The following is a 115,004-nucleotide window of genomic DNA, read 5'->3' as shown; positions in this document are numbered from 1 at the left end:
TTTCTGTTTTATATACCTGTATGCAGGGGCGGCGTTGCCTTTTGGCGCGCTAGAAGCCATCGAACGGGTTACACTAAGTGCATGGCTGATATTAAAGACGATGAACTCCCTGAGATTGACCTTGCAAAGACAGACGGCTTTGTCGTCGATGGAGCGGATGAAGACGATCCGTCGCTGATCATGCCGGATGGTTCTCCCGTGGAAACGTGGCGCGAGAATTATCCTTATGACGAGCGCATGACGCGCGATGAATACGACACCATTAAGCGCTCGCTGCAGATTGAGCTTTTGAAGTGGCAGAACTGGACCAAGGAAACCGGCCAGCGCCACATTATCCTGTTTGAGGGCCGCGATGCTGCTGGCAAGGGCGGTACCATCAAGCGCTTTAATGAGCACCTGAACCCCCGTGGTGCGCGCACCGTGGCTTTGGAGAAGCCTTCACCGCGCGAATCCACGTCGTGGTACTTCCAGCGCTATATCGAGCATTTCCCTGCTGCGGGAGAGATCGTCTTTTTTGACCGCTCCTGGTACAACCGCTCCGGTGTGGAACGGGTTATGGGCTTTTGCACTGAGTCTCAGCACGCAGAGTTCCTGCGTGAGGTCCCCATGCTGGAAAATATGCTCTTAGGATCGGGTATCTCGCTGACCAAGCTGTGGTTCTCGGTTACTAGGAAGGAACAGCGCACGCGCTTTGCCATCCGCCAGATTGATCCGGTGCGCCAGTGGAAGCTCTCGCCGATGGACCTGGCTTCCCTGGATAAGTGGGATGACTACACGCGCGCGAAGGAAGAGCAGTTCCGCTATACGGATACGGAAGAATCGCCGTGGATTACCATCAAGTCCAATGACAAGAAGCGCGCTCGTGTCAATGCGATGCGCTATGTGCTCTCGAAATTCGAGTACACCAACAAGGACCATGAATTGGTGGGGGAGCCGGACACGAACATTGTTAAGCGTGGGCGCGACCAGATTGGTGATTAGTAGCTTTAAGGCCTAGCGCTTTTTCGGCGGGAAGATCGTGATAGTCGGTCTTCCAGCTTTGCTGTGTCTACGGCTTCTGTGGTGGCTTAGTCTTAGCTGGGGTTGGACCGTGATTTGGGGGCTATTGCTTAAAGAAACATCAGCCATAATTAAAAACTTCTTGAATTACGTTCCCGAGAAAACTACTATTAGGGTGACCTAAGAGTCATCTTGCCCGTATGCGTGGCATAACCCACATCTAAGGAGTATGTACATGATAAGGAAGAAACTGTGTGTCTTGGCTACCGCTACCGCTGTATCCATGGCACCGATTGCAGTATCGGGAACACTCACTGCTACCGCATTTGCGGGTGGCGGTGAACCAGCCGCTGAGGCAGCGGCCGATAAGACCGACGTGCTTGGCCGCTCGACGGTGTCTGATAAACAGATCGCCGATGAAGACGGCTACTTTGATAGCCACGATGGCGAAGGCGTGAAGATCTACTACCGCAAGCAGCTGGTAGAAAACCCGCGCGGCAATGTCGTATTGGCCCACGGTGTCTCCGAACACTCTGGTCGCTATGACTACGTGGCCAAGCGCCTGCTGGATGCCGGATACAACGTCTACCGCCTGGACCACCGTGGACACGGTAAATCTGCATCCGGCAGCACGCCGCTGGGGCACATTGATAACTTCCAGTACATCCTCAATGACTTCGACCGCGTCGTCGATATGGCCAAGGGCGAGCACCCCAATGTAAAGACCTTCCTGTTGGGTCACTCCATGGGCTCTCTGACCGTGCAGGCGTACGGTATCCGTGAACCTGGCAAGGTCGATGGCATCATCACCAATGGTGGCGGTGCACCATTGAACCTTTCCGGTAAGAAGGCAACCGGCCAGACCGTCACCCCAGAAGAAATTTCTGAGGTGCAAAAGCAGCTCGACCCCACCCTGTTCGAGCGCCTGCCGCTGGCGGATATCACCAGCTTTAACGCCAACTACGCGCAGAACCTAATCCCGCACCGCACCCACATTGGTGCGCAGTCGCCGGAGCTTTCTAAGAAGGTCATGTTGTCTAACCCGTTCACGGAGGGCATTTCCACCAGCCAGGCCGTGAAGGACGAGTACGCTACCAGCCCGCTTATCGCGCAGAAGACCAGCGCCGGTACCGCGCTGCAGCTGGGTGCTATTGCAACCTATGATGCCGTCAATGCGGACTTGTTCACCGCGCCGACGCTTATCATGCACGGCACCAAGGACGGCATTGTTCCGCCGTACTTCTCCCAGGACTGGTACAACTCCATTTCCTCTGAAGATGTGGAATACATCAACTGGGAGGGCCAGAAGCACGAGGTATTTAACGAGCCCGCCGCTGATCAGGCCCTCGATACCGTTGTGGATTGGCTGGACCGCCACGTGTAGAAGATAGCGTGTCTCGGGTTTAATAGGCCCGGCACACAATGACCTGCTTTCCCTGTCGTTGGGTTGGTACTTAGGCTTTAGCGGCCTAGGGAAGGTGGGTCATTTATGATTTGTTTGAATTATTTAGACTTGCGTAGAAGGTGTCCAACTCGGTGAGAATTGCTGTTGTGGGCAGGTTTTCCGTGAGGTAAGAGGCTAAATCACGGTCCAACATCGCTGCTACATCTTGGCAGGCCTCGTGGCATTCTCTAGGCCGTAATCGAGTATCTGTGCCCGTGACAGGGATGCCGCGAAGGACTACAGACTCGTGATGCGCAACCCTATTTCTAATTTTCTTTATCTCGAGGATTTTGGAATGAACCCACTTACGGGTCAGACCGTGAGTGGAAAATTCAGGATCTTTCTTCCGAGCTACTGAATTCGCACCTGGAAAGACAGAAATTAAGGCTTGGCGGGACCAAATTCTGTCATGATCAGCATTGTTGAAAGGGGCTGGTAAGCCCGTGGAGCCTCCTGTATCGAGGATATTTGTCCAAGTTCTAAACATGGAAGCAGCAATGACCCGTCCTCCCAGCCTTTTGCTTCGTTCGGTATTCTTGGTGAAGTCTGTTGGCAGGCTATTCCATGCTTCTGTGATATTGTCTCGAACCCGTTTATCGAACCCCATCTCGAGCTTGCAATACCAATCATCTCCGTATTCGGAGCTGAGATATCCAGAAACTGAGTTACGTAATGCTACTTCGATGAAGGCTATCTCATGAAAAAGGGAAGCACTAAGGTGGCGATCGAGTTCGTAGAGCTCAAAAGCCTTATCTGTGGATCCACCAGTTTTTGTAAGGTAGGGCTCCAACCTGTTTTCTGATAACCACTCTTTTTTAATCCGTTTACTACTCATGGCTACCAACTTAAAGGCTCTTTAAAAATATTTTTGATTGAGGCGGCACGTCCGATTATACTCGGTATAGTATTCCCCTCCTCGTGGTGGTCAACCGTTCAGCGGCTTGGCTGAGGAGGGGTCTTTTGCTTACATAACTCCGGATCCAGGCGTGGGCTATCCCCACGGCTCAATGGGGTTGCCCTGCCAGGTGGCGTTGGCGGGGACGCGGTCGCCGCGCATGACCAGGGAACCGGGGCCGACGGTGCTGGATTTACCAATGAGCGAGGCGGGTAGCGCCACCGAGTGGGAGGCGAGCGTGGAGCCGGCCTCGATGGTGACGGTATCCAGGCTCATCACGCGGTCCTGGAAGAGGTGGGTCTGCACCACGGTGCCGGGCCCCACGGAGGCACCGGCGCCGACGTGGCAGAGATCGGTTTCGGGGAACCAGTAGGAATCGATCCAGGCGCCCTTGCCAATGTCCACGCCCAGCCCCCGCAGGCCCAGGTTGATCTCTCCTGTGCCGTAGGTGTGCTGGAAGAACCACGGGGCGGCGACGACCTCTACGAAGGTATCTTGCAGCTCATTGAGCCAGACGAAGGCGCTCCACAGCGGGTGGTCGGCCGCGCTGTGCCTGCCCACGCAGATCCACTTCACGGCGATGGTCACGGCCATGGCGATAGCGCCCATTGCCATGAGCACGAGGCCGGAAAGTGCCCAGGTGGTGAGGAAGCCGACATCGGCAAGCAGGTAATACAGCGTCCCCAGGGTGGCGGCGAGCAGCATGGCCGAGAACATCGGCGCGAGCAGGCGCATGGTCTCTACGATGCCGCGGGCGGCCTTGAGCTTGAACCCCGGGTTATAGGTCAGGGCCTCGGCGGACTCAGCGGGGGCATCGATCTGCGCGGTAACGCGCCGCATGCGCTCTGGTGGGGAACCCCACCAGTTGGCGCCGGACTTGGTCTTCTTCGGGGTGGAAGATAACACCGCAACCAGGGAGTTCTTGGAAAGCTTGCGCCCAGGTGCGGTAATTCCGGAGTTGCCCACGAAGGAGCGCTTGCCCACCTTGGCCTCCCCGGTGTGTATCCACCCGCCGCCGAGCTCGTAGCCGCCGATCATGGTGTCATCGGCAAGGAAGGCGCCGTCTTTGACGTCCGTGAGTGCGGGGATCATCACGGCGGTGGAAATCTCCACGTCCTTGCCAATGCGCGCGCCCAAAGCGCGCAGCCACCGCGGGGTCAGCTGCGAGGCGTAGAGCGGGAAGAGCTGCGTGCGGGCCTCATCCATGAGGCGCTCGATGGCCCACAGGCGCCAACCGGCGGCAGAGCGCACCGGGTTCACGCCGGGTGAGATGCCGATGGACAGGATGCGCACGCCCAGCCAGGTCTGCAGCATGTAGGTGGCAAAGGCCGCAAGCGCCGCAAGGGGAGCGAAAAGCACCGCGCCGATGAAGCGGTTGCCGGAGGTGGAATGCACCAGTGCTAAATCCACGATGGCGCCGATAAGCAGCGCGATGAGCGGCTGCGCGGCCAGGAAGAGAGAGGTCGCACCGTAAATGGCCACCCACCAGGGGTGGCGCTTTGGCGGCTTGGAGGGGAAGCGGTGCTTGGAGCGGCCCACCTTCTTGGCGGGCGAGCCGGACCAGCGCTGGCCGTCCTTGATCTTCTTGCGGCCGGTGACGGTGGAACCCGCCTCCACGTGGGCGTACTTGCCCACCACGGTGCCAGGGAGCAGGGTGGAGCGCGCGCCTACGCGGGCGCCTTCCTTGATGTCGATGGCGCCGACGTGGAGGACGTCGCCGTCCAGCCAGTAGCCGGTGAGATCGACCTCCAGTTCCACCGCGGCGTGCTTGCCCAGGGTGAGCAGGCCCGTCACCGGTGGCAGCGAGTGTAGATCCACGCCGCGCTTCATCTTCACGCCTAGGGCGCGGGCGTAGTTATTGACCCAGGTGGCGCCCGCAATGGAGCGCGATCCCGAGGCATCGGCCCACCGCTCCGCGGCCCAAATGCGCAGGTGGATCGAACCGCCGCGCGGGTAATCGCCGGGCGTGATGCCGGCGGTAATCAGGCGCGCGCCAAAGCCACCGATGGGGAGGCGCCCCAGCGGCGTGGCAAAGATGAGCACCAGCGCGATGACCAGCCACCACGGGAAGGACTGTGCCCAATTAACGCCCAAGGCGGAGGCCACGGTCGAGCCCAGCATGAGCCAGGCCAGCCAGGTGGTCGCCGCCAGCGTCATGGCGGGGATCTGCAGTAGCGTTTGGGCCATGCGGGTCTTAGCGCCCACGGGGGTGACCTCGCGCAGCGGTTTCTGTTGCTCCGCCGCGGGGCGCGGTTCGGCGCCGGCGATAAGTTCTGCCAGCGAACCAAGACGTGGGTGATCATAGAGATCGCGCACGGCCACGGTGGGGTAGCGATCGCGGATGTGGCCCACCAGCGTCGCCGCGGCCAGGGAAGTGCCGCCAAGGTCGAAGAAATCGGCGTTCTCATCCTCCACGGATACACCGAGGGTCTCGACCCAGAGCTCGGCCAGCCACTTCTCGGTCTCTGTCAGCGTGGTCGATTCCACGCCGACGCCGGGCAGCGGCCACGGCAGCGCCTTCTTATCCACCTTGCCGGAGGTGCGCACCGGCAGCTTATCCATCACGCAGATGCGCGGGACCAGCGCCGCAGGCATGGTTTCCGCCAGGCGTTCGTGGGCCACGCCGTGGTTAAAACCGCGCGCCTCATCTTCCAGCGAGACGTACCCCACCAGCACGGATTCACCGCCGGGGGTCTTTTGCACGGCCACGGCGGAGTTGTAGACGTTATCCAGCGCGGCGACATTTGCGTCGACCTCACCCAGCTCAATGCGGCGTCCGCCAATCTTTACCTGGTCATCCACGCGGCCCACAAAGTACAGGCCGTCTTCTTCCAGGCGCACGTGGTCACCGGTGCGGTAAGCGCGCTGCCAGCCCATGGATTCCAGCGGCGCGTATTTCTCCGCATCCTTCTGCGGGTCCAGGTAGCTGGCCAGGCCCACGCCACCGATGACCAATTCGCCGGTCTCGCCCAAGCCAACGGGCTGGCCCTGCTTATCGATGACCACCAAATCCCACCCATTCAGCGGCAGCCCGATTGATACCGCGTGCCCCGGGATCATCCGTTGCGCGCAGGCGACGACCGTGGCCTCCGTGGGGCCGTAGGTATTCCACATCTCACGGTCTTCGGTGGCCAGGCGGTCCACCAATTCTTGGGAGCAGGCCTCGCCGCCGACGATGAGCAGGCGGATATTATCCAGCGCCTCCGCAGGCCACAGGCCCGCCAGGGTGGGAACCGTGGAGACGACGGTGATATCGCGGCGAATCAGCCACGGGCCGAGGTCCATGCCGGACCGCACCAAGGAACGCGGAGCCGGGACCAGGCAACCGCCGTGGCCCCAGGCCAGCCACATCTCTTCACAGGATGCGTCGAAGGCAACCGAAAGCCCAGCTAGCACGCGGTCTTCTGGACCTAGCGGGCCGTGGGGATGATCGATGAGGAAGAGGCTGGCCTCCGCGTCCACGAAGGCGGCCGCCGAGCGGTGGCTGACGGCCACGCCCTTTGGCTTGCCCGTGGAACCAGAGGTAAAGATGATCCACGCGGTGTCTTCGGGCCGCGGGGCCTCGACGCCCTCTGCCGCGTGGCGCGGGTGTTCGCGCAGGAAGCGGAAGCCGTCATCGCTAAACAGGCCATCGATATCGGCCTCGCCGAAGACCATCTCCGCGCGCTCATCCGGATCGTCTGCGTCCACCGGCACGTAGGCCGCACCCGCGGCCAGGGTGGACAGGATGGCAAGGTAGAGATCCCGCTTGCCAGACGTCATCCGGATGCCGATGCGATCGCCCCGGCGCACGCCATTGACGTGCAGCTCCGTGGCCCACAGTTGGACCTCGTGGACGAGTTCGGCGTAGGTGATGATTTCGCCATCGTCAAGCGCGGCGGCTTCCGGGTGGATCTCCGCGGTGGTGGTAATGATGTCCCACAGCGTGCGCGGGCGCGGGGCCAGATCGCGCAGGAGGTACTGCTGCGGGACGCTAGGTCTACTACACTCTTCGGGCTCGTCCATCCTTATGCCTCGTCCTCGTCCGCGGCGATGATGGCCTTGGCCAGCTTGCGCAGGTGCTTGAGCTGCTTATTGGTGGATACGTCGAGCGCGTCATCCTCGGCGTTGGCTACGAGCTCCGTCAAGTCCTTGTGGGTCTTGGTGCCCTTCTTGGTGCACGCGACGATTTGGCGGCGGCGGTCCTTGGGATCGCGCTCGCGCTTGGCCCAGCCGCGGTCCTCGAGGGCATCAATAAGCCGCACCATATCGGAGGCGTCGATGGCCAAGGTCTCAGACAGGAAGGACTGGGAGGCGGCATCCGCCTCCACGAGGCAGGTGAGCACCCAGAACTCGCGGATGGTGGTCTGCTTGGTCTGCAGGGCCGCCTCGACGCCATCGCGGGTGCGGCGGCGCAGGCGCTCTAGCTGGAAGGACGGGGATTCGAGCAGGGAGGTTGGTATGCCGGAATTATTAGTGGAAGACATACCATCATCATAATCTTAAAAGATGGGTAAAGGCCAATTAATTGCGGATAACTGGCAGGCCATCCGCCTCCCACTGGTTGGTACCGCCCTCGACATTAATAACATCCCAGCCCAGGGCGTGTTCCAGATACTGGCAGACCTGCGCGCTGCGCCCGCCCGAGTGGCAGATGACATAAATATCGCGGTCCGGGTCGATTTCCTGGATGCGACCCGTTATCTCACTCATGGGAATATGGGTGGCACCCTGCGCGTGCACGGTGGCCCATTCGTCGTTTTCGCGCACATCGATAAGCTGCGCGCCTGCGGGAACTTCGGTTGGCTGTACGTTTTGCATACCCCGCAGTCTACGTGCCGCGCGCTAGCCGCCGTAGGTGGCCGCGGACAGGTACTGCAAGATCGCCTTCACGCGGCGGTTATCCTCGCTGGGGTCTAGGCGCAGTTTGGTAAAGATATTGGACACGTGCTTGGCCACCGCGGCATTCGAGAGCACCAGCTCGGCGGCGATATCCTTATTGGACTTCCCGCGCGACATCAGCTCCAGGACCTCGCGCTCGCGCGGGCTCAGCTCGCCCAACCCGCTGCGCCCGGAGCGCATCAGGGCTTGCGCCACCGTCGGATCGATGACCGTGCCGCCCTGGGCCACCACCTCGAGGCTGGCCAAGAAATCGCGCACCTCCGAAACGCGATCCTTGAGCAAATACCCAGTGCCCGCATCCGGGGAATCAAACAGCGCCACCGCATACGCCGGCGCCACGTACTGCGATAACACCATCACCGGCAGGCCCGGATAAGCCCGGCGCAGCGCCACCGCCGCCTTCAGCCCATCATCGCCCATCTCCGGCGGCATGCGCACATCCGTTATCACCACGTCCGGCAACTGGGCACTCAGCTTGCCGATGACGCCCTCCAGCTCCACCGCCGTTCCCGCCCTGCCTACAATCTCGTGGCCACGGCGCTCCAAGAGCCCGGCGAGCCCCTCGCGCAGGATCGCGGAATCATCCGCAATCACAATCCTTAATCCACTCATGCTGATACTCCCGTCTGCCCGCGCTCCAAAAGGAGCGGAATCGTGCACCTTACCCGCGTTGGGCCTCCCTCCGGCGAGGACAGCGACATCTCCCCGCCAAAGGCCGCCAGCCGCTCGGCCATGCCGGCCAGCCCGCGCCCCGGCTCCACCTGCGCTCCGCCCGGGCCCTCATCCACAACCGAGATGCGCAGCGCCGCATCCGAGGTGATGAGCACCGAAACCGGCGCGCCGGGCGCGTGCTTGGCGGCATTGGTCAGCGCCTCGGTGCCAAAGAAATAACCGCAGGCCAGCACGCTGGCGGAAAGCCGCGGCAACGGGTGTGGGGCGTAGACGCTGACGTGGGGGCCGTGGGCGGAGGCGGCATCGGCAAGCGCGGCCACCAAACCGTGATCCTGGAGGACCTGCGGGTGAATGCCGTGCACCGTCGCGCGCAGCGAACGCAGGCCGCGATCCACGTCCTGCTTCGCGGCGGTGAGCAGCTCGGCCTCGGTGCCGGTGGCATCCAGCAGGGCCTCACCGAGCTTCATGCTGGCCGCCACCAAATATTGCTGCGCGCCATCGTGCAGATCCCGCTCGATGCGGGCGCGCTCTACCTCGTAGGCATCCGCGATCGCGCGGCGCGAGGCCGTCAGCTCCGCGATGACCCGCGCCTGCCGCTCCTCATTGCTGGTGGCCTGCTTCTTGCTGAAAATCACGCCCCCAAGCCTAATCGCGCGCGCCCCAGGCAGGGGTAAAGCTAGCACTACCGGGAAAGTATCCTTAGCGCTGTAGGAATAGCACGCCCGGCACGGTGAAATGAACAGCATGACACAGACACTTTCCCTCCACGACATCACGAAGGATTTCGGCGGCGGCCCCGTGCTGGCCGGCATCACCCTGGACATCACCCCGGGCGAGCTCGTCGCCATCATGGGGCCCTCCGGCTCCGGCAAATCCACGCTGCTGCACTGCATGTCCGGCGTGCTCACGCCCACCGACGGCAGCGTCCGCTTCGGCGACGCGGACATCTCCACGCTTTCCGATGCCGCCCGCTCCCGCACCCGCCTCCGCCACTTCGGCTTCGTCTTCCAGGACGGCCAGCTTTTGCCGGAACTGACCAACCTGGACAATGTGGCGCTGCCCGCGATGCTCAACGGGCTGGGTCGGCGCGCGGCCCGTTCGAAGGCGCTGTCACTGCTCGACCAGCTCGGGCTCGGCGACCTCGCGGACCGCCGCCCCGCCCAAGTCTCCGGCGGCCAGGCCCAGCGCGTGACCATCGCCCGCGCCCTCGTGGCCAACCCCGGCGTCGTCTTTGCCGATGAACCCACCGGCGCCCTCGACCAAGCCACCGGCCACGAGGTCATGCAGATGCTGACCACCACCGTGCGCCAATCCGGCGCCAGCCTGGTCATGGTCACCCATGACCCCAAGGTGGCGGACTGGATGCAGCGCCGCGTGGAAATCCGCGACGGCATCATTCACGATGACCGCCGCCTGGGGGTGCAGCCATGAATACCGCGACCCTAGTCCTCAGTCTCCAACGCGAATCCGTCCGCGCCCGCTCCGGTGCGGGCATTGTCAGCGTGCTGGCCATCGTGAGCCTGACGCTGGGTTCTGCCATCGCCTTTCTCGTCGCCGGCGGCACCTGGATGTTCTGGCAGCGCGTTCATCACCCAGAAGACGCCGTGCCCGCCCTGCGCGCCGCCGCCGGCGAAAACCCGGAAAACTACTTCATGCCCTGGTTCGTCCTCGCGCTCATGGCCTGCGCCTTCATCGTTCCCGCACTCTTCAACCTGACCGCGCAGGCCGCGGTCCTCGGCGCCTCCGGCCGGGAACAGCGCCTGTCCACCCTCCGCCTTTTGGGCCTAAGCTCCCACCAGGTCGAGCGCATGGCCGCCGTGGAGACCGGCCTCCAAGCCCTCATCGGCATCGTGCTGGGCTGGCTCATCAGCGTGCTCATCGCCCCCGTCTTCACGCACGTGAAATTCCAGGACCGCCCCGTTGCCTTCGAGGAAATCATCCTGCCCTGGTGGGGATACCTCGCGGTGGCCGCAGTCCTTTTCCTCCTCGCCCTCGCTGCGGCCCTTGCTGGCATGTGGCGCGTGCGCGTCAGCCCCCTCGGCGTGGCTAAACGCCAGATGCCCGCCGCTTTCCGATGGTGGCGCCTCATCGCCTTCCTCCTCATCGTCATCGTCGGCGGTGTCCTGCTCAAAGGCCAATCCGGTACCCCCGAAATCTCCATGGTCGTCCCGCTCTTCGCGGTGATCATGAGCATCAACCTGGTCGCGCCCTACCTCCTGCAACTCGGCGCGCGCCTTTTGGCTTTGCTCCCCGGCACCGCGCACCTCGTAGCCTGCCAGCGCGTGGGCGCCAACGCCCGCCGCGCCTGGCGGCAAAGCGCGGCCATCGGCTTCTTCGGCTTCCTCGCCGGCTTCCTGATGGGCTCGCCCAATGGCACCGATGCGCTTGCCACCGCTCTGAAAGAAGAACAAGAAACGGGCATCGTGTTCCGAGACGTCTCCACCGGGGTCGTCCTGACCTTGCTCTTCGGCTTCGCGCTGACCAGCATGTCCATCTTCCTCGGCCAAGTATCGTCCGCCTTCGAGGACAAAGAACTCATTCGCTCCCTTGACCTGATGGGCGTGCCGCGCCGCTTCCAATTCCGCGCGAACACCCTCGCCGTGATGGGACCCATCGTCGCGCTCAGTATCTTCGGTTTCCTCTTCGGTGCCGGCATCGCCGGCACAATGTTCTTGAGCATCGTCTGGGACGAAGGCGTCGACCTCGCCGAACGGCTCCTCATTTCCTTCAGCTTCCTCGCCGTGGGCTGGGCGGTGACCTTCCTCGCCATCGCGCTCGTCGAGCCCCTGCGCGGTCACGTTCTCCGCAGTGGCCGCCGCAAGGAATAGCCGGTTTCCTCGGGCGCGCCGGGCTGTGGTTCTGGGGTTTTGGCCCTGGCCCAGACTCTGGCCCGGCTGGGCCTATGCCCGGCCTTGCGCTGGTCAGCTGTTGAGCCAGCCTTGCTTCAGCGCCGCGCGCTTTCATGCCGCCACAAGCGGTGCCACTGCCAGGGAGGACGCGCAAAGGGTCGCTTATTCTTTGCCGTGGCCATTACCTGCTGCACCACGAAATCTGGGTAGTGGTCAATCGTCGTTGCGGTGAAGTGGAGGGGCTTCCAGCCGCGATGGACGGCATCGTTAAGCTTGTGCCTGTCCAACTCAAACTGGCGGCGATTTTCGCCCCGGTGGTAGGCGTAGCCATCGACCTCGATGGCGATTTTGTGCTCCTTAATCATCAGATCCCAGTGGTAGGGGCCTATTTTTATATTGTTCTGGACCGCGAAATGCGGCGCGAGGGCGCGCGTTAACTGGCGCTCCGGCACGCTATCCGTGCCGATGATCGCCCTGTCCAACGCACGCTTTACCGGCCGCGGAAACCGCTGGTAGTCCAGCTTATTCAGCTCCAGCCGGCTGACCCCATCTTTGCCGGAATAAAAGTCCTCGAGGAAGGCGACCGCATCATCCTCCGGCATCGCCTCGACCGCCTGCAGTGGATTGCACACGGTGACGCCGTCCCAGGTCAACGCGCCCTTCGGCCGGGCGCGGCGCGAAGTGAAGTACTTACTCGACGGCAGCGATGAGCTGCGCAGGAATTCCAGCGGAAAGCGCAGCGGCTTTTCGACGTGCTTGAGCGCGGCCGAGTAACCGTCGAGCGCGCAATCCGGCCACTCCTCGCTCATGATGCGCGCGAGCTGGTTTGGCGTCGGTTCCTCTGACAGGCAGAAGCCGTTCGCGATCCGGACGGCGCCGTGGCGTACCGCTTGCTGAGCGGCACTTTTCCCCCGAAAAATTTCCATTCGTATCCCTCGATCTCCCTCGATCCCCCGAAACGAAGGTTGTGTGGCGCGGTTGGGCGGTTTTCAGCGCGGTTGGGTGCTTGGTTGGTGGGTTTTGATGCGTTTTAACAAATAGTGACCTCAAACCCCGCGGTTTCCGCGGCCTATTTGTCAAAACGCATCAGCTGGGCCTCAAAACAGACTTCACGGCCCTAAAACGCCGAGCTCGGCCCCGCAAAAGCGCGGACCGAGCCCTAAAGCCCCCGAAGCCCCCGCAAACCCCGCGACCTACTTCAGGCGAGCCTTGGCCTCTTCCAGAATCTTCTCGGCCTCAGCCTTGTCGCCCCAGCCGGAACCGGAAACTTCCTTGTTGGGCTCGAGGTCCTTGTAGTGCACGAAGAAGTGCTCGATTTCGTCCTTGATGTGCTGTTCCACATCGTTGATGTCCTGGTAGCGCTCCCAGCGCGGGTCATCGATGACGGCGAGCAGCTTGTCGTCGCCGCCGGCCTCGTCGGTCATCTTGAACACGCCGACGATGCGGGCTTCAACGATGACGCCAGGGAAAACGGGCTCGGGGAGGATGACGAGGGCGTCGAGGGGGTCGCCGTCTTCGCCAAGCGTGTGGTCGATGAAGCCGTAGTCGGCGGGGTAGGCCATTGGGGTGAACAGGTAGCGGTCCAGGTAGACCTTGCCGGACTCGTGGTCCACCTCGTACTTATTGCGGGAGCCCTTTGGGATTTCAATGGTTACTTCAACGCTCACAGCGATGTCCTCCATATGGGATTGGGTGTTAATTACTGTCAATAGTCTAGCGCGTTGCCCATCCGCGCTAGGGTTGGTGGCGATGAAAGCTAAGAAGGTTTGGTGGTCAGTAACCGCGCTGGTGGTCACGGCGGCGGTCGGGGGCACGGCTGCGCTGGGGGTTACCATCCAGCGCGAGTACGGCGATCTTTCGCATGGCGAGGCCGAAACGGTCCAGGCACCGGAAAATCCCCTGCAGCCGGCTAAGGCGCAGGACGTGGATTTTGCGGCGCTCAGCGCGAAGCTCGATGAGCTGGGCAAGAACGAGGATTTGGCCACCTTTGGCGGGCAGGTCATCGATAGTGAGACCGGCACGGTGGTGTGGGAGCGCGCTGCGGATAAGGCGCTGACCCCGGCTTCCTCGACGAAGGTGCTGACCACCGCCGCGGCAACGCTGGCCCTGGATGAGTCCAAGCGGATTACCACCAAGGTCTACCGCGGCAAGGACCCGAACAACGTGGTGATCAAGGCGGCTGGCGATGTCTGGATGACCAACGAGCAGCTCGATGAGCTGGCGAATCAGATTAAAAAGACCGGCACCCAGGCGGCGGGCGTGTACATCGATACCTCCGCGTGGGCGGGCGAGCCGCAGGCGCCTGGCTGGGATCCGGAGAACGTGGATGAGGGCTTCGTCGCGCCCTTGGAACCGGCCATGCTCTACGGCGGGCGCATTGGCGCAACGGAGGGCGATGTCCCGCGCAGCCACACCCCGGCCCTCGACGTCGCGGGCGAGCTGGCCAAGCGCCTGGGCACGGATAAATTCGCCCCCGGCACGGTGACGGAAGGCGCGGAGGAGCTGGCCAGCGTCGAGTCGGCTCCCTTGAGCGAGCGCGCGCTGGAGATGGTGCGGCATTCCGATAACGTCATGGCGGAGGCCATTGCCCGCGAGCTTGCCGATGCCCGCGGCAAACAGCCCAGCTTCCAGGCCGACACCCAAGCCACGCTGGACGTGCTCCGTGAGCACGGGTTCGATGTCAGCGGCGTGGATATCAAGGACAACTCGGGCCTTTCGGTAGATAATCGGTTGAGCGCGAGCGTGCTGGCGGAGATTGTCAACGGCGCGGTCGAAGAACCGCAGCTGCGCCCCTTGACGGCGTATTTGCCGGTCGCAGGTGGCGACGGCACGCTGCACGAGCGCTACGGGGAGTCTGCGGCGCGCGGGTTTGTCCGGGCAAAGACCGGCACGTTGACCGGCGTATCCGCACTGGCGGGCACCGCGCAAGGCCAATCCGGGCGAGTGTATTCCTTTGCGTTCTTGGTCAATGATGGCGAGATTATGGCGGCGCGCGCGGCCCAAGATGACCTCGCCGCGGCGCTGCACGAGTTTTAAATGAGCCCACAGCCTGGAGTTATGCCGTTTTGGCCGCGGGTTTCGCCGCATTTTTTGGCCTGCCGGCGCGCGGTCCGCGCGGCACAGTTGGACCATACCGTGGCGGTGGGGCTATCCGGCGGCGCGGATTCCTTGGCACTGTGCGCGGCAATGATCGCTGAGGGTCATGACATGATCGCGCTGTGCGTCGACCACGGATTGCAGGATGGCTCGCGTGAGCAGGCTGAAAGGGCCGCTCGGCAAGCAGAAAGCTTGGGTGCGCGGGCGCGGGTGCTCGCAGTTCGGGTACTGGAGGAAGCGGGGAATTCGCTGGAAGCGGTGGCTAGGCAAGCGCGCTACCAAGCGATGTCCGCAGCCGCGCGCGAAGACGGAGCTTCGCGCAGAGGAGGAGGGCCGCTGGAGATTGCCGTGGCGCACACGGCCGATGACCAGGCGGAAACGCTCCTCCTTGGCGCCCTGCGCGGCCGGGTGGCCGGCATGCCGGAGCGAGCAGTGGTCGAAGGCGCGCGGGTGGTGCGGCCATTTCTGCAGGTACGCCGTGCCGATACGGAGGGCGCGTGCGCGGAGCTGGGGCTGGACGTGTGGCAGGACCCGCAGAACGCGGATACGGATTTTCGGCGGGTAGCGCTGCGACGGGAGATCATCCCAGAGTTGTCTCGGGTTATCGGCGGTGATGCGGTGCCGGCGCTGGCGCAGGCGGCGATGGATACCGCGCGCGATGAAGAATACCTCGCCACGGCGGCCACCGCGGACTGTGCGGAATTGGCCGCGCTGCCGGAGCCGCGACGCCGGCGCGCTATTGCGGCCTGGCTCATCGAGCGGGGAGTGAAGGTGACGAGGGAAGGGCTTGGGGGCATCGGCAAGCTGTGTACCAACTGGCACGGACAAGGGCCGGTGGCTGTGAGTTCGGCGCGGCAGGCGGGGCAGAGGTTGGAAGTAGCACGTATAGGTGGCAAACTGGCACTATTGTCTGGTCATTAAAGGAGCGCACACGTGCACGACAAGAAAGACTTCGCCGTCCCCGCAAACCGCTACGGAGACGATGTAGAAGCAATCCTCATCACGGAAGAGGAAATTAAAGACCGCGTCCAGCAGCTGGCGGATGCGGTATCTGAGAAATATGCCGACGCCGAGCAGGACCTGCTTTTGGTCTGCGTATTAAAGGGTGCGGCCTTTTTCCTGACGGACTTCGCGCGCAAGCTATCCATCCCCTCGGAGCTGGAGTTTATGGCCGTCTCCTCGTACGGCGCCTCCACGTCTTCTTCTGGGGTGGTGCGCATCTTGAAGGACTTGGACCGGGATATCGCCGGGCGCGATGTGGTCATTGTGGAAGACATCATCGACTCGGGCCTGACGCTATCCTGGCTCATTCGCAACCTGCGGGGGCGCAACCCGAAGTCGCTCAACGTGGTGACCTTGTTGCGCAAGCCGGAAGTGGTCAAGGCGCAGATCGATCTGCTCGATGTGGGCTTTGATATCCCCAATGAATTCGTCATTGGCTATGGCCTTGACTACGCGGAACGCTACCGCGACCTGCCCTTTGTGGGCACCCTTCACCCTGATGTCTATACCACCAACTAAAATCGCGCAGTAATGAAAAACAATAAACTCCTTCGCTACGGCGGCATTGCGGCGCTGATCCTCGTAGCGCTGTACGCCTTTACGTTCTTTAGCAACGAGACCCGCGGATACGTGGACGCGGATACCTCCGTGGCCTTAAAACAGCTGCAGGATAAAAACGTTGACGAGGTAGAAATTGATGACCGCGAGCAGCGCCTGCGCATCAAGCTCAAGGACGAAATCACGGTAGAAGAGCGCGAGGGCGTACAAGAGATCGTGTCTCAGTACCCCGCGCGCGCCTCCGAGCAGGTCTTTGATGCGGTCAAGGATTCGGGTGCGGAGAAGTACGAGACCAACGTCACCCAGGAATCCTTCTTGGGCTCCATGCTCAGCTTCCTGCTGCCGATGATCATCCTCTTCGGCCTGCTGTTCTGGCTCATGTCCCGCATGCAGCAGGGTGCCGGCGGCATGTTCGGCATCGGCGGCTCCAAGGCCAAGGAGCTGACCAAGGATATGCCGACCAATACCTTCGAGGATGTTGCCGGCGCCGATGAGGCCGTGGATGAGCTGCAGGAAATCAAGGACTTCCTGGAGGATCCGACGCGCTACCACGACCTGGGCGCGAAGATTCCGCGCGGTGTGCTGCTCTATGGCCCTCCGGGTACCGGTAAGACCCTGTTGGCTCGCGCCGTTGCGGGCGAGGCCGGCGTGCCGTTTTATTCCATCTCCGGTTCGGACTTCGTGGAGATGTTCGTCGGTGTCGGTGCCTCCCGCGTGCGCGACCTGTTCAAGCAGGCCAAGGAGCACAGCCCGTGCATCATCTTCGTGGACGAGATCGACGCCGTGGGCCGCCAGCGCGGATCCGGTACCGGCGGCGGGCACGATGAGCGCGAGCAGACCCTGAACCAGCTGCTGGTGGAGATGGACGGCTTTGGCGACCGCGAGGGCGTTATCCTCATCGCGGCCACCAACCGCCCCGATATTTTGGACCCGGCGTTGCTGCGCCCCGGCCGTTTCGACCGCCAGATTCCGGTCACCAACCCGGATCTGGCCGGCCGCGAGCAGATCCTGCGCGTGCACGCCAAGGACAAGCCCCTGGCAGAAGAGGTCGATGTGGCGCAGCTGGCCAAGCGCACCGCCGGCATGTCCGGTGCAGACCTTGCCAATGTGCTTAACGAGGCCGCGCTTCTCACTGCCCGCATCGGCGGCAACGTCATTACTTACGACGCGCTGGAAGAGGCCACCGACCGCGTGGTGGGCGGTCCACGGCGCCAGGGCAAGATCATCTCCGAGCACGAGAAGAAGGTCACCGCCTACCACGAGGGCGGCCACACCCTGTCCGCGTGGGCGCTCAAGGACATCGAGCGCGTGTACAAGGTCACCATCCTGGCCCGCGGCCGCACCGGTGGCCATGCCATGACCTCGCAGGAAGACGACAAGGGCATGTACACCCGCGACGAGCTGTTTTCCCGTTTGGTCTTTGCCATGGGCGGCCGCGCCGCCGAGGAATTGGTCTTCGGTGCGCCCACCACGGGCGCGTCCTCCGATATTGAGAACGCCACCAAGATTGCCCGCGCGATGCTGACCGAGTACGGCTTTTCGCCCGACCTGGGCACCGTGAAGTACGGCCAGGAGCAGGGCGATCCGTTCAGCCACATGGGCGGGGGCGGCGGCTCCATCGATTATTCGGATGACGTTGCGGCCAAGATCGATGAGCAGATGCGCTACCTCCTCGAGCGCGCGCACGAGCAGGCCTACGACATCCTGCGCACCAACCGCGAGTTCCTGGACAAGCTAGCCGAGGCCCTCCTTGAGAAGGAGACCCTGCGCCGGCCGGATCTGGAGAGCATCTTCGACGGCATCGTCCCGCGCGATGCCTACGATGTCTTCCCCGGCGAAGACGATCGCTTCCCGCGCCAGATTGGTTACGCGCCGGTCAAGACCCCGGTCGAGCTGGCCAAGGAGCGCGGCGAGGAGCTTCCAAAACGCATGACGCTTCTCGATGCCTCCCGCGCCGCCCGCGAGCGCCGCCTCGCCGGCGAAGAGCTCAAGGGCGAAGTTGGCTTTAACTTTGGCCAGCACGCCGGCGACTACGTGGACCCCGAAACCGTGCGCGAGCTGCACGGCGGCAGCGATGGCCGCAGCGACCGCAGCGGCCGCGCGGATCAGAACGACCGCGCGGACCAGAGCGAGGGTGGCGACCGCGCCGACCGGAGCGACCACGACCGCGCCGACCACAACGACCGCGGGGAGCGCGACGGTGGGGAAGGGCGATCGGATTCGGCATCGGAAAGCAGGGGCAAGCACCACAAGCCCGAGGGAGAAACCAGCCAATGGTTCACCCCAGGTTGGAATGAGTCTTCCCGCCGCGATAACCCCTACGCGCGCGATGCGGAAAAGCCGCGCGATGATAAAGAGTAAGAAGTACGTGCATGTCTGAAAATCACACTGATAACCAGCAGGTGCCCGCCCGCGCGCCGTATGACCACGAGCGAGCGGAGGCGGCCGTCCGCGAGCTGCTCCTTGCCGTTGGTGAGGATCCTGACCGTGAAGGCCTGCGCGAAACCCCGGCACGCGTGGCCCGCGCCTACCGGGAGGTCTTCGCCGGCCTGCACGAGGATCCAACGGAAGTGCTGCATAAGACCTTTGCCGAGGATCACCAGGAACTGGTCTTGGTGCGCGATATTCCCATCTACTCCACCTGCGAGCACCACCTCGTGCCGTTTTATGGCGTGGCGCATATTGGCTATATTCCCGGCAAGGATGGACACGTCACTGGGCTAAGCAAGCTGGCCCGCCTGGCGGATTTGTATGCCAAGCGCCCGCAGGTCCAAGAGCGCCTGACCCAGCAGATTGCCGATGCGCTCGTTAATGTTCTCGAGGCCCAATCCGTCATCGTGGTCATCGAGTGCGAGCACCTGTGCATGGCCATGCGCGGCATCCGAAAGCCGGGCGCAACCACAACGACCTCCGCGGTACGCGGCGGGTTTAAAAATAACGCCGCCTCGCGCGCAGAAGTGCTCAGTTTTATTCGTACGTAGCGCGTACGCAGTCGAGTTTGTCGAGCGAAAAGGAGAACGCAGTGCATCCGGCTTCCTCAGTTGGAGAATTGACCATCGCGAAGCGCACGCTCGTCATGGGCATCGTGAATGTTACGAAGGATTCCTTTTCCGATGGCGGGCGGTGGCTCGACTTCGACGCTGCCACCACTCATGCCCGTGAACTGGTGGAACAGGGCGCGGATATGATCGATGTGGGCGGCGAATCCACCCGCCCGGGTGCGGTGCGCGTGGAGGCGCAGGAAGAGGCCGACCGCGTGGTCCCGGTCATCCAGGCGCTGCACGAGCAGGGCATTCGAACCTCGGTGGATACGATGCGCGCCTCGGTCGCCACCGCGGCGGCCGAGGCCGGGGTGGACATGATTAACGATGTCTCCGGCGGCCTTGCCGATCCTGAAATGTATGCCGCCATGGCCGATGCCGGCGTGCCCGTCTGTCTCATGCACTGGCGCACGCTGCAGGAAGGCGCGTTCGGATCCGCGGCGGGCACGGCGGATCACGGCGGCGATGTGGTCCGCGACGTCCACGAGACCCTCGCCCGCCTGAGCAATAACGCCCTGGATGCGGGTGTGAAAAAGGAAAATATCGTGCTGGACCCGGGCCTCGGCTTTGCCAAGAGCCCGCAGGATAACTGGGCGCTGCTTAAGGCCCTGCCCGAGTTTCTAGATGGCGAGTTCCCCATCTTGGTGGGTGCCTCACGCAAGCGCTTCCTCGCCGCCATCCGGGAAGACCGCGGGGTAGAGACAAGCCCGCTGCTTGCCGATCCCGCCACCGCCGCCGTGACCGCCATCTCCGCCCAGATGGGCGCGTGGGGCGTGCGCGTGCACGAGGTGGGCGTATCCCGCGATGCCGTCGACGTGGCCGCCGCGTGGAATGCCGGCAAGTCCTATGTAGGCGGCGCCAATGCCACCGGTAGCTACCGCAATGCCGCCACCGGCACTGGCACAGTGACCTCCACCGCGATGGGTACGGAAAGGAATTAACCATGGCAGATCGCATCGAATTAACCGGCCTGGAGTGCTTTGGCTACCACGGCGTCTTTGCTGAGGAAAAGCGCACCGGCCAGCCCTTCATCGTCGATATCACCTGCTGGTCCGAATTCGCCGAGGCCGCAGCTCACGATGATCTGACCAAAACCATCAATTACGCCGAGCTTGCGGATGTAGCCGCCAGCATCGTCGAAGGCCCCTCCCGCGACCTCATCGAGACCGTCGCCAGCGAGGTGGCCGATACCATCATGGATTCCTTCGCCGACCTCCATGCCGTGGAAGTGACCGTGCACAAACCCAAGGCGCCCATCCCGCGCACTTTTGCCGATGTCGCCGTCGTCGCCCGCCGCTCCCGCAAACACGCGCGCCTTGGCACGAACCCCGGGAGTAAGTAATGCGCGCGGTACTATCCATCGGCTCCAATATGGATGACCGCGTGGAGCTTTTGCGGACGGTATTTACGGAGTTCCGCGAGGACATCGTGGCGGCCTCGCCCGTTTATTCAACCCCGCCATGGGGAGTAACGGACCAGGATGAATTCTTGAATGCGGTGCTTATCGTGGACGTCGAGGAGAGCCCACTGGAGCTCTTGCGCCGCGGCCAGAAGCTGGAAGAGGCGGCAGAGCGCGTGCGCGTGCGCCACTGGGGCCCGCGCACCCTGGACGTGGACATCGTTGATATTGAGGGCTATAGCTTCTCCGACCCGGAACTTACCGTCCCGCACCCCTTTGCCCACGAGCGCGCATTCGTGCTTATTCCCTGGTTAGCCGCCGATCCGGCTGCTAAGTTGAAGGGACAGGATGTCTCCGCGCTGGTTGCCGCGTTGAACCCGCAGGAAACCGCAGATATCCACCGCCTGGGCCTGATGGAGGAGTTATGAAACGAACCTCGCTCGGTGCGCTTATCGGCGTAGGGGTATTCATGGCCGCCGCGGCGGCCATCCTCACCACGCGCTTTTATGGCTCGATGATGGCCATCCCGGTTACGGTCTCTGCCACGCTATGGCTCATGGTGGTGGTGTGCCTGGGGCTTACCTGGAAGGTGGATAAGGCCACCGATGAGGATCACGGCATCGGGTTGGATAATTCGCAGCTTAATCCCATGACCATCGCGCAGTTCATGCTGGTGGGCAAGGCCTCGGCGTGGACGGGCGCGATCGTCGGCGGGCTCTATGCCGGCGTGGCGGTGTATGTGATCCCAAATGCGGGAACCCTTGTCGCGGCTTCCGATGATCTGGTGGGAGTGCTCGCTTCTGCTATCGGCGGCGTCGCCATGTCCGCGGCTGGCCTGCGATTGGAGCGACACTGCGAGACCCCGCCGCCACCAGACGGGCTTCAAGCGGTACATTAGGGAACATGACTCAGCCGCGCTCTTCTTCCAAAGACTCGTCGTCCTCGCCGGATTTGGGACAAATTGGGATTATCGCCCTCGTCATCTTGGCCGGCATCGCCAGCATCGTCATGCTCATTTCCGGCTCCGCAGCGGCGCTCAAGATTGCGCTGATTGCCGCCCTGTGGGCCGCGGTTGTGGGCTTTTTCTTAGTGATGCGCTACCGCCGCCAGGCCGAGGAATCCGTGACCAAGCTGGAGCTGCAGGAGCGCGCCCACCGCGCGGAGCTCAAGCAGGCCCGCGCGGCCGAAGGCAAGGAGCTGCCGGATCAGCAGATCCTCGATGAGATCCGCACCGAGCTGGCTTCTATCCGCAAGCAGATCGAGGATTTGTCCGGCCACGAGTTCACCTACGAGCCCGCCGCGCTGCACGCTGAGGCGCGCCGCATCATGGAGCTGGAGGCACAGACCGCCGCGGCGTCCCATCACCGGGAAGAAGAGATCGATTTCGAGCAGGCTTCTACCGGCGCGCCTTCTGCCGATGCCATCGCCGGCCGCCTGGGCAATCAGCCAACTGGTGCGCACGCGGACTCCAACCCGCTCAATGACATCATCAGCGAAAACACCCGCGCCCAGCGCAGCACCGGCCGGACCGCCGAGCCGCTTGCCGATGCCCCCAAGCCCGCCGCGTCCAGCGAGGCCGCGGGTGCGAAGGAACCGAAGGACGTTTCCTTCGATACCGGCAGCTTCCAGGCCGTGCGCTGGGATTCGGGCGGAGACTCCGACATCAAGCGCCACGGCTCCCAGCACGCGGGTACCGATAGCGCGGCACACTCTGGTTCCCGCGGCAGCCACCGCAAGCCGGAAGATGACACCGCAGCTGAGCCCGCTTCCGATGCGGTGACCCAGAATATCCCGCAGCAGGCAACCGGCAAGGACGCGCGCGAGGAATACAAGGGCTCGGGCCACCACGTGGCGGCCGAGCAGAAGCAAACGGCATCGCGCCGCCAGCAGCAGACCCGTGGCCGCCGCCGCAGCGACGAGCAGCGCGATGGTTCCGTGTCCGTTTCGGAGCTGTTGGCACAGATGAAGAAGGATAAATAAATGCGTCCACCGCGCATGCGTGTTGTCCTTTTCGGACGCAGCCTCGCCGGGATCTCCCTGGCCAATGCCATGGAGCGTGCCGGCCACACCGTGGAGATGCTCAATGATCCGGCCGAACTTGGCTCTTTCCAGGCGCTGATTCTGGCCGTGGGTGAGGCGCGGTTGGACGCTGCCGTCGAGCTAGTCCAGGACCACGTGCACAAGGGGCTCATCGCTTTCCACACCTGCCTATCGCGGGGCGTGCAAGGCCTCGATCCGCTGGAGACACACGGTTGCATCGTGGCGGCCATAGCACCCATGGCGGGCGGGCGCTGGGCCGTATCCACGCTGGATGAGCTGGGCGAAAACATCGCTGACTTCGTAGTGACCGAATTCCGGGGGCAGGCAGTGCCGCTTTCCGATGCCGAACGTCCCGCCTTTGCCGCCCGCTCCTACTACATAGAAATGCTCAGCCGCTTGCACCTAGCAGCGGCCGTAGAAGCCAATTTCTTTGCCGAGTTTGATGAGATCCCACCGTCTGAATTCGACATCGATACAGAGGACATCATCGCGGCCTATCGCGGCGCCACGGATCCCGGAATGCGCCGCCACTATTTAGAAACCGCTCGGCGATTGGGTGAAGTAGAAGATCGCACCGAATTAGAAATGTGGGCCCTGCAGGAGGAATCGCGATGAGCTTGAAGATGGGACAAGCCACCATCATCAGCGAGGTCGACCGCATCCGCATGGTGGGAAGCGCCCTGCGCAAGACCGGCCGCCCCGTGGCCTTCGTGCCGCTGACTACCGGCGTGCATGCCGGGCACATCGCCCTGGTGCGCGCGGCCCGCCGCATCCGCGGCGCGGTGACCGTCGTGGCCCTCCAAGAACCCCGCGCCGAAGATGTAGAACTCCTGCGCGCCGAGGGCGTGGACGTCATCTGGGATTACACTCCCGAAAAACTCTGGCCTCATGGCCGCCGGATAACTGTTTCGGCTCGCGGCGTCGCGGACGCACACGACGCTGCGAACTCCGCCGCTGCCGAGCAGACGCCTGATGCTGAATCCGCGTCCGCAGGCTTAGAGCCAGACCTATCCGGCGAGCTCACCCTCTACCTCACGCTGATGATGGCGCTGTCGCCTACCGATGTCCTCATCGGTGAGAAAGACTACGAGCTGCTCTTGGCCATTCACCACGCGGTGCAGGACCTGCACCTTGGGGTTCGCGTGCAGGGCGTTCCCGCCGTGCGCATGCCCGATGGCGTGGTGATGAGCCTGCGCAATACCCGCGTGCCCGAGGATAAGCGAGAGGACGTAGCCGCCCTGTCCGCCGCGCTTACCGCCGGGGCACATGCGGCAGAGGCGGGCGCGGACAAGGTCTGCGAGGTTGCCGCAGGTGTCCTAGAAGCCGCCGGAGTAGAACCGGAATACCTAGAAGTACGAGGCCGCGATTTAGGCGCGCCGCCTGCCGAGGGTGATGCCCGCCTGCTGGTTGCTGCCACCATTGGCGGAGTCAGATTAATTGACAACGTTGGCCTGCCGCTGGGGATTGGATTCACTAATATTGAAGAGCACGAGGCTAAGGCCGAGCTCGAGCGCGAAAAGCAGCGCGAACAAAACCAATCCCCGGAGGACTAATGACCGAAATTCACATCCGCGACCTTGACCCGCGCGATGAACCCAAGGCGATTGAGTTTGCCATCGAAGGCATGCACCTGCACTGGTTTGTGAAGAACCCGCGCTTTGAGCGTGCCTACGGCCGTTATTTTTGGGATTTAGAGCGCGCCCAGGCCACCGATATCTTGGCCGCCTATGCCGATGACGGGCGCTTCCTCGGCGTGATTTTGGCATCGATTAAAGGCGAACCAGCGCTGCCGTATCCATGGTGGCGCAAGGCCTATGTCAAGGCCGTAGATCTCTTCAATAGCCTGCGCCCTGGCGGCCACCGCGAGGACTACGATGCCGCGAACGAGGATATGTTGGTCAGCTACCTGGCCGAAAACACCGTGGACGGTGAAATCGGCTTCCTCGTCGCGGACCCAAACTCGGGTGTAAAGGGCGTGGGCACCGCGCTCCTTGAGGCCTTTGAGGAGCGCCACCCCGGCAAGGATATTTATCTCTACACCGACGATGGCTGCACCTATCAGTTCTACGATTCCCGCGGTTTTGAGCGGGTGGGGGAGAAGGAAATCTCCATCGATGAGGACCGCGACCTTACCTGCATGCTGTACGTCCGCCACGTGGCGTGAGGCTACCGCGTCACGCCACGCAAATGAGCACGGCTTCACGCAACGCAGCTACATCGGCGAACGCTACAGACTTCGCGGCACGATTTTTCGCGGCGCGTTAGTTCGCCAGCGCGCCCATCGGATCCCACGCCGGCAGGGTGGTGATTTCGGCGGACTTGAGCGCCTCTTGGTATTGCTCAGGCAGGCGGGACGGGTGGACGGCGATTTCGAAGACGTACTCGTCAAACCAGTCATCGGCCATGGTCCAAAAGCCCTTATCGCCCTTCTCGGTGCCCCAGGAATTCTCCACGCGCCAGCGGGTGACGTCGCCGCCCTCGGCGATATCCGCGCCGGTAAAGACCATCGCGTGCGTCATCAGGGACTCGTGGAGGCGGAGGCGGTCCGGCTTCTCGATGCCCATCTCCACCCCATACAGCCCCTCATAATCGTGCAGGCGCTTGGCCCAGACGCCGCTATCGGCATCGGATTGCTGGCCGGTATCGCAGCCGAACCAGACGGGCTGGCCATCCTCGATGGCAGAGCGAGTGGCATCGCGCAATACCTCGACCGGGGCGTTGAGGTAGGTGACCTTTTCGCCGGCGACGTTGCCCAGGTAGTCCACGGTGTAGAGCTCGCCGTAGTTATTGCGCGGGTCATTGACCACGCAGACGTACTCGCCCAGATCCTTCGGGAGGTATTCGCGGGCGAAGTCCTGCGGGGTAAAAGTGCCCTCGCGGTGGAAGTTATCGTCCTTATCGCGGTACTGCCACTGGAAATCTGTGGGCGGGAGGCCGAGGTTGGCGGTGAGGATGCGGTAGACATCGGCAAGCGCCTGCTCCTGCGCCCCAGACTTGCCCACGCGGATCTGGTGGGCGGCGCGGCGCAGGACGGTCTGCAGGTTGCGGTTGAGCATGGCGCTGGCCTCGGAGGACGCGGTCTCCGGCATGGCGTACTTGGGCACCACGCCGTACTTTTCCACCAGCGAGACGAACATGGACCACTGGCCGCCATCGCCAATGGGGTCATCCATGAGCTTGGTCAAGGTGCGGTCCGTAATTTCGCGGTCCTTGAGCTCGTCTACCGCAGTGAGGAACCAATTGGCTTTTTCCAGCTTGTCGTAGAAGTACAGGTAGGTCTGCGAAAGCTCGAAATCCTTGATGTTGGTGCGGTCCATGATGCCGCCGCGCAGGGAATTCAGGCCCGCAAAAATCCAGCAGCGGCCAGAAGCCTTCTGGTTGGCCGCGCCCCACTTATCGAGCTTGTGGCTGGTCGCCGTGGTGAGTTCGCGCACGAGATCGCGGTCGACGCTCAGCTTATCGATGCCCTCCTGCGCCACCGCATTCCGCGCCGCCCTGATGGCCGGCTCGCTGGTGAGGGTGGCGTTGGTGGTGTGAACTTCCTGTGGATTGATCTCATTCATTTCTCGATGCTCCTTAGTTCATCCGGTCCCAGAAGGGAAGCTCGATGGGCTCGGTCTCTAGTGCTTGCTGCTGCTCAGTGGTGAGGAATTCCTTGCGCACGACGATGTGGAAGACGTTTTCGCCGAACCATTCATCCGACATCGTGGCAAAGCCCTTGCCCGGTACCTCATCGGCGTCGTCCTTGCGCGGCGGCTTGGTGCCCCAGGAATTCTCCACGCGCCATGCCCGAGGTACTTCCTTACCGTCTCGTGCAGCGCTTTGCGATGCACCGTCGATGCCGGTCAGCGCCATCGCGTGGGTGGGCGCGGATTCGCCGGAGGTAAAGCGCTCCTCCTTGCTCATGGTGGAGTCGATGCCGTAGAGGCCATCGGTATCGACGAGGCCTTCGTCCCACACGGCGTTCTGGAAGGAGAACTGGCGGTCGACATCGCAGCTAAACCACACAGGCTCGCCGGCCTCGATGCTGGCGCGCGCGGCGGCGCGCAGCTCGTCCACATCCACGTTGAGGTAGCCGGCGGCCTGCCCACCAGCGACGTTGTTCACGCCGGCGCTGGTGTAGAGGCGGTGCTTATCGTTGGTGCTACGGGGGTCATCGGCAAGCACGACGTACTCGTCCAACTTTGGCAGGTACTTATCCGCAAACTCGCGCGGGGTGGAGTGCACGCGGAAGAATTGATCGTCCTTGGTGCGGTAGCTCCACGTGAATTCCTCGGGCGGGGTGCCCAGGTGAATGGCGAGCACGCGTTGGATATCGGTGCGGGCTTGCTTGATAATGCCCCCGCGATCCCCCTCGCCTTCCACCGCACGGTGCGCGGCGCGGCGGATGATGGTGGCGATATCGCGGTTCATCTGGTCGGTGTGGCCGGACGAGTGCACCTCAGGCATGACCTCGGCCGGTACGGCACCGTACTTGTCCACGAGGTTGGTGAAAAATGACCACCAGCCGCCGTCGTCGCCTGTGAGCTCGAGGGAAGTAGCCACGTCGCGGTCATCCCAGTCGGTGCCGTCTTCGGTGAGATCCAGCAGTTGGTTGAGCACGAAGTTGGCGCGCTCTAGTTTGTCGAAGTACTGCAGGTAGGTAAAGGAAAACTCAAAGTCATCGATATTGAGCTCCTTGGCCGCGCGGTGGCGGAACACGTTGAGCGCGGCAAACATCCAGCAGCGCCCGGAGCGCATCTGGTCGGTAACCCCGAGGCTATCGAGTTTTACCTCGGTGGTGGGGTAGAGGGCGGTAATGCGGTCGCGGTCGAGCGCCGCCTTGGCCACCCCTACGCTGGTAATGGCATTGCGCGCGACGCGCAGCTGGGAGTCCGCTGCGGCCTCCTCGCGCAATTGGGACAGGAAGTCATTGGTGAGCAAAGTCATATTCTCCGTTTTAGCAGATTGCGATCTCACCCGGGGCCGCTGGGTACTGGATGGGCCGTTAGAGATCACTACAAACCGCTATAGATGCTCCGCCAGCCGCGCCACGGCTTCGGGGCTTCCCACCTCTTCTGGCAGCCAGGGGATCTCGTGAACCGGGGTATCGGGAAGCTTATCGTGCAAGAGCGCCAGAGCCTCGTCCTCGGCGGCGCGGCGGGAGGCCAAGAACTCGCCTTGGTCCGCCGGAGTGCGGCGGTTGACCAACATGGAGCCTACCCGCACGCCATTGCCGGTGAGATCCGCGTGGAACTCGGAAGACTCCAAGACGGGCAGGCGCTCGGCGGTGAGCACGATATGAAATACGGTGCGTTGAGAGGTCAGCGCAGCGCGCAGGTGCTCGAAGCGCTCGCGGCGCTGGAAGAGCGTGGCTCGGATTTCCTGATTGCGCCGGTCCACCGGATCGTTATCGGCACCGGACTCCGCGGACATCCCGCGCACCAGCGAGCCGAATTTATCGGATTTCTCGCGCCGGGCAAGCAGCCCATCGGTATAGGCCGCCATGATTTCCGGCAGGGCCATCAGCCGGGAGGTGTGACCGGACGGGGCGGTATCGAAGATGAGGTAGTCATACTCGTCCGCGTTAGCGACCAAGGTGGCCATGCGCTCCAAGAGCGCCGCCTCCTGCGTGCCGGGGGATTGCCGGGCCAAATCTAGGTGCTTTGTTACCTCGCCGTGCAAGTGCTCCGGCATGAACCGGCGCATCGAGGCGCCCACGGTCGCGAGGTGTTCCTCGGTGGCGCGGGCCGGATCGAGCTCGATGGCGGAGAGGGAGGGGGTGAGGTGAGAGGGGGCATCGGAAAGCGTGGCATCAAAGATATGCCCCAGGTTGTGCGCCGGATCCGTGGAGACCAACAACACGTTGTGGTCCTGGGAAAGCGACAGGGCTGTGGCGGTGGCGAGGGTGGTCTTGCCCACGCCGCCCTTGCCGCCAAAGAACATGATGGGCGCGGTTTCTAGCAGCATTGAATATTCTCCAGGGGTGATTTATCCATGCCCATGCGTGTGTGCCAGGCGTGGAAATCTTCGTAGACCAGCGGCAATAGCTCCAGCGTGTAGTAGCTGGCGGGGTTGGGGATGCCGAGCGCCTCCGAGGCCACCAGCATCATAAATAGGTCATCTTCTTGCTGCTGGGCCTTGGCAAAGACGGCGCGGTACGGGGCCTGGTAGAACTCATTGAGTCCCGCGCCGAAGGCCTTAAGCTTGTCGAGCATGCTGGGGAAGGGGAGCGTCGGTATCGTCGTCGGTCCACTCCAGCGGTGGTTCCTTGCGCGCGTTGGAGATGGCGCCGATCGACTCCACGATGACCCAGATGGAGGCGATGACGATGACGACGTCCATGCCGAAGAGCAGCCAGTTCTGATCCGCAAACAGGGATTTCAGCTGTAGCAGCGCTGCCCACAGCGACATGATGGTGACGAAGATGAGCGGGATGATAACCGGCAGGGTAGGCCGGCGCAGGTGGGTGAGGATGACCACGACGATGGCCAAGGATAGGCTGGCCATGAGCTGGTTGGTGGTACCAAAGAGCGGCCAGATGGTCATACCGCCGGAGCCGTCCGCACCCGCCGAGAAGGTCAGGCCGAAGGCCAGGCCCACCGCGATGATGGTGGAAACCAGCGCCGTGATGCGGATGCCCATGATCTCGCCAATCTCCTGGACCACGATGCGCTGCAGGCGCACGCCGGAGTCCATGGTGGTGGCGGCGAAGAGCACGGCCATCGTCGCCAGGATGGTGGCAGACAGCGAGGTGGGAATGCCCAGGCCCTCGTTCATCAGCGCGCCGCCGCCCTGCACGAAGGCGTTGACGCCGCCGGCGTTCCACTCGGCGTAGATTTCCTCCCAATTCGCCAGGGTCTTAAAGCCGGCGGTAGTGGCGATGATGGTGCCGAGCGCCAGCAGGCCCTCGCCCACCGCGCCGAAGTAACCCACGAAGCGAACGTCGGTTTCCTTATCAATCTGCTTCGACGAGGTACCCGAGGCCACGATGCCGTGGAAACCAGAGATGGCGCCGCAGGCGATGGTGACAAAAAGCAGCGGGAAAATGCCTGGGGTCCCGTCAGGAACGTTCTCGCGCACGGCAGGGGCGGCGAGCTCCGGACGGGTGATGAGGAAGGAGCCGTACAAAATGATAAGACCGACGAAAAGCTGCAGGCCATTGATGTAATCGCGCGGCTGGAGCAGCACCCACACCGGCAGCAGCGAAGCGATGAAGGCGTAGATAAATAGCAAGATGATCCACACGCCGTTGGCGGGAATGCCCAGGACCGTCTCCGGCAGCACGACCGGGAAGCGGTCACCCAGGACCATCAGCGAATACAGCGCCATCACGCCCACGAGGGAGACCAGCGGCAGGTTCCAGTTCAGGCGGTAGATGGCCTGGCCGATAAGTAGGGCAACGGCAATGGCACCCCACGTGGGGATGACCGCCGAGGGCGTGGAGATGAGCAGGTTTGAAATGACCACGGCGAAGGCGGCATTGACCATGAGCAGCAGCAAGAAGATCACAATGAGGAAGAGGTTGCGCCCGCGCTTGCCGATGTAGCGCCCCGACAACGTACCAATCGACTGACCCTTGTGCCTTTGCGAGGCCCATAGCGCACCGAGGTCGTGCATGCCGGCGATGAAAACGGTGCCGAATGTGACCCACAGGAATGCCGGGAGCCAGCCCCAAATGACGGCTACTGCCGGGCCGATAATCGGTGCCGCACCCGCCACTGAGGTGAAGTGGTGGCCCCACAGCACGTATTTATTGGTGGGAACATAATCCACGCCGTCTTTGAGGCGGTGCGCCGGGGTGGTGTAGTTCTCAGATAACCGGAAGATGCTCTTGCCCAGGAACTTGGAATAGAGCAGGTAGCCGGCCAGCATCATCGCCACGCCGATGATGACAAGGATGAGAGAGTTCATGGCTGTGTCTCCTTGCGTGTCGAAGGTGGGGTGTTGTGTATCACAGGCCTGAACAGTATGTCACGGTTCACGCAAATTCTTGCAGTGCGGGTGAATTAAGGGGGTGGTATCCCACTATGTGGACGCGGTGGAGGGGCTTATGCGTTCCTTTGCGCGCTCGGCGTGGCTTGGCGGACATATCTGGGCCAAATCGCGGGTAGCGGGCGGGATTAAAGGATCCTGCTGGCGCGGCATGTAGTCAGTAGTGCCGAAGTACCGTGGTTAACGGCGAAGGCTCAATCGACTGGACTTATGGAGGAGTCGTTATCTCGCTTCCTCCAGTTGGGAGCCCTTTGGTGGCGGCACTTGTAAATCTTGACGAAATATCTCAAAAATTTCCGAACAGCGGCTTTTTGGTTAGGTAGCGAATGATTCGATTTTCGGTCTGGCTAGTCTACTGGAGCTCGAATTCTACAACGTCAACTTCGTCTGTATCCGCTAATCCGGGGTAGTGAGTATCTAGAGCTTCGTGAAGCTCGGATAGAGAATTGAACCCGTCATTTTTAGCTTGCTTTTCCGACAGCAGCCCGCGCTGGGTAGATACAACGGCTGTGACCTGTGCGGGTAAGCTGACGACTTCCCCGGTTTCCTTCTCAAAGACTATTTGGGCTTTTCCTTCATTGAAGGGATCATCTACTCGGATTGTTTGACGCTTTTCTCCGCTCCGAATGGAATCCTCGTAGCCTTCCCACATGTAGATGCGCTGCTCTTTTTCCAAGTCTTGCAAGTTAAACGCGAATGGAAGAAGTTCTTCCACAGTGGGCGCAACGAGGCCGTTGCTTCCGCGCACAATACACTGGATAGATGGATCGACATCAAAAAGTACCTGGCGGCATTTACCACAGGGTGAAATTACTTGTCCGGTAGGTCCATATATGGCGACTACTGCTTGGATGGGATCCCCTGGATAACTAGCGGCATGGTTTGCTAAAGCAGAGACTTCGCCACAGGGGCCACCAAGGAAATGGTGTGCGTTTAAACCGAGAACGTGTTTTCCTGATTTGGTCAGGAGAGCTGCGGCTACGGTGTGGTCTCCTCCGTCTTGGAAGCGCTGCGCATGGGCGGCTGCTTTGGCCGTTAATTCCCGAAGTTCGTTAATAATCACGCTCTAATAGTAGTAACTACTAGCAGCTTCGATCTGAAGTGTCCCAGATTTTCCCATCTACTCAAACGGAACAAAACCTGGGACACTTCAATGTCGGATATTACCTACCTGCGCACCGGTGAAGGATGGTTGTACTTGTGCGCGGTCCGCGACGGCCATTCCCGCAGGTTACTGGGCTGGGCTATGGATAGCGTGCAAGACACAAGTTTGGCCGAACGGGCCCTGCGGATGGCGCATACATTGCGCGGTGATGTTCCTGACGGGCTGGTGTTTCACGCCGACCGTGGGACACAATTCACCAGTGAGAAGCTCTGGGAGGCGTGCCGCAATCTGGGCGTTGCTCAATCCGTGGGGCGTACCGGGGTGTGTTTCGATAATGCGATGGCTGAGTCGTTCTGGTCGACGCTTAAGACCGAGTTCTACGACCGGAAGCGCTGGCCCACCCACGATGCTGCGCGTCAGGCTGTGGCTTACTGGATTGAAGTGGTCTACAACCGTCGACGCCGGCACTCCGCCCTCGGGATGGTCAGCCCTATCGATTTCGAGAACCATATCACCCAAACCAGAAACGAAGAAGAAATAGCTGCCTAACCACTAGGTAGCTTGACTACGTGCCCACGATTTGCGGGCAACCCCACTCGCATCTGACACTAGACAGTAAACTCTTATTAATATAAAGTAAGGCTATGCTAAAATCGTTTACAAAAGGGCGTGTAGTTCTCGCGCTCGTATCCGCCTTAGCTCTAGGGGCAGGCCTTGTGGCGTGTTCTTCTGATTCTTCTTCTACGGAAGAGAACGGAGATAAGAAGATCGAGCGAGTTGTGGCGCTCGATTGGCGCTACGAGGAAATCCTCAAGGCTCTCGATGTGACCCCAGTGGGAATCGTGGAAATCGGTAAGTCGGATGCGCCGACCACCTTGAAGGGTCAGCTGGAGCAGGCCACCTCAGTCGGCCAAGCCAAGCAACCGAACTTAGAGGTTATCCAGTCCTTGGAGCCAGATCTGATCCTGGCTAGCCCTACCCGTCAGGCCAATATCATGCCACAGCTAGAAGAGATTGCGGATACCGAATCCTACTCAGATGAGACTTACTCGGACGTGCTGGATTCGATGGATGAGATCGCGGCCAAGCTCGGTAAAGAGGAAAAAGCCAAAGAGGTCCGTCAGCGCATCGAGGACAAGATCGCTCAGACGAAGGACACGGTAAAGCCAGGCAGCCGTGCTGTTGTGGCCGGTTGGTCCAGCGAGCTGCTCTATACCTGGGTCAACCCTTCCTTCCCCCAGTCCCTGCTGAGTGAGGTGGGCTATGACTACGCCTTTGAAGGTGAGAAATCATCCATCGAATCTAAGACCGATGTAGCGGAGCTGACTGGAGATAAGCTTCCCGGTATGAAGGCTGACCGGGTCTTTATGTACAAGGACGTCGATGCGTTTAAGAAGACGCCCTATGTCAAAGGAAGCGGTGACATCGTAGAAGTAGATCAAGATATTTGGTCGCGCGCCCGCGGGCCGCTTTCTGCCGAGCACATGCTCGATGACATTATTGCCGCTGAAAAGTAGTGGCACTACGAACTAAAGCCAGCGCCTGTCTGGTCCTTGCCACCGCTGTCGCCGCGTTCGTGTGGTGGTGGCGGCTTCGCCATGTTCGGGTGCCGGTTGATGCCCCGTGGCTGGAAGAAGAGCTACATAGCGTGGCTTTTGACCGCCTCCTTGCTACCACGGTGGTGGGTATCGCTTTAGGTGTGGGTGGGCTATTGCTGCGAACGGCTACCGCGAACCCGCTTGCCGATCCGTCCATTACTGGCGTGAACTCCGGCGCGGCACTCGGTGCAGTCGCGACCGCAATGTTTGTAGGAAGCGAAACCTCGAGCGTCGACCAACTGCCCGGCGCACTGTTGGGCGCAGGGATTGCTGTGGGGGTGACTGTGGGCGTCGGTAAGAGCGGTGCGATCCAGCGCATGGTACTTGTTGGCGTTGCCGTTTCCACGCTGTGTAGCGCTTTGACCTCCATTTTCCTGGTAATCGATGAGGCTCAACTGGCTACGGTGATGTCATGGCTTTCTGGGCGGCTTGCAGGGGTGCGTCTGGGCGAAATTGTCCCCGCGCTGGTTTCCGTGCTGGTCGTGGTGCCCTTGACCTTAGTCAGTGCGAAAAGATTGGACTTACTCGTAGCTGGCGATGCCGTGGCCGGTGCTGTAGGCGCGAAGCCGGAGCGAATTCGGTTGGCTGCCATTGTGGCGGCGGTAGTGCTCATTGCTCCGGCGGTGGCCGCAACCGGGCCGATTGGGTTCTTGGGGTTGATGGCTGCAGCAGTTGCGTGGCGGGTTTGTGGTCCGCATCACCGCGTGGGGTTGTGCGTGGCTGGAATTGTTGGAGCGGCGGTGCTCCTAGTAGCCGATTCGATTGGCCAAGCAATCTGGGCGCCGGCCGAGACCCCAGTGGGCATCGTGACTTCTTTGGCTGGCATGCCACTGGTGCTGTGGTCCGTCCATACGCTGGGGAGGAGCAAGCATGCGGCATAAGAGATTTATTGTAGTGCTAGTAGGACTCACCCTGGCGTTGGTGTGTAGCGCGGTTATCGGCATGGGCGTCGGTGCAGTGATGAAGCCGCCGGCTGAGGTGGTCACCGCTTTCTTTACCGGAGAGCCTCTCATCTGGAAGTACCGCGCCCCGCGGATCTTGGTGGGTATATGCGCAGGCGTCGCCATGGCCGTGTCCGGCTGCCTATTGCAATCTGCGCTGCGCAACCCCTTGGCTGCACCAGATACGGTGGGTATTACCTCCGGCGGTGGACTCGCGGCCGTTGCAGTACTCATGGGAGCAGGCGCCCTGCCGGCCCATCTGTTGACTTTTATTGTCTTTATCGGCGCGTTGGCGGGAACTGCGCTGGTTCTCCTCCTCGCTGGACGTGGGGCGAGTGATCCGGTACGCCTGCCGCTTACCGGGGTAGCGGTATCTTTTGGGCTGGGCGCAATCACCGAACTGTTGCTGGTGCGCGCCGCCCCAGAAGCGGGCGCGGCCATGACATGGCTGAAAGGTTCGCTTTACGCCCGCTCGCTTGGCGATGCCACTATTGTCGCCCCCTTTATCCTTTTCGCCCTAACCGTTGCGATGGTGGTGGCAAAACACCTGGATATGCTGGCGCTGGATGATTCCACCATGGCCGGTATCGGTGTTAGGACTAGGACGTGGCGCCTCGTAGCCATCGCCTTGGCCGTCATCCTCGGCGCCGCAGGGGTCGCCGCGGCCGGGGTCTTGGGGTTCGCCGGGCTTATCGTCCCGCATGCTGCCCGTTTGGTGGTCGGTACGAATCTGCGCCGGCAAATACCCGTGGCGGCGCTCGGCGGCGCGGTCCTTGTCACCGCATGCGATTCGGTAGGCCGGTGGGCCTTTGCGCCCACGGAAATTCCCGTCGGTGCGCTCATCGCGTTGATTGGCGCACCTTACTTCATTTTCTTATTGACTCGGCTCACCCGAGTGCGAAACGGAGGCTAGACATGACACTGACGTGTAGCGCATTAACCGTGGGCTACGGTGGTCCAGATGTGGTCAAGAATGTAAATCTCCACTTAGCCAGCGGTCAAGTAACTGCCCTTATCGGGCCAAATGGCTGCGGTAAGTCGACGCTTCTCAAGACCTTGGGCCGCCAACTTACACCCAGCTCAGGCGCAGCCTACCTCTCAGGAAAAGATATCAGCGAGTATTCCTCGCGCGCTTTTGCCCGGGAAGTTTCTTTCCTGCCACAACACCCCGTGGCCCCGGAAGGTGTAGTAGTGCGCGACGTCATCGGCTACGGCCGCTATCCCTATACGGGGGCGCTAGCAACGATGCGGGCCGGAGATCATGAAGCGGTAGAGCGTGCAGCCAGACGTGCTGGGGTGAGCGAGCTGCTTGATACCCCCGCCGCAGACCTTTCGGGCGGCCAGCGCCAGCGCGTTTTCCTCGCTATGACGTTGGCGCAAGAAACACCAATTACCTTGCTTGATGAGCCAACTACTTACCTCGACCCCGCGCACCAATTGTCCATCTTGGACCTCATCCGAGATCTTAACCGTGCCGAGACTACGGTGGTCATGGTGGTCCACGATATGGTCCATGCCGCGCGTTACGCCGATCGAATCGTAGCTATGCGTGAGGGGCGCATTGTGGCCGAAGGGCCCACCGAGGAAGTTATGACCGCTGAACTCGTACGCGAAACCTTCCATGTTGAGTGCCTAGAGATGACTGATCCATCTACCGGTCGACGCTTCCCCATACCCATTTCCGTTCACGCTCCTGAACTTTTCGGACCCCAGAAGGAAGAAGATAAATCTCTTTAAAAGAACACGTAGTAATGGAAAACGATCTAGGCCATAAGGTCGACTCGAACCGCACACTTATCTTTTGACAACTCCTTAGGGACCATAGTCTGCAAGAATGTTCCAGCCCGATCTCTCGGCACACCAACGGTCACTGGCCTGTAGTTAGAATCCACGGTTTTCGGGTAGGTGCCGTTGCGGTAACTGTCTGTTCCAGCAGCAGCTTTGCCTTCCCTATCGCCGGGCTCATAGCCAAGGTGGGCATCCATCTCAGCATTCAAACCTCTAGTGATCGAGACTTGCAACATGCCCCGAACCAGGTCGTTGGCATCCGTTGTAGACGTGCCTAGGTCATCAATCAGTTTCGCGATTTCAGGGTTAGCAAGAAGCTTCTTTTCAATCGCATCAATCTTGGCCTTATCAGCCGGATCTCGTCGTGCCACACTAGTCATTCTGGCTTATCTCCTTATGCAGGTTGGGAACCTACACACAAACCATTAGACACTCTCAATCCGCATAGGAGACTTTGACATGCGCAAAGCCACCTCCCCAATAGAACCGGATGAATAAAGGAAACAGCCGAGCCGACTCCGTCGGCCCGCCGCAGTACCAACTACCCAGAACACAGCAGTACCGAGTCCCCAGTACACCGGTACCAAAACCTCGCATCTGACAGCGCTATCACCGCACGGTAATCCGTCGTAACCGGAGTCCTTCCGGTACGTGCCGCACCCGAGCGGTGTATCTCCCGGAATGAAGCGTCCCGAGCATTGTGAACTGCTACCGGTTTCACACTCAAGCGCTACCGGATGGTCACGACACTGCTACCAAATAGCCGGTCACAACAGATTCCATCACGGTGAAGTGCATGCCACATTGTCCGCACGCCTAAGACACCGTCATTATCCCGATGAATAGCACTAATGCGTTCAATTAGCACAACCGTCACGAAGGCGACGAGCACTTAAGCCCTCGGGCTTTGGACTGGCGATAACCACGCGAGGTGATAAACCCGCCAGCCCGGTTATTTTTCAACGTCTTGCAGATGAACTCGACAGAGAAACAATTCCGGTATTTATCGATGAACCGGATCATAATCGAGGCTTGGGGCCTGGTCGTGAGGCGAAAAAGCTGACGCGGCCTTCAGCAACTCGTTGGTATCTCGAAGCTGGTGATTTTCGCGGCGTAGCCTGGCATTTTCGGCAGCCACGTCTTCAGGAACAGGTTCTGGGGTTCTTCCTGCACGGCGAGCAGGCTTAAGTCCATTGACGAGCTGTGTGCCATGAAACCCCCAACTTTGGAGCTACTGCCTGGCATGCGGGGCGCATTGACATGTTTTCCGCCACGATGCGGTCCTCTACAAGACGAACCACACGGTCCTTTAAATCCTGATCAAAATTTTTCTTGGCATGTTCCAGATTTTCCCATCTACTCAAACGGAACAAAACCTGGGACACTTCAATATGTCAATTTAGGCATCACACACTTGTTTTCCTTTTAGAATAGGTATAAAAACTTAGCTATAGAGCGGGACAGTACCCGCAGCTACAGAATACCGGCGCTGAGTAAGTATCTCAGGGCCGGATTCTTTTTATAGGTGGGGAAGCGCAGGCTTAAACGAGGGCTAAACGATATTTTGTAGGAATCGTTAATGTTCTCGGTCGATACAGCGTCATGGTGTGTACTTGCTGTCTGTGCGCTCTTTCGTTGCTTTGGCAGACATGGCTGGGCCAAATCGCGGGTAGCGGGCGGGATCGACTACCCTTGGCTAACGTGAGCGAGCAGAAGAATACTGAAGTAAACGATGTCCCTGAGCAGCTGCGCATCCGCCGCGAAAAGCGCGACCGCCTGCTCGAATCCGGCGTGGAGGCCTACCCGGTATCCGTCGAGCGCACCATCGCGCTTAAGGAACTGCGCCATGATTTCCGCGTAGTGGCCGAGGGCGAAGAGCCGGGCAATGAAGAGGGCGTGACCTACCTGGAGCCCGGCGAGGAAACCGAGGTCACCCACGCCATCGCTGGCCGCCTTATCTTCATGCGCAATACCGGTAAGCTGTGCTTTGCCACCTTGCAGGACGGCGATGGCACCCAGATGCAGGCTATGCTTTCGCAGGCCAAGGTGGGCAAGGAGCGCCTCGATGCCTGGAAGTCCGACGTGGACTTGGGCGACTTCATCTCCGTTAGCGGCCACGTGGTTGCTTCCCGCCGCGGCGAGCTGTCCATCATGGCTGAGGAATGGACCATGGCGGCCAAGTCCCTGCGCCCGCTGCCGGTGTCCTTCGCGGATATGGCTGAAGATACCCGCGTGCGCCAGCGCTATAACGACCTCATTATCCGCGAAGAGGCCCGCAAGAACGCCATGGTGCGCGTGAAGGTCATGCGCGCGCTGCGCAATTACCTGGAAAGCCAGGACTTTGTAGAGATCGAAACCCCGATGCTGCAGACCCTGCACGGTGGTGCGGCCGCTCGCCCGTTTATCACCCACTCCAATGCGCTCGATATTGACCTCTACCTGCGCATTGCCCCGGAGCTGTACTTGAAGCGCGCCGTCGTCGGTGGCATCGACCGCGTCTTTGAAATCAACCGCAACTTCCGCAATGAGGGCGTGGACCGCTCCCACTCGCCGGAGTTCGCCATGCTGGAGACCTACGCCGCCTGGGGCGATTACAATGATTGCGCCCGCATGACCCGCGAGTCCATCCAGTCCGTGGCTCGCGAGGTCTTTGGTTCCACCACCGTCACGCTTGCCGACGGCACCGATTTCGACTTCGGCGGCGAGCAATGGCCCGAAATCGAGATGTATCCTTCCCTGAACGAGGCCTTGCAGCGCAAGTTCCCCGGTCAGCCGGAGGTCACCATCGATACCGACGTGGAGACCCTGAAGGGAATTGCCAAGGTCATCGGCCTCGACGTGCCGAAGGGGGAAGGCTGGGGCCACGGCAAGCTGGTGGAGGAAATCTGGGAGGTCCTGTGCGAGGACCAACTGGAAGGCCCCATCTTTGTGAAGAACTTCCCGGTGGAGACCTCCCCGCTAACCCGCCAGCACCGTTCCGAGCCCGGCGTGACCGAAAAGTGGGACCTCTACGTGCGCGGCTTCGAGCTAGCCACCGGCTATTCGGAGCTTGTCGATCCCGTCGTCCAGCGCGAGCGCTTCGAGGATCAGGCCCGCCTTGCCGCCGGCGGCGATGAGGAAGCCATGGTCTTGGACGAGGACTTCCTCGCCGCAATGGAACAGGGCATGCCGCCCACGGCCGGTACCGGTATGGGCATGGACCGCCTGCTCATGGCCCTGACCGGCTTGGGCATCCGCGAGACCGTGCTCTTCCCGCTGGTAAAGCCAGAACAGAAGTAGCCATACCCGGCGCCCACTCGGTGCCCGCCCACGCGGGCACACGTTAGCGCCCCGACACCGGCTGCAGCCTTTTTCTTTGCCTACATCTACGTACTTCTATCGACTTCACAAAAGTGCAACCTCCTCGGTGATATCTGAGTGAAAAATGCTACATTTCAGGGCCGAGTTTGCTCAGTTAGCACCGAGGACCTATTGCATAGGAGGATGCGCATCCGAGGTTGCACAAAAGAGGTTGTGCATCGAAGGCTGCACAATCGAGGCCGAACGAGAGGCGTTGCGCATCGGAGGCCGCGCTGCGAGCAGTGGGCGGCAAGTGGAAAACGAGCCGGCGAGCGGCCTCAGGCACCATCGGTAGGAAGCGGGCCCGCGGAGCGGTCATCGCGCAGGCGTTTGATGATGTTTTCTGCAGAAATCAGGCACATCGGCACGCCGACGCCTGGCACAGTGGTCGCACCAGCGTAGTAAAGGCCGGTCACCTTGCGCGAGGCATTGCGCCCGCGGAAGAATGCGGATTGAAAAAGCGTATGCGCTGGCCCCAAAGCCCCGCCTGACCAGGAGTGATAGCGCTCGGCAAAATCGGCGGGGCCAAGGGTGCGGGTGATGGTAATTCGCTCGTGCAGGTCTGGAATCCCGGCGGTGGCCGATAGCTGGTCGATGGCTGCTTGAGCGATCGCCTTAACGCGTGGGGACGCCTCGGGATGGTAGGCATCGCCGTGGCCAAGGTCTTCTGCAGCCGGCACGGGAATGAGGAAGAAGAGGTTTTCGTGGTCCTCGGGTGCCACATCGGCGTCGGTGGCTGAGGTTTTGGATATATAGATAGACCGCGAGGCCCCGAGCGGGCGCATAGGTTCTGGTCCAGAAAACACGGCCCGGAAATCCGGGTCCCAGTCCTGGCTGAACAAAAAGGTGTGGTGAGCTAGCTGCGGGAGTTTTCCCTGCACACCGGCGAGCACCACCACGGTGCCGAGCCCTGGATTGCGGCGGGCCCAGTAGCGCTGCGGATAGGTGCGCAGCTTCGGCGGTAAGAGGTGGGTTTCGGTATGGTGCAGGTCCGCAGCCGAGACCACAATATCGGCACCGATGTGCCCGTTTGTTGTGCGGACACCGGTGGCGCGGATGCCGGTGGCGCGGGCGGAGGAACCGCCGGCGGTGGTTATGGCGGTGACCTCTTCGCCCAAGCGGAACGTGGTGCCAAAATTTTGGGCTTGGCGGTAGATGGCCTCGACTACGGCAGCGAATCCACCGCGCGGGTAGCGCACGCCTTCCACCAAATCGGTATGGCTGAGCAGTGAATATAGCGCGGGGGTTGCGGCAGGTTCAGAGGAGAGAAAAACCGCTGGGTAGCTCAGAATCTGGCGCAGGCGCGTATCCGAAAATTTCTCATTGACATAGCGCTGCAGGCTGCTGGTTAAAAGCGCCGCGATTCGCGCTAGCCGATGCCGAATATCACTATGCACCAGGTTCAACGGCGCCGAAAAAGTGGTGTACAAAAAGTGATCGAGCGCTACCTGGTAGGCGTCGCTGGCATCTGCCAAATAGGTGCGCACCTGCTTGCCGGCGCCTCGTTCTATCGACTCGAAGAGTTGGGCCACGTTATCGGTTCCGGAGTGAATATCCACGGGGGTAGGTCGCGAGCCGCTGCCAGGAGTGGATGCGGTGGGGCTGCCGGTATAGACGCGGTAATCGGGTGAGAGGCCCACCAAGTCGAGCTCCGCTTCCGTCGAGGTGCCGCAGAGGGAAAAGAAGTGGTCGAAGGCCTCCGGCATGAGGTACCAGGACGGTCCGGTATCCCAGCGGAACCCGGCCTCCGTATAGCTGCCCGCGCGCCCGCCGACCTCGTCTAGGGAATCTACGACGGTGACCTCGTAGCCCTCTTTGCCCAGTAGGGCAGCGGTAGCCAGGCCGGCGATGCCGGCCCCGATGACAACGGCGCGCATCATATTCTCCTTAGTCTGCGGTATTTGGCGGGGGTCCTTCATCTACGCGTGAGCCCATCTCCGCGCGGTGCACTACCTCACCGCGCGCACCGCACGCACGGCGCGGGCGGCCAGCCACGCCTTGGTGCGATTCGGCACGGATATGCGGGTGGTGTTTAACTCCGCGGCGGGGGTAGCAGCGAGCCGGTTGGTGAGCTCGGCAAAGATATCGGCGGCCGCGCGCACGCCAACGCGGGCGGATAGCGGCAAGAGGTTAATGGCTTCTTCGGCGGCGGCGAGCTCGCGGCGGATGTCGGCGATGAGCGCGGATTTGGCGGCCTCGGAAAGCGCGCCACCAGCAGCCTGCGGGAAATAGGCCCGGCCGAGGACCGAGGAGTCCTCGCCCAGGTCCCGCAGGAAGTTAATCTTTTGAAACGCGGAACCCAAGTGGCGCGCACCGCGGTCCATCGCGGCGCGGTCGGCGGCGGAGACGGTCTCTTCCGCCAGGAAGACCTGCACGCACAATAGGCCGATGACCTCGGCGGAGCCGTAGATATACTTGGCGAGCTCGGAAGCGGAATACTCCCGCTGGTTAAGGTCTGCGCGCATGGAATCGAAAAAGGCCACGAGGTGCTCGCGCTGGAATCCGCAGCGCCTGGCGGTAATGGCATAAGAGTGCACGACGGGATCGGTGTGCAGCCTTTTCTCCGGCGCGGCCAAGATAGCGGACTCGTAGGCATCGAGCGCGGCGGCGGCATCGATGCTGGCTTGGTCAGCGGTGCCATCGACAAGCTCGTCCGCGATGCGCACCACGGCATAAAGGTGGCGGATGTCTTCGCGCACCCGCCCGCGCAAAAGGCGCGTGGCCAGGGAAAAACTGGTGGAATACTGCCCCATAACCTGCGCGGCCGCGCGCGAGGCCGCCTGGTCATAGCGAGTCAACATACTTGCAAAAGTAGCACGCGCCTGAATCACCCTAGCGGTTGGTGGCCCGCGGCTGGCCCTCGGCAAAGCCGGCGGCCGATTGCACGCCCACGGTGGCGCGCTCGTGGAAGCTAGCCAGCGAATCGGCCCCGGCGTAGGTGCAGGACGAGCGCACGCCGGAGATTATGCGGTCCACCAAATACTCCACGCCGCCGTGCTCCGGATCGAGATAGATGCGGGAGGTGGAAATGCCTTCCTCGAACATTTCCCGGCGGGCGCGCTCGAAGGCCTCGGTGGCGGAATTGCGGCCGCGCACCGCCCGGCGCGAGGCCATGCCGAACGATTCCTTGTAGAACGAGCCATCGGCGTCCTTGTTGAGGTCGCCCGGCGATTCGAAGGTGCCGGCGAACCAGGAACCAATCATCACATTGGACGCGCCCGCAGCCAGCGCTAGGGCCACATCGCGGGGATCTCGCACGCCACCATCGGCCCACACATGCGCACCGACCTCGCGGGCTGCGGCGGCGCACTCCAGCACGGCGGAAAATTGCGGGCGGCCCACGCCGGTTTGCATGCGGGTGGTGCACATCGCGCCGGGGCCCACGCCGACCTTGATAATATCCGCGCCCGCCGCGGCCAACTCGCGCACGCCGGCGGCCGTGACGATGTTGCCAGCGGCAATCGGCAGGCCCAAATCCAGGGCCTTAACCTTGCGCAGCGCCTCCAGCATGCTGTCTTGATGGCCGTGGGCGGTATCGATGACGAGGACGTCAGCGCCGGCATCGGCAAGCGCCCGCGCCCTGCCCTCAACGTCGCCATTAATGCCCACCGCGGCACCGATGTGCAGGCGCCCCTGCTTGTCGATGCCCGGCTTATACATCGTCGCCCGCAGCGCACCCTTGCGCGTCAAAATGCCCGCCAGCGTGCCATCCGGATTGACCACTGGGGCGAGCTTGCGCGAGGTTGTGCGCAGGCGGGTAAAGGCCTCCTGTGGGTCGATGCCTACCGGCAGGGTCACCAAATCCGTGGTCATGAGCTCGCCCACGGCGGTGAAATTATCCTGCCCGCGCAGATCCTTTGGCGTAATGATGCCCACGGGCAGCGCACCGTCGACCACGATGGCCGCGCCGTGGGCGCGCTTGTGCAAAAGGTTGCTGGCATAGCCAACCGTGTGGTGCGGCTTGATGGTAATCGGGGTGTCATAGACCAGGTCGGCGGCCTTCACCGAGGCGATCGTTTCCGCCGCGGCCTGCAGGCTGAGGTCTTGGGGCAGGATGGCCATGCCGCCGCGCCGGGCGATGGTCTCTGCCATGCGGCGGCCAGCCACCGCGGTCATATTCGCCACGATGAGCGGGATGGTATTGCCCGTGCCATCGGCTGCGGTGAGGTCGACCGCCTGCCGCGAGCCAACATCCGAGTGATTCGGCACCATAAATACATCCGAGTAGGTCAGCTCGTAGGGTGGGCGGGAATCATTGAGGAAATGCACTGTGGGATTGCCTAACGTGAATCGAGGGTGCAGGAAAAGACATCTAAATCATACGCCCCAAGTTTTGCAGGTTAAGCCAACTCAGTATCCTGATTTGGTGTCTCAGAATCCCGCCCCGAAAATCTCCGCAGAGGTCATAGCCAACCTCACCATCTTGGTGCTCTCCGCGATGGTGATGATTTTGAACGAAACCGCGCTTTCGGTGGCGCTGCCCACCATCATGGCGGATTTCTCCATCCCGGCGACTTCCGCGCAGTGGCTGCTGACCGGCTTCTTGCTCACCATGGGTGTGGTCATTCCCACCACCGGGTTCCTGATGGATAAATTCACCACCCGGCAGATTTTTGGCGCCTCTACCGGCGTTTTCCTCACGGGCACGGTGTTGGCGGCCCTCGCCCCGGCCTTTGGGCTGCTCCTTGCCGGCCGCGTGCTGCAGGCCGCCGGTACCGCGCTGATGATTCCCACCCTTATGACCGTGGCCATGACGCTCGTTCCACCGCAGCGCCGCGGCACCGTCATGGGCATTATCACCGTGGTCATCTCCGTGGCACCGGCCCTGGGCCCTACCGTCGGCGGGTTTATTTTGAGTATGGCGACCTGGCACGTCATCTTCTGGACCATGGTCCCGCTCATCGCCGCCATCAGCATCGCCGGCTACTTCCGCCTAGTCAACGTGGGTGAACGCAGGGATACCCCGCTCGATATTCCGTCGGTGTTCTTATCCGCCCTGGCCTTCGGCGGGCTCATTTATGGCTTATCGTCCATCGAAAAGATGGTGGAGGGCGGCTCGCTTGCCGATGCCCTCCTGCTCCTCCTCGGCATCCTCGCCCTCATCACCTTTACCGTGCGCCAACTCCGGCTGGCCAAGGTAAATCGCGCGCTTTTGGATCTGCGCCCGTTCAAGGTCCGCAATTTCACCCTCGCGGTCATCGCCATGCTGCTCATGTTCGCCCTGCTACTGGGCACGGTGAATATCCTGCCCATTTATCTGCAGACCTCGCTGGCGGTATCCTCGCTGGTCACCGGCCTCGTAGTCATGCCCGGCGGCCTCCTGCAGGGCGGGATTTCCCCGATTGTGGGGCGGATTTATGATGCCTTTGGCCCGCGGCCCCTCCTGATTCCCGGCGCCATCATGTTTTCTACCGGCATCTGGTTGATGACCCTGCTGACAGAAAACAGCGAGGTGTGGATGGTCATCGGCATACATATCCTGTTCGCCGTGGGTATTGCGCTCATGATGACCCCGCTGATGACGGTCTCGCTGTCCTCGCTTCCCGATGACCTCTATTCGCACGGCTCCGCCATTCTAAATACGCTGCAGCAGCTCGCCGGCGCGGCGGGTACCGCCTTCCTCGTGGCCTTTTTGACCAGCGGCACCAAATCCGGCCAAGCCGAGGGCATGAGCGAGGCCGCCGCCACCGCCCAAGGCGCGCACTGGGCCTTCCTTTTCGCCGGCGTGCTCTCGCTTTTCGTGCTCGTGCTAGCGCCCCTGCTCAAGCGCGTGCCCGCCGCCGACTAGCGCCGTGACGTTGCACGGCGCCCGACGCGCCGAAGGATTGGCCTCCGCGCGGGCGTTCCCGGCTAGCCTGCTGCCGGTTTCCTTGCGGCACCTACTGCGCACACAGCGGCAGCTTTAGCCGCGCGGATTCGGCATCGTCGCCCCACACCATGAAGATGGACTGGGTGCCTTCCACAGCCATAACGTAGGTCTGCGGATCTGTTGAGGCCTCGTAGCTTTGGATGGTGCACTTATCATTAGATAGCTCTACCGGATCGGCATCCGGGAGGACCGCATCGCGTTCTTCCACGCTGGGGTAGTAGGCGGCAGTGTAGCTGAAGCCATCCCCCGAGCAGGTGATCTTCGCTTCTTGCCCGTCCTCTGGGGTGCGGGAGGAACACTCCGCGCCGAGCGCGCCGTCTTGGCCGCTGCGCGAGCCAATCAGGCTCGGATAAGCATCCGCTAGGTTCTTTTCCTTGGCATCCCAGCTGGGGTAGGACAGGAAGAACCACAACGCTCCCGCGGCGGCCACCGCGATGACGGCCAGAACGGAAATGAGCGCGATGAGCCCGCCCTTGCCCTTCTTCTTTGGCGGGGCCGCATTCATCGGTGGCATCGGCTGCTGTTGGTATTGCTGCTGGTATTGCTGTTGATACTGCGGTCCCGCCTGGTTCTGCGGCGGGAACTGCTGCTGCGGTTGCGGCGGGAAGTGTTGCTGCGGCTGGGGCTCGGGTTCCTCGGCCTGTACCGATGGGAATTGAGAGGTATCGAGATCGCGCTCGGGGCGCAGCGCCGCCACGACCTCTTTAGCGCTCGAATAATCCTCCTCCGGCGTGAAGGAAGGGCACGTGGCGGCGACGAGTTTTTGGAAGGCGCGGACGGCATCGGCGCCGGTCACGCTCTTCGCAGCTTTCTCGGCGGTTTCCTCCGCCGATTTCTCCCCATCGTTCTCGGCGGATTCCTCCGCCGTGCTTGCACCACCTGGACCCGCGGCGGCGAGGACGGCGACCTTATTATCCTCATCCACAAACACGCGATCGGCCTTGAGCCCGTGGACGGCGAAATCCGCGCGGTTGCGGCTAATCAGGAAATCCACAGCGCCTGCCACGGGGGTGAGGATTTCTTGGGCGTGGGGTTTGGCGGGGGCATCGGCAAGCGCGGGTAAAGCGGTACCCGAGCAGGCCTTGCGGACTAAGAATTCCTGGCCATCCGCCGTCGTGCCGGAGCCCACCAGGGCGGCGAGCGCGGGGTGGTGCAGGCCGTGCAGGGCGGTAGAGGCCTTGACGATGCCCTTTGCCTTCGCCGCGAAGATCTCCACCGTAAATTCCTCGTGCGTGGAGCCATCCTCCACGGCAAAAAGGGTGGAATTAGGGCCCTCATCCAGCACTGCCTTTTCGTGCAGGTTGTGCTGGGAGGCAAAGAATTCGGGAAGGTGCGGCACGGCTGTTTTATTCCTTTGTATCTACGAGGCGACAGGGAGAATGAAGAAGATTCTAGGGCAAAAAGGCCCTGTTCGCTACCGGCGTACACCCATGTGAGCTGCGAGTATGGGCGGTTTGGGGCGTTTATAGGCCAATGGGGGCCAAAAAGAGGAAATCCTTTGGGGCGTGCGGCGTTACAGTGGGTACCACATTAGAAGCGAAAGTTTAGGGGAGTCATGTTCGAGAGGTTTACAGACCGTGCTCGTCGCGTCATCGTTTTGGCGCAAGAAGAAGCACGCATGCTTAACCACAACTACATCGGAACCGAGCACATCCTGCTCGGCCTTATCCACGAGGGAGAAGGTGTAGCCGCCAAGGCTCTAGAGTCCATGGGTATTTCCTTGGAGGACGTGCGCCGTGAGGTAGAAGAGATCATCGGCCAGGGCAGCCAGCCGCACACCGGCCACATTCCTTTTACCCCGCGCGCCAAGAAGGTCCTCGAGCTGTCCTTGCGCGAGGGCCTGCAGATGGGGCACAAGTATATCGGCACGGAGTTCCTCCTGCTCGGACTTATCCGTGAGGGTGACGGCGTTGCCGCACAGGTGCTGACGAAGCTCGGCGCGGACCTGCCGCGCGTGCGTCAGCAGGTTATCCAGCTGCTGTCCGGCTACGAGGGCGGCCAGCAAGAAGGCGGCGGCGACTCGAACCAGGCCCCAGGCCCCATCGGCGCGGGCGCAGGTTCCGGTGCCGGCGCTGGTGGGCGCGGTGGCTCCGGCGGCTCGGGCGAGCGCTCCAACTCGCTCGTGCTGGACCAGTTCGGCCGCAACCTCACCCAGGCAGCCAAGGACGGCAAGCTAGACCCCGTCGTTGGCCGCGAGTCTGAGGTTGAGCGCATCATGCAGGTGCTCTCGCGCCGCACGAAGAACAACCCGGTGCTCATCGGTGAGCCCGGCGTTGGTAAGACCGCTGTGGTTGAGGGCTTGGCGCTGGACATTGTCAACGGCAAGGTCCCAGAAACCCTTAAGGACAAGCAGCTTTACTCGCTTGACCTGGGTTCTTTGGTCGCCGGTTCCCGCTACCGCGGTGACTTTGAGGAACGCCTGAAGAAGGTTCTTAAAGAAATTAACCAGCGCGGGGACATCATCTTGTTCATCGACGAGATCCACACCCTCGTCGGTGCCGGTGCTGCCGAAGGTGCCATCGACGCCGCTTCGCTGCTCAAGCCCAAGCTGGCCCGCGGCGAGCTGCAGACCATCGGTGCTACCACCCTGGATGAGTACCGCAAGCACATCGAAAAGGATGCCGCGCTGGAGCGTCGTTTCCAGCCGGTGCAGGTCGATGAACCTTCGCTGGATGATACCTTCCTCATCCTGAAGGGGCTGCGCGATAAGTACGAGGCGCACCACCGCGTGTCCTACACCGATGAGGCGCTGCACGCCGCCGCGCAGCTGGCGGACCGCTACATCAATGACCGCTTCTTGCCGGATAAGGCCGTTGACCTCCTCGATGAGGCCGGTGCCCGCATGCGCATCAAGCGCATGACCGCCCCGAAGGGCCTGCGCGAGGTCGATGACCGCATCGCCGAGGTCCGCAGGGAAAAGGAAGCGGCTATCGATGCCCAGGACTTCGAAAAGGCCGCCAGTCTGCGCGATGACGAGCGCAAGCTGGGCGAAGAGCGCTCCGAGAAGGAGAAGCAGTGGCGCTCCGGCGACCTGGAGGAAATCGCCGAGGTGGGCGAGGACCAAATCGCTGAGGTTCTGGCGCACTGGACCGGCATCCCCGTGCTGAAGCTGACGGAGAAGGAATCTTCCCGCCTGCTCAACATGGAAGAGGAGCTGCACAAGCGCATCATTGGCCAGGACGAGGCGGTCAAGTCCGTCTCCCGCGCCATCCGCCGCACCCGTGCAGGCCTCAAGGATCCGCGCCGTCCTTCCGGTTCCTTCATCTTCGCCGGCCCGTCCGGTGTGGGTAAGACCGAGCTGTCGAAGTCGCTGGCTAACTTCCTCTTCGGTTCGGATGATGACCTCATCCAGATCGATATGGGTGAGTTCCACGACCGCTTCACCGCTTCCCGCCTCTTCGGTGCTCCTCCGGGATACGTTGGCTACGAAGAGGGCGGCCAGCTCACCGAGAAGGTTCGCCGCAAGCCATTCTCCGTGGTGCTTTTTGATGAGATCGAAAAGGCCCACAAGGAGATCTACAACACCTTGCTGCAGGTGCTGGAAGACGGCCGGCTTACCGATGGCCAGGGGCGCGTCGTCGACTTCAAGAACACCGTCCTCATCTTCACCTCGAACCTGGGGACCCAGGACATCTCGAAGCCGGTGGGCTTGGGCTTTACCGGCGCCAGCGAGAATGATTCGGACGCCCAGTACGAGCGGATGAAGGCAAAGGTCAACGACGAGCTGAAGAAGCACTTCCGCCCCGAGTTCCTGAACCGTATCGATGACGTCGTGGTCTTCCACCAGCTCACCCGCGAGCAGATCGTGCAGATGGTTAACCTGCTCATTGACCGCGTGGGTACCCAGCTGGAAGAGCGCGATATGGGCATCGAGCTCACCGATAAGGCCCAAAACCTCCTGGCCCAGCGCGGCTTCGACCCGGTACTCGGTGCTCGTCCGTTGCGCCGCACCATTCAGCGCGATATCGAGGACCAGCTCTCGGAGAAGATCCTCTTCGGCGAGATTGGCGCCGGCGAGATCATCTCGGTCGACGTCGAAGGCTGGGACGGCGAGTCCAAGGACGACTCCGGCGCTACGTTCACCTTCACCCCGCGCCCGAAGCCGTTGCCGGATGACATCGATGAGCCCTCGCTTGCCGATGCCTCCGTGCGCGACAACGACCCCTCCGAAGACGCCGCCGACGGTTCCGATTCGGGTTCCGATTCCGACGGTGACAACGGCGACGGCAACGGCAACGGCGGCCCCGAGGGCGACGATCCGAAGGATGGTGGCCCGAAGGACGGCGGTTCCGGTTCCGGCAATGATGGCATTGACACCAACGGCGAGCCAGATGTCATTTCCCCGGACGTGCCTTCGGAAAAGCCGGGCCTCGGCAACTCCGACGATGATGGCAAGAACCCGCCACCAGCAGGTGCTGGCCAGCCGATGTAACTAATCGGCCAAGCCCCGACCCGGCTCGGGCTCGGCTCGTCCCGCCGCGCCCCAGCCCGGCCCGCGCGTGCCGGCTACGCGCCTACCGGCCGCGCGCGGCGCCACATAACCACCCACGGTTCCACCGCGAACCCTGGGTGGTTTTCGTATGCGCCCACCCATGGTCAATTTGCTCACCAGCCGGGGGAATATCTCTGTCCGGCGGTATGGCGGTACAGCGGCCCGATGGTTCTGTGGCGCAGCGTCGTGCACGGGGGTATTGCTAGAATGACCCGTTATGGGACTTCAATATCGTTCGCGCAAAAAGACCGGCAAGAATAGCTGGATAAACATTTCCGGATCCGGTGCCTCCATGTCCACGAAGATTGGGCCGGTGACCTTTAATTCCCGCGGTGGCATGTGGGTCAACCTCCCCGGCGGGCTCAACTTCCGCGGCCGCTGGCGGTAGCGAGTCGCTGCGCTTTAACGCTGACAGGCCCGCCGGGCGGTTAAACCGGCAGGTGGTTAGTCCGGCAAGTGGAAGAGGCCGGCGGGGTTTTGCTCGGCGAGGCCATCGTCAAGCAGCGAAGCCAACGCGCGGGAACGCTGCGCGGCATCGGGCCAGACCACGTCGATTGCGGACTGCGGCACCGGGTGATCGGCGGCGCGCAGCACGTCTAGGATCTTGCCGCGTACCTGTCTATCGGTCCCGGCAAATTTTTGCACGCGCTTTTTGGCGCGGGATTGTTCCGCGGCGGAAGGCTCGGGGCACCCGGCGAGCTGCCAGGCGCAGGTCGCGCGCAAGGGACAACGCTTGCAATCGGGATTTTTCGCAGTACACACCAGCGCGCCGAGTTCCATGAGCGCGGCAGAAAACCGGGGCCCGTTGCGCTCGGGCAACAGCGCGGCCACAGCGGCGAGCTCGCGTTTGGAGGGCGGCGGGGCGAGGAAATTGCCGTCCTCGGCGCGGGCATAGACACGGCGCACGTTGGTATCGACCACCGGCACGTTCTGGCCAAAGTGAAAGCACGCCACGGCGCGGGCGGTGTAGTCGCCAATTCCAGGCAGCGCCAGCAGCTCATCCACATCTGACGGAACCTCGTCCATTACCCCCGCGCACTCCCAGAGCCGCAGCGCGCGCCGCGGGTAGCCGAGCTTGCCCCACGCGCGCAACACCTCGGCGCGGGAGGCTTTGGCGAAGTCCGCGGGGGTGGGCCAGCGCCGCATCCATTCCTCCCACACGGGGGCGACGCGCGCGACGGGGGTCTGCTGGCTCATGACCTCGGAAAGCAACACTCCCCAGGCGGAGGTGCCGGGGCGCCGCCAGGGCAAATCGCGTTCATTGGCATCAAACCAGGAAAGAAGTGCGTGCGTATCCATCGTGAACGACAGTCTAGGGCATTAAAATATAGTTCATGCCATTAAGTAACGTTGCCCACGAGCCGCAGGCAGTCTGGGAGGCCCTCCAAGCCGGAAACCAGCGTGTCATTGACGGCACCATCATGGATCTCAACAAGATTTATGAGCGCGAGGGGCTCACCAAGGGCCAGGATCCCCGCGTGGTGGTCCTGGCTTGCTCGGATTCCCGCGCGCCCATCGAGCACATCTTCAATATCGGCTTTGGCGATGCCTTCGTCATCCGCACCGCCGGCCACATCCTCGACGCCTCCGTGTTGGCTTCCTTGGATTATGCGCTCGACCACCTGCACCCCAACCTGTTGGTGGTCCTGGGCCACCAGTCCTGCGGTGCGGTGGCGGCCGCGGTGGATTTTGTCCGCGGCGGCGAGCTGCCCATCGGCCTGCAGCGACCCATCATCGAGAAGGTCGCGACGTCCGCGTGGACTGCGGGGCCTGATGCCACGCTTGCCGATGTCGAGCGCCAACACACCCTCCAAACCGTCACCCAGGTCGTGGCCAGCATCCCTAATGTGCGCAAGCAGCTTGACGATGGCTCCTTCGGCATCGTCGGCGCCCGCTACCTCCTCGAGGACTCGCGCGTGGAGCCATTGTACTCTTACGGCGTTGAGTTGACACGCGGAGCGCGCTTAGCGGATCCTGGCGCTTCTACCACTTAAAATTGAGTGCGTGAACCAGAATAAGCCCCTTCCAGAAGAGATCTATAAGCGCCGCCGGGTTGCCGCGCTTATCATCGTGATCGTCCTGGCCGTGGTGCTAATCTGGGCGGCGGTGGCCGCCTTCGGCGGCGAAAGCGACGATTCCGTTGCCGCGTCCTCAGAGTCTTCGGCGGCAACCACGTCCGCAGAAACCACCAGCGAATCCTCCACCACGTCCGCGGATTCGACGAGCGAATCCGAGTCCGAGTCCGAATCCGATTCTGCCTCGGAGTCGGAAGCCAAGGATGGGGCATCGGAAAGCAAGGAGCCCGAGGAATCCGTGCACGCCGCGAAGGACACCTGCTCGCTTGAGGATTTGGAGGTGCGCACCTCCATGCTTAACTACTCCGTGCCGGACGGCGAACTGCCGAAGTTCTTCATGACCGTCACCAACCCCACCGCCGCGGATTGCAAGATCGACTTGGACGAGAACTCGCTGCGCTTCGAGGTTTACAAGATGGCCGATAACCAGCGCGTCTGGTCCGATACCGATTGCTACGCCTCCGTGCAGACCGGCGAGCAGACCTTCCCCGCGGGCAAGGACCTGAAATTCGAGGCCGAATGGTCCCGCCAGGCGTCCGAGCCGGGCAAGTGCACCGACCGCCCGACCGCCGAGCCAGGCGCCTACTTCGCCCACACGGTCATCGGCGATAATTCCTCCCCGCCGCAGGACTTCACCCTCCGCTAAGCGCGCGGCCTCCTTGCAGTCAGCCGCCCGGAACCAACCCGCTCGGAAGCAGCCCGCGCGTGAGCAGGTCGCGCGTTATCTACTCGGGCGGAACCTACTCGGGCGGAACCTACTCGGGCGGGAGCAGACCACGCGGAACCAGTTCGGGCGGAAATAGCCCGCGCGGAAGCAGGCAGCGCGGAAGTTTGCGCTGCTGGAGCGCCCGCCCCTCGTCACCAGCCGGGCTAGAACCCGCCACCGGTTACGATTGAACTACGGCTGGACCGCGGCGAGGGCCTCGCCAAGCGTCGCGACTTGGCGCACCTGCATCCCGTCCACGGGGTTGATTTCCCCGCACGGAACAATCGCCCGCTTGTATCCCAGCCGCGCCGCCTCCTGCAGGCGCCGCTCAACATTGGGCACCGGCCGCAGCTCGCCGGCCAAGCCCACCTCGCCGATGACCACGGTCTTCGCCGGCAGCGGCTGCTCGTGCAGCGAGGACCACGTGGCCAGCGCCACCGCGAGGTCGGTGGCGGTTTCGGTAATCCGCATCCCGCCCACCGTGGCCACATACGCATCCTTATCGTTCGTGCGCTGGCCGGCGCGCGCCTGCAACACGGCCAGCACCATGGGCACGCGGTTGGCATCGAGCCCCGTGACCACGCGCCGCGGGTTCTTCGCCACGGGGTCGACGGTCAGCGCCTGGACCTCGGCAAGGATGGGCCGCACGCCGTCCATGGCGACGGTCACCGCGGAGCCATCCGGCGTCGTACCCCGGTGGGAAAGGAAGAGCCCCGACGGGTCCGCGACCTCCCGAATACCCCCGGCGGTTTGCTCGAAACAGCCCACCTCATCGGTCGCGCCGAAGCGATTTTTCATCCCGCGCAGCATGCGCAGGCTGGACTGGCGGTCGCCCTCGAAGTTTAAGACGACATCGACAAGATGCTCCAAAACCCGCGGTCCCGCCACGTTTCCGTCCTTGGTCACGTGCCCCACCAGCAGCACGGGGATGCCGGTGGATTTCGCAAGCGAGGTCAGCGCCGCGGTCACGGCGCGCGATTGCGCGACGCCGCCGGGCACGCCTTCTACCCCCACTGCGTGCATGGTCTGCACGGAGTCCACGATGATGAGGCCGGGCTTTACGGCATCGACGTGCCCAAAGACAGCGTCCAGGTTGGATTCGGCCGCGAGGTACAGCGATTCCTGCAGCGCCCCGGTGCGCTCGGCGCGGGCGCGGACCTGGCCGGCGGATTCCTCGGCGGTGGCGTAGAGGACGGTGCGGCCGAGCTGCGCCCAGCGGGAGGCGACCTCGAGAAGCAGCGTGGATTTGCCCACGCCGGGCTCGCCGGCCATGAGCACCACCGAGCCCGGCACGATGCCGGAGCCCAGCACGCGGTCGAGCTCGCCGATACCCGTGCGCACCGTCTTCGTCGCCTGCGCGCCCACCTGCGTGATGGGCTGCACCGGGCTCGCAGGCGCTACGCTCGCATGCCCCCCGCTTGCCGATGCCCCCGCCACCACCGGTGCCTTTTCCTCCATCGTCCCCCACGAACCGCAATCGGGACAGCGCCCGAGCCACTTGGGGGAGACATAACCGCATTCAGAGCAGGTGTGGACGGGGCGAGATTTTTTGGCCATGGTGTAGAGCCTAGAACGTGGCGGGAAAAACAACGAACGCGCCCGTGCTCCGCAGAGCAGGGCGCGCGTGCGGTGGGGGCTTTTAGTGGTGCGAGTCACCGGTATTCGCGTCGGTGGTGTAGCCCTCTGGGGATTCCACATCGCGGTCGTACTTACCGGACTCCATCTGGGAGGCAGCGACGGTGGCGTCGATCTCGATGGTGCCATTCGAGAACTCGAAGGTAACCGGGCGGTGGCCTGCGTAGCCGAAGTCATCGTTATCCAGGTGGGTGGCCACGTACTGCACGGTCTCGGAATCGTGCTCCGGGCTAGCATCCAGGTTCTCCTGGGAATCCGCCACGATGGAGTGATCGCGCTGCAGCGGCTGGGTCTGCTTCATCTCGACGGTCTGGCCGTCCACCTTCACGGACTTCAAGGTGATGACATCGGTTTCATAGCCCTGGTTGACAGCGTTGAACTTCAACGCGGCGCCACCGTCTGGCTCGGCCAGGATGGTGACATCGCGGACGGCAATCTTATCGTCATCGGTGCTGGCAGAAGCACCATCAACCGCAGCTACCTTCTCTGCCGTCTGGGCGACGTGACCTGCCGAGCACGAAGCCAGCGCCAAAGCGGAGACGGCGGTAACGGAAATAATGGCACCGCGGCGGGCGGCGGACTTCAGGGACTGCACGTTGAGCATCCTCCATCAATTGCGATCTCAGGGCTTATCAAATCTTTAGCCTAGTCCCTTTCGATATAAAGTACACAGTTTCTCGCTAAGCTAGCGGGTAGTCCGTGGGGGTAATCGGGGGCATCCGGTGGTAGGCATGGCGCGCGTGATAAAATGGCGGCCTTAGTTATCGGCATATTCACGGGATTATAAGGAGTGGCAATGGAATATAAGGTCGGCGAGGTCGTCGTCTACCCGCACCACGGCGCGGCGGTCATCGAGGATATCGAAACCCGCGAAATGGGCGGCGAAGAGCTGGAATACCTCGTGCTGCACATTAACCAATCCGATCTCGTCGTCCGCGTGCCCAAGAAGAATGCGGATAACGTCGGCGTGCGCGATGTCGTGGGCAAGGAGGGCCTGGAAAAGGTCTTCTCCGTGCTGCGCGATGAGGACGTGGAAGAAGCCGGCAACTGGTCCCGCCGCTACAAGGCCAACCAGGAGCGCCTAGCCTCCGGCGATATCAACAAGGTCGCAGAGGTGGTGCGCGATCTGTGGCGCCGCGACCAGGACCGCGGCCTGTCCGCCGGCGAGAAGCGCATGCTGGGCAAGGCCCGCACCATCTTGGTGGGCGAGCTGGCGCTGGCGCAGCCTGTCGATGATAAAAAAGCCGATACCATGATGGAAGAAATCGACGCCACCATCGAGCGCCACCGCGCCGCAGGCCTAGTCGATGACCAGTCCATCACCACCGATATCGACAACGACATCGATCTCGATGACCTCTCCTTCGACGACGAAGACTAAACCCCGCGTTATCGCCTTAATCGCCGCGGCCGGGCAAGGCACCCGCCTCGGCGCGGAGGTGCCCAAGGCCTACGTCGATCTGCACGGCCGCACCCTGCTGGAGCGATCCATACGCACCATGGCCAACTCCGGACTCGTGGACGAGGTCATTGCGGTGGTGAGCCCGGCTATGGAGGGGGAAGCTGGGGGCATCGTCAAGCGCGTGGGCGCAGATATCCCGGTGCGCCTCGTGCATGGGCGCGGCGAGCGCGCCGATTCCATTTGGGCCGGCCTGCAGGCAATTCCGGACGAGGATGCTGTGGTGCTCATCCATGATGCCGCCCGTGCGCTTACGCCCACCGCGATGGTCGAGCGGGTGGCGCGGCGCGTTCTTGCCGGTGCGCCCGCCGTTGTGCCGGTGGTTCCCGTGACCGATACCATCAAGGAAGTCGCCGGTAACGCCGTGGTGGGCACCCCCGATCGCGCCCGCCTGCGCGCCGTGCAGACCCCGCAGGGTTTCCGCCTCGCCGCGCTGCGCCAGGCCAACCTGGATTATTGGCGCGAGCAGCCGAATTTCACCGCCACGGACGATGCCAGCCTGATGGAATGGCACGGCCAGCGCGTGGAGACCGTGCCGGGCGATATCCTCGCCTTCAAAATCACCACCCCCACGGACCTGACCCTGGCCCACGCCCTTGCAGAGGAGCAGCATGACTGAGCCCATCATCCCCCGCGTCGGCATCGCGACCGACGCCCACCAGATCGAAGCCGGCAAGCCCTGCTGGATTGCCGGGCTGCTTTTCGATGACGCCCCCGGCTGCGAAGGCCACTCCGACGGCGACGTCGTAGCCCACGCGCTTGTCGATGCCCTCCTCTCCGCCTCCCACCTCGGCGATCTCGGCTCCTTCGTAGGCGTGGGTCGGCCCGAATACGATGGCGTGTCCGGCGCCCAGCTCCTGCGCGAGTGCCGCGAGCTGCTGGAATCGGAAGGTTTTATCATCGGCAATGCCGCCGCCCAGCTCATCGGACAGACGCCGAAGATGGGCCCGCGCCGCGAGGAGGCTGAGGCCGTGCTTTCGGAAATCCTCGGCGCCGATGTGTCCATTTCCGCCACCACGACCGACCATTTGGGCTTTACCGGCCGCAAAGAGGGCCGCGCGGCGGTGGCAACGGCCGTTGTCTGGCGGCGCCAACACTAACCCCGCACACGGGTGATTTAGACTGGGTGGCGTGAGTACTTTGCGCATTTTTGACACAGCCACCCGCAGCCAACGCGACTTCGAGCCGATTCGCCCCGGCCACGCCTCCATCTACTTGTGTGGCGCCACCCCGCAGGCGCAGCCGCACATCGGCCACCTGCGGTCCGGCGTGGCTTTCGATATCCTGCGCCGCTGGCTGCTCGCACAAGGCTATGATGTCGCGCTCGTGCGCAATGTCACCGATATCGATGACAAGATCCTCACCAAGGCCGCCGAGAATAATCGCCCTTGGTGGGAGTGGGTGTCCACCTACGAGCGCGAGTTCACCAAGGCCTATAACCTGCTCGGCGTGCTCCCGCCGTCCGTGGAGCCGCGCGCGACGGGTTTTGTCACCCAGATGGTCGAGTACATGCAGCGGCTTATCGATGCCGGCTTTGCCTACCCCGTTCCCGCCCCCGATGGCGCGGCCGGATCCGTGTACTTTGACGTCGAGGCCTGGACCAAGGCGGAAGGATCCGACTACGGCGCGCTTTCTGGCAATCGCGTCGAGGAGATGGAACAGGGCGAGTCAGATAACGCGGGTAAGCGCAGCCCGCTCGACTTCGCCCTGTGGAAGGCCGCCAAGCCAGGCGAGCCTAGCTGGCCCACCCCGTGGGGCCGCGGCCGCCCGGGCTGGCACCTCGAGTGCTCCGCCATGTCGACGTACTACCTGGGTTCCAATTTCGATATCCACTGCGGCGGCTTGGACCTGCAATTCCCGCACCACGAAAACGAGATCGCGCAATCGCACGCGGCCGGCGATAAGTTTGCCAATTACTGGATGCACAACCACTGGGTGACCATGGCTGGCGAGAAGATGTCGAAATCGCTCGGCAACGTGCTTTCCATCTCGAATATGCTAGAGCTCGTGCGCCCAGTGGAGCTGCGCTACTACCTGGGTTCTGCGCATTACCGCTCCGTACTGGAATACTCCGAATCCGCCCTGACGGAGGCGGCGGCGGGCTACCGGCGTATTGAGGGCTTCGTCAAGCGCTTTGCAGGCGTCGAGCGCGGCGACTGGACGCCGGACTTCGAGGACGCCATGAACGACGATATCGCCGTGCCCAAGGCGCTGGCTGCCATCCACACCACCGTGCGCGCGGGTAATAAGGACCTGGCCGCCGGGGACGAGGACGCCGCCCGCGCGAAGGCCGCCCAGGTGCGCGGGATGGCGCACGTACTTGGATTTGACCCGCTGGAGTGGGAAGATGGAGGCGAAGCTAGCGGGGCAGACGCGGCGCTTGATGCGCTGGTCCAGGCAGAACTGGAACGGCGCACGCAGGCCCGCGCGGAAAAAGACTTCGCTACTGCCGATGCCGTGCGTGACCGCCTTACCGCCGCCGGCATCACCATTACCGATACCCCAGACGGCCCCACGTGGTCGTTGACCCAGCGCTAGAAAGCTTTACGCCGTTATTTCCGCTGGTTATTGAACGGTTTCCTCGAAAGGACTGAAACGATGGCACGAACCCATGGCCGCGGTGGCGCGGGCATCCGCAAGACGAATAAGAAGGGCGCTACCAAAGGCTCCGGCGGCCAGCGCCGCAAGGGCCTAGAAGGAAAGGGCCCCACCCCAAAGGCCGAGGACCGCGTCTACCACGCTAAGCACAAGGCGAAGCTGGAGCGCGAGCGCCGCAACTCTGGGCGCCACCAAAAAGAAACCGCAGAGATGGTGGTGGGCCGCAACCCGGTCATCGAGTGTTTGCACGCCAAGGTGCCGGCCACCACGCTCTACATCGCTGCCGGAACGCGCAACGATAAGCGGCTTTCTGAGGCCGTGTCCATGTGCAATACCCGCAATATCCCCATCATCGAGGTTCAGCGCCACGAGATGGACCGCATGACGGGAAATGGCATGCACCAGGGCATCGGCTTGCAGATCCCGCCGTACAAGTACGCCGCGGTGGAGGATTTGATTGCCAACGCCGCCGAGAACCCGCGCCCCGGCATGTTCGTCATCCTGGATAACATCACCGATCCGCGCAACCTGGGTGCCGTGATCCGTTCCGTGGCCGCTTTCGGCGGCGATGGCGTGATCATCCCGGAGCGCCGTTCGGCTTCTGTCACCGCGGTCGCGTGGCGCACCTCGGCAGGCACCGCTGCCCGCTTGCCGGTCGCCCGCGCAACGAATATCACCCGCACCGTGAAGGAATTCCAGAAAAACGGCTACCAGGTCGTCGGCCTCGATGCCGGCGGCGATCACACGCTGGATACCTATGAAGGCGGCACGGATCCCGTGGTCATCGTCATCGGCTCCGAGGGCAAGGGCATTTCGCGCTTGGTCAGCGAGACCTGCGATGTCCTCATGTCCATTCCCATGACCGGGTGGGTCGAATCCCTCAACGCCTCCGTCGCCGCGGGTTCGGTCCTATCCGAGTTCGCGCGCCAACGCCGCGTCGCCGAAAAATAACCCATTCCTGCCGCGCCAGGTCGCCGCGACGGATAAGCGCCACCCACGTTCGGTGCTGGCAAAGTCGAGCGCGCAGAATCGCCTCCCCAGCCGCCGGTGCGGTTGGTGGCGCAGCTAGCGTCAAAGGCGCGCTGGATCCTTTGCGGGGCACAACGTTCTGGGGGCGAATCGTTGTGACCTGCAACAATTAACCATTATCTGCCCAGGGTGGCAGCCATCGGATGGTTCCGTTGACCCGGGCTAAGTGCCCGCGCAGGGGCGGGGCGTTGGGATCATCGTCGTTCACGCCATTGTGGTACGGACAAGCGATGGTTAAGTTTCGAGAGTTGGTCTCTCCACCGTTTTTCCAGGCATTGAGGTGGTGAACCTGGCATTCATCGGCGGGGTAGCGGCACTCCGGCCATGGGCAGACCGGGTTTTCGGCCGCTGCCATCAGGCGTTGCTTTGCAGAAGCAAAGCGCGAGGTGCGGTAGAGGTTTACCGGACCTTCCACTGGGTGGATGAGCGTGACGTAACCGTGCTCGGTAAACGCCCGTCGCACCAGCTCGGCGCCGGTCATCGTGGCGCCATTGGTCAGCTGGACTACGACATCGCCGTCAGAGTCAGAATCATGGGTAGAGTCAGGGCCAGCGGCGGCGTTGGAGGCGGAACCGGCGCTGGGCTTCGAGTTTGTGCCGGCTGATGAGCCGGCGCGGGTGTTGGAGCTCGAGCCGGGCTGAGGGCTAGTGCTAGAGCCAGGCTTGTGGTCAGTGGCAGACTTGGAGCCAGCGGCGGGCTTGGGGCCGGAGCCGAAATCGACGATGCGATCGAGCTCGTCGAAGCGAAGCACGACATTGGTTGTCACGCTGGGGCGGGCGGCGGCCTCGCCGTGGAAGATATTCTGCACGGAAGCAAGCGGGGCGTCCTTATCAATCGCGGCGTGCATATCGGCGATATCGGCGGACGGGCCGGTAATGGACATGGTCCACGGGCCGTCGGCGCGGCGATAAATCTTCACGCCGGGCTGGCGCTTGACGGGCCCCTTGAGCTCCTTGACGCGGGCGCGGCCCCGCTTATCGATATCCGAGACCTTCCCCTTCATCCCACACAATTCGCGCCGCAGCGCCCAGGCATCGCGCTTCTTCTTCAGCTTGGCGGCGTGGCGCTCGATGGTGAGCAGGGCCGTCAGGCTGTGCCCGTTGGCGCGGCTGGCGGCGATGGATTCGCGTTGTTGGCGGCGGAAGGCGGTGGTGCCGAATTAGGTCTCGGCAAGCGTGAGCAGGCGGGTGGCGGTGGTATCGGGGCACCCGGCCGCAAGCAGCGCGCGCAGCGAGAGGCCGTGGCAGTCGGCGATGATATCCATGCCGGGTGCCAGGCCCTTGAGAAATGTATGCAGCGCGTTCATGCCCCAGAGATTAAAGAGCCCCGCAAGCCCGCGCTAGCCGATGCCCCACCTTCCTGTGGACAACTACCCTCAAGCGTCACCTAAGCCGAAGAAATCGCGGACTTTATCCACAGCATTGAAGGAATCCGTATTTGGCCCTATGCTCAGAGGCGTTTCTTTGCTAGAGGGAATCACGTGCCCGAGGCCTTCCATGGTCCACAGTTCCACGGGAAAGTCGCCGTCGTAGTAGGTGGAGGTTATCCCGGGGATGGGCTGGCTTTCGCTGGGCGGGCGGCAGCCATTGGCCAGCGCGAAGTGCTCCGCGGTGGCGGGAGCAGAAAGCACGCACCCGCGGGTTTGCTGCCCATCGATGGCGGCAAGCCCGCCGTAATAGGGCGCAATCGGATCTTCGGTGCCGTGGATAAACAGCAGCGGGGTAGGCCGGTAGCCATCGGGGTGGGTGGGCGCATGATTGGAACCCTCGCCCAGCGTGGAGGCGAAGACGCAGGCGCCGGTGAGGGTAAAGGGGGCATCGTAAAGCAGGCGCAGCACCATCTGCCCGCCATTGGAATAGCCGGCGGCGAAGGTGCGCGCGGTGGCGTACTCGCGCTGCATGGTCTCGATGAGGAAGGTGCTAAAGGCAACGTCATCCACCCCGAGCTCGCGGGCGCGGACCGGCAGGTTGGCGCGGGTGTCGTTGAAGTGGTGGTCGATGCCGTCGGGGTAGACGATGAGGGTATTGGTGGCATCGGCAAGCGCGTCCACCGTGCCGTTGGTAAAGCGGCGGATGACGTTGGCGGACTGGTGGGAGCCGTGGAAAAACAGCAGCAGATCCGGCTGAGGCCCGAGGTTCTCGGGCTCGATGACGATGAAGCGGCGGGTGTGGCCATCCACATCCGCGGTGCGACGATGAATATGCATGCACGCCGAGTTTAGTCGGCGTGGTGGGCCTCTGCGGCGGTGCGGTTATCGGCGTGGAAATGCTTGGCCGCTACCTCATCGCGGATGGCGCGCTTGCCCCGCCGCCAGCCGATGAACCGGCACACCAGGTAGATCACAAAAGAAATGGTGGTCACGAAGACGGAGACCGGTAGGCCAGGCGCCAGGGAGAGGATGAAACCGCCAACGGCGGAGACCTCGGCGAAGATGGTGGACCACAGCACCGCGCGCAGGGGCGAGGAGGTGATTTGCACGGCCGCCGCGCCGGGGGTAATAAGCAGCGCCATGACGAGCAGCGAGCCGACGATTTGCACCGACTGCGCTGCGGCGAGGCCGACGAGGACGGCGAAGGCGACGGAGATGGCGCGGGTGGGCACGCCGGCGGCGCGGGCCATCTCAGGATCGGCGGAGGCAAAAAGCATGGGCCGCCAGAGGAAGCCGACGGCGGCGACGATGATGACCGTGGTGGCGGCCAGCAGCCACACCGAGGCGGAGGAAACGCCGACGATTTGGCCGGTTAAAAGCGTCATCGCCGTATTGGAATTGCCGGGGTAGAGGTGCAAGAACAGCACCGAGAGGCCCAGGCCAAAGCTCATGACCACGCCGATGGCGCTGTCTTGCTGGCCTTTAAAGCCCAGCATAGCCAGGATGATGGCGGCGACGATGGCGCCGGCGACCGCGCCGAAGCCCAGGTTGAGGCCGAAGAGCAGCGCCGCGGAGGCGCCCATGAGCGCCAGCTCAGAGGTGGCGTGGACGGAAAAGGACATCTGGCGCAGCACGATGAGCGAGGTCATCACGCCAGACAGGATGCCCAGCAGCGCGGAGGCGATGAGCGAGGACTGCACGAAGTCCACGCTGAGCAAGTATTGGGTATCTTCCCAGAAATTAGACAACGATGAGCCTCCCGTCGACGTTTAAGACATTGACCTTGGAACCGTAGAGCTCCGAAAGGACCTCGGAGCGCATGACTTCATCGACCGCGCCGAAGGTGTGGCCATTGGGCGCGATGTAGAGGACCTTATCCGTCACCCCGAGCACGGGGTTGATGCCGTGGGTGACAAAGACGATGGACGTCCCGCGCTCGCGGCGCAGCGAGTCCAGCTTGTCAACCGTGGCGTTTTGCCGGGCGGGGTCGAGGGAGAGGAGGGGCTCATCGGCAAGAATGAGGTCCGGGTCATTGGCCAGGGCTTGGGCCTGGCGGATGAGCTGCTGCTGGCCGCCGGATAGCTGGCCGACGCGCCGGTCCCGCAGCCCCGTGGCACCCACCTCTTCCAAAAGCTCGTCCACCCGTCCACGGGGTGGGTGCCGGTGCCGGAATACCCCGTGCGCCACGGAGAGCGAAACCAAGTCGCGGGCGCGCAGTGGAAGGTCAGCGGGGAACATGCGCTGCTGGGGGATGAACCCGACCCGGCACTTAACGTCGACGCGGCCGCTGGTCAGCGTCCGGGTGCCGAGGATGGTGCCCAGCAGGGTGGATTTGCCCACGCCATTGGGGCCTAAAACGGCGATAAACTCGCCGCTGTCCACGGCGAGATTAAGCTGCGACCACAGCGGGTCTACTGCGGCCTCATGGAATTCAACGAGCACTAGTGCTTCCCCAGCTTGCTCGTGACTTCGTCGTAGTATTCCCAGAACTTCTTGCCGTCTGGCGGAGTTTCGCCGATTTCTACGATATCGACGTCGTTGTCCTCTGCGGCGGACTTGATGCGGCTAGCGGTATCGGTTTCGGTCTGGGGGTTGAAGATGAGGAGATCGACCTCGCCATCGTCAATGGCCTTGATGAAGGCGGCGACATCGGCAGTAGCGGGCTCGCCCTCGGAGATGGTGGCCTTGCGGAAGCCCTCGGGGGTGACGTCCTTGGCGTCGGTGTACTTCATGAGGTAATCGGCGATGGGCTCGGTCTGGGCGTAATTCAGGCCATCGGGAAGCTCCTTGAGCTTATCGCGCAGCTGGTCCACGTGGGAGTCGATCTTCTCGGTGGTGGCGCCGGCATCGGAGTACTTCTCGTTGATCTGGTCCGCGATGGATCCGGCGACCTCCTCCAGGGCGGCGGGGTCGTACCAGATGTGCTCGTTGCCCTCGATATTGGTGACCTTGTCTGGGTCATCCTTGGCGGTGGCCTTCGCAGCATCGATGGTCATGACATCGGGATCCTCGTCCAGCTTGCCGTGGTCCGTCAGCGGCAGGGCGGAGATGATGTTGTCCTGATCGGAAACGGCCTGGTAAATCCAGGCGTCGTAGCCGCCGCCGTTGACCACGAGCATGTCGGCGTCATTGGCCTTGGCTATATCGGCCGCGGTGGGCTCGAAGTGGTGGGGGTCGGTGTCGTTGCCTTCCACGATGGGGTCGACCTCGATGTCGATGCCGGAGGCGGTATCGACCACGGCCTGGGCAACATCGGCCCAGATGGAGGTGGAGGCGACGATGGAAAGCTTCTTTTCGCCGGAGTCGGAGCCGGAATCAGAGTCGGAGCCGGAACCGGAGTCGGAGGAGCACGCGGCGGTAAAAAGGAGGCCACTTGCTGCGAGTAGGGCTGTTGTTGCGCGTAGTGACGTGTGCATACCCTCCAGTGTGCGTTTGCTGGCAATCGTTGTCAATTGAACATGCATTGAAAATTGGACGGCGGGGCGCAGGGTAAGGTAACAGGCATGGTTAAACGCAGCCCCACCCGGAAGACACTGGCCTCCCTCGCCGCGGAGTTGGGCGTTTCGCGCACAACCGTATCCAATGCCTATAGCCGCCCTGACCAGCTCTCCCCGGCAACGCGCGAGCGCATTTTGGCCGCGGCCAAGGCTCGCGGGTACCCGGGGCCCGATCCTACGGCCCGCAGCCTGCGCACCCGCCGCGCCGGGTCGGTGGGCGTGCTGTTGACAGAGCACCTGTCCTATGCCTTCGAGGACATGGCGTCGGTGGATTTCTTGGCAGGCATGGCGGAGGCATCGGCAGGCGCGCAGACCACGCTGACGCTGATTCCCGCCGGCCCGGAGGGCGAGGCGGAGGCGACCAGCCTGGTGGGGTCTGCCGCTGTGGATGGCTTCGTGGTCTATTCGGTCGCCGCGGGCGATGCCTACCTCGCGGCCGCGCGGGGCCGGGGCCTGCCGCTGGTGGTCTGCGATCAGCCCACCGATGCGGGGCTACCGTTTGTGGGCATTGATGATCGCGCGGCGATTGCCCCAGCGGCGCGTGCGCTTATCGATGCCGGGCACCGCCACATTGGCATCCTCGCCATCCGCCTGCGCCTGCAGCGCCACGACGGCCCGATTTCCTGGCAGGAAGTCCAGGATGCGGAGATGCACGTGCAGCGCTCGCGGGTGATGGGCGCGCTCGATGTCTTCGCCGAGGCGGGCATCGCGCCCGAAACCGTGCCCGTGGTCACGCAGCACATTAACGATGCCCACACCACCCGCGCCGCCGCCGAGCTCCTGCTCGACGCCCATCCGGAGCTTACGGCAGTGCTGTGCACGACCGACTCCATGGCGCTCGGCGTGCTGGCCTATGCCCGCGAGCGCGGGCTGAGCGTGCCAGAAGATCTATCGGTGACCGGCTTTGACGGCATCGATGCGGCGCAGCGCCTCGACCTGGCCACCGTCATCCAGCCCAATAAGGCCAAGGGGGCTGCGGCCGGGCACATGCTGGAAAAGCTCATCGCCGGCGCGACAGATACGGCGGGCGCGGCCCGCGCAAAGGCAGGTGCAGTGTCACGCGGTGTTGACGAGGCGCAGGCGGTGCCGCGGCGGGTGTTGCAGACGCGGTTTGCGCCGGGGAAATCGGTTACTGTACCGCGGCCGCGCGGGCGGTAGCGAGCTCGGTGAGGAAGTGGGCGACGGCGTCGACATCGGCAAGCTGCACGGCGGCGATGGAATCGCCCTCGCCCACCTTGACGCCCACGTCTGGCGGCTGGTGGAGGGCGCGGAAGCCGTGCTCATCGGTGATGTCATCGCCCAAGAAGACCATGGCGGTGGCGCCGGTGCGCTCGCGGAGGGCCTCAAGCCACGTGCCCTTGGTGGCGGTGGTGGCAGAAAACTCGATGACGGACTTGCCAGCGGTGCGCGGGAAACCGGCCGTATCGAGCGCCAGGCCCGCCTCGTAGGCGGCCGCGGCCTGCTCTGGGTTCTCCAGCTCGAGCGAGCGCAGGTGCAGCACGCGCTGGAAGGGCTTGGCCTCCAGCTCCGCGCCGGGGAAGCGGTCTATGATGCCGCGGATTTCTTCCTCCTTACGCGCAAGGTGCTCGTGCATGGCGGGGGTGAGCTCGGTCTGCTGCCAGGAGGACTCGGCGCCGTGGGAGCCGCCGAAGAGGACGGGGTGGCGCAGGGGGCACACGCGCTGCAGGCCCTCGAGGTGGCGCCCGGATAGTACCGCGGCGGTGGTGCGCGGCAGGTGGGCCAAGTGGTTCAGGGCGCGGGCGGCATCGGCGTTGATTTCCACGTCATAAATGGCGGTGGCAAACGGCGACAGCGTGCCGTCAAAATCAGAGACCACGGCGAGCTCTTCTGCCGCGGCCAAGGCCTTAATGGTGGTAGAAAGCGTCATGGCATCACATGCTACCCGCGGGAGACCAGCTTGATGGAGGGCGAATCTACCTCATCGGTATCCAGCTCCAGGATGAGCTGGTTATTGCTATTGACGGTGTAGATAAAATCATTATCCGAGCTAATGAGGTTGCGCAGCAGGTTATCGGCCCACACGGAGCCGCCCTCGCAGTCCTTATCGGTGTCGTCGTATTTGACCTCATCGAAGTGCAGCTTTTTGCCATCGCGGATATTTTCGCGCTCATCATCGGCGGTGTAGCTCAGCCGGGCCGCAAGGCGGGTGCAGCCAGTGGTGCCCACCATGGTGGATTCGCCAAAGCTAAATTCCGGCGCGTGGGGAATCGACTCTGGGATGGTGGACGCCGCATCCGGCGCGATATTGATGGAGACGACCTGCCACTGCTTGTCCACAATCCGGTCATCGCCCGCAGGCTGCGGGGCATCGTCCTCGGATCCGCAGGCGGCAAGCAGCGTAACGGCGCCCAGCGCGGTCGCTGCAGCGGCGCGTGCGCGGGGGTGGGAAGGAAGCATTAGGAGTCCTTTCCGTGCGGATCGGGAGCGTGCGAGGTGGTGCCGGTGCGGGTAATTCGCAGGCAGCCCAAAAAGGACTGCGACCACAGCCGCACATCGTGGCTCATGACCTGTTCGTGCATGGTGAGCATGCGCTGGGTCGTGGTGAAGGGGGCATCGGAAAGCGCGCGCACGGCGTTGAGCAGGGCGCGTTTGACGGACTCGATGTCGAAGGGATTGCACAGGTAGGCCTCATCGAGCTCCGTGGCGGCGCCGGCGAATTCCGAGAGCACCAGGGCGCCGGAACCGTCATCGTGGCAGGCCACGAACTCCTTGGCCACGAGGTTCATGCCGTCCTTAAAGGGTGTGACCAGCATGATATCGGCCATGCGGTAGTAGCAGCGCAGCACGTCCTTGGGCACGCCGCGGTGCTGGTAGTGCACCACGGGGTGGCCCATGCGGGAAAAGCGGCCATTGATGCGGCCGACGGCCTCCTCGACCTGCGAGCGAGTGGCCTTGTAGTGATCGAGGCGCTCGCGCGAGGGCGTGGCCAGCTGCACCAAGGTGACCTCTTCCGGATCCAAGGCACCGGTTTCCAAGAGCTCCTCGAAGGCGGTCAGTCGCTGCAGGATCCCCTTGGTGTAATCGAGGCGATCCACGCCCAAAATGATGCGCTTGGGGCTGCCCAAATCCTTGCGCAATTGGGCCACGCGGCGTTTATCCTCGTCGCTAAATTGGCCGAAATCCTGCGCAGCGATGGAAATGGGGAACGCGCCCACGCCCACGGTGCGGCCCCCGGGGAGGCTGATATGGGCGGTGACATCGCGGGTGGTGGCCTCCCCGCGCACCTCGAGGCCCTGGCGGTGGGCCAATTCCAAGAAATTGCGGGCATTGGCCTCCAGGTGGAAGCCAATGAGATCGGCGCCCAAGATGCCGCGCACCGTTTCCTCCCGCCAGGGCAGCTGTCGGAAGAGATCCGGGGAGGGGAAGGGGATGTGCAGGAAGAACCCGATGGTGAGATCGGGGCGCATTTGGCGCAGGATGCCCGGCAATAATTGCAGCTGATAGTCCTGCACCCAGACCGTCGCGCCCTCTGCGGCCACGTGGGCTACCTCGTCCGCGAAGCGGAGGTTGACCTCGCGGTAGGCATCCCACCAGTCGCGGTCATAGGTCGGGGTGACGATGAGATCGTGATAAAGCGGCCACAGCGTGGCATTGGAAAAACCCTCGTAAAAGGCCTCAAAATCGGACTCGCTAAGCCTGACCGGGTGCAATAGCACCCCGGCCTCGGTGCGGAAGGGCTCGGGCGCGGCATCGGCAACGCCGGGCCACCCCACCCAGCAGCCCTGGTGCGCTTCCAGCACCGGCGAGAGCGCGGTGACCAGGCCGCCGGGCGAGGGCGTCCACGCCTGGCTGCCATCGGCCGCGGTAGTTAAATCTACCGGCAGGCGGTTTGCCACTACTACGAAGTCATTGCCGCGCTCACTCATAGCCCAAGACTAACTTAAGACTTCTTGGTCGACTTCTTCGTTGCTTTCTTCGTCGACTTCTTGGTGGACTTTTTGGCAGCCTTAGTGGTCTTCTTAGTCGACTTTTTGGTGGACTTCTTCGAAGCCTTGGAGGTCGACTTCTTGGTGGCCTTCTTCGTAGACTTCTTCGGCGCGGCATCGGCTTGTTCTGCCAATACCTTCTTGTGCACCAGGCCCTTGGGCTCGACACCCAGCATGGACATCAAGGTCACGCCGTCCAAGAAGTCTTGGGAGTAGGTGGCCACCACGCGGCGGGCGGCGCGGGCGGTTTCCTCTGCCAGGGCAATATCTTGTTCTGCCTGTGGGTGCGTGTCTTGGACCTTGGGTGGCACGGCGAGTCCTCCTGAATGTTGGGAAAGCTATCAGGCTAAATATTGTACGCTACCGGCGGCGTTTAGGGCTCCTTGGGTTCCTCCCCGCCGGGCTTGGTGTGATCGGATTCCTCCGGCGCGGGCGATTTCTGGCCGGGCACCGTGTAGGTGGTGCGCTCGGTATCCTGCGGCTGGGCCGGCCACTGGGAGCCCGCCGGCCACAACTCCTCCGCGGGAGTGGTGCCTGGGGCGTGCTGCTGGGGCTGTGCCTGTTGCGGTGGCTTTGGCCCCAGCGTGGGTGGCAATTCGGGGCGGTTAACGCGCGGGGCGAAAGGGGACATCGGCACGCGCGGGATGCGCGGGGCCTTGCGCGCCAGGTTCGTTGCCTTGTGGAAGGAGAACCGGCCGATGCGCTTGAACGCGGAGTACGGGCGGAAGTACTTCGGGCGGCGCAGACGGCGGGCGACGCGTTCGCCAAAGACGACGCCGGCTGCCAGCGCGCCGGAGATGGCCAGCGCGGTGGCCAGGTTGGTAAAGCCGGTAATCATCTGCTCATTGATGGAGGCATACATGCCGCGGTACAGCATGAGGCCCGGCAGCATGGGCGTATAGCCCACGATCATCGTAATGAGCGGCGGGATGCCCCACCGGCGCGACATCAAGCCGCCGGCCAGGCCCACCACGATGGCGGATATGCCGGAGGCAATCACCGGGCCGACGCCGAAGGGCACGACCACGAAGTAGTAGAAGACCATACCGGCGGCCGCCGTGAGGCCTGAGAGGGTAATTTCTATCCAGTTAGCCCCGCAAGCCAGCGCGAATGCGGCCGAACCCGTGCCGCCGAGCAGCACCAAAAGTGGAATCTTGTGATAAACCGGCGGCGCCAAGGTGCCCATTGGCGGCAGGTCAAAGCCCATGGCGGAGGCCAGCTGAATGCCCACACCCACGCCGGCGATGATCGCGCCGGTGGATAACAGCGCGGAGAAAAAACGCGCGGAAGAGGTCACAGGGGAGCGGGTGATGCCATCGACAAGCGATTGCACCAGCGTCAGCCCCGCCACCAGCACGATGATTCCGGACGCAATGATCTGCGCCGGCGACATATTAATGCCGAAGGCGGCGGCAACGTTATACAAAATCGCGGCCGGGAAAACGGCCAAGAAGCCACCGACGACGTTTTGATAAAAGGGCGGCAGGCGGTAATTGGCCAACCAATCATTAAGCCCCATAATCAGCGCGGAAACCACGAAGGCAATGAGGCCAACGAGGAGATCGCCGCCAAGCATCATGGAAATCAGGCCACCCATGCCGCCCCAGCCGAGCATCACCGTGGACGGCTTATACGGCGCCGGCATTCGGTCGATGTCATCCAGGCGCTTTTCCGCCATCGCGGGCGGCACCCTACCGGAGTGGATATCGCGGATGAGCCGGTCTACTTCCGAAAGCTTGGAAAAGTTCACGCCCACATCCGGCACCACGCGAAAGACGTGGAGGTTCTGGCGCTTATCGCCCGTGCCGATCGCGGTGTGGATGGTGATGGTATTCATCAAGATATCCACGTGGCAGTAGTGCAAACCGTACGACGACGCCGCCAGGTGCACCTGCGCGCGTGCATCCGAGTTAGCGGATCCTGCGCTAATGAGCAGCTCGCCGATGCGCGCGGCAATCTCCATCACGCCCGTGACCTGGGCGGCATCGGTCAGATCGACCGGGGCGAGTGGCGATGGTGGGGGTGCGGCTTTGGCCGCGTCAATGATGGCGACTTGGCCTGCGGATACGCGCAGGCGCTCCCGCATAGCGGACAGTAGTGACACGAAAATAACCCTCGAAAAAGCGGTGGGACACTAGTAATAATTTCAGCCTGAACTTTAACCCTTGTGGGGCGCAAATGCATACAAGGGGGACCGGCTTTCCACTTGGGCGAGGTCCTCGGGTACCATGCAACGAGCGGAAGAAATTCCGCGGTGCTGGAGTGGCGCAATTGGTAGCGCAACGCACTTGTAATGCGTAGGTTGCGAGTTCAAGTCTCGTCTCCAGCTCAAAAGATTACCCCCTAGCTGCACAAACAGTTAGGGGGTAAAAGTTTATAAGTTAGCTAGGTGGCTATTTATCGGCTACTTTGCGCAGACAGCGCCCCAGACTTCGGGTTACCGCGGAAGCACCAGGCGGTTAGTGCGGCGAAGATTAGGGTCAGGCAGGCAAGCCCGCCGACGGTGAGGAAGTACGCGGAGTCATACGCCGCGGCGGCGGCGTCATGCGTGGCGGGCGATAGGAGGGCATCGGTGCCTTGCGGGGCGAGGGCATCGGGAAGCTTGTGCGTCATCAGTAGTGGCATGAGGGAGCCGGTAATGGCGATGGAGAGCAGCGTGCCGAACTCGTAGGAGACGGCTTCCACGCCAGAGGCCATGCCCGCCCGGTGGGAGGGGGCGGCGTTAATGATGGCGGTAGAAGAAACGGACATCGAGGAGCCGGCGCCCAAGCCGGTGAGGATGAGGCTGGTAATAAATACCGCGAGGTTATCGGCGCGGTCGGCCCAGATGATGCCCAGCATGCCGATGCCCATGCTCAAGAAACCGCCGCTGATGATGGGCAAAAAGCCCACACGGTGCAAGACACTGCCGCCCACAATGGCGGTGGGGATGGCCGCAACCGCCATGGCGGAGATGAAAAGACCGGCGTCGAGGGGCGAGAGGGCATCGACAAGCTGCAGCTTTTGGGTGGTTAAAAGCTCAAGGCCCGTAAGGCCAAACATGGCGCCACCGGCGGTAAGCACGCCACCGGTAAAGGTGGGCGAGTAGAAGATGTCAAAGGTTAAAAGTGGATCACTAAGCCGGGCTTGCCGGTGGGCAAAGGCCGCGGCGCCGAGCAAGAAGGTGGCGATGGAGCAGGCCAGCAGCGCGACATTGATTTCGGTGGCCGCCGCCGTCTTAATGGCCAGGACCAGGCTGGACAGGGTGATAAGCGCGTAGAACGAGGACGGGAAATCCCAGTGCTTGTGCGGGTTCGGCAGGTTGGGTGGGCCAAGGAGGAAGGTAAGAATAATGGCGAGGGCCACGATGGGCACGTTGATCAAAAAGACCGAGCCCCACCAGAAATGCTCTAGGAGGAATCCGCCCACGGTGGGCCCGGCGGCAGCGCCCACGACGGCGACAGAACTCCAGATGCCGATGGCTTTATTGCGCTCTACCTCATTGGGAAAGGTCAGGCGGATAAGCGCCAGGGTGGAAGGCAGCATGATGGCAGCGCCCAGGCCCAATAGGGCGCGGCCGGAAATGAGCAACCAGGCATTGGGCGAATAAGCCGCCACGAGGGAGGCGGTGCCGAAGGTGGCCAGGCCGATAAGGAACATCAGGCGGTGGCCAATGCGATCGCCCAACGTGCCGGTGCCCAGGAGCAAGCCCGATAAAACCAGCGTATAGGCATTGATGATCCACAATTGCTGCATGTCAGTGGCGTGCAGCTGCTGTGTGAGCTGCGGCAGCGCCGTATAAAGGATGGAATTATCCAAGCCCACCATGAGCAGCCCCAAGGACACCACGGCAAAGAAGGACCACCGCTGCGCTGGGGTGGAGGACGCCGCGGCCGCGCGGTGCGGGGGCTGTGTCGCTGTATCAGGTGACTCGATGCTCATCGCTAGAAACCGTAGCGAATCGGTGTGTGATATTTCAGGTTAGTATTGCCTTCCTCACAAGTAGGCGGGCGGTGTGAGTATGTAGGAATTGCTGGACTTTCCTGCATGTTTAGTAGCACAGTGGTACTAGAACAGTTAAAGAGTTAAGGATGATGTTTAATGGCACGCAATTACGCAGAACAACTTGTTGAGACGCTAGAAAAGCAGGGCGTCGAGCACATTTATGGCCTCGTGGGAGACTCCCTCAACCCGATCGTGGACGCGGTGCGCCGCTCCTCCATTGAGTGGATCCACGTGCGCAATGAGGAAGCAGCGGCCTTTGCCGCAGAGGCGGACTCGCTGACCACCGGCAAGCTGGCCGTGTGTGCTGCCTCCTGTGGCCCGGGCAATACCCACCTCATCCAGGGCCTTTATGATGCCAACCGCAATGGCGCCAAGGTGCTGGCCTTGGCATCGCACATTCCTTCCCGTCAGATTGGTTCCCACTTCTTCCAGGAAACCCATCCGGAGCAGATCTTCCAGGAGTGCTCCGGCTACTGCGAAATGGTCATGTCCGGTGACCAGGGCGGGGTAGTACTCCACCACGCCATCCAGTCCACCATGGCCGGCAATGGCGTATCCGTGCTGGTTATCCCTGGCGACGTTTCTACCGAAGAGGTTGATGATGACACCTTCGTAGAATCCAAGATCTCCACCGGCCGCCCGGTGGTTTACCCGGACCCGGCCGAGGCCGCAGCCCTGACCCAGGCCATCAACGAGGCCGATTCCGTCGCCTTCTTCGTGGGCGCCGGTGTGAAAGATGCCCGCGAGCAGGTGCTGAAGCTGGCAGAAAAGGTCAAGGCCCCCATTGGCCACGCGCTCGGCGGCAAGATGTACATCCAGTACGATAACCCGTTTGACGTGGGCATGTCCGGCCTGCTTGGCTACGGCGCCGCGCACGAGGCCACCCACGAGGCGGACCTGTTGATCCTCTTGGGCACGGACTTCCCGTATAACGACTTCCTGCCTAAGGGCAATGTGGCCCAGGTCGATATCAACGGCTCCCACATCGGCCGCCGCACCAAGATCTCCTACCCCGTGACCGGTGACGTTGCCGCCACCATCGACAACATCCTGCCGCACGTGGAGGAGAAGAAGGACCGCTCCTTCTTGGATAAGATGCTGAAGAAGCACTACGACAAGCTGGAGCACGTCGTGGAGGCCTATACCTCGAACGTGGAAAAGCACACCCCGATCCACCCCGAGTACATTGCGGATCTCATTGACCAAGAGGCCGACGATGACGCCATCTTCACCGTCGATACCGGCATGTGCAATGTCTGGGGCGCGCGCTACATCACCCCGAATGGCAAGCGCGAGCAGATCGGCTCCTTCCGCCACGGCACGATGGCAAACGCCCTGCCGCAGGCCATCGGCGCGCAGCAGGCTAATCCTGGCCGCCAGGTCATTACTTTCTCTGGCGATGGCGGATTGTCCATGCTCATGGGCGAGCTGCTGACGGTTAAGCTGCACCAGCTGCCGGTCAAGATGTTCGTGTTCAATAACTCCTCGCTGGGCATGGTCAAGCTGGAGATGCTGGTTGGCGGCATTCCGGAGCACGAGACCGACCACGAGTCCGTGGACTTTTCCAAGATCGCAGAAGCCGCAGGCATCAAGACCTTCCGCATCGAGGATCCAAAGCAGGCTCCGAAGCAGATCAAGAAGGCCTTGGCGTATAACGGCCCTGCGCTTATCGATGTCGTCACTGACCCCAACGCCCTGTCCCTGCCACCGACGCTGACCTTCGATCAGCTCCTGGGCTTCTCCAAGGCCGCTACCCGCACCGTCTTCGGCGGCGGCGTGGGCTCCATGCTGTCCATGGCCAAGTCCAACCTGCGCAATATCCCGCGCCCGCAGGACTTCTAAGCCGTAACTGCCAAATAGCGCGCTAGCCACGCTTTCTTTTCCTACCGCGGATTTCGGTCCGGGTGGAGAGGGAAGCGTGGCTTTTTGCTTTCACAGGTTTCAGCCAGAAACTTATCAGTAGGCTAGAAACTGGGTTTGCCATGATGGCTTAGTGAAGCTTGCACGCACGCAGGTGTGCAGATAACAGGAAGTAATAGGAGCTACAGGACGCATGGAAGACAATAAACTTGCCAAAGTCCTCGTCGTTGATGACGAGCCGAATATCGTGGAACTACTGACGGTATCGTTGAAGTTCCAAAATTTTGAGGTCTACAGCGCTAACTCGGGCAATGAGGCGCTGCGCGTGGCGCGCGAGGTCAACCCGGATGCCTATATTTTGGACGTCATGATGCCGGGCATGGACGGTTTTGAGCTCTTGGGCAAGCTGCGCCAGGAGGGCCTGGATGGCCCAGTGCTGTACCTGACCGCTAAGGACGGCGTGGATCAGCGCATCCACGGCCTGACCATTGGCGCGGACGATTACGTCACCAAGCCCTTTAGCCTTGAAGAGGTCATCACCCGCCTGCGCGTGATCATGCGCCGCGGCGGTGCCGCCGAGGAGTCTTCTAATGACGCCACCATGAGCTATGCCGATCTGACCCTGAACGATGATACCCACGAGGTCACCAAGGGCGGCGAGCTCATCGAGCTTTCGCCCACGGAGTTCAACCTCCTGCGCTACCTCATGCAAAACAAGGAAGTGGTGCTGTCTAAGTCCAAGATCCTGGACAACGTCTGGCACTACGATTTCGGCGGCGATGGCAACGTCGTGGAATCTTATATTTCTTACCTGCGCCGCAAGATCGATACCGGCGATACGCAGCTTATCCACACCGTGCGCGGCGTTGGCTATGTGCTGCGCACCCCGCGGTCCTAAACTGACGTTTTATAATGGCAGATTCACAGGAGAACCCCGCTGCGGGCAGGCCCGCGCAGTCCCAGTCCCAGCGGACACAGCAGCCACAGCAGCCGCCCAAGAAATGGCATGAGCAGCTGGACCAGCTGCCGCAGCAGGGGCAGGGAAAAAAGAAGCGCTCCAAGCGCGACTACATCAAGCAGATTCCGCAGGCGATGCCGCTTCGCACCTGGCTTGTGGTTCTCCTCGTGGTCATCTCCGGCCTCGGGTTAACGGGCTCGTCCTTTGCCGTGAACTCGATCATGCGCAACGTGCTTTATAACAACGTCGATAGCGAGCTGCGTTCGGCGTCGTCTTCGTGGGCCCGCGATGTGGGCAATGACTTCTTCCTAGGTGATCACACCAAACGCCCGCCCACGGAATACGTGGTGCTCAATTACCTTCCGGATGGCACCATTCGCTATTCCGGGCCCACGTCCACCACTCCGGACGTAGAGGGCGTTCCCTTGGGCGGGTACCCCACGACGGTGGGCTCGATTGAAAATAACACCAAGTGGCGCGCGCTGGCCTTTGCGGATTCCAATGGCGTTATCACCGTCATTGCCAAGGACATGACGCATGAAAAGGAAATCCTGCACGGCCTAGCCATGGTGCAGGTATCCATTGCGGCGATTGCCTTGGCGGCCATGGCCGGCGTGGGCTTCTGGTTTATCCGCAGGGCGCTGCGGCCGCTTCGGGTGGTGGAATCGACGGCATCGGAAATCGCGGCAGGCGACCTGGACAAGCGCGTGCCCGAATGGCCGCTGCATACGGAGGTCGGCCAATTGGCCGCCGCGCTCAATATCATGCTGGGCCACCTGCAGCGCTCTGTCGTTACGGCGCAGGAAAAAGAGGAACAGATGCGCCGCTTCGTCGGCGATGCCTCCCACGAGCTGCGCACCCCGCTGACCAGCCTGCGCGGTTACACGGAGCTCTACCGCTCTGGGGCGACAAACGATGTCGATCTGGTCTTTTCCAAGATCGATAAGGAATCCAAGCGCATGTCGCTGCTGGTAGAGGACCTGCTGGCGCTGACCCGCGCGGAAGGTACGCGCCTGGACCTGCGGCCGGTGGATCTTCTGGAGCTTTCCCTTTCGGTGGGCTCGTCCGCGCGCGCTGCCTTCCCCGAGCGCGAGGTCAAGGTGGTTAATAATGCGCAGTCCATCCCCGTGGTCAATGGCGATGCAGACCGCCTCCACCAGGTGCTGCTCAACCTGATTTCCAATGGCTTGCGCCACGGCGGCGAGGATGCCACGGTCACCCTGCAGCTGCGCCGCGACAACAAGGACATCCTGGTAGACGTCATCGATGACGGCAAGGGAATGTCGTCTGAGGACGCTGCCCACATTTTCGAGCGCTTCTACCGCGCGGATTCCTCGCGCACGCGCGATACCGGCGGATCCGGCTTGGGCCTTGCCATCGTACATTCCCTAGTGGAACAGCACGGCGGCAGCATCAGCGTGGACTCCAAGCTCGGCCACGGCACCACCTTTACGGTGCGCCTGCCCGCGCTGGAGGAACCGGAGGATTAGTCCTCGCGGTAGCCATCCTCGTTGGTGCCCAGGTGCTGGCGGATGCGCGCGGCCGCCTCATCCATGGCGGCATCGTCGGTGTCCTCGGCGGCATAGGCCTTGGAAAAGTCGTACTCTTCCATCTTCTCGGTGGGGAAGAGGTGGATATGGGTGTGCGGCACATCGAAGCCGGCGATGACGTAGCCGGTGCGCGGGGTATCGTACGCGTTCTTGATGGCCTCACCGATTTCTAGGGCCACCTCGTTCAGGTGCGTCCAGGTCTGCGGATCGAGGTCGGTCCACTTATCCACTTCCTCTACGGGCACGACCAGGGTGTGGCCGTAGCGCAGCGGCTCGATGGATAAGAAAGCCACGCAGGTCTTATCGCGGTAGACAAAGCGGGCGGGTAGGTCACCAGTGATGATTTTGCTAAATACAGAAGCCATAGCTGCCAGGCTACCCCCAGCTATGATGGTGGGCATGCGCATTCTCGTAATTGGTTCGGGCGGCCGTGAACACGCCCTCGTGAAAGGACTGCACGCTGATCCACAGGCTGCGGAGATCCACGTCGCGCCGGGCAGCGCGGCCATGGCACCGCTGGCTACCCTGCACCCGGAATACTCCCAGGTAGATAACCCAGAACGCATGGTGGAACTCGCCCGGGAGATCAATGCCGAGCTCGTGGTCATCGGCCCCGAGGTGCCGCTGGTTGCCGGCGTGGCGGATGCGCTGCGCGCAGAAGGCATTGCCGTCTTCGGGCCGAATAAGGACGCGGCCCAAATTGAAGGCTCCAAGGCCTTTGCCAAGGAAGTCATGGAGGCCGCTGGGGTCAAGACGGCCCGCGCGCAGCAGCTGCGCCAAGGCGCTAGCGAGGCCGATATTGAGGCCGCGCTCGATAATTTCGGGCCGCAGTTCGTGGTCAAGGACGATGGCCTGGCAGGCGGCAAGGGCGTCGTGGTCACCGGCGAGCGCGCCGCCGCCCTCGCCCATGTGGATGCGGTCTTAGGGGCCGGCAACCCGGTGCTGCTGGAATCGTTCCTGGACGGGCCTGAGGTATCGCTATTTTGCCTTGTCGATGGCGAGACCGTCGTGCCGCTGTTGCCCGCCCAGGACCACAAGCGCGCCTACGATAACGACGAGGGCCCCAATACCGGCGGCATGGGCGCGTACACACCGCTGCCGTGGCTTGGCAGGGACGACGTGCAGCGCATCGTCGACGAGGTATGTACCCCGGTTGCCAAGGAAATGGTGCGCCGTGGCACCCCCTATTCCGGCCTGCTCTATGCCGGGCTGGCTTGGGGCGAAGAGGGCCCGGCGGTGGTGGAATTTAACTGCCGCTTTGGTGACCCAGAGACCCAAGCGGTGCTCTCACTTCTTAAGTCCCCGCTGGCGCAGGCGCTCAACGCCACCGCCACCGGCACGCTGGCAGAACTCGAGCCGCTGCAGTGGGAGGACGGCTATGCCATCACCGTGGTCATGGCGGCTGAAGGATACCCCGCCTCGCCCCGCAAGGGTGATGCCATTACGGGCGAGGGCCTCGAGGATCCAGAGCGCGTGCTGCACGCCGGCACGGAATACTCCAATGGGGTATTCCAGAGCAATGGTGGCCGCGTGCTCAACGTGCTGGGCAAGGGCGACACGCTAGACGCCGCGCGCGAGAACGCCTACGCCACCGTCCAGGGCATTGAGTTTGCGGGCGGGTTTGTCCGGGGGGACATCGGCAAGCGCGCGGCAGCCGGTGAAATTTCTATCTAGTAAGTAGCCACGGGGGAGGGCAGGCATGGAATAATGAGCCACGTGGCTGAGAAGAAGAATATCCCCAACGTCCTGTCCTCCCGTTATGCTTCTGCGGAGCTTGCCAATATCTGGAGCGCGGAGCATAAAATCATCCTCGAGCGCAAGCTGTGGATCGCCGTGATGCACGCCCAGAAGAACCTGGGCGTCGACATCCCCGCCAAGGCCATTAGCGCGTACGAAGCCGTGATCGAGGACGTAAACCTCGAATCCATTGCTGAGCGCGAGCGCGTCACCCGCCACGATGTGAAGGCCCGCATCGAAGAATTCAATGCGCTGGCCGGCTACGAGCACATCCACAAGGGCATGACCAGCCGCGATCTCACCGAGAACGTGGAGCAGCTGCAGATCCACACCTCGCTGGAAATCATCCGCGATAAGGCCATCGCCGTGGTCTCGCGCATTGGCCGTCACGCCGCCGAGTACCAATCCCTAGTTATGGCTGGGCGCTCGCACAACGTGGCCGCGCAGGCCACCACGCTGGGCAAGCGCTTTGCCACCGCCGGCGATGAGATGCTGCTGGCCATCGAACGCGTGGAAGACCTGCTTTCGCACTACCCGCTGCGCGGCATCAAAGGCCCCATGGGCACCTCGCAGGACATGCTCGATCTCATGGGCGGTTCCGAGGATAAGCTCGCCTCCCTAGAGACCAATATCGCGGATTACCTGGGCTTCCGCCGCATCTTCAACTCCGTGGGCCAGGTGTACCCGCGCTCGCTGGATTTCGATGCCATCTCCTGCCTCGTCTCCCTGGGAACCGCCCCGGCATCGCTTGCCACCACCATCCGTCTGATGGCCGGCAACGAGACCGTGACCGAGGGCTTCAAGGAAGGCCAGGTCGGTTCTTCCGCCATGCCGCACAAGATGAACGCCCGCTCCTGCGAGCGCGTGACCGGCCTGCAGGTCATCCTGCGCGGCTACCTCACCATGGCCGCAGACCTCGCCGGCAGCCAGTGGAACGAGGGCGATGTCTCCTGCTCGGTGGTGCGACGCGTGGCGCTTCCCGATGCCTTCTTTGCCATCGACGGCCAATTCGAAACCTTCCTTACCGTGCTCGATGAATTCGGCGCCTTCCCAGCCATGATCGACCGCGAGCTGGAGCGCTACCTACCCTTCCTCGCCACCACCCGCATCCTCATGGCCGCGGTGCGCGCCGGGGTGGGACGCGAGACCGCCCACGAGGTCATCAAGGAAAACGCCGTGGCCGTGGCCCTGAATATGCGCGAAAACGGCGGCAACCAGGACTTGATCCAGCGCCTTGCCGCAGATGACCGCCTGCCCATGGACGAGGCCGAGCTCGAAAGGGTCCTCGAGGATAAGCACGCCTTCATCGGCGCCGCCGAATCCCAGGTCTCCCAGGTCCTGCACCGCATCAAGGCCCTCGTGGGCGAGCACCCCAAGGCCGCTGCCTATACGCCGGGTGAGATTCTCTAGCGCTGTGCGCGGGCTTATGTGCCCGCGCACGCCCGCGCGTTATGATGAGGACCATGCGTCCTGAGCTTTCTTCTTATACCCATGTAGCCTCCGGCAAGGTCCGCGATATTTACGATGTGGATGACACCACCCTGCTGATGGTGGTCTCTGACCGCATCTCCGCCTACGACTTTGCCTTGGAACCCGCCATCCCGGATAAGGGCCGGGTTCTCACGGCCACCTCGAAGTTCTTCTTCGATGCCATCGATTTTCCCAACCACCTCGCCGGACCGCTCGATGATGACCGCATTCCGGAAGAGTGCTTGGGCCGCGCTATGGTGGTCAAAAAGCTAGACATGCTGCCCTTCGAGTGCGTGGCGCGCGGTTTCCTTACCGGCTCCGGCTTGAAGGAATACCAGGCAGACGGCACCGTGTGCGGCATCGAGCTGCCCGCAGGCCTTGTCGAGGCCTCCCGCCTGCCCGAACCCATTTTCACCCCAGCCACCAAGGCGGAGCAGGGCGATCACGATGAGAACGTGTCCTTCGGGCACGTGGCAGACAAGCTCGGCCGCGAGCGCGCCGAGGAGCTGCGCGCGGCCACCTTGCGCATTTACTCCAGGGCTGCCCAGCTGGCTGAGGAGAAGGGCATTATCTTGGCCGATACCAAGTTCGAGTTCGGCCTCGATGCGGACGGCACGCTCGTGCTTGCCGATGAAGTCCTCACCCCCGATTCCTCCCGCTACTGGCCCGCCGATTCCTACGTGGAAGGCGAGGTCCAGCCTTCCTTTGATAAGCAGTACGTGCGCGATTGGCTGACGTCTGCTGCCTCCGGCTGGGATAAGTCCTCTGAGACCACCCCGCCCGCGCTTCCCGATGACGTAGTTTCCGCCACCCGTCTGCGCTATATCGAGGCCTACGAAAAGCTATCAGGTCAGCGCTTCGCGGACTTCCTTGCGCCGCGTTCCTAGCTGGCGGCTGGGGTTCTGGTCTTGCCCCGTCCGCCGCGGCCCGCTCGTCGCCTTCTTCTGGGGCAAGGCGGCTGACGCGTACAGTGGTAGGGCATGAGCGATGAAAAGACGACCGCACCGATAGCCCCAGTCCACCCCGTAAAGCGCGAATTTCACGGCCGCGAATTCGTGGATAATTACGAGTGGCTGCGCGATAAGCAATCGCAGGAAACCCTGGATTACCTCAACGCCGAAAATGATTACACCGCGGCGCATACCGGGCACTTGGATGCGATGACGGAAAATATCTTCCAAGAGATTAAATCCCGCATTAAACAAACCGATATGTCCGTGCCAGCCCGCCGCGGTAAGTACTGGTACTACGGCCGCTCCGAAGAGGGCAAGAACTACGGCTATTCCTGCCGCATCCCGGTAGAAGAGGGCAGCGATCCGTGGACCGCACCGGTGATTCCAGAAGAAGGCAGTCCAGAGGGTGAAGAAATTATCTTGGACGCCAATGCCCTGGCAGAGGGCAAGGACTTCTTCGCCCTTGGTGCGGCCTCCATCTCAGATTCCGGCCGCTACCTGGCCTATTCCGTGGATTTTGCCGGCGATGAGCGCTTTGAGCTGTCCATTAAGGACCTTGACACGGGAGAGCTTCTAGAAGATCACCTCACCGGAATTTTCTATGGCGCTACCTGGGCAGGCGATGGTTATATCTTCTATTCCACGGTGGATGATGCTTGGCGCCCGGATGCGGTGTGGCGCCATAAGGTAGGTACCGAGCAGTCCGCGGATGTGCGCGTCTTCCACGAGGAGGATGAGCACTTTAACGTGGGCATCGGCAGTGCTCGCTCCGATAAATACCTCTTCATTGGCGTGGGCTCGAAGATTACCTCGGAAGCTTGGGTGCTGGATACGGAGAACCCCGAGGGTGAATTCCGGCCGCTGTGGACGCGCGAGACCGGCGTGGACTACGACGTAGACCATGCCGTGGTGGGCGGGGAGGACTACTGGATTGTCACCCACAACGCCACTGGCCCGAACTTCGCGGTGGGCTATGCCAAGGTGGATGCGGAGCTTCCCGCCCTGCGCGAGCTGCCGGAGCTCCTGGCACACGATGACACCACCCGCATTGAGGGCGTGGATACCTACCGCGACCACATGGTAGTGGGCTATCGCCGCGGCGGCATCGGAAGGGCTGCCATTATGCGCGTTGGCGATGACTTCGGGGAATTCGAAGAGCTCAACTTCAACGAGGAACTTTTCACCGTCGCCGTGGCTGGCAACCCGGAATGGGACGCGCCGGTCGTCCGCGTAAGCTACGTGTCTTATATCCAGCCCGCGCAGCTTTTCGATTACCGGGTGGATACCGGCGAGTACACGCTGCTAAAGGAACAGGAAGTCCCGGGCGGCTATGATCCGGATGATTATGTGGCCTACCGCATTTGGTCGACCGCCAGCGATGGCACCAAGATTCCGGTCTCCGTGGTGCACCGTTCCGACCTGGATCGCACCAAGCCCAATCCGACGCTGCTGTATGGCTACGGTTCCTACGAGGCCAGCATGGACCCGTACTTCTCCGCGTCCCGGCTTTCGCTGATGGACCGCGGCATGATTTATGCGGTGGCCCATGTGCGCGGCGGCGGCGAGATGGGCCGTCAGTGGTACGACGACGGCAAGATGTTGCAGAAGAAAAACACCTTCACCGATTTCATCGCAGTGGCCGATGACCTCATCGAGCGCCGCGTGACCACCTCGGACCAAATGGTGGCAGAAGGCGGATCCGCCGGCGGCATGCTCATGGGCGCCGTGGCGAATATGGCTCCCGACCGCTTTACCGCCATCCAGGCCGTCGTCCCCTTCGTGGATCCGCTGACCTCGATGCTCATGCCGGAACTTCCCCTCACCGTTCCCGAGTGGGAAGAGTGGGGCGACCCGTACCACGATCCGGAATACTACGACTACATGAAGTCCTACTCGCCCTACGAGAATGTTGAGGCCAAGGACTACCCGGATATCTTGGCTATCACCTCGCTGAACGATACCCGCGTGTTGTACGTGGAACCGGCGAAGTGGATTGCCCAGCTGCGTGCTACCGCCACCGGCGGCGAGTTCCTGCTTAAGACGGAGATGGCCGCCGGGCACGGTGGCGTATCCGGCCGCTACGATAAGTGGCGCCAAAACGCCTTCGAATACGCCTGGACCATCAACAAGGCCACCGGCCTTACGGAGTAACCACGCCGCACAGTCACGCGCTGGCCGGCACCCTGGCCAGCGTTCTGGCCAGCGCGCGGATCTGGCGGTACTGTGCGATAATTTGAGCTATGACTAGCCACCTTCTGGTTTCTATCTCCAGTATTTTTGAGGACACTCGGAAGCAGGCTACAAGCTTCCTGTCGGTTCTGGACCGGGAGGAAATTCCCGTCTCCCTGCTCATCGCCCCGCATATTGATGGCAATTGGCACCTGGCCAAGGACAAAGACACCCAACAATGGCTCAAGGATCAAGCGGCCGCGGGCCGTCCGCTTATCCTCAATGGCTTTGATCAAGCAGTGCAAGGCCGCCGCGCGGAGTTTGCCAACCTCAATTCACACGAGGCGAAGCTGCGCCTAGCCGGTGCGACCCGGCAGATGGCACAGATTGGTTTTGAACCCACCATCTTCGCGCCCCCGCGCTGGCGCATGTCTCCCGGAACGTTGCAGGTCCTGCCCAAATTCCCCTTTGAGGCGGCAGCTTCCACGCGGGGCATCCTGGAAGTACCGACCGGCAAATTCCACCAAGCCCGCAACCTTTCTTTTGGTGAGGGATTTGGTTCCGCCAAATGGTGGCGCAAAAACATTATCCGCGCGGCAGAGCGCTCCGCCCAGCGCGGCAATACCGTGCGCCTTTCCATCTCTGCCCGCAACCTGGATGACCGCAAGGTCATTAAGGACTTTGTCAAGGCAGCTCGCCGTGCCCTCGACGCGGGCGCTACTCCCGCTGATTACAGCATTTACCTTCCGCGTTAGTCCGGCGGAGGTTTTATAGTAGGTAGCATGAAACGAACAGATGAACTAACAACGCAACAGGCGGCAGACGAGCTCGTGGTGCTTTCTGACGAGATGGGCCTGTACGAGTAGGCGCTCCTACTTGCTTAGGCCGTTAATGAAGTCCTTCGCCTGCTGCGGGAGCATGCCCCAGATTCCAGCGGGGATGATCTTTTGCAGGTTGCCGGTGGCCGCCATGAAGCCGGGGATGGCGAGCAGGCCAGCTAGGATGGCGAAGCCGATAATGGCGCCGGTGCCAAGTGAGCTAGAGCCGAATCCGAAGCCTGGGCCATCGGTGTTGTCGTCGTCCTGGTCGTCGCCGCTTGGGGCGTCGGTGGATTCATCCTCGCCGAGCGTGAAACCGACCTTGACGGGGTCGTGGTCAGAGGCGCGGAAGGGGGAATCGTCGTAGAAATCCACGGCGTTGTAGTTGCGGCGGGAGTACTCAAAGGCGACGGGTTCGTCGGCGTTGATGTTCCACACTTGGGCATCGGCAAGCGCGCCCGAAGCAACCTCATTGGCCAGGACGTGGTCTAAGGTGCCGAGCAGGCCGTCGAACTGGTAGGAGGTATCGGCGCCGTACTTTTCGGCAGGCACGGTAAAGCCATCGTTGCGGAAGACATCGAGCGCGGTTTCGTGGGTGTAGGTATTGAAATCACCCAGGGCGAATAGCGGCTTATCCTTCCAATCGTCCTGCTTGTGCAGTGCATCGAGCACGGCCTGGGCCTGGGCGTTGCGGACGTTGGGGTTATTGCCCTGGCCGTCGCCGGAATCTTCATCGCCCTTGGCCACCGAGCCCTTGGACTTGAAGTGGTTGGCCACGGCGACGAAGGACTCGTCATCGCTATTGAGCGGCTGGAATTCCTGGGCCAGCGGCTCGCGGGCGGTGCCGGAAAAGCGGGGACCCTGGAAGATGCGGGATTCGCCCACGGGCTTGACCACGTCCTTGTGATAAATGAACGCGGTGCGGATGACATCGGGGTGCGCAGGGACCTGATCCTTGGACGGGGAGGGCACGAAGGCCCACTTTTCGGAGCCCGCGGCTTCGTTGAGTTTTTCGGTCAGGCGCTTCAGCGCCTTATCACGCTGGTCAAAGTCCCCGGTTACGGCGTAGCCATCTTCGATTTCGGAAAGGCCAATGACATCGGCATCCAGGCCATTGATGGCGGCGACGATCTTGCGCTCTTGGTCCTCTAAGGCGGATTCGGTATAGGCGCCGCGGGTCTTGCCGCGGTTGACGGTGACCTTATTGCCCGCGCGGTCGGAATAGGCGCTGCCGCCGAATTCCTCGCCCAGGGAGGTGAAGTAATTCAGCACGTTGAAGGCACCGATGGTGTATTCGCCCTTGACGTCATCAACGGCGTGCAGCTCCGCATCGCGGGATTCTTCCCAGGAGATGGGGAGATCGGCGCCGGCGGTCTCACCGGTGACCGGTTCGGTGGGCTGGAAGCGCCACTGCTCGTGGGAGTAGCCCACGATGACCGGGTGCTGGAATTCGATGGTATCGGTGGTGCGCAGGGATTTGATGGTCGTGCCGCCATCTTGGGCGATATAGGGCAGCGGGGTGTCCTTATCGGTCCTTAAATAATCGCGAGTGCGGCCATCATCCAAGGTAACGAGCTTTTCCGCATTGTCTTTGGCGAGTTTTTGCAGATCGGAATTGGGTTCGGTGGAAGGAGAGTGGACATCGGAAGGCTGGCGGAAGGCCTCATCGCCCGGGGCGAGGCCGACCTCGCCGTATTGGTTGAGTGAGTAGTTATTGGTCACGGTGTGCGTGCCGGGCTGGATGAGCATGTGCTCAAAGGGCTCGCGGGCGGAATCGCCTTGGGGCAGCTCGTCCACGGCGAGCGGGGTGACCTCCTCCAACGCGGTATCGAGCTGCTTGAGGGAAGAAGCGCTGACCTGGGTGGCGCCGTAATACTCGGAGACCTGGCCGGTGACCTCGACGGAATCGCCGATGCTGGGGTATTTATCGGCGCCCTTTTTGCCCATGTGGACAAATAGCGCCTGCGAGGCATCGGTGGCTTCTTTGCCGGTGCCGCCGGTTTGGATGGTAAAGCCGTTTAAGCCACCTTCGCTCCATACGCCGGTGACAACGCCCTGGGTAGCAACGTTTTGGCCCTCGAGTGGGGAGGTAGCGCCGGTGCCCTGGATTTCCGCAATCGGGGTTATGCCTTCGGGCGCGGGAAGGTTCTCGGAGCCACCCGAGCCACCCGGCTGTGGGGCCGGGGACTCGTTGCCGGAATTGGTAGGAGAAGGCGTGCCGACGGTGAAGTCCGCAGAGTTGTCATCGGTATCGGCACCCGCTGCGTTGCGGGAAGCAGAGGTGTCATTAGACAGAGCACCGGTGGCAGAGCCTTCAAACTTAGAGGCGGCGCCGTAACCTAGGAGGTCAATGGTGTTGCCGGTGGCATCGGCAAGCTGCACCGAGCCCTTCGTGCCGGACATATTGACCTTGCCTTGCGCATCCGGGGTGGGAAGCGCCTGGGCCTGGCCATTGCCGGCAGCGCCCTGCACCAAGTAATAACCGTGGGGAGCGATGGTGCCGGAAAGTGTTATCTTGCCGCCGCTATTGCCATTGGAGGCAAAGTACTCCACGGACCAGCCGGTGAGATCGATCGCGGCATCGGTGGGGTTATAAAGCTCGATGAAATCATTGGAAAAGCTCGCGCCCTTGTTTCCGCCACCGCCGTAGACCTCAGAGATGACCGCGGTGGAATTATCCGGGGCGGCCATGGCGGAAGGCACCGCGACGGATAGGGAGAGGGTGGAGAAACCGGCAGCGAGGGCTACCCTGCCAAGGCGGCGAAGAGCCATAGAAGTCACCTTAATCTTAGAGAAAGTTGTCATGGACGCCTTTTATCTTTACTCGCTGAACAATCGGTGTACCCGTGGCCGCAAGGGGCGGGTTTCGCGCGAGCAGGCGGTGAAACCTGGGTGCCGCGCAAAATTCGTTTTCCTGTTGGTCGTAATTTACGCGGTGTTTGCTTTGCTGGGGTGAAAACCCTGCAGTGGGGGTATATCTAGGGATTGGGCGGGGGTATGACTACACTGAATCGGGCAGACCTAAGCCCCATACAGTAAGGCAAAAATTTCATGGCTCGTGTAGTTGTCAATGTCATGCCCAAGGCGGAAATTTTGGATCCGCAGGGCCAAGCTGTCGTCCGCGCATTGGGTCGCATCGGAGTATCCGGTGTCAGCGATGTGCGCCAAGGAAAGCGCTTCGAACTCGAGGTAGATGACTCCGTTACCGCGGAGGAATTGGATAAGGTGGCAGAAACGCTGCTGGCTAATACCGTCATCGAGGACTACGAGGTTACGCAGCTGGAGGTCAAGTAAGTGACCGCAAAAATCGGAGTAATTACCTTCCCCGGCACCCTGGATGATGTGGATGCCGCCCGCGCAGCCCGCACCGCCGGCGCCGAGGTCATTAACCTCTGGCACGCGGATGCTGATCTGCGCGGCGTGGACGCGGTAGTCGTGCCGGGCGGTTTTTCCTATGGTGACTACCTGCGCTCGGGCGCTATCTCGGCGCTCGCCCCCGTCATGCGCAGCGTCATCGACCGCGCCAAGGCGGGAATGCCGGTGCTCGGCATTTGCAATGGTTTCCAAATCTTGACTGAAGCAGGCCTCTTACCGGGCGCATTGACCCGGAATAAGGGCCTGCATTTTCATTGCACCGATACCTACCTGGAGGTGGAGCACTCCACCACGGCCTGGACCAGCGAGTTTGAAAAGGGCCAAAAGATTTTGGTGCCCGCCAAGCACGGTGAAGGCCGCTTCCAAGCAGGCGATGACGATATCGCCCGCATCGAGGGCGAAGGCCGCGTGGTCTTCCGCTATACCGATAATTACAACGGCTCCATCAATGGCATTGCCGGTGTAAGCGATGAGTCCGGCCGGATTGTGGGCCTCATGCCGCACCCAGAGCACGCCATTGACCCGCTGACCGGCCCATCCACCGACGGATTGGGACTTTTCGTATCCGCCATCAAGGCCGTCGCGGAAGCGCCGGCGGTTTAAGGAGGCCACACCTACATGACCGTTTCTAATGACACCGTAGAAAAGGCGCAGTCCACCCCGGATGAAAAACAGCCTTACGTTGAGCTCGGCCTAAAGGATGACGAATACCAGCGCATCCACGATATTTTGGGCCGGCGCCCCACCGACGCGGAGCTGACCATGTACTCCGTGATGTGGTCCGAGCACTGCTCCTATAAGTCCTCCAAGACGCACCTGCGCTACTTTGGTGAGACCATGACGGAGGAGATGGGGGAGAAGATCCTCGCCGGCATTGGTGAAAACGCCGGCGTGGTGGACATCGGCGATGGCAATGCGGTGACCTTCCGCGTGGAATCGCATAACCACCCCTCCTATGTGGAGCCCTACCAGGGCGCGGCCACTGGTGTGGGCGGCATCGTCCGCGATATCATGGCCATGGGTGCGCGCCCGATTGCCGTGATGGATCAGCTGCGCTTTGGGCCTGCCGATGCCCCCGATACCAAGCGCGTGTTGCCCGGCGTCGTCTCCGGCGTGGGCGGCTACGGCAACTCCTTGGGCCTGCCCAATATTGGCGGCGAAACCGTCTTTGATGAAACGTATGCGGGAAACCCGCTGGTCAATGCCCTGTGCGTGGGCACGTTGAAGGTCGATGATTTGAAGCTCGCCTTCGCCTCCGGCACTGGCAATAAGGTCATGCTGTTTGGCTCCCGTACCGGATTGGATGGCATCGGCGGTGTATCCGTGCTGGCCTCCGATACCTTTGAAGACGGCGCGGAGCGCAAGCTGCCGGCCGTGCAGGTGGGCGACCCCTTCGCGGAGAAGGTGCTCATCGAATGCTGCCTGGACCTCTACCACGCCGGCGTTGTGGTGGGCATCCAGGACTTGGGCGGCGCCGGCCTAGCGTGTGCCACCTCTGAGCTGGCTGCGTCCGGCGATGGCGGCATGGAGGTCAACCTCGATGCGGTGCCGCTGCGCGCGGAAAACATGACCGCCGCGGAAATCCTCGCCTCCGAGTCCCAGGAGCGCATGTGCGCCGTCGTGGCACCGGAAAACGTGGAGAAGTTCCGCGAAATCTGCGAGCACTGGGAGGTCACCTGCGCCGAAATCGGTGAGGTTACTGAGGGTGACCACCTGGTCATCCGCCACCAAGGCGAGGTCGTCGTCGATGCCCCAGCTGGCACCATCGCGGATGAAGCGCCCGTCTACGAGCGCCCCTACGCCCGTCCCGAGTGGCAGGATGAGCTGCAGAAATACCAGGGCACGGACAAGCGCGGCCTGGTCGAATCCCTGCAAAAGCTCGTCTCTTCGCCCTCGCTGTGCTCGCGCGATTTCATCATGAACCAGTATGACCGCTACGTGCGCGGCAATACCGTCCAGTCCCACCACGCGGACGCGGGCGTGTTGCGCATCGATGAGGAGACCGGCCGCGGCGTCGCCGTTTCCGCCGATGCGTCCGGCCGCTACACCAAGTTGGACCCGAACATGGGCGCGCGCCTGGCCCTGGCGGAGGCCTACCGCAACGTCGCGGTCACCGGCGCCAAGCCCGTTGCGATTACCAACTGCCTGAATTACGGCTCGCCGGAAAACCCGGACGTGATGTGGCAGTTCCGCGAATCGGTGCATGGGCTTGCCGATGCCGCCGTGGAACTCTCCATCCCCGTCTCTGGCGGCAACGTCTCCTTCTACAACCAGACCGGCTCCGAGCCCATCCTGCCCACCCCGGTCGTGGGAGTGCTCGGCGTTATCGATGATGTGCACCAGGCCATTGGCAATAACCTGGGCACCGTCAATGAGAAGGAGGTCCTCATCGCCTTGGGCGAGACCAAGGATGAGTTCGGCGGTTCCATCTGGCAGCTGGTGAGCGCCGAGGGTGCCGATAAGGACAACCTCAACGGCCTGCCGCCGCAGGTGGACATGGCCAATGAGAAGCGCCTCGCGGACTTCTTCCACGGCAACGATCTGCTCACCGCCGCGCACGATGTCTCCGAGGGAGGCCTTGCCGTCGCCGCCTTTGAGATGGCCAAGCGCGCCGGTGCGCTTGCCGATGCCGCCGGACTCGGCCTCGACCTCGATCTCACCGCCGTGCACGAGGACGCCTTTACCGCGGCCTTCTCCGAGTCCGCTTCCCGCGCGCTCGTGGCCACCACCGCCGACCGCGCCGATAAGGTGCTCGCCCGCGCGGCAGAGCTCGGCATCCCCGCGGCCATCGTGGGTGAGACCACCGAAACCGGTGCCCTTACCCTGGGCGGTGAATCCGTGGCCATCTCCCAGCTGGTTGAGGCATGGTCTGCCACCTTGCCTGACCTCTTCGGCCACGCCGTGGGTGCTAACTCCGTCGTGGAGTAACCAAGCCCCTGCCACCGCCTAGCACAAGCCCGGCTTCGGCCGGGCTTGAGTAGCGTTTAGGCAATCTTCGATAGTCCAGGCCGCCGCCTAATAAACAAAGCCTTTTCTCTCTGATTCGAATCGTGATTTTTACAGTAGGAGTCCCATGAGTGCGCATTCCCGCCACCAAGCCTCCGCACCCGCATCAACAGTGCTGCGGTGGTGCCACCATGGTATTGGGCTGGTATTTGGCCTAGTGGTCGCCATAATTTCCGCCGGAAAAATGAATTACGATGACTGGGATGCGTTATGGGTAGCGGGATTGCTCGTAAGCGATGGAAACCGGGAACACCTCTATAGCATCAATGAACATGATTTCGCGATGCCCCGTGGTGATGTGTGGCTAGACACCATCGCCCACTCCGATGTCACTGGGTTTCCGCACCCTTATGTTCACGCCCCATTTCTTGCCGATGTCATGAGCTTTGTCGTGCAAGTCATGAGTTTTGATGTCTCCGTGATAGTGCTCGCGGTTGTTTCCGGTTGGGCGTTGGTGGTGCTGATAGCCTCCGCCTGGTTCTTGTGGTTTGAAGAAGAAATACCGACCATGACCCTGCTTTTCGGCATACTCTTGGGCTGGGTATCGACGGCTTTTCAGTCATCGTTGATTCTTGGCCAGACCAGCCCATTGATCTTTGCGGGAGTTGCATACGGCCTTGCTGCGTCCCGCGTGCACCCAGTGCGCGCGGGAATTGCACTAGGGCTTGTATCTGCGGTGAAGCTAACCCCCATTGTCCTCGTGCTCATCTGCGTGGCATTTCCGCGGGCGCGGAAAACGGGAGTGGTAGCACTCGGGACAGGCGCCATCGCTGTGCTGTACTCAATCGTCGTTTCTGGTTGGAACGTGTTTACCTCTTGGTGGGATACCCTTCAGGACATCATGGGATCAGTAATGGTCGCCCCCGTCAACGGATCGATCGCCTCCCAGCTCAGCACCAACCGCGTTGAAGATGACAACCTTCTTGTCACCATTGTCGATGATCCTTCACTGGCTGCCAGCATTATTCCGCCACTTGTCACCCTGGCATTGATTGCACTGGTTATTGTTACCGCTGTGCGGTCACAGGATCCGTGGCGCATTGCTGCCGTAGGCATCTTTACGGTTCTTACAGCTACCAGCAGTATCTTGTGGGATCATTACGTCTTGTGTGCCGTATTGCCACTGCTAGGCGTCCTGGCACGCGGGCAGAATCGCATCATTTATGCCGTGCCCGTCTTGGGACTCTTCCTATTCCCGCCGCTGGCCAAGTCAGATTCTGATTTGTGGTTGCCGTGGTCCTCGTTCATCGCCTTGGCAGGCTTCGTCATCGCACTGTGTATCGCGGAGCTAAGCCGGAAGGACGCCCTGCCCCTGCGGGACCGCCGCCTTTCCTTTAAAAACGCGAGCTAGCAGGCGGCTTTTCTCCACTAAAGCCGCCACCACGCATCTCCGGACACGAATACTTGAGGATCGTTGTCCGGCTGCTATCCGCCCAATGATGGTGGCACCCACTCAGTGATGGTGTATTTCCACGGCGGCCAGTTGGCGCTGAATGCGCTTGCCGATGCCTCCGGCCTCGACCTCGACCTCGCTCTCTTCGCCGTGGACGAGGACGCCCCCAACGCGGCCATCGTGGGTGAGATCACCGAAACCGGGGCGCTTACTTTGGACGGTGAATCCGTGGCCATCTCCCAGCTGCTTGAGGCATGGTTCTCCACCTTGCCTGAGCTCTTCGGCTACGCCGTCGTGGGCGTTAATTCCGTTGTAGAGTAAGCCAGCCTCTGGCATCGCTTAGCTCAAGCCTGGCTTCAGCCGGGCTTTTTGCTTTCAAGCCTGTGCAACGTAGGTACTCAATCCGTCTTTACTTGTATCCCTCTGGCTGATACAAGTAAAGAAAAGGTCAAGGGTAGAGGGGTCCGGTGTCGAAATGAAAGCTGTAGAAATTCTGGCGCAGCTAGAATCCTTAGCGGCGAATCAGTGGGGCATTATCACTACGGCTCAGGCTCAACGCGAAGGTATTTCTCGCCTCCACATAAATCGCTTGGCAGGGAGCGGGATTCTAACGCGGGCACGCAGGGGCATTTACCTTCTTCCCTCAGTTCAGCTTGGTCCATTAACGGATATCAGGGAAGCCTGGATATCCCTTGAACCAAATCTATTTGCGGTAGAACGTATAGACGCCGGCAATAAGATCGTTGTGTCTCATGAGTCCGCAGCACTTATCCATAGCATTGGTGATTTGATTCCGAATACACAGACTTTCTCGGCTTCCTTGCGGAAACAAACCAGTCAGAATGATATCCACATTTATGACGATCGTGAGATAGGGGTCGGGGATATAGAAAATATCGACGGATTGCCCGTAACCTCAGTAGAAAAGACGGTGGAGGACCTGGCCTCTCAAATAATGGAATTCAATTATTTGGCGACTCTTGTCGTGGACTCCTTGCGAAAAGAAGGCGTTCGGTTAAAGAGCTTGGCAAAGCGGCTGGGCCCAATGTCAGCAGCTTATGGATTCAATTCTGGTAACGATCTTTTGGCTGCGTGTTGGGAAGAAGCGGGGGCTGACGAAGATATTGAAGAGCTCCGAGCCCGCTTCTTCATCAGCGCGGGCACTGGTGTGGAGACAAGGAGTTTTAGAGACTCTCGTTAGCCGCAGAGTGCAGTGAAACGTCATAGAAGAAAATACGCCGACTGGAGCTGCAATCTCCCCCACGCATTTGCAGAAACGAGGACTAACGTTGCCGGTATGAAGATCGTTGCCCGGCTGCTGTCCGTACCGCTTGCACTTGTCGCTTTCCTAGCGCTGTGGCTTGCGGTGGCGCCGTTTACGCCGCATATTCCGTATTGGGGTGCCGGCGCGCTCATTGGCCCGCAGTATATCGGGCCGGTGGTTCTCTTTTCCCTTATTCTCCTGGTCCTTGCGGTGCTTGGAGGATTCGCCTCCCGCAGCTTCTACGTGCCAGGGGCATTCGCGGCGATTGCCCTCACTGCCGGGCTTGTGCTTTTCGGCACGCAGATTCACGCCGCGAAGGGGCAGGGTACCGAGGTGGATATTCCCGCTGCCTTTAGCTGGGCCGGGGTGGAAAGCACCAACGAGGGCCCCGACCATACGGTGGCCTACGATTCCTTCCACGGCGACGATCTAGATATGGATATCTACACGCCACAAGAAAGTGGGCCCCATCCGGTCATGATGTATGTCCACGGCGGCGGTTGGGGCCAGATGACCAAGCGCTCCCAGGCTTTCAATATGCGGCAGATGGCCCAGCGCGGTTACCTCGTATTATCCATCGACTACACGCTATCCAGCTGGGAGCAGCCCACGTGGCAGGTGGCAGCGGAACAGGTGGGCTGCGCGATGAACTGGGTCAATGCCCACGCCGCAGATTATGGCGGCGACCCAAAGCGTTTCTTTACCTATGGTGAATCCGCCGGTGGGCAGCTGGTCCTGAACGCGACTGCCGATGCCGCCGCGCACCCCAACCACCTACCTTCCGCCGATTGCCCTGGCACGCCGGCCGTTCCCAGCGCCGTGTATGCGGATTCACCAGCCCTCGATGTCCACCACATCTATGATTCTGACGATCCCTATGCCGCGCAGGGCTCCCGCGATACCGTGCAGAAATACCTGGGTGGAACGCCCGAGGAATATCCCGACCGCGCAGATTTCGTCACCTCAGCTACGCACCTCACCAGGGACATGCCACCCATCAAGATTGTCCGCAGCGACAACGATCGCCTCGTTCCGCCGGAAAGCTATGACGATTTTCGCTGCATAGCCCAAGAAAAGAATATCGACCTTAGCGAATACGTGCGCCCACACGCCGACCACGCATCGGCCCTTAGCACCCGCGAAGTCTGGAACCAACACTTGCTCCAGGCGATTCCCCAATTCTTCGCCGAGCACGATCCACAAGGTTTTTAAACTGCCGAACCCTCTGAAGCTATGCGTGGCTCATTTGGCTGACCTTGAAATGCTCGGAAACGGTTTTGATGGCTCCGAAAGCAGCCCAAGTGACGTGGAGGAGAAGCAGGACCAGCAGGGCGGCGCTCACGGTATCCATCCAGCCCAGACCCCACGCGAGCGCCGCGGGCTGTGTGGATAGGGTATGGGTGCCGAGGCAGCACGTGCCCACGGGGAAGGTACTGGCCCACCAGCTGGGGTTATAGCACATTGGGGTATTTCCTAGGGCGGTACCCCAGTGCTTGGCCAAAGCGTAGATGCTCAGCGGCACGCCCAAGCCCAGCATCGCTACACCATAGACCATGGCGCGGAAATGCCATTGGTCACCGGCGAGTAGCTGTGCTGCGGCGGTGGACTGGCCGACCAACCCCATCGGGATCCAAGCGGTGGCAGCGAAGCTAATGGGAACCTTGGGAAAGGTGCGCAGGTAAACGACGGCAAACGTCGGCAGTCCTGTCACCCAAGCCACTACGAAGCAGAACACGCCGATGCCGTGGATGACCGAGCCCCATTCACCAGCATGCGGTACTAATTGCGCCGACGAGGTTGCGGAAACCATGGGGGCAACAAGGGGTAATCCCCAGGTAAAAGCGGGGTTAGAAGGGCGGTCGGAGAAAAGAAACTTGAGATATTTTAAACAGGTAATGACGCTCAGGATTGTTCCTACCGCCCAACACACGGTGTGAATCAACCAGGCGTCAAAGATAAGTGAGTAGGCACTACCCAAAGCGAGGATGCCCATGGAGACCATGCCCCATGCAGGCATGTCGCTGGAGTTGAATCCCGGAGTGCGGTGCTTAATAAATCCCGCTGTGAACGCCAAGAAGACAAGCGTTGCAACGCCGAGCATGATTTCTGCTGGAAGGCGGCCCAGGATTGGGCTCAGGTGAGCATCGATGAGAGACGAGGAGATTCCGAGTCCCATTACTGCTCCGGCCCAGCCAGGTCCTAGCGGAGGGAGCTCTATCTCATTGCGAATCTTTAACATATTCTTCAGGTTAGGCACTGCTTGATGTGTGCGGGAGAGCGCATAATCCGAACGGGGTTACAATAAATGAATGTACCCCTCACGAGAAGATGGTAACGATGGATTCTCTCCCGTTCGACGCAGCTACGTTCCCGATGCTTTCACGGTTGATGCCGTCCTTGCTGTAGCTCGATATGGGGGTATGAACCAGGCTGCGAAACACCTGAATGTCTCCCAACAAACGGTTAGTACGCGCATCGCCAAGTTTGAAAAACGCCTCAATAATCGCATTTTTTGGCGCGGAGCGGCGGGTAGTTCCGTGACAGAAGTGGGCAGTCAAGTCGTCCGTGTACTCGAGGGATTAGAAGGGGCCCTGAACGAATGCGCGCGTGGCCTCGAAACAGCCGTTGGGGTTGGGGCCACCGAGGACATTAGCTTGGTGGTTTCTCATACTGTGTCTGAAGTGGACTACCCCCGTTGGGCCGCGGCCTACCAACGCGCTCACCCACATACTTATCTGTACATGCGTCAGCTCAACAGCCGGGAGGCGCAGCGCCACGTGGTTCAAGGACAGGCAGAACTAGCGATTATTGAGGGCCACTGGGTGGCCCACGAACTGCACGAGCGTGTGGTCGGGCACGATGAACTCGTGGTTGTTGTCCCCGCAGAGCATCGCTGGGCGAAGCCGCGCAACCACAATCAGCCAGTGACCCCGTCAGCATCAACGTCAGCACCAACATTGGAAACGAAGGTATCTCCAGTGACGAAGGAGGAGCTGCAATCTACGCCCTTGGTGCTGCGTGAACAGGGAAGCGGCACACGAGAGGTGGTGGCGGATGTTCTGGGAGTGCTCGCCCCGCCGGCAGGGGAGTTCGGGTCTCTGGGAGCTCAACGTACTGCGATAGGAGCTCTGGGTGCGCCGGGGGTTATCGCGCGGAGAGCGGTGGCGTCACAGCTCGCTACAGGAGAATACGTAGAGGTTCCGGTGGTGGGAATCAGCTTTGACCGGCCGCTACGGGTGGTGTGGAGTGCGCAGAATCGTCTTTCTGATCCGGCCCAACATTTTTTGCGCTTCCTTGTGGACTATGCGGACGGGCGCAAGGACTAAAACGCGTAAAGACTCAAGATATATCCAACCCTGGGCAATCATTTCCCTATGTAAACGGGGCTGACCACTTGAGTAAGCCATTTCATCGGGCTACAGCTAGCGAAATGCAGCAATAACGAAGGAAACCTGAAGCCCCCTCAGGCATAATGTTCCTATGTCAAAGTTCTCTGAGGTCCTGGAACAGCTGCGCGAAAACCAACCAAAGGCGAAGTATGGTATCGCTTTTGAAAAGCTGATGGTCAATTATTTTCAGACTGATCCCACTCTCAAGGCACAGTTTGATGAGGTCAGCCGGTGGACTGACTGGCGCTATAACGGTGGCAAGGCCGATACCGGGATTGACTTGGTAGCTCGCCGCCGCGATGACGGGACGTGGACCGCTATCCAGTGCAAGTTCTATGCGTCCACTGCCCGCATCCAGAAATCGCACCTGGACTCTTTCTTTGAGGCCTCGGGGCATTCCTTTGAAACGGAACATGGCCGCGAGCATTTCGGCAGCCGGATGATCATTTCCACCACGGACCACTGGTCCTCGCACGCCGAGGAAGCATTGGCCAACCAGATTATCCCCACCAGCCGCATTGGTATTTCTGCCATCGCGGAATCGCCCATTAACTGGGACGTCGCCTTCCCAGGCTCTGAGGTGCAGGATAAAAACATCCAAATCAACCTCTCGCAGCGCAAGACCTTTGAGCCGCGCCCACACCAGCAAACGGCCATTGACAAGGCCATCGAGGGATTTCAGACCCATGACCGCGGCAAGCTCATCATGGCTTGCGGTACCGGTAAGACGTTTACTGCGCTGCGCCTCGCGGAGCGAGTGGCAGAAGATTGGGGGGTGTTCCTATATAGTTTGTCAATTCCGTGGGTGAGTTTGTTGGGGGTGTGAAGGGTTTCTGCTTTTCCTTGTGGATGTTGTTTTCGGGCACGGTGAGGAGCCGATTGGGCTTGCTGTGCAATCGGCTTGAGGTGAGGGTCTGTTGGTTCTAGGCTGCTGCGGCCTCCTGGACTGTGGAGATGTCTCGGTAGAGCTCGCCGTTTCGCATCATGGCGAAGAGAACGTTGAGGCGCCGGCGTGCGAGTGCGACGACTGCGGCGTTGTGTCTTTTGCCTTCTTTGCGTTTTCGTTCATAGAATTGCCGGGAACGCTCGTGGAATCTGATCGATGCAAAAGACGATTGCCATAGGGCGTTCTTTAATTTTTTGTTGCCAGCCCGGTTAGGCGAATTCGACATGATAGACGTTCCTGACTGATTCGTCCGCGGTGATAGCCCTGCATAGGATGCTAGGTGCGCTGCATCGGGGAAGTCGGACATATCGCCAACAGTCATGAGGATCTGCGCTGCACTACGCGGGCCGATACCAGGCATGGATAAAAGAATCTCGGTCTGCGGAATGTCCTGAATCAGCTTGAGTACCTGCGCTTCGATTTCTTTACGATGCTCGAGTTTGGCTAGTGCATCTGTGGCGGACATTGCTACGCCAAGTTCGGCGTATTCTGCGCCGGCAATGGATACGGTCTGTTCGTGGATGGCAGCAAGCATGGCATCGATGACAGGCTCAGGATTGCGTGCCCTGTGTTTGCGTGCAAAGGCTTTCAGGCGTGTTCTACCGATGCGTCGAATCTTGGTGGGGCCACCGTATTTTGCAAGTAGGTGGAGGATCCACTTTCGGTGAATCATCTGTCCGCGCAGGACATGTTCGAATGCAGGATAGGTTCCTACGAGCGCGGATCGCATCTGGTTAATCAGGCGTGTGTAGGCCCGGGCGAGGTCTTCGTCGATACCGTTGAGAACTTTCAGCTGGATAAAGACGTCCTCAACGCGGTCGACACTGCGCAAGGAATCTGGAAGGTTAAGACCGGCATGGGCGATAACGTAGGCGTCGCGTACATCGGTCTTGGAGTTGCCGACGTGGATGCGAGAAAGCTGTCGCATCGCAAGTCCTGGTAGATAGCGAACGTCGACGCCCATGTCTTGGGCGACTGCGACGGTTAACCGGCCGATGTTGTTGGGTTGATCGACAATGACAAGGACCGAGGCGTCGTCAGCGAGGAATTGGCCAAAGAGCTTGCGTAGCGAGCCTTCATGCTGGTTGATGCGTTTGGACAGGACTTGCCTGCCTTGGGGATCGAGGGCGCAGGCGTGGTGGAAGTATTTGCCGACGTCCACGCCAATGACGAAGTCATAGGCCATGGGTGTATGCCTCCTAGCGATGAATTAGAAGTTGGATTATTTGAGCTTCATCGCTGGGTTGGTCGGACATACTTCACGCTGGCATCCACATTACTGTGAGACCTCATACCACCTGGGCTGGGTCAGGTTCCTATTAGCAGTCTGGAGTATGTCACTGTCTTCGGCGGCATCACCCCCCGGATCATTGTCAGACAGGGACGAAAATAAGCCATACCGAAGCCAGCGACTAGTTCCACTGTCCTTTCAGACGGAGGGAACGGAAATAAACATAACCCGCCCAATCGGGTGGACAGGCTATGAATCTTCGGCGCCCTGAGGTGGAACTGCTAACAACGTAATGGGCAAGGCTCGCATCCTGTTCCTAGTCCCTTCTATCTCGCTGCTTTCGCAGACGCTGAAGGAATGGACGGCGCAGGGGCACCTTGATATGCGCGCCTTCGCGGTGTGCTCGGACTCGAAGGTATCTAAAAAGGCCGAAGACATTGCGGTCTATGACTTGGAAGTCCCCGTCTCTACTGAGGGCGCGGATATTGCGCGGCGTTTTGCGTCTGGAAAGCGCGCCAAGGGGCTCAATATCGTCTTTTCCACCTATCAATCCTTGCCAGCAGTGCACGAGGCACAGCAGCATGGCCTAGATGACTTTGACCTGGTCATTTGTGATGAGGCCCACCGCACCACCGGCATCACCCTGGCCGGCGAGGATTCCAGTAACTTCGTGCGCGTGCACGACGCGGACTACATCAAGGCCTCTAAGCGTTTGTACATGACTGCAACGCCGCGGCTTTTCGATGACGCCGTAAAAGGCAAGGCTGCCGAGCACTCTGCCGAGCTCACTTCCATGGACGATGAGGGCATTTACGGTCCCGAGTTCTACCGGCTGGGCTTTGGCGAGGCCGTGGACAAGGGCCTGCTGACGGATTACAAAGTCTTGGTCATGACCGTTGATGAATCCGTGGCTGCCAACGCTATGGCCCATAGCGAAGACAATCAGATCAACCTCTCGCTTGCCTCCGCCATGATCGGTGCGTGGAATGGCTTGGCCAAGCGCTCTGGTGAGCTGCAAGGAAAGAAGGGTGGATTCGATGAAAACGCCAACCCCATGCAGCGCGCGGTGGCCTTTGCCAAGGACATTAAGACCTCTACCCAGATTGCGGAGAGCTTTCCTTCCCTGATTAGGACTCACCAGGAGCTGCTGAAGGATAAGGCGGTGCTTAATGATGTCTCCTTGACCAACGTTGATCTCCAAGTTGCTGCCCAGCACGTCGATGGCGGCATGAACGCCATGGAGCGAGGCACCAAGTTGTCATGGATCGAATCACCTGCGGCAGAAAACGAAGCCCGGATACTGACTAACGCGCGGTGCCTTTCGGAAGGCGTGGATGTACCGGCGCTGGACTCGGTGATCTTTTTCAACCCGCGCAATTCCATGGTGGATGTGGTCCAATCCGTGGGCCGTGTGATGCGTAAATCTGCGGGCAAGGACTACGGCTACATCATCTTGCCGGTCGCCGTCGCGCAAGATGTCTCGCCCTCGGAGGCGCTCAATGATAACCAGCGCTTCAAGGTGGTCTGGCAGATCCTTAACGCGTTGCGCGCACACGATGATCGCTTTAACGCCAAGATTAATTCCATCGCGCTCAATGGAGCCAACGCACAAGAAGAACTGCCCATTGATGTCAACCATGTCCCTGGTGACAAGGAGAAAAGCGATAAAGAAAAGCTGGAGGATGCGGAACGTACCAAGTCCACTGAGGCTTTTGAAGATTCTTCCGCGATGACCCAGCAGATTGCCTTGTTCTCTTTGGAACAATGGCAAGAGGCCATCTATACCAAGCTGGTGGATAAGGTCGGCACCCGCACCTACTGGGAGGACTGGGCCGATGACGTTGCCACTATTGCAGAAAACCAAATCACCCGCATTACCGCGCTGGTAGAAAACGCCGATGAGGACCTGCGCCAAGAATTTGATGAGTTTGTTGAGGGCCTGCGCAATAACTTGAACGATGGTATTTCGGCTGATGATGCCATCTCTATGCTCTCGCAACACCTGATTACTGCACCGGTGTTCAACGCACTATTTGAAAACCATGACTTCATTACGCATAACCCCGTGGCGCAGGTCATGGAGAAAATGGTTGCAGCTTTATCGAAGGCGAACTTGGATACGGAGACCGAATCGCTGGAAAAGTTCTACGAGTCTGTGCGCGTGCGCGCTTCCGAGGTAACCTCTGCTTCCGGTAAGCAGCAGGTGATTAAGGAACTGTATGAGCGCTTCTTCCGCAAGGCTTTCAAGAAGCAAGCGGAAGCCCTCGGCATTGTCTACACTCCGGTGGAAATCGTGGACTTCATCCTGCGCGCTGCCGATGAGGTCTCCCAAAAACACTTTGGCAAGGGGCTTAGCGATGAAGGCGTGAGCATCCTCGACCCCTTCGCCGGGACCTCGACGTTTATGGTGCGCTTATTGCAGTCTGGGCTCATCAAACCAGAAGATATGGCACGCAAATATGCCAACGAGCTTTTTGCCACTGAGATCATGCTGCTGGCGTACTACGTCTCCGCCGTCAATATCGAAACTACCTACAACGCCCTGCGTGAGGAAGCCGCGCAACGCAACGGTGAGCCAATTCCGGACTATGTACCCTTCACCAACATCGCTTTAGCGGATACCTTCCAAGTCCACGAAGATGGCGATATCCCAGACCTCAACATCTTCCGCGAAAACAACGCCACCATCGAGCGGCAGAAGAATGCGCCCATCAACGTGGTCATTGGCAACCCGCCATACTCTGCGGGACAAAAGTCTGCGAACGACCTCAACGCCAACCAGAAGTACCCCGGCCTAGACAAGCGCATTGCGGAGACCTATGTGGCAAAGAGTAACGCTCGAGTAAGTCACATGGTTTACGACTCCTATTTGAGAGCATTTCGTTGGGCAACAGACCGCATCGGCCCAAAAGGAATAGTTGCCTTTGTTTCCAACGGCGGCTGGATAGATAGCAATTCAGGCGACGGCGTGCGCTTGTCGATGGCCGAGGATTTCACCGACCTTTATATTTTTAACTTGCGCGGCAACCAGCGCACTGCTGGTGAACAGTCACGAAAGGAAGGCGGAAAAGTCTTCGGTTCGGGGTCCCGCAATACTGTAGCCATCGCGGTCGGCATCAAAGATCCCTCTAAGTCTGGCTTTCGGCTGCACTACCGAGACATCGGTGACTATCTCACCGCTGAAGAAAAGCTTGGGATCGTCGATTCTTCCGTGATTGAAACCATTGACTGGCAGACCATCGAACCGAACAAAGAAGGTGACTGGCTTAATCAACGCTCCGTGGAATTCGAGACTTGGCCCGAGATTAGTGCAAAAGGTTCAGGATCCAAAAAGATTTTTGGAATAGGGTCTGGTGGTTTAGCAACGGGAAGAGATGCATGGAACTATAATTTTTCGTTCGAGACACTATCGAACCGGTTTGATTCGATCATTTCAGAATATGTCACCGCTAAAGACGAGTTTCACAAATTCAACCCAGTCAAGAAGAAGCGTGCAGAATTTATCGAGTTTTTAAAAAGCAGCGCTATAAATTTTGCCGATCCAGTGAAAATAAAGTGGTCGGTGAGTCTTGAGACCGCTGCGGCCGCAGGGCGCTCAATCAGGCGATCGGATAAGGACTATCGCTTAGCTCTCTATCGTCCGTTTTGCAAACAGCAGTCAAGTTTCGGCGCGTTACTAAATCACTCTCGGTACCAATTACCCTCGATGTTCCCGACATCAGAGCACTCCAATATCGGTTTTTATCAAGTGGGTAATGGTTCCGCTGTGCCTTTTTCTGTAATTGCAACGTCCCTACTCCCAGATCTACATGTGACTGGCGCAGGCTCGGGCGGCCAATTCTTTACCCGCTTCACCTGGACCCCAGTCGATGCAGAGGACGGTGGTCTGTTCGGTGAAGGGAACGTCGTCAAGCAGGGCGAAGCCAGTGTCTATGGTCAGGTCGGTGAGGATGTTGATGGGTATGTGCGCGTAGACAACATTACGGATGAGATTAAGCAGATTTACCGAGATGCACTGGGCAGTGATGCATCCGGTGATGACATCTTCCACTTTGTCTATGGCAAACTGCATGACCCTGCTTACCGTGCTCAGTACGCGGCGGATTTGAAGAAGATGTTGCCGCATATCGAAACGCCATCTTCGCGTGCGGAGTTCGATAAGTTTGCTGCGGCTGGCAAAGAACTGATGGCACTGCACGTGGACTACGAATCCGTAGAACCGTGGCCGTTGGATATTCAGGTCAAGGGTGATGAGTCTGACCGCGAGACTTGGCGCGTGCACAAGATGAAGTGGGCCAAGCGCAAGGATCCGGAAACAGGCAAGAACGTCAATGACGTGACGAAGCTGATCTACAACAAGCAAGTGACCATTTCAGGTATTCCGGCGGAAGCGGACCAGTACATGCTGGGCTCACGCTCGGCAGTGGCCTGGTTGATTGACCGGTACCAGGTAAAGAAGGACAAGGCTTCCGGAATTGTGAACGACCCGAATGATTGGGCCGATGAGGTAGGCAACCCGCGCTATATCGTCGATTTGATTGGCAAGGTCACGCGTGTAGCTATGGAAACCGTGCGGATCGTAGATGGACTGGATTCGGGCGAAAAGGATTAGATTCTCCTTTTCCTTGAAGCTCTTTATTCCTCTCAGTACACTTACGGTAACGTAACTTAGCTCTGGTGGGAGAAAGAAGTATCGCTGTGGCTCAGATGCATGCTGAAGGAACAAAAGAGGCGGGGGAGCATCCCTTGAAAGAAGGCTTGGTGCAGCGCACCTATTGGATGGCGGATCGTGGCGAGCGGCCGCTGACCCGTGGATGGGGTCATGCGCTGGCGGCGTTGCTATCGGTGATCGCCTCTACCGTGCTCATCACGTATGCGTGGATGACGCTGCACTGGTGGCAGGGCCTGGGCGTTACCGTTTATGGATTAGGGCTGGTGGGGCTTTTTGGAGTCTCGGCGCTGTATCACCGCTATCCGTGGGCTAGTCCCCGGGCGGTGCAGTGGTGGCGGCGAGCGGACCACGCCACGATTGCGGTGTTTATTGCCGCCACGTACACCCCGCTGTGTTTGATTGCGTTATCCCCAGTTCAGGCCGCGTGGATGCTGGCCATTGCGTGGGCGGGTGCGATTTTGGGCGTGATATTGAGCCTGGTGTGGATTGAGCACCCGCGGTGGCTCGACGTTGTGGTTTACCTGGCGTTGGGCTGGTTGGTGCTGCCGCTACTGCCCACGCTGTGGAGCGATGCCGGCGCGGCAGTGGTCTGGCTATTGCTGGCCGGCGGAGTGGTCTACTCCGTGGGCGCGCTGGTCTATGGATTTAAGTGGCCTGGGCGCAACGCGCGCTACTACGGCTATCACGAGCACTTCCACACCGCGACCATCGCGGCGGCGGTGGTGCATCTCGTGGCAGTGTGGCAAGTCGTCGTTGGCGCTGGCTAGCTCGCAGTTCATGTTCTGAAGAATCGGACGATTTCTCTCTGCAGGCTCACCTTAAAATTCACTCACCCAGATATGTAGAGTTCGTGTTTTAAAACTGGGTTGCATTAGCCCCAATGGCTAATCTTTTTAGACCCGCTTCCGGTGCTTTTCGTGCGGTGCGCCTTAGACTTTTGAGTGTGCAGCGCCAGGCAGACAGGATATTTGAATTCTCGTGGGGAATGAGAAACAAATAGCCTAGCCCCGATTGAGCGTTGTCCACTTTATTAATGTGGTGCTGACATAGTCCACGAGGGCATCCAAATCTTCTTCGGAACTAGTAACAGAAGTAACGAGATCTGCTCCCGCTTCTGCATTAGGTGTTGGGTGAACGGTAATTCCGTTCAGCCTTAAATAAAAGATGGCTAAATGTAGAGCAGTGCGTTTATTTCCATCGTGAAAAGCATGCGCCTTAGCTACATGAACTAGTAACGCGGCTGCTCGGTCATATATACCTGGGCGGCGCGCTTGGCCCATGATGATTTGAAATGGTGCAAAAATCGCGGATTCGAGAGATGGCATATCAACTGCGTAGCCCGAGTATGCGTGAACGTGATTGTCGCCCTCTACTCGATTATTGCATTGCTTATTCAAACTACACGCAGCACGGACGAGGAAGTATGCGATTTTTTCCTCGTCCGTTGCTCCATTGTTTTCAGACGGCATGCCTGTTTATCGGTCCGCCAATATCCGGAAAGTCTCCCACCAGTCCTGTTCGATTTCCTTGGCCTGCGGCGAGGCTAAGAGTTCATCCACGTCTCCGTCGAGGTCAACATTAGGCAAAAGAACTTCTGCTGGTTGTAGCGGAGGTCGTGGGGTGGGATTGTGGGAGTTTATCGCTTGGGAAAATTCTTGGAGGATGGTCGTTGTGCGAAGCTTCTCGTTAGACTTCTGGTCTTTCGGGATGCCCCGGCGGGCCTCGTTCCAGGCAAGGCCATGACTCAAATCAGAAAGCTTGGTTGATTTAACTCCGCCGTAAAATGCGATGATGCTATCTACGACTTCGCGTTCGTATGTGCTGAGATTGTCGGACTGACCACCGGGAACATAGGGGACTGGCCAGGGCTCTTTGGTCCCTGCTACCTGCCAGGTTTGAGCGCGCAGCTCGCTGGAAACAGGGCCGTGCCGCCACGCTTGAAACTCCGCCTGGAATAATGGGCGACCCGTCCACGCCAGATGCCAGCCTTGGGAGAAGTAGCACAGCTTGTACAGCTTGAGCTTGTCCACGTTGGGAATGCGCTCAGTGATGTACTGTCCAACGTCGAAAATGTCTGCCATGCTCTCCTCCTTTCAGCGTCGCGCTAAAGTATACGGCCTTATCCTGCAGGAGAAAAGAGCTTCTGTGCATCCGTTCCCGTGGCAACCGCGGCTGCGAGCAGTATGCGGGCCTGGGGTGCACGGAGGTTGCCGGAGGGGATAACTCCGGCATCGGCAAGCGTGGCACCGCCACCGGCGCCGCCGTAGATACCCTCGACGGGTCCGTGATCCACGCGGGTAGTGAGCACGACGGGAACGGACTTGGCGGCTTCCATGGCGGCATTAGCCAGATCGGGGCCGATATTCCCTGAACCCATGCCCTCAATGACGATGGCCTGCGCGCCCTTGGCCAAGGATTGTTCAATGAGATCCGCTGGGGCGCCGGGGTAGGCGGCGATGATGTCCACGCGGACATCGCCAAGCGGAGCGTACTTCAGCGGCTCGGGGCGTTCTGGGAATTTCTCCTGGCTATTGGTAGCAAAGCCATCGGCCTTTTCCGTATCAGATTTGAACGCGCCGCGGGCGGGGATAACTTTACCGTCAAAGGCGATGAATGCGCCGTGGCCGGCATAGTCCGGGTTGGTGACAGTCTCTACCGCGGTAGCGAGGTTTTCTGGGCCGTCTGGATCATCGTCATCGAACGGGCGCATTGCACCGGTGAGTACGACAGGCTTATCGCTGTCGTGGAAAGTATCGAGCGCAATGGCGGTCTCTTCCATGGAATCGGTGCCGTGGGTGACGATTACGCCATCGACGTCATTGCGCTGTAGCTGCTCGTGTACGGCGGTGATGATTTTATCGGTATCGGCCAAGGTCATCGCAGATGAATCCAGGTTGGCAATGTCTTTGACCTCAAGCTCCAACTTGTCTTTGTCGAACTCAGAGTACAGCGGGTCCACCAAGTCAGAGCCCTTTACGGTGGGCACCACCGCGCCCTTGTCATCGTGGGTGCTGGCGATGGTGCCGCCGGTAGAAAGCACCACCACATGCCCCTCGATTTCGGAGCGCTGCTTGGCGTGGGAGCTGCTTGATTTGGTGGAAGAGCTTGTGGCGGAGCTGCTGGCGCTACTGGAGCTGGTAGCGGAACTAGAACTCGATGCCGTGGAAGATGCTTCTGAGGTCTTTTCCGCGGAGGTAGAAGAAGAGGTGGTCGTCGGTGTAGCCGAAGCCTCATCTTTATCCTCCTGATTGGCCGGGTTCTGGCAGGAGGCCAGCAGCAGCGCGGAGGCAACTAATGTGGCGGAGTACTGCACCCTGCGGCGCAGGCGTGGGTTAGACATTTCAACTCATTTCTCTAACGTGGTTTCTGTTACCTATTTAATACCACGCTAGGGTATAAGCGCCACGCAATAGAAAATCTGTTGGAAATTTAATCCACGTGTTGGCTGTGCGGTGCCACAATGAGCGGCTTAGGGGAGTACTCGCCGCGCAGTTCGCGCAAGATATTGGCGTGTTCGGCCAAGCGGATGTCTTCCTCGGTCTGCGGGGTGAAGGTGCGTGCGGTCATCGGCTGCCCATCGCGGTCCATGCCAATATAGGCCACGGTGGCGTGGATGGCGGTCTTTAAATTGTCGCGGCCGCCGCGCGGATCGCCGGAGCGCACGTGCACTGACATCTGCATCGAGCGGCGGTCGGTGCGCATCATGCGGGCATCGACCTCAATGAGATCCCCGATGGAAATGGGTCGATAAAAGCGGATACCGCCGGCATAGACGGCCACGGTGCGCTCACCGGACCACTCCATGGTGCAGGCGGTGCCGGCCTCATCGATCCACTGCATCGCGGTGCCGCCGTGCACCTTGCCGCCCCAGTTGACGTCGGTGGGCTTGGCCAAAAAGCGGTTGACCATCCGTGGGGCATCGGAAGGCCCATCGTAGGTTTGCTTGTCCATCTCCAGCTCGATGGCCTTGCGCAGCTCGATGCGGGATTTCGCGGCCTCGGCCACGCGCAGGTGCTCATCGGTATCCGGCACGAAGGTGGGAACCGGGGTGGTCTTATCGCTTTCGGGATCCTTGGCCACGAAGATGACCAGGCAATCGCAGGCGCGGGTGAAAATTCCCTCGCGGGGATCGGCAGACAGCACCTCGTTGATGATGTGCATGGAAGACCGGCCGGTCATCGCGATGCGCGAGCGCACCTCCACGATGTGCCCGGAGGGAATGGGCCGGGTGAAGTGGATATGGCCCACATAGGCGGTCACGCAGTACTGCCCGGACCACTGCACGGCGCAGGCGTAGGCGGCCTTATCGATCCATTCCAGCACGCGCCCGCCATTGATGCCGGGGGCGCCGGCCATGGTGACATCGGTTGGCGATGCCATAAAGCGCAGCGTCAGGGTAGGGGACTTCTGGGTTTCCGCAGCAGCGTCAGTAGGTGACATAAACAATAAGATAACAGTAGCTATGCTGTGGCTATGCCTAAACCCGTAGATCCCGCCGCCACGCGCGCGGCCATAATCGCCATCAAGGATTGGATTCAGGACCCGGACGGGCAACAAAAGCCAGGCAGGGCCCTGCTTGCCGATGCCGTCCGTCGCACCGCCCGCACCCTCGAGGCCGACGCGCCGGGGCACTCGGTGGAGCTGCGCGTACCCCCATTTGTTGCGGTGCAGTGCATTGAAGGCCCCCGCCACACGCGCGGCACCCCACCCAATGTGGTGGAAATGGATGCGGAGACCTGGCTGCGTTTGGCCACCGGTGTCACGGACTGGGACGAGGTTAAAAACACAGGTCGCGTCGATGCTTCCGGGTCGCGTTCAGGGGAGATTGCACAGTGGCTTCCCATCATTCCGTTAGTTTTCGACGGCCCAACGCGCTAATATAAACGCCGTGGTAGAAGTACATACTCCTAGTATCACTGACCTTGACGATCATAACGAGGAGGAACCCCGCGAAGAGTGTGGCGTCTTTGGCGTCTGGGCTCCCGGGGAGGAAGTCTCCAAACTTACCTACTTTGGCCTTTTTGCTCTCCAGCACCGCGGCCAAGAAGCCGCCGGCATTGCGGTGGGCGATGATGACCGCATCGTCGTCTTCAAAGACATGGGCCTGGTGGCCAATATTTTCGATGAATCGACCCTTTCTGCCTTGACTGGCAACGTGGCGGTGGGCCACACGCGCTATTCCACGGCCGGCGGCAAGGAATGGTCCAATGTGCAGCCGATGTTTTCCACCTCCTCTACGGGCGTGGACATTGCCCTGGGCCACAACGGCAACCTGGTCAATTACCTCGAGCTGCGCGCAGAGGCCGTCGAACGCGGCCTGATTAAGCCGCACGAGGAGTCGGTTTCTGACTCGATGTGCTTGTCCATGCTGCTTGCCGATGGCGTCGATGAGACCACCTCCGTCTTCGACTCCGCCCGCGAGCTCCTACCGCGGGTCAAGGGCGCATTCTGCTTGACCTTTACCGATGGCCACACCATGTACGCCGCGCGCGACCCGCAGGGCGTGCGCCCGCTGGTCCTGGGCCGGCTGGCCAAGGGCTGGGTCGTCGCCTCCGAAACCTGCGCGCTGGATATCTGCGGCGCGCAATTTATTCGCGAGATCGAGCCGGGCGAGCTCGTTGCCATCGATGAGGCCGGCATCCGCTCTGAAAATTTCGCGCCCGCCAAGCGCAGCGGCTGCGTTTTCGAATACGTCTACCTGGCCCGCCCGGATAGCGATATCAAGGGCCGCTCGGTCAACGCCTCCCGCGTGGAGATCGGCCGCCGCCTGGCCCGCGAATACCCGGTGGAGGATGCGGACCTGGTCATCCCCGTGCCGGAATCCGGCAACCCGGCCGCGGTGGGCTACGCCCGCGAATCCGGCCTCACCTTCGCCCACGGCCTGGTGAAAAACGCGTATGTGGGCCGCACTTTTATTCAGCCCACGCAGACGCTGCGCCAGCTGGGCATCCGGCTAAAGCTCAACCCACTGCGCGAGGTCATCGACGGCAAGAAGCTCGTCGTGGTGGATGATTCCATCGTGCGCGGCAATACCCAGCACGCGCTCATCCGCATGTTGCGCGAGGCCGGCGCCGCCGAGGTCCACGTGCGCATCGCCTCCCCGCCGGTGAAGTGGCCGTGCTTTTATGGCATCGACTTTGCCTCGCCCGGCGAGCTGATTGCCAACGCCAGCCCGTCCGATGATCCGGACGAGATTTGCTCCACCATCTGCGAGACCATCGGCGCTGATTCTTTGGGCTTTGTCTCCATCGATGAAATGGTCGCCGCCACCGAGCAGCCTCGCTCCGAGCTGTGCACCGCCTGCTTCTCCGGCGAGTACCCCCTTGGCCTTCCCGCCGGAAACCCCAATGCCGATGCCGTGCGCACCCTGCTCGGAACCCAATAAAAACACTTAAGGAACTTTCAAAAACATGAGTGACAACACCTACGCCGCAGCCGGCGTCAATATCGAAGAGGGCGACCGCGCGGTTAGCCTGTTTGCCCCACACGCCAAGCGCGCCACCCGCCCAGAGGTCATGGGCGGCCTCGGCGGCTTTGCGGGGCTATTCAAACTGGGCGACTACAAGGAACCCATCCTCGCCGCCGGCTCCGATGGCGTGGGCACAAAGCTCGCCGTGGCGCAGGCCATGGATAAGCACGACACTATCGGCATCGATCTGGTGGCCATGTGCGTCGATGACCTAGTCGTCTGCGGCGCCGAGCCGCTATTCCTGCAGGATTACATCGCCGTGGGCAAGGTCGTGCCGGAAAAGGTAGCCGAGGTAGTCAAGGGCATTGCCGAGGGCTGCGTGCAGGCAGGTGCTGCGCTGCTTGGCGGAGAGACCGCCGAACACCCAGGCATGATGGGGGAGAATGAATACGATGTCTCCGCCACCGCCGTCGGCGTGGTTGAGGCTGATGGCGTGCTGGGCCCAGACAATGTGCGTGAGGGCGATGTGCTCATCGCCATGGGCTCGTCCGGGCTGCACTCCAATGGCTATTCGCTCGCGCGCCACGTCCTGCTGGAGCAGGCGGGTATGCCGTTGGATGGTTATGTGGAAGAGCTCGGCCGCCCGCTAGGCGAGGAGCTTTTGGAACCCACCCGCATCTACGCCAAAGAGTGCCTGGCGCTGGCACAGGAATGCTCCGTATCCACCTTCTGTCACGTCACCGGCGGCGGGTTGGCCGGCAACCTGGAGCGCGTTATCCCAGAGGGATTGAGCGCCGAGGTTAACCGCTCCACGTGGAATCCAGGCCAGATCTTCAAGCTCATCTCCTCCATGGGCAAGGTCGAACTGGCGGAGATGGAAAAGACCTTCAACATGGGCGTGGGCATGATTGCCGTGGTTAACCCAGAGGACCGCGACCGCGCTTTGGCCATGCTTACCGCCCGCCACATCGACGCGTGGGAGCTAGGCAGCGTCCGCGAGGCGGACGGCGAAGAACCGCGCGTTATCATGCACGGCGAGCACTCAAACTTCTAGGTACAAGAGGAAGGCCTTAGGTCAATAACCTAAGGCCTTTTGTGGATTTATCCGGCGAGCGGAAGATTAGCGCTCGTCGTCGTTGTCCTCATCCCATTCGTCGACATACTCGGCGTAGGGATCATCCTCTTCGTAGTCGTGGGAGTCACCCTCCTGCTGAGCAGCGAGTTCCCGCTGAAGGGACTCGATATCCATCTCGGGTGAGTTGTACTTGAGCTGGCGTGCAACTTTGGTCTGCTTTGCCTTAGCGCGTCCGCGTCCCATGTGCATGACCCCCTTGGGCTAGTAGGGCGCTCCAGGGATTCTTGGGCGCCCCATCGGCTTGTCAATTGTGTATCTTCCTGTAAGACACAATAGCGCGTGTGACGAAAAAAATTCCGCACCGGCCCCCCGATGAGTGGAAAATCTACCGCCCGCGCAGCCGGTTTACCGCCTCGCGCCCGGCCTTGGGTCCCTCATCTTCGGGGATGGAGGACTGATCGATCGACGCCGCGGTATCGCCGATGTCCAATGTGCCTGCATCTAGCGCAGAACGCTTGACTAGACCTAAGGCGATGGGGCCGAAATCGCAGTCATCCACGATGGTGCCGATGCGACCTACCTTACGTCCATTAAATGAAATGTCATCGCCCACATTCGGCCGCTCCGGCGCGGATCCGTCCAAGTGGAGGAGCACCAAGAGGCGGGGAGAGCGGCCCAGGTTCTCCACGCGCGCCACGGTTTCCTGGCCGCGGTAGCAGCCCTTATTCAGGTGCACGTGGGCGGGATCGGCATCGCTGCGGCTAATCCACTGCGGAACCTCGTGCGGGATGGATTTCTTATCCAAATCGGCGGCAAGCTCCGGCTCGCGGGCGCGCACGCGCTCGGCGGTAAAGGCCATGAGCCCGGCAAGCCGCGCGCCCTCGGCCTCCAGGGCGGCCATGGATTCCACCAACTGTTCGCGCGGAAAGCCCAAGTCAACGCGCTTGATTCCCGGCCATTGCACCTCGCGGGAAAAGACCACGGTGGGTGGGGTAGGAATATCGGCCTCACCCAGCAATGTCACGATGGCGATATCGGCTTCCTCGACCGTGACCTCGGACCAGAAGACCATCTTGGTCAAAAAGTCCTGGGCGGATTCGAACTGCGCGGCGGGCAGATCGAGGTAGAAGTCCTCGCCCGCGCGGGTGATATCCATGTGGTGCAAAATGTGACCCTGGATATCTAGGTCGAGGGCGCCGGCGGAGAAGCCGGAGGGGGCATCGTCAAGCTTCTGCGTGAGCAGGTTATTAAGAAAACCCGGCGCATCCGCACCGCTGACGCGCAGCACGCGGCGCTGCGAGCGGTCGATGGCGATGGTCCCGGTCTCGGCCGCACGCTGTTCCCCGAGGGGATTGCCATAGTGCCAGGCCACACCTTGGGCATCGAGTACAGTCGCGTCCTGGTGCTCGGCGGCACCGGCGCGTTGAAGAAGTGGCGAAGAATAACTCACATCTACCGATGGTAGGGCATAATCGAGTCTATGAAACCCTCCCCGCGAAAAGAGCCGGTCATCTACGTCGTGGAACCCTTTGGTGGGTCGGTGCGCAAGCATTCGCCCTCCCTGCCGCTGGTTTATGCTGATGATGCCGCCGTGACCCGCAGCGATGGCATCTTTGAATCGCTTCTGGTCCGCGGCGGCAAGGCGGCTAACCTCGCCCGCCACGCCCAGCGCTTTCGCGATTCGGCGCGGGCGCTCGATTTGCCGGAACCGCCGATGCACAAGTGGGAGGAGGCGACCCGGCTGGCGATCGCGGATTATTGCGGTACCGATGCCGATCATCCCGATGCCAAATGCACCTGGACGTATACCCGCGGCCGGGCTTCGACCGGCGTGCCCACCGCGTGGGTGACGGTGCAGCCGCTTGGCGATGTCCCTCTTCACCAACGCACCACCGGCGTCACCGTCCTGACGAGCCCGCGCCTGTGGCACGTGGCCGAAGAGCTACCGGCCAAGACGCTGAACTACGCCGCGACGATGGCGATGCTGCGCATGGCCAAGGACAAGGGCTACGACGATCTCATCCTGACGGATCCAGATACCGGCGAAATCTTAGAGGGCGCTACCTCTACCGTGGTGGCGGTGCGGGGAAAGAAGCTGCGCACCGCCGCCGGCCGCGGCATTTTGCCCGGCACTACGCAGGCCGCGCTCTTTGATTACGCCCAGGACCGCGGCTATCGCTGCAAGGCCAAGCCGCTGACGGTGGAGTACTTAGAAAAGTCCGACTCGGTGTGGCTGGTCTCTTCCGTGCGCGTGGCGGTGCGGGTGACCAAGCTGAATGAGAAAACGTTAAAAGCCCCGGATAACGAGGAAGAAATCCGGGGGCTTATCGATGCCGCGCTAGGGGCCTAGCCAGTCTTAGCCGGCTCTAGCCGGCGATGCGGGTGAGCTCGGCGGACATGTAGGGGCGCATTTCGCCATCGACCATGCGCTCATCTACCCAGCCCAGGTTGTTATTGGGCATGAGGCCGTACATGCGCTTGCCGGGGCCCAGGTTCTTCGGGCCGGTCTCGGTGACCATGGTGGAGGCGGATTCGAGCTGCCAAGCGCGCTCGTTGAAGGGCTCGCCGTAGAAGATTTCCACGATGCCGGTAGAAGAGGTGTAGGTGACCTCGATTTCATCCTTGGCGGAGATGCGCCAGAAACCGGTCTCGCGGGTAGACGGGCCCTGCGGCTTGCCTTCGGTATCGATCTTCCAGGTGCGCGAGCTAAAGGTCAGGTAATTCTCGCCGTCGTGGGCGACGACCAGCTGCTGGCCAAAGGTGTATTCGCTGCCATCGGTGTCGTGGGCCTGGCCCTCGCCCTGCCAGACGCCTACGAGGGGGAGGAGCCCCAGCAGGCCATCGTGTAGCGACGGGCCCTGGCGCAGGTTGGCGGTATCGGCGGGAACAGGGACATCGCCAAGCTCAATGGCGGGGATATTGTGGCTGGCCGCGTCCTTCCACTGCTCGGCGGCTTGGTTGACCGCGTCATTGCCATTGAGCGCGCCGGAGGTGTTTTCCGGGTGGGACGCGGCGGCGGTCTCGACGTTCGGGGTATTGGTGTTCTCGGTATTTTCGCTCATGGGCGTCCAGCCTAGTCGTGCCGGGGCCGCTTTAACTACTAGACTGGTCCGTTGTGCATGCGCTGATGATTTCCAATCCCAATTCGACCTCGCAATCCAACGGGCTCTTTCGCCAAATCGTGCCCGCCCTGCGGGCCGTAGAAGGCATGCACCTATTGGTCAAATTCACCCATTACCCCGGGCATGCAGAAGACATCGTTCGGGGGCTTACCAGGGATGATTATGATGTCATCATTGCCGTGGGCGGCGATGGCACCGTCAATGAGATTGTCAACGGCCTGCTGGGACCGGCCGATGAAGATATCCCCAGCCCAAACGAGGTGCCGGCGCTCGCCGTCATTCCCACCGGATCCGCGAACGTCTTCGTCCGCGCCCTCGGCTTTCCCAATACGCCGGTTGAGGCCACCCACGTTCTGGCCCGCATGCTCGAGCGCGATCTGCGCCGCACCATTTACCTGGGTACCTGGAACGAACGCTGGTTTGCCGTCAACGCCGGCTTTGGCATGGATGCGGACGTCCTCGCACGCGTGGACCGCGCCCGCGAACAAGGCTTTTCCGCCACGCCGCTGCGCTACTTGAACGTGGCCATTCGGGCCTGGCTACGCGCGCGCCGCAACCCGCCGCAGATTACGGTGCACGCGGAATCGCGCTTGGGGCAGACGCTCCATAAGAAGGACTTCCCGCTCCTATTTACCTCTAATACCAACCCCTGGACCTTCTTGGGGCCCTTGCCGGTCGTGACCAACCCGCGCAATTCTTTCGATGAGGGCCTGGCCCTTTTCGGTCTGGAAAAACTCAGCGGTGTGCGTGGGGTCATCGGCCTGCTGCACCTCTTTGGCGCCGATAAGCACGGCTGGCTCAAGCGGCTGGTGAAGGAAAAGACCCTGGGCTTTGATGACGCCAAGCACGTCGAGCTCGATTGCCACACCCCGCAGCGCTTCCAGGCCGATGGCGAATCCGAGGGGACCTTCCGCCACGTCACGCTGACCTCTGTGGCCGATGCCATCGAGGTCTACGCCCCGCAAGACAGGCGGCAGGTGGCCCAGCGCTCCGTGCAGGAAGTGCTGCGGGACTTTATTCGCCTCCGCTAGGATTCACCCTCTTTCGGTGCGGGGCCTACCTTATTGGCGGTATCGGCCGCCTTCTTTTCGGCCTCTTCCACGGCTCGTTGCTCAGATCCCTCGATTTCCAGCGGGGATAGCTGGGCCATCTGGACCTTGATATTGCGGCGCTGGACCTCAAAGTAAATGGTGCCGCCCTGCAGCCTTACCATGGTGGCCTGCGCCGGCAGCGGGAGCTCGCGTGTATCGAAGTTGAGGGAAAACGCCTCCTTGAGGCGCGGATCATCGGTTCCGTAGACCTCCATGCGGAACTCCGGGCCCACCA

Annotated in this window: 103 protein-coding genes, 1 tRNA gene and 3 pseudogenes (1 of these 107 cut by a window edge); 59 read left to right on the top strand and 48 right to left on the bottom strand. The window is 61.4% G+C overall.

Translation table 11 applies throughout. The features are described from left to right. Window positions 1–81: 81 nt before the first annotated feature. Window positions 82–981 carry a polyphosphate kinase 2 gene (gene ppk2 / locus EL217_RS09880; protein WP_005279474.1) on the top strand — a complete coding sequence of 300 codons (900 nt, stop codon included), beginning with the start codon at window positions 82–84 and terminating at the stop codon, window positions 979–981. A gap of 253 nt (window positions 982–1,234) precedes the next feature. Then, window positions 1,235–2,383: an alpha/beta hydrolase gene (locus tag EL217_RS09875; RefSeq protein ID WP_232018288.1), complete on the top strand. Its 1,149-nt coding sequence runs from the start codon at window positions 1,235–1,237 to the stop codon at window positions 2,381–2,383. Between the two features lie 103 nt (window positions 2,384–2,486). Here EL217_RS09875 and EL217_RS09870 read toward each other — a convergent pair whose 3' ends face one another. The 6 genes from EL217_RS09870 to EL217_RS09845 form a co-directional block, all read right to left on the bottom strand. Beyond that, window positions 2,487–3,278, bottom strand: coding sequence for an Abi family protein (locus EL217_RS09870; RefSeq protein ID WP_023029258.1), 792 nt, complete (start codon window positions 3,276–3,278; stop codon window positions 2,487–2,489). Window positions 3,279–3,434: 156 nt separating this feature from the next. Continuing rightward, window positions 3,435–7,343: a Pls/PosA family non-ribosomal peptide synthetase gene (locus EL217_RS09865; RefSeq protein WP_126319834.1), complete on the bottom strand. Its 3,909-nt coding sequence runs from the start codon at window positions 7,341–7,343 to the stop codon at window positions 3,435–3,437. Between the two features lie 2 nt (window positions 7,344–7,345). Further along, entirely contained in the window at window positions 7,346–7,804 is a 459-nt protein-coding gene (locus EL217_RS09860; RefSeq protein ID WP_126319833.1) for a MarR family winged helix-turn-helix transcriptional regulator, read from the bottom strand. A gap of 37 nt (window positions 7,805–7,841) precedes the next feature. Continuing rightward, entirely contained in the window at window positions 7,842–8,138 is a 297-nt protein-coding gene (locus EL217_RS09855) for a rhodanese-like domain-containing protein (RefSeq protein ID WP_126319832.1), read from the bottom strand. Window positions 8,139–8,162: 24 nt separating this feature from the next. Beyond that, on the bottom strand, window positions 8,163–8,831 hold the full coding sequence (locus tag EL217_RS09850) for a response regulator transcription factor (RefSeq protein WP_126319831.1): 669 nt from the start codon (window positions 8,829–8,831) through the stop codon (window positions 8,163–8,165). After that, a complete protein-coding gene (locus tag EL217_RS09845; RefSeq protein WP_232018285.1) occupies window positions 8,828–9,637 on the bottom strand; it encodes a sensor histidine kinase in 810 nt (269 codons plus the stop codon). The genes EL217_RS09850 and EL217_RS09845 overlap by 4 nt, the downstream gene beginning before the upstream one ends. On the opposite strand from EL217_RS09845, the gene EL217_RS09840 reads away from it, so the two are divergent. Together EL217_RS09840 and EL217_RS09835 are read left to right on the top strand one after the other, a co-directional pair. Next, window positions 9,636–10,322: an ABC transporter ATP-binding protein gene (locus EL217_RS09840; protein WP_126319830.1), complete on the top strand. Its 687-nt coding sequence runs from the start codon at window positions 9,636–9,638 to the stop codon at window positions 10,320–10,322. The two genes, EL217_RS09845 and EL217_RS09840, sit on opposite strands and share 2 nt — an antisense overlap. Next, window positions 10,319–11,719 (top strand): FtsX-like permease family protein, encoded by a 1,401-nt coding sequence (locus EL217_RS09835; RefSeq protein WP_126319828.1) that lies wholly within the window; start codon window positions 10,319–10,321, stop codon window positions 11,717–11,719. Before EL217_RS09840 ends, EL217_RS09835 begins: the two co-directional genes overlap by 4 nt. Window positions 11,720–11,835: 116 nt before the next feature. Here the strand turns inward: EL217_RS09835 and EL217_RS09830 are convergent, their stop codons facing one another. Then, the gene (locus EL217_RS09830; protein WP_005279489.1) at window positions 11,836–12,666 is read right to left on the bottom strand and encodes a DUF559 domain-containing protein; all 831 of its coding nucleotides are present in this window, start codon (window positions 12,664–12,666) and stop codon (window positions 11,836–11,838) included. 267 nt (window positions 12,667–12,933) lie between these two features. Beyond that, window positions 12,934–13,407, bottom strand: a complete 474-nt coding sequence (locus EL217_RS09825) for an inorganic diphosphatase (RefSeq protein WP_023017995.1) — start codon at window positions 13,405–13,407, stop codon at window positions 12,934–12,936. An 82-nt stretch (window positions 13,408–13,489) separates the two neighbouring features. Between EL217_RS09825 and dacB the strand changes: the two genes are divergently transcribed. From dacB to EL217_RS09760, 13 genes are read left to right on the top strand one after another with little or no spacing between them, the layout of a single operon-like run. Then, complete coding sequence (dacB, locus tag EL217_RS09820) at window positions 13,490–14,776, top strand: D-alanyl-D-alanine carboxypeptidase/D-alanyl-D-alanine-endopeptidase (RefSeq protein ID WP_126319826.1); 1,287 nt, start codon at window positions 13,490–13,492, stop codon at window positions 14,774–14,776. 21 nt (window positions 14,777–14,797) lie between these two features. Then, window positions 14,798–15,757, top strand: coding sequence for a tRNA lysidine(34) synthetase TilS (gene tilS, locus EL217_RS09815; RefSeq protein WP_232018283.1), 960 nt, complete (start codon window positions 14,798–14,800; stop codon window positions 15,755–15,757). A gap of 12 nt (window positions 15,758–15,769) precedes the next feature. Further along, window positions 15,770–16,357, top strand: coding sequence for a hypoxanthine phosphoribosyltransferase (gene hpt, locus EL217_RS09810; protein ID WP_005279498.1), 588 nt, complete (start codon window positions 15,770–15,772; stop codon window positions 16,355–16,357). Between the two features lie 12 nt (window positions 16,358–16,369). Continuing rightward, window positions 16,370–18,757, top strand: a complete 2,388-nt coding sequence (gene ftsH, locus EL217_RS09805; protein ID WP_126319822.1) for an ATP-dependent zinc metalloprotease FtsH — start codon at window positions 16,370–16,372, stop codon at window positions 18,755–18,757. Window positions 18,758–18,768: 11 nt separating this feature from the next. Further along, a complete protein-coding gene (folE, locus tag EL217_RS09800; RefSeq protein WP_126319820.1) occupies window positions 18,769–19,377 on the top strand; it encodes a GTP cyclohydrolase I FolE in 609 nt (202 codons plus the stop codon). A gap of 41 nt (window positions 19,378–19,418) precedes the next feature. Then, complete coding sequence (gene folP / locus EL217_RS09795; RefSeq protein WP_232018278.1) at window positions 19,419–20,378, top strand: dihydropteroate synthase; 960 nt, start codon at window positions 19,419–19,421, stop codon at window positions 20,376–20,378. Window positions 20,379–20,380: 2 nt separating this feature from the next. After that, on the top strand, window positions 20,381–20,779 hold the full coding sequence (gene folB, locus EL217_RS09790) for a dihydroneopterin aldolase (RefSeq protein WP_126319818.1): 399 nt from the start codon (window positions 20,381–20,383) through the stop codon (window positions 20,777–20,779). Further along, window positions 20,779–21,264, top strand: a complete 486-nt coding sequence (folK, locus tag EL217_RS09785) for a 2-amino-4-hydroxy-6-hydroxymethyldihydropteridine diphosphokinase (RefSeq protein ID WP_126319816.1) — start codon at window positions 20,779–20,781, stop codon at window positions 21,262–21,264. The genes folB and folK overlap by 1 nt, the downstream gene beginning before the upstream one ends. Then, window positions 21,261–21,734, top strand: coding sequence for a DUF3180 domain-containing protein (locus tag EL217_RS09780; RefSeq protein ID WP_005284844.1), 474 nt, complete (start codon window positions 21,261–21,263; stop codon window positions 21,732–21,734). Before folK ends, EL217_RS09780 begins: the two co-directional genes overlap by 4 nt. Window positions 21,735–21,739: 5 nt before the next feature. Then, a complete protein-coding gene (locus EL217_RS09775) occupies window positions 21,740–22,816 on the top strand; it encodes a DUF6779 domain-containing protein (RefSeq protein ID WP_126319814.1) in 1,077 nt (358 codons plus the stop codon). Next, window positions 22,817–23,491 carry a hypothetical protein gene (locus EL217_RS09770; protein WP_232018277.1) on the top strand — a complete coding sequence of 225 codons (675 nt, stop codon included), beginning with the start codon at window positions 22,817–22,819 and terminating at the stop codon, window positions 23,489–23,491. It abuts the gene before it with no gap. Further along, on the top strand, window positions 23,488–24,429 hold the full coding sequence (locus EL217_RS09765) for a pantoate--beta-alanine ligase (protein WP_126319812.1): 942 nt from the start codon (window positions 23,488–23,490) through the stop codon (window positions 24,427–24,429). Before EL217_RS09770 ends, EL217_RS09765 begins: the two co-directional genes overlap by 4 nt. Continuing rightward, window positions 24,429–25,040 carry a GNAT family N-acetyltransferase gene (locus EL217_RS09760; RefSeq protein WP_005284832.1) on the top strand — a complete coding sequence of 204 codons (612 nt, stop codon included), beginning with the start codon at window positions 24,429–24,431 and terminating at the stop codon, window positions 25,038–25,040. Before EL217_RS09765 ends, EL217_RS09760 begins: the two co-directional genes overlap by 1 nt. Before the next feature lie 97 nt (window positions 25,041–25,137). Here the strand turns inward: EL217_RS09760 and EL217_RS09755 are convergent, their stop codons facing one another. The 6 genes from EL217_RS09755 to EL217_RS09730 form a co-directional block, all read right to left on the bottom strand. Continuing rightward, entirely contained in the window at window positions 25,138–26,439 is a 1,302-nt protein-coding gene (locus EL217_RS09755) for an aminopeptidase C (RefSeq protein WP_126319811.1), read from the bottom strand. Between the two features lie 13 nt (window positions 26,440–26,452). Beyond that, window positions 26,453–27,805 carry an aminopeptidase C gene (locus tag EL217_RS09750; RefSeq protein ID WP_126319808.1) on the bottom strand — a complete coding sequence of 451 codons (1,353 nt, stop codon included), beginning with the start codon at window positions 27,803–27,805 and terminating at the stop codon, window positions 26,453–26,455. 78 nt (window positions 27,806–27,883) lie between these two features. Next, window positions 27,884–28,825 carry an ArsA family ATPase gene (locus tag EL217_RS09745; RefSeq protein ID WP_126319806.1) on the bottom strand — a complete coding sequence of 314 codons (942 nt, stop codon included), beginning with the start codon at window positions 28,823–28,825 and terminating at the stop codon, window positions 27,884–27,886. Next, window positions 28,816–29,073 (bottom strand): cory-CC-star protein, encoded by a 258-nt coding sequence (locus EL217_RS09740; protein ID WP_023029243.1) that lies wholly within the window; start codon window positions 29,071–29,073, stop codon window positions 28,816–28,818. Before EL217_RS09740 ends, EL217_RS09745 begins: the two co-directional genes overlap by 10 nt. Beyond that, window positions 29,057–30,769: a carbon starvation protein A gene (locus EL217_RS09735; RefSeq protein WP_126319804.1), complete on the bottom strand. Its 1,713-nt coding sequence runs from the start codon at window positions 30,767–30,769 to the stop codon at window positions 29,057–29,059. The genes EL217_RS09740 and EL217_RS09735 overlap by 17 nt, the downstream gene beginning before the upstream one ends. Window positions 30,770–31,202: 433 nt before the next feature. Then, window positions 31,203–31,913, bottom strand: coding sequence for an ASCH domain-containing protein (locus EL217_RS09730; RefSeq protein WP_034667249.1), 711 nt, complete (start codon window positions 31,911–31,913; stop codon window positions 31,203–31,205). Between the two features lie 90 nt (window positions 31,914–32,003). On the opposite strand from EL217_RS09730, the pseudogene EL217_RS09725 reads away from it, so the two are divergent. From EL217_RS09725 to EL217_RS09705, 5 genes and pseudogenes are all read left to right on the top strand, one after another. Beyond that, window positions 32,004–32,504, top strand: a pseudogene (locus EL217_RS09725) (IS3 family transposase); the annotation flags it as partial. A 95-nt stretch (window positions 32,505–32,599) separates the two neighbouring features. Continuing rightward, window positions 32,600–33,472, top strand: a complete 873-nt coding sequence (locus tag EL217_RS09720) for an ABC transporter substrate-binding protein (protein WP_126319802.1) — start codon at window positions 32,600–32,602, stop codon at window positions 33,470–33,472. Between the two features lie 29 nt (window positions 33,473–33,501). Continuing rightward, window positions 33,502–34,434 (top strand): FecCD family ABC transporter permease, encoded by a 933-nt coding sequence (locus tag EL217_RS09715; RefSeq protein WP_420026263.1) that lies wholly within the window; start codon window positions 33,502–33,504, stop codon window positions 34,432–34,434. Continuing rightward, on the top strand, window positions 34,424–35,407 hold the full coding sequence (locus tag EL217_RS09710; protein ID WP_005284805.1) for a FecCD family ABC transporter permease: 984 nt from the start codon (window positions 34,424–34,426) through the stop codon (window positions 35,405–35,407). Before EL217_RS09715 ends, EL217_RS09710 begins: the two co-directional genes overlap by 11 nt. 2 nt (window positions 35,408–35,409) lie before the next feature. Beyond that, entirely contained in the window at window positions 35,410–36,231 is an 822-nt protein-coding gene (locus EL217_RS09705; protein WP_126319798.1) for an ABC transporter ATP-binding protein, read from the top strand. A gap of 74 nt (window positions 36,232–36,305) precedes the next feature. Here the strand turns inward: EL217_RS09705 and EL217_RS09700 are convergent. From EL217_RS09700 to EL217_RS11370, 3 genes and pseudogenes are all read right to left on the bottom strand, one after another. Beyond that, window positions 36,306–36,653, bottom strand: a pseudogene (locus tag EL217_RS09700) (transposase); the annotation flags it as partial. A gap of 359 nt (window positions 36,654–37,012) precedes the next feature. Continuing rightward, complete coding sequence (locus tag EL217_RS11485) at window positions 37,013–37,150, bottom strand: IS3 family transposase (RefSeq protein WP_349819793.1); 138 nt, start codon at window positions 37,148–37,150, stop codon at window positions 37,013–37,015. Window positions 37,151–37,466: 316 nt separating this feature from the next. After that, window positions 37,467–37,667 (bottom strand): hypothetical protein, encoded by a 201-nt coding sequence (locus EL217_RS11370; protein WP_232018276.1) that lies wholly within the window; start codon window positions 37,665–37,667, stop codon window positions 37,467–37,469. 316 nt (window positions 37,668–37,983) lie between these two features. On the opposite strand from EL217_RS11370, the gene lysS reads away from it, so the two are divergent. Next, window positions 37,984–39,561, top strand: a complete 1,578-nt coding sequence (gene lysS / locus EL217_RS09690; protein ID WP_034657788.1) for a lysine--tRNA ligase — start codon at window positions 37,984–37,986, stop codon at window positions 39,559–39,561. Between the two features lie 338 nt (window positions 39,562–39,899). Here lysS and crtI read toward each other — a convergent pair whose 3' ends face one another. From crtI to EL217_RS09675, 3 genes are all read right to left on the bottom strand, one after another. Continuing rightward, window positions 39,900–41,501, bottom strand: a complete 1,602-nt coding sequence (gene crtI / locus EL217_RS09685; RefSeq protein ID WP_034657787.1) for a phytoene desaturase family protein — start codon at window positions 41,499–41,501, stop codon at window positions 39,900–39,902. Between the two features lie 69 nt (window positions 41,502–41,570). Continuing rightward, window positions 41,571–42,422 carry a phytoene/squalene synthase family protein gene (locus EL217_RS09680; protein WP_023029567.1) on the bottom strand — a complete coding sequence of 284 codons (852 nt, stop codon included), beginning with the start codon at window positions 42,420–42,422 and terminating at the stop codon, window positions 41,571–41,573. 31 nt (window positions 42,423–42,453) lie between these two features. Then, window positions 42,454–43,890, bottom strand: a complete 1,437-nt coding sequence (locus EL217_RS09675; RefSeq protein ID WP_126319795.1) for a GuaB1 family IMP dehydrogenase-related protein — start codon at window positions 43,888–43,890, stop codon at window positions 42,454–42,456. 64 nt (window positions 43,891–43,954) lie between these two features. Here EL217_RS09675 and EL217_RS09670 point away from each other — a divergent pair, with 64 nt between their 5' ends. Beyond that, window positions 43,955–45,409 carry an MDR family MFS transporter gene (locus EL217_RS09670; RefSeq protein ID WP_126319793.1) on the top strand — a complete coding sequence of 485 codons (1,455 nt, stop codon included), beginning with the start codon at window positions 43,955–43,957 and terminating at the stop codon, window positions 45,407–45,409. A 91-nt stretch (window positions 45,410–45,500) separates the two neighbouring features. Here EL217_RS09670 and EL217_RS09665 read toward each other — a convergent pair whose 3' ends face one another. Further along, complete coding sequence (locus tag EL217_RS09665) at window positions 45,501–46,829, bottom strand: serine/threonine protein kinase (RefSeq protein WP_126319791.1); 1,329 nt, start codon at window positions 46,827–46,829, stop codon at window positions 45,501–45,503. A gap of 216 nt (window positions 46,830–47,045) precedes the next feature. On the opposite strand from EL217_RS09665, the gene EL217_RS09660 reads away from it, so the two are divergent. Then, a complete protein-coding gene (locus EL217_RS09660; RefSeq protein WP_005284777.1) occupies window positions 47,046–49,922 on the top strand; it encodes an ATP-dependent Clp protease ATP-binding subunit in 2,877 nt (958 codons plus the stop codon). Window positions 49,923–50,199: 277 nt separating this feature from the next. Continuing rightward, window positions 50,200–50,370, top strand: a complete 171-nt coding sequence (locus EL217_RS09655) for a DUF4236 domain-containing protein (protein WP_081443674.1) — start codon at window positions 50,200–50,202, stop codon at window positions 50,368–50,370. Between the two features lie 56 nt (window positions 50,371–50,426). On the opposite strand, the gene EL217_RS09650 is transcribed toward EL217_RS09655, so the two are convergent. Beyond that, complete coding sequence (locus tag EL217_RS09650; protein ID WP_126319789.1) at window positions 50,427–51,281, bottom strand: A/G-specific adenine glycosylase; 855 nt, start codon at window positions 51,279–51,281, stop codon at window positions 50,427–50,429. 35 nt (window positions 51,282–51,316) lie between these two features. Between EL217_RS09650 and EL217_RS09645 the strand changes: the two genes are divergently transcribed. Both EL217_RS09645 and EL217_RS09640 read left to right on the top strand, forming a co-directional pair. Beyond that, window positions 51,317–51,976 carry a carbonic anhydrase gene (locus tag EL217_RS09645; RefSeq protein ID WP_023017962.1) on the top strand — a complete coding sequence of 220 codons (660 nt, stop codon included), beginning with the start codon at window positions 51,317–51,319 and terminating at the stop codon, window positions 51,974–51,976. A 10-nt stretch (window positions 51,977–51,986) separates the two neighbouring features. Then, window positions 51,987–52,703 carry a hypothetical protein gene (locus EL217_RS09640; protein ID WP_023017961.1) on the top strand — a complete coding sequence of 239 codons (717 nt, stop codon included), beginning with the start codon at window positions 51,987–51,989 and terminating at the stop codon, window positions 52,701–52,703. A 252-nt stretch (window positions 52,704–52,955) separates the two neighbouring features. On the opposite strand, the gene radA is transcribed toward EL217_RS09640, so the two are convergent. Then, window positions 52,956–54,320, bottom strand: a complete 1,365-nt coding sequence (radA, locus tag EL217_RS09635) for a DNA repair protein RadA (protein ID WP_039885819.1) — start codon at window positions 54,318–54,320, stop codon at window positions 52,956–52,958. A gap of 82 nt (window positions 54,321–54,402) precedes the next feature. Then, window positions 54,403–55,002 carry a hypothetical protein gene (locus tag EL217_RS09630; RefSeq protein WP_005284763.1) on the bottom strand — a complete coding sequence of 200 codons (600 nt, stop codon included), beginning with the start codon at window positions 55,000–55,002 and terminating at the stop codon, window positions 54,403–54,405. A gap of 192 nt (window positions 55,003–55,194) precedes the next feature. Here EL217_RS09630 and EL217_RS09625 point away from each other — a divergent pair, with 192 nt between their 5' ends. The 5 genes from EL217_RS09625 to rlmB are packed head-to-tail and all read left to right on the top strand — an operon-like array spanning window position 55,195 to window position 59,406. Beyond that, on the top strand, window positions 55,195–55,779 hold the full coding sequence (locus EL217_RS09625) for a CarD family transcriptional regulator (protein ID WP_005279544.1): 585 nt from the start codon (window positions 55,195–55,197) through the stop codon (window positions 55,777–55,779). Then, entirely contained in the window at window positions 55,751–56,476 is a 726-nt protein-coding gene (gene ispD, locus EL217_RS09620) for a 2-C-methyl-D-erythritol 4-phosphate cytidylyltransferase (RefSeq protein ID WP_126319787.1), read from the top strand. Before EL217_RS09625 ends, ispD begins: the two co-directional genes overlap by 29 nt. Continuing rightward, a complete protein-coding gene (ispF, locus tag EL217_RS09615; protein WP_126319785.1) occupies window positions 56,469–56,957 on the top strand; it encodes a 2-C-methyl-D-erythritol 2,4-cyclodiphosphate synthase in 489 nt (162 codons plus the stop codon). The genes ispD and ispF overlap by 8 nt, the downstream gene beginning before the upstream one ends. A gap of 31 nt (window positions 56,958–56,988) precedes the next feature. Beyond that, the gene (gene cysS / locus EL217_RS09610) at window positions 56,989–58,395 is read left to right on the top strand and encodes a cysteine--tRNA ligase (protein WP_005279550.1); all 1,407 of its coding nucleotides are present in this window, start codon (window positions 56,989–56,991) and stop codon (window positions 58,393–58,395) included. Between the two features lie 60 nt (window positions 58,396–58,455). Beyond that, window positions 58,456–59,406: a 23S rRNA (guanosine(2251)-2'-O)-methyltransferase RlmB gene (gene rlmB, locus EL217_RS09605; protein ID WP_023029223.1), complete on the top strand. Its 951-nt coding sequence runs from the start codon at window positions 58,456–58,458 to the stop codon at window positions 59,404–59,406. 187 nt (window positions 59,407–59,593) lie between these two features. Here the strand turns inward: rlmB and EL217_RS09600 are convergent, their stop codons facing one another. The 6 genes from EL217_RS09600 to EL217_RS09580 form a co-directional block, all read right to left on the bottom strand. Then, the gene (locus EL217_RS09600) at window positions 59,594–60,487 is read right to left on the bottom strand and encodes an HNH endonuclease signature motif containing protein (protein ID WP_232018268.1); all 894 of its coding nucleotides are present in this window, start codon (window positions 60,485–60,487) and stop codon (window positions 59,594–59,596) included. Between the two features lie 156 nt (window positions 60,488–60,643). Then, entirely contained in the window at window positions 60,644–60,790 is a 147-nt protein-coding gene (locus tag EL217_RS11365) for a hypothetical protein (protein WP_232018266.1), read from the bottom strand. 69 nt (window positions 60,791–60,859) lie between these two features. Beyond that, window positions 60,860–61,690, bottom strand: coding sequence for an alpha/beta hydrolase family esterase (locus EL217_RS09595; RefSeq protein WP_126319783.1), 831 nt, complete (start codon window positions 61,688–61,690; stop codon window positions 60,860–60,862). Window positions 61,691–61,701: 11 nt separating this feature from the next. Further along, window positions 61,702–62,601, bottom strand: coding sequence for a metal ABC transporter permease (locus EL217_RS09590; protein WP_126319781.1), 900 nt, complete (start codon window positions 62,599–62,601; stop codon window positions 61,702–61,704). Next, window positions 62,594–63,295 (bottom strand): metal ABC transporter ATP-binding protein, encoded by a 702-nt coding sequence (locus EL217_RS09585; protein WP_126319778.1) that lies wholly within the window; start codon window positions 63,293–63,295, stop codon window positions 62,594–62,596. The genes EL217_RS09590 and EL217_RS09585 overlap by 8 nt, the downstream gene beginning before the upstream one ends. After that, window positions 63,295–64,317: a metal ABC transporter solute-binding protein, Zn/Mn family gene (locus EL217_RS09580; RefSeq protein WP_126319776.1), complete on the bottom strand. Its 1,023-nt coding sequence runs from the start codon at window positions 64,315–64,317 to the stop codon at window positions 63,295–63,297. Before EL217_RS09580 ends, EL217_RS09585 begins: the two co-directional genes overlap by 1 nt. Before the next feature lie 39 nt (window positions 64,318–64,356). Between EL217_RS09580 and EL217_RS09575 the strand changes: the two genes are divergently transcribed. After that, the gene (locus EL217_RS09575; protein ID WP_126319774.1) at window positions 64,357–65,508 is read left to right on the top strand and encodes a LacI family DNA-binding transcriptional regulator; all 1,152 of its coding nucleotides are present in this window, start codon (window positions 64,357–64,359) and stop codon (window positions 65,506–65,508) included. Here EL217_RS09575 and otsB read toward each other — a convergent pair. The 5 genes from otsB to thrE all read right to left on the bottom strand — a co-directional run bounded on the left by otsB (window position 65,480) and on the right by thrE (window position 70,401). Further along, complete coding sequence (gene otsB / locus EL217_RS09570) at window positions 65,480–66,238, bottom strand: trehalose-phosphatase (protein WP_126319772.1); 759 nt, start codon at window positions 66,236–66,238, stop codon at window positions 65,480–65,482. The genes EL217_RS09575 and otsB overlap by 29 nt on opposite strands. Before the next feature lie 11 nt (window positions 66,239–66,249). After that, window positions 66,250–66,768: a hypothetical protein gene (locus EL217_RS09565; RefSeq protein ID WP_126319770.1), complete on the bottom strand. Its 519-nt coding sequence runs from the start codon at window positions 66,766–66,768 to the stop codon at window positions 66,250–66,252. Next, the gene (locus tag EL217_RS09560) at window positions 66,768–68,237 is read right to left on the bottom strand and encodes an alpha,alpha-trehalose-phosphate synthase (UDP-forming) (protein ID WP_126319768.1); all 1,470 of its coding nucleotides are present in this window, start codon (window positions 68,235–68,237) and stop codon (window positions 66,768–66,770) included. Before EL217_RS09560 ends, EL217_RS09565 begins: the two co-directional genes overlap by 1 nt. Window positions 68,238–68,251: 14 nt before the next feature. Beyond that, window positions 68,252–68,608 (bottom strand): hypothetical protein, encoded by a 357-nt coding sequence (locus tag EL217_RS09555; protein ID WP_023017948.1) that lies wholly within the window; start codon window positions 68,606–68,608, stop codon window positions 68,252–68,254. 62 nt (window positions 68,609–68,670) lie between these two features. Beyond that, window positions 68,671–70,401, bottom strand: coding sequence for a threonine/serine exporter ThrE (gene thrE / locus EL217_RS09550; protein ID WP_126319766.1), 1,731 nt, complete (start codon window positions 70,399–70,401; stop codon window positions 68,671–68,673). A 152-nt stretch (window positions 70,402–70,553) separates the two neighbouring features. Between thrE and EL217_RS09545 the strand changes: the two genes are divergently transcribed. Next, window positions 70,554–70,626, top strand: a tRNA-Thr gene (locus tag EL217_RS09545). A gap of 68 nt (window positions 70,627–70,694) precedes the next feature. On the opposite strand, the gene EL217_RS09540 is transcribed toward EL217_RS09545, so the two are convergent. Beyond that, entirely contained in the window at window positions 70,695–72,218 is a 1,524-nt protein-coding gene (locus tag EL217_RS09540) for an MFS transporter (protein WP_126319764.1), read from the bottom strand. Between the two features lie 159 nt (window positions 72,219–72,377). Here EL217_RS09540 and EL217_RS09535 point away from each other — a divergent pair, with 159 nt between their 5' ends. The 3 genes from EL217_RS09535 (at window position 72,378) to EL217_RS09525 (ending at window position 76,589) form a co-directional block, all read left to right on the top strand. Further along, window positions 72,378–74,123: a pyruvate dehydrogenase gene (locus EL217_RS09535; protein WP_023029211.1), complete on the top strand. Its 1,746-nt coding sequence runs from the start codon at window positions 72,378–72,380 to the stop codon at window positions 74,121–74,123. A gap of 211 nt (window positions 74,124–74,334) precedes the next feature. Further along, window positions 74,335–75,039: a response regulator transcription factor gene (locus EL217_RS09530; RefSeq protein WP_005279568.1), complete on the top strand. Its 705-nt coding sequence runs from the start codon at window positions 74,335–74,337 to the stop codon at window positions 75,037–75,039. 14 nt (window positions 75,040–75,053) lie between these two features. Then, entirely contained in the window at window positions 75,054–76,589 is a 1,536-nt protein-coding gene (locus EL217_RS09525) for a sensor histidine kinase (RefSeq protein WP_126319762.1), read from the top strand. Here EL217_RS09525 and EL217_RS09520 read toward each other — a convergent pair. Continuing rightward, window positions 76,586–77,014, bottom strand: coding sequence for an HIT family protein (locus tag EL217_RS09520; protein WP_005279571.1), 429 nt, complete (start codon window positions 77,012–77,014; stop codon window positions 76,586–76,588). The genes EL217_RS09525 and EL217_RS09520 overlap by 4 nt on opposite strands. Before the next feature lie 34 nt (window positions 77,015–77,048). Here EL217_RS09520 and purD point away from each other — a divergent pair, with 34 nt between their 5' ends. The 5 genes from purD to EL217_RS09495 all read left to right on the top strand — a co-directional run bounded on the left by purD (window position 77,049) and on the right by EL217_RS09495 (window position 83,733). Then, window positions 77,049–78,323 carry a phosphoribosylamine--glycine ligase gene (gene purD, locus EL217_RS09515; RefSeq protein ID WP_126319760.1) on the top strand — a complete coding sequence of 425 codons (1,275 nt, stop codon included), beginning with the start codon at window positions 77,049–77,051 and terminating at the stop codon, window positions 78,321–78,323. 33 nt (window positions 78,324–78,356) lie between these two features. Next, entirely contained in the window at window positions 78,357–79,796 is a 1,440-nt protein-coding gene (gene purB / locus EL217_RS09510; RefSeq protein ID WP_172596728.1) for an adenylosuccinate lyase, read from the top strand. A 53-nt stretch (window positions 79,797–79,849) separates the two neighbouring features. Beyond that, entirely contained in the window at window positions 79,850–80,743 is an 894-nt protein-coding gene (locus EL217_RS09505) for a phosphoribosylaminoimidazolesuccinocarboxamide synthase (protein WP_172596727.1), read from the top strand. 93 nt (window positions 80,744–80,836) lie between these two features. Then, window positions 80,837–82,960: a S9 family peptidase gene (locus EL217_RS09500; RefSeq protein WP_126319755.1), complete on the top strand. Its 2,124-nt coding sequence runs from the start codon at window positions 80,837–80,839 to the stop codon at window positions 82,958–82,960. Window positions 82,961–83,049: 89 nt separating this feature from the next. Then, window positions 83,050–83,733, top strand: a complete 684-nt coding sequence (locus EL217_RS09495; protein ID WP_005279578.1) for a DUF2334 domain-containing protein — start codon at window positions 83,050–83,052, stop codon at window positions 83,731–83,733. Window positions 83,734–83,850: 117 nt separating this feature from the next. On the opposite strand, the gene EL217_RS09490 is transcribed toward EL217_RS09495, so the two are convergent. Further along, on the bottom strand, window positions 83,851–86,568 hold the full coding sequence (locus EL217_RS09490; RefSeq protein WP_126320056.1) for an ExeM/NucH family extracellular endonuclease: 2,718 nt from the start codon (window positions 86,566–86,568) through the stop codon (window positions 83,851–83,853). Window positions 86,569–86,847: 279 nt separating this feature from the next. On the opposite strand from EL217_RS09490, the gene purS reads away from it, so the two are divergent. From purS to EL217_RS09455, 7 genes are all read left to right on the top strand, one after another. Beyond that, a complete protein-coding gene (gene purS / locus EL217_RS09485; protein ID WP_005279580.1) occupies window positions 86,848–87,090 on the top strand; it encodes a phosphoribosylformylglycinamidine synthase subunit PurS in 243 nt (80 codons plus the stop codon). Then, window positions 87,091–87,774, top strand: coding sequence for a phosphoribosylformylglycinamidine synthase subunit PurQ (gene purQ / locus EL217_RS09480; RefSeq protein WP_023029203.1), 684 nt, complete (start codon window positions 87,091–87,093; stop codon window positions 87,772–87,774). It abuts the gene before it with no gap. A 15-nt stretch (window positions 87,775–87,789) separates the two neighbouring features. Further along, entirely contained in the window at window positions 87,790–90,099 is a 2,310-nt protein-coding gene (purL, locus tag EL217_RS09475; RefSeq protein ID WP_126319753.1) for a phosphoribosylformylglycinamidine synthase subunit PurL, read from the top strand. Window positions 90,100–90,244: 145 nt separating this feature from the next. Continuing rightward, window positions 90,245–91,528 (top strand): glycosyltransferase family 87 protein, encoded by a 1,284-nt coding sequence (locus EL217_RS09470; RefSeq protein WP_023029535.1) that lies wholly within the window; start codon window positions 90,245–90,247, stop codon window positions 91,526–91,528. A gap of 105 nt (window positions 91,529–91,633) precedes the next feature. Beyond that, window positions 91,634–91,891, top strand: coding sequence for a hypothetical protein (locus EL217_RS09465; protein WP_126319752.1), 258 nt, complete (start codon window positions 91,634–91,636; stop codon window positions 91,889–91,891). Between the two features lie 154 nt (window positions 91,892–92,045). Then, entirely contained in the window at window positions 92,046–92,771 is a 726-nt protein-coding gene (locus EL217_RS09460; RefSeq protein WP_023029533.1) for a type IV toxin-antitoxin system AbiEi family antitoxin domain-containing protein, read from the top strand. A 96-nt stretch (window positions 92,772–92,867) separates the two neighbouring features. Further along, a complete protein-coding gene (locus EL217_RS09455; RefSeq protein ID WP_023029532.1) occupies window positions 92,868–94,046 on the top strand; it encodes an alpha/beta hydrolase in 1,179 nt (392 codons plus the stop codon). Window positions 94,047–94,065: 19 nt separating this feature from the next. On the opposite strand, the gene EL217_RS09450 is transcribed toward EL217_RS09455, so the two are convergent. Further along, on the bottom strand, window positions 94,066–95,010 hold the full coding sequence (locus EL217_RS09450) for a TDT family transporter (protein WP_232018262.1): 945 nt from the start codon (window positions 95,008–95,010) through the stop codon (window positions 94,066–94,068). Window positions 95,011–95,254: 244 nt separating this feature from the next. On the opposite strand from EL217_RS09450, the gene EL217_RS09445 reads away from it, so the two are divergent. Together EL217_RS09445 and EL217_RS09440 are read left to right on the top strand one after the other, a co-directional pair. Further along, on the top strand, window positions 95,255–96,160 hold the full coding sequence (locus tag EL217_RS09445; protein WP_023029529.1) for a LysR family transcriptional regulator: 906 nt from the start codon (window positions 95,255–95,257) through the stop codon (window positions 96,158–96,160). 154 nt (window positions 96,161–96,314) lie between these two features. Beyond that, window positions 96,315–97,040: pseudogene (locus tag EL217_RS09440) on the top strand (DEAD/DEAH box helicase family protein); the annotation flags it as partial. Window positions 97,041–97,146: 106 nt separating this feature from the next. On the opposite strand, the gene EL217_RS09435 reads toward EL217_RS09440, so the two are convergent. Further along, on the bottom strand, window positions 97,147–98,355 hold the full coding sequence (locus EL217_RS09435) for an IS110 family transposase (RefSeq protein ID WP_126318860.1): 1,209 nt from the start codon (window positions 98,353–98,355) through the stop codon (window positions 97,147–97,149). A 337-nt stretch (window positions 98,356–98,692) separates the two neighbouring features. On the opposite strand from EL217_RS09435, the gene EL217_RS09430 reads away from it, so the two are divergent. Then, a complete protein-coding gene (locus EL217_RS09430; RefSeq protein WP_126319748.1) occupies window positions 98,693–103,012 on the top strand; it encodes a type ISP restriction/modification enzyme in 4,320 nt (1,439 codons plus the stop codon). A 95-nt stretch (window positions 103,013–103,107) separates the two neighbouring features. Next, on the top strand, window positions 103,108–103,839 hold the full coding sequence (trhA, locus tag EL217_RS09425) for a PAQR family membrane homeostasis protein TrhA (RefSeq protein WP_034657776.1): 732 nt from the start codon (window positions 103,108–103,110) through the stop codon (window positions 103,837–103,839). A gap of 234 nt (window positions 103,840–104,073) precedes the next feature. Here trhA and EL217_RS09420 read toward each other — a convergent pair whose 3' ends face one another. The 4 genes from EL217_RS09420 to EL217_RS09405 all read right to left on the bottom strand — a co-directional run bounded on the left by EL217_RS09420 (window position 104,074) and on the right by EL217_RS09405 (window position 107,512). Next, window positions 104,074–104,541: a type II toxin-antitoxin system death-on-curing family toxin gene (locus tag EL217_RS09420; RefSeq protein WP_126319746.1), complete on the bottom strand. Its 468-nt coding sequence runs from the start codon at window positions 104,539–104,541 to the stop codon at window positions 104,074–104,076. Window positions 104,542–104,547: 6 nt separating this feature from the next. Beyond that, complete coding sequence (locus tag EL217_RS09415; protein WP_126319744.1) at window positions 104,548–105,153, bottom strand: Panacea domain-containing protein; 606 nt, start codon at window positions 105,151–105,153, stop codon at window positions 104,548–104,550. 38 nt (window positions 105,154–105,191) lie between these two features. After that, window positions 105,192–106,412, bottom strand: coding sequence for an asparaginase (locus EL217_RS09410; protein ID WP_126319742.1), 1,221 nt, complete (start codon window positions 106,410–106,412; stop codon window positions 105,192–105,194). Window positions 106,413–106,501: 89 nt separating this feature from the next. Beyond that, window positions 106,502–107,512 (bottom strand): acyl-CoA thioesterase, encoded by a 1,011-nt coding sequence (locus EL217_RS09405; RefSeq protein ID WP_023029523.1) that lies wholly within the window; start codon window positions 107,510–107,512, stop codon window positions 106,502–106,504. 33 nt (window positions 107,513–107,545) lie between these two features. Here EL217_RS09405 and EL217_RS09400 point away from each other — a divergent pair, with 33 nt between their 5' ends. The 3 genes from EL217_RS09400 to purM are packed head-to-tail and all read left to right on the top strand — an operon-like array spanning window position 107,546 to window position 110,535. Beyond that, entirely contained in the window at window positions 107,546–107,950 is a 405-nt protein-coding gene (locus tag EL217_RS09400) for a sterol carrier family protein (RefSeq protein ID WP_023029522.1), read from the top strand. A 10-nt stretch (window positions 107,951–107,960) separates the two neighbouring features. After that, window positions 107,961–109,457: an amidophosphoribosyltransferase gene (gene purF, locus EL217_RS09395; protein ID WP_005284635.1), complete on the top strand. Its 1,497-nt coding sequence runs from the start codon at window positions 107,961–107,963 to the stop codon at window positions 109,455–109,457. A 25-nt stretch (window positions 109,458–109,482) separates the two neighbouring features. Further along, entirely contained in the window at window positions 109,483–110,535 is a 1,053-nt protein-coding gene (gene purM, locus EL217_RS09390; protein ID WP_005284632.1) for a phosphoribosylformylglycinamidine cyclo-ligase, read from the top strand. Window positions 110,536–110,601: 66 nt separating this feature from the next. Here the strand turns inward: purM and EL217_RS09385 are convergent, their stop codons facing one another. Continuing rightward, window positions 110,602–110,799 carry a DUF3073 domain-containing protein gene (locus EL217_RS09385; RefSeq protein ID WP_023023830.1) on the bottom strand — a complete coding sequence of 66 codons (198 nt, stop codon included), beginning with the start codon at window positions 110,797–110,799 and terminating at the stop codon, window positions 110,602–110,604. 142 nt (window positions 110,800–110,941) lie between these two features. After that, window positions 110,942–112,006, bottom strand: coding sequence for a YgfZ/GcvT domain-containing protein (locus EL217_RS09380; protein WP_126319740.1), 1,065 nt, complete (start codon window positions 112,004–112,006; stop codon window positions 110,942–110,944). Window positions 112,007–112,036: 30 nt separating this feature from the next. Here EL217_RS09380 and EL217_RS09375 point away from each other — a divergent pair, with 30 nt between their 5' ends. Further along, window positions 112,037–112,906 carry an aminodeoxychorismate lyase gene (locus EL217_RS09375; protein ID WP_023029520.1) on the top strand — a complete coding sequence of 290 codons (870 nt, stop codon included), beginning with the start codon at window positions 112,037–112,039 and terminating at the stop codon, window positions 112,904–112,906. 16 nt (window positions 112,907–112,922) lie between these two features. Here the strand turns inward: EL217_RS09375 and EL217_RS09370 are convergent, their stop codons facing one another. Next, entirely contained in the window at window positions 112,923–113,618 is a 696-nt protein-coding gene (locus tag EL217_RS09370) for an FABP family protein (RefSeq protein ID WP_023017914.1), read from the bottom strand. Between the two features lie 53 nt (window positions 113,619–113,671). Between EL217_RS09370 and EL217_RS09365 the strand changes: the two genes are divergently transcribed. Beyond that, a complete protein-coding gene (locus EL217_RS09365; RefSeq protein ID WP_126319738.1) occupies window positions 113,672–114,709 on the top strand; it encodes a diacylglycerol/lipid kinase family protein in 1,038 nt (345 codons plus the stop codon). Here the strand turns inward: EL217_RS09365 and EL217_RS09360 are convergent. Further along, on the bottom strand, window positions 114,706–115,004 hold the end of the coding sequence (locus tag EL217_RS09360; RefSeq protein ID WP_023017912.1) for a DUF2993 domain-containing protein. 526 nt of this gene lie beyond the right edge of the window; 299 of the gene's 825 nt are visible here — the last part of the coding sequence; the start codon falls outside the window, past its right edge; the stop codon is at window positions 114,706–114,708. The two genes, EL217_RS09365 and EL217_RS09360, sit on opposite strands and share 4 nt — an antisense overlap.

This window comes from Corynebacterium segmentosum (genome assembly GCF_900637825.1).
Classification (GTDB): domain Bacteria; phylum Actinomycetota; class Actinomycetes; order Mycobacteriales; family Mycobacteriaceae; genus Corynebacterium; species Corynebacterium accolens.
This window is presented reverse-complemented; position numbering and strand designations above follow the sequence as displayed.

Bases quoted from the DNA above. Each gene is read 5' to 3' on its own strand.
- ppk2 (WP_005279474.1), top strand. From the start codon at position 82: ATGGCTGATATTAAAGACGATGAACTCCCTGAGATTGACCTTGCAAAG.
- EL217_RS09875 (WP_232018288.1), top strand. From the start codon at position 1,235: ATGATAAGGAAGAAACTGTGTGTCTTGGCTACCGCTACCGCTGTATCC.
- EL217_RS09870 (WP_023029258.1), bottom strand. From the start codon at position 3,278: ATGAGTAGTAAACGGATTAAAAAAGAGTGGTTATCAGAAAACAGGTTG.
- EL217_RS09865 (WP_126319834.1), bottom strand. From the start codon at position 7,343: ATGGACGAGCCCGAAGAGTGTAGTAGACCTAGCGTCCCGCAGCAGTAC.
- EL217_RS09860 (WP_126319833.1), bottom strand. From the start codon at position 7,804: ATGTCTTCCACTAATAATTCCGGCATACCAACCTCCCTGCTCGAATCC.
- EL217_RS09855 (WP_126319832.1), bottom strand. From the start codon at position 8,138: ATGCAAAACGTACAGCCAACCGAAGTTCCCGCAGGCGCGCAGCTTATC.
- EL217_RS09850 (WP_126319831.1), bottom strand. From the start codon at position 8,831: ATGAGTGGATTAAGGATTGTGATTGCGGATGATTCCGCGATCCTGCGC.
- EL217_RS09840 (WP_126319830.1), top strand. From the start codon at position 9,636: ATGACACAGACACTTTCCCTCCACGACATCACGAAGGATTTCGGCGGC.
- EL217_RS09845 (WP_232018285.1), bottom strand. From the start codon at position 9,637: ATGCTGTTCATTTCACCGTGCCGGGCGTGCTATTCCTACAGCGCTAAG.
- EL217_RS09835 (WP_126319828.1), top strand. From the start codon at position 10,319: ATGAATACCGCGACCCTAGTCCTCAGTCTCCAACGCGAATCCGTCCGC.
- EL217_RS09830 (WP_005279489.1), bottom strand. From the start codon at position 12,666: ATGGAAATTTTTCGGGGGAAAAGTGCCGCTCAGCAAGCGGTACGCCAC.
- dacB (WP_126319826.1), top strand. From the start codon at position 13,490: ATGAAAGCTAAGAAGGTTTGGTGGTCAGTAACCGCGCTGGTGGTCACG.
- tilS (WP_232018283.1), top strand. From the start codon at position 14,798: ATGCCGTTTTGGCCGCGGGTTTCGCCGCATTTTTTGGCCTGCCGGCGC.
- ftsH (WP_126319822.1), top strand. From the start codon at position 16,370: ATGAAAAACAATAAACTCCTTCGCTACGGCGGCATTGCGGCGCTGATC.
- folE (WP_126319820.1), top strand. From the start codon at position 18,769: ATGTCTGAAAATCACACTGATAACCAGCAGGTGCCCGCCCGCGCGCCG.
- folB (WP_126319818.1), top strand. From the start codon at position 20,381: ATGGCAGATCGCATCGAATTAACCGGCCTGGAGTGCTTTGGCTACCAC.
- folK (WP_126319816.1), top strand. From the start codon at position 20,779: ATGCGCGCGGTACTATCCATCGGCTCCAATATGGATGACCGCGTGGAG.
- EL217_RS09780 (WP_005284844.1), top strand. From the start codon at position 21,261: ATGAAACGAACCTCGCTCGGTGCGCTTATCGGCGTAGGGGTATTCATG.
- EL217_RS09775 (WP_126319814.1), top strand. From the start codon at position 21,740: ATGACTCAGCCGCGCTCTTCTTCCAAAGACTCGTCGTCCTCGCCGGAT.
- EL217_RS09770 (WP_232018277.1), top strand. From the start codon at position 22,817: ATGCGTCCACCGCGCATGCGTGTTGTCCTTTTCGGACGCAGCCTCGCC.
- EL217_RS09765 (WP_126319812.1), top strand. From the start codon at position 23,488: ATGAGCTTGAAGATGGGACAAGCCACCATCATCAGCGAGGTCGACCGC.
- EL217_RS09760 (WP_005284832.1), top strand. From the start codon at position 24,429: ATGACCGAAATTCACATCCGCGACCTTGACCCGCGCGATGAACCCAAG.
- EL217_RS09755 (WP_126319811.1), bottom strand. From the start codon at position 26,439: ATGAATGAGATCAATCCACAGGAAGTTCACACCACCAACGCCACCCTC.
- EL217_RS09750 (WP_126319808.1), bottom strand. From the start codon at position 27,805: ATGACTTTGCTCACCAATGACTTCCTGTCCCAATTGCGCGAGGAGGCC.
- EL217_RS09745 (WP_126319806.1), bottom strand. From the start codon at position 28,825: ATGCTGCTAGAAACCGCGCCCATCATGTTCTTTGGCGGCAAGGGCGGC.
- EL217_RS09740 (WP_023029243.1), bottom strand. From the start codon at position 29,073: ATGCTCGACAAGCTTAAGGCCTTCGGCGCGGGACTCAATGAGTTCTAC.
- EL217_RS09735 (WP_126319804.1), bottom strand. From the start codon at position 30,769: ATGAACTCTCTCATCCTTGTCATCATCGGCGTGGCGATGATGCTGGCC.
- EL217_RS09720 (WP_126319802.1), top strand. From the start codon at position 32,600: ATGCTAAAATCGTTTACAAAAGGGCGTGTAGTTCTCGCGCTCGTATCC.
- EL217_RS09710 (WP_005284805.1), top strand. From the start codon at position 34,424: ATGCGGCATAAGAGATTTATTGTAGTGCTAGTAGGACTCACCCTGGCG.
- EL217_RS09705 (WP_126319798.1), top strand. From the start codon at position 35,410: ATGACACTGACGTGTAGCGCATTAACCGTGGGCTACGGTGGTCCAGAT.
- crtI (WP_034657787.1), bottom strand. From the start codon at position 41,501: ATGATGCGCGCCGTTGTCATCGGGGCCGGCATCGCCGGCCTGGCTACC.
- EL217_RS09680 (WP_023029567.1), bottom strand. From the start codon at position 42,422: ATGTTGACTCGCTATGACCAGGCGGCCTCGCGCGCGGCCGCGCAGGTT.
- EL217_RS09660 (WP_005284777.1), top strand. From the start codon at position 47,046: ATGTTCGAGAGGTTTACAGACCGTGCTCGTCGCGTCATCGTTTTGGCG.
- EL217_RS09655 (WP_081443674.1), top strand. From the start codon at position 50,200: ATGGGACTTCAATATCGTTCGCGCAAAAAGACCGGCAAGAATAGCTGG.
- EL217_RS09650 (WP_126319789.1), bottom strand. From the start codon at position 51,281: ATGGATACGCACGCACTTCTTTCCTGGTTTGATGCCAATGAACGCGAT.
- EL217_RS09645 (WP_023017962.1), top strand. From the start codon at position 51,317: ATGCCATTAAGTAACGTTGCCCACGAGCCGCAGGCAGTCTGGGAGGCC.
- radA (WP_039885819.1), bottom strand. From the start codon at position 54,320: ATGGCCAAAAAATCTCGCCCCGTCCACACCTGCTCTGAATGCGGTTAT.
- EL217_RS09630 (WP_005284763.1), bottom strand. From the start codon at position 55,002: ATGCTCAACGTGCAGTCCCTGAAGTCCGCCGCCCGCCGCGGTGCCATT.
- EL217_RS09625 (WP_005279544.1), top strand. From the start codon at position 55,195: ATGGAATATAAGGTCGGCGAGGTCGTCGTCTACCCGCACCACGGCGCG.
- ispD (WP_126319787.1), top strand. From the start codon at position 55,751: ATGACCTCTCCTTCGACGACGAAGACTAAACCCCGCGTTATCGCCTTA.
- ispF (WP_126319785.1), top strand. From the start codon at position 56,469: ATGACTGAGCCCATCATCCCCCGCGTCGGCATCGCGACCGACGCCCAC.
- rlmB (WP_023029223.1), top strand. From the start codon at position 58,456: ATGGCACGAACCCATGGCCGCGGTGGCGCGGGCATCCGCAAGACGAAT.
- EL217_RS09600 (WP_232018268.1), bottom strand. From the start codon at position 60,487: ATGAAGGGGAAGGTCTCGGATATCGATAAGCGGGGCCGCGCCCGCGTC.
- EL217_RS11365 (WP_232018266.1), bottom strand. From the start codon at position 60,790: ATGAACGCGCTGCATACATTTCTCAAGGGCCTGGCACCCGGCATGGAT.
- EL217_RS09595 (WP_126319783.1), bottom strand. From the start codon at position 61,690: ATGCATATTCATCGTCGCACCGCGGATGTGGATGGCCACACCCGCCGC.
- EL217_RS09580 (WP_126319776.1), bottom strand. From the start codon at position 64,317: ATGCATGTTCAATTGACAACGATTGCCAGCAAACGCACACTGGAGGGT.
- EL217_RS09575 (WP_126319774.1), top strand. From the start codon at position 64,357: ATGGTTAAACGCAGCCCCACCCGGAAGACACTGGCCTCCCTCGCCGCG.
- otsB (WP_126319772.1), bottom strand. From the start codon at position 66,238: ATGACGCTTTCTACCACCATTAAGGCCTTGGCCGCGGCAGAAGAGCTC.
- EL217_RS09565 (WP_126319770.1), bottom strand. From the start codon at position 66,768: ATGCTTCCTTCCCACCCCCGCGCACGCGCCGCTGCAGCGACCGCGCTG.
- EL217_RS09560 (WP_126319768.1), bottom strand. From the start codon at position 68,237: ATGAGTGAGCGCGGCAATGACTTCGTAGTAGTGGCAAACCGCCTGCCG.
- EL217_RS09540 (WP_126319764.1), bottom strand. From the start codon at position 72,218: ATGAGCATCGAGTCACCTGATACAGCGACACAGCCCCCGCACCGCGCG.
- EL217_RS09535 (WP_023029211.1), top strand. From the start codon at position 72,378: ATGGCACGCAATTACGCAGAACAACTTGTTGAGACGCTAGAAAAGCAG.
- EL217_RS09530 (WP_005279568.1), top strand. From the start codon at position 74,335: ATGGAAGACAATAAACTTGCCAAAGTCCTCGTCGTTGATGACGAGCCG.
- EL217_RS09525 (WP_126319762.1), top strand. From the start codon at position 75,054: ATGGCAGATTCACAGGAGAACCCCGCTGCGGGCAGGCCCGCGCAGTCC.
- EL217_RS09520 (WP_005279571.1), bottom strand. From the start codon at position 77,014: ATGGCTTCTGTATTTAGCAAAATCATCACTGGTGACCTACCCGCCCGC.
- purD (WP_126319760.1), top strand. From the start codon at position 77,049: ATGCGCATTCTCGTAATTGGTTCGGGCGGCCGTGAACACGCCCTCGTG.
- purB (WP_172596728.1), top strand. From the start codon at position 78,357: ATGAGCCACGTGGCTGAGAAGAAGAATATCCCCAACGTCCTGTCCTCC.
- EL217_RS09505 (WP_172596727.1), top strand. From the start codon at position 79,850: ATGCGTCCTGAGCTTTCTTCTTATACCCATGTAGCCTCCGGCAAGGTC.
- EL217_RS09500 (WP_126319755.1), top strand. From the start codon at position 80,837: ATGAGCGATGAAAAGACGACCGCACCGATAGCCCCAGTCCACCCCGTA.
- EL217_RS09495 (WP_005279578.1), top strand. From the start codon at position 83,050: ATGACTAGCCACCTTCTGGTTTCTATCTCCAGTATTTTTGAGGACACT.
- EL217_RS09490 (WP_126320056.1), bottom strand. From the start codon at position 86,568: ATGGCTCTTCGCCGCCTTGGCAGGGTAGCCCTCGCTGCCGGTTTCTCC.
- purS (WP_005279580.1), top strand. From the start codon at position 86,848: ATGGCTCGTGTAGTTGTCAATGTCATGCCCAAGGCGGAAATTTTGGAT.
- purL (WP_126319753.1), top strand. From the start codon at position 87,790: ATGACCGTTTCTAATGACACCGTAGAAAAGGCGCAGTCCACCCCGGAT.
- EL217_RS09470 (WP_023029535.1), top strand. From the start codon at position 90,245: ATGAGTGCGCATTCCCGCCACCAAGCCTCCGCACCCGCATCAACAGTG.
- EL217_RS09460 (WP_023029533.1), top strand. From the start codon at position 92,046: ATGAAAGCTGTAGAAATTCTGGCGCAGCTAGAATCCTTAGCGGCGAAT.
- EL217_RS09455 (WP_023029532.1), top strand. From the start codon at position 92,868: ATGAAGATCGTTGCCCGGCTGCTGTCCGTACCGCTTGCACTTGTCGCT.
- EL217_RS09450 (WP_232018262.1), bottom strand. From the start codon at position 95,010: ATGGGACTCGGAATCTCCTCGTCTCTCATCGATGCTCACCTGAGCCCA.
- EL217_RS09445 (WP_023029529.1), top strand. From the start codon at position 95,255: ATGAACCAGGCTGCGAAACACCTGAATGTCTCCCAACAAACGGTTAGT.
- EL217_RS09435 (WP_126318860.1), bottom strand. From the start codon at position 98,355: ATGGCCTATGACTTCGTCATTGGCGTGGACGTCGGCAAATACTTCCAC.
- EL217_RS09430 (WP_126319748.1), top strand. From the start codon at position 98,693: ATGGGCAAGGCTCGCATCCTGTTCCTAGTCCCTTCTATCTCGCTGCTT.
- trhA (WP_034657776.1), top strand. From the start codon at position 103,108: ATGCATGCTGAAGGAACAAAAGAGGCGGGGGAGCATCCCTTGAAAGAA.
- EL217_RS09420 (WP_126319746.1), bottom strand. From the start codon at position 104,541: ATGCCGTCTGAAAACAATGGAGCAACGGACGAGGAAAAAATCGCATAC.
- EL217_RS09415 (WP_126319744.1), bottom strand. From the start codon at position 105,153: ATGGCAGACATTTTCGACGTTGGACAGTACATCACTGAGCGCATTCCC.
- EL217_RS09410 (WP_126319742.1), bottom strand. From the start codon at position 106,412: ATGTCTAACCCACGCCTGCGCCGCAGGGTGCAGTACTCCGCCACATTA.
- EL217_RS09405 (WP_023029523.1), bottom strand. From the start codon at position 107,512: ATGTCACCTACTGACGCTGCTGCGGAAACCCAGAAGTCCCCTACCCTG.
- EL217_RS09400 (WP_023029522.1), top strand. From the start codon at position 107,546: ATGCCTAAACCCGTAGATCCCGCCGCCACGCGCGCGGCCATAATCGCC.
- purM (WP_005284632.1), top strand. From the start codon at position 109,483: ATGAGTGACAACACCTACGCCGCAGCCGGCGTCAATATCGAAGAGGGC.
- EL217_RS09385 (WP_023023830.1), bottom strand. From the start codon at position 110,799: ATGGGACGCGGACGCGCTAAGGCAAAGCAGACCAAAGTTGCACGCCAG.
- EL217_RS09375 (WP_023029520.1), top strand. From the start codon at position 112,037: ATGAAACCCTCCCCGCGAAAAGAGCCGGTCATCTACGTCGTGGAACCC.
- EL217_RS09370 (WP_023017914.1), bottom strand. From the start codon at position 113,618: ATGAGCGAAAATACCGAGAACACCAATACCCCGAACGTCGAGACCGCC.